At 69.0% G+C, this 113370-nt stretch carries 101 protein-coding genes (2 of these 101 only partly in view); 50 read left to right on the plus strand and 51 right to left on the minus strand.

Annotated elements, in window-relative coordinates; translation table 11 throughout:
• From groL to K3A85_RS15455, 3 genes are all read right to left on the minus strand, one after another.
• On the minus strand, positions 1-939 hold the 5' portion of the coding sequence (groL, locus tag K3A85_RS15445; RefSeq protein ID WP_225207429.1) for a chaperonin GroEL. The gene continues 705 nt to the left of window position 1, outside the view; 939 of the gene's 1644 nt are visible here — the first part of the coding sequence; the start codon lies at positions 937-939; its stop codon lies off the left edge, out of view.
• Between the two features lie 52 nt (positions 940-991).
• Positions 992-1279, minus strand: a complete 288-nt coding sequence (gene groES / locus K3A85_RS15450; RefSeq protein ID WP_225207430.1) for a co-chaperone GroES — start codon at positions 1277-1279, stop codon at positions 992-994.
• Positions 1280-1447: 168 nt separating this feature from the next.
• Entirely contained in the window at positions 1448-2824 is a 1377-nt protein-coding gene (locus tag K3A85_RS15455; protein ID WP_225207431.1) for an MATE family efflux transporter, read from the minus strand.
• A 107-nt stretch (positions 2825-2931) separates the two neighbouring features.
• Here K3A85_RS15455 and K3A85_RS15460 point away from each other — a divergent pair, with 107 nt between their 5' ends.
• The gene (locus K3A85_RS15460) at positions 2932-3348 is read left to right on the plus strand and encodes a c-type cytochrome (RefSeq protein WP_225207432.1); all 417 of its coding nucleotides are present in this window, start codon (positions 2932-2934) and stop codon (positions 3346-3348) included.
• Between the two features lie 53 nt (positions 3349-3401).
• Positions 3402-4634 (plus strand): MFS transporter, encoded by a 1233-nt coding sequence (locus K3A85_RS15465; protein WP_225207433.1) that lies wholly within the window; start codon positions 3402-3404, stop codon positions 4632-4634.
• Positions 4635-4720: 86 nt separating this feature from the next.
• Here the strand turns inward: K3A85_RS15465 and rplL are convergent, their stop codons facing one another.
• The 5 genes from rplL to K3A85_RS15490 form a co-directional block, all read right to left on the minus strand.
• Positions 4721-5101: a 50S ribosomal protein L7/L12 gene (gene rplL, locus K3A85_RS15470; protein WP_225207434.1), complete on the minus strand. Its 381-nt coding sequence runs from the start codon at positions 5099-5101 to the stop codon at positions 4721-4723.
• 63 nt (positions 5102-5164) lie between these two features.
• Positions 5165-5677 carry a 50S ribosomal protein L10 gene (gene rplJ / locus K3A85_RS15475; protein WP_225207435.1) on the minus strand — a complete coding sequence of 171 codons (513 nt, stop codon included), beginning with the start codon at positions 5675-5677 and terminating at the stop codon, positions 5165-5167.
• Between the two features lie 325 nt (positions 5678-6002).
• Positions 6003-6245: a helix-turn-helix domain-containing protein gene (locus K3A85_RS15480; protein WP_225207436.1), complete on the minus strand. Its 243-nt coding sequence runs from the start codon at positions 6243-6245 to the stop codon at positions 6003-6005.
• The gene (locus K3A85_RS15485; RefSeq protein WP_225207437.1) at positions 6245-6775 is read right to left on the minus strand and encodes a DUF2975 domain-containing protein; all 531 of its coding nucleotides are present in this window, start codon (positions 6773-6775) and stop codon (positions 6245-6247) included. The genes K3A85_RS15480 and K3A85_RS15485 overlap by 1 nt, the downstream gene beginning before the upstream one ends.
• 26 nt (positions 6776-6801) lie before the next feature.
• Positions 6802-6957, minus strand: coding sequence for a hypothetical protein (locus K3A85_RS15490; RefSeq protein ID WP_225207438.1), 156 nt, complete (start codon positions 6955-6957; stop codon positions 6802-6804).
• Between the two features lie 390 nt (positions 6958-7347).
• On the opposite strand from K3A85_RS15490, the gene rpoB reads away from it, so the two are divergent.
• The 4 genes from rpoB (at position 7348) to K3A85_RS15510 (ending at position 18667) form a co-directional block, all read left to right on the plus strand.
• Positions 7348-11511, plus strand: a complete 4164-nt coding sequence (gene rpoB, locus K3A85_RS15495) for a DNA-directed RNA polymerase subunit beta (RefSeq protein WP_225207439.1) — start codon at positions 7348-7350, stop codon at positions 11509-11511.
• Positions 11512-11531: 20 nt separating this feature from the next.
• The gene (locus K3A85_RS15500) at positions 11532-12320 is read left to right on the plus strand and encodes an FkbM family methyltransferase (protein WP_225207440.1); all 789 of its coding nucleotides are present in this window, start codon (positions 11532-11534) and stop codon (positions 12318-12320) included.
• Positions 12321-12387: 67 nt separating this feature from the next.
• Positions 12388-16674: a DNA-directed RNA polymerase subunit beta' gene (gene rpoC, locus K3A85_RS15505; RefSeq protein ID WP_225207441.1), complete on the plus strand. Its 4287-nt coding sequence runs from the start codon at positions 12388-12390 to the stop codon at positions 16672-16674.
• A gap of 187 nt (positions 16675-16861) precedes the next feature.
• Complete coding sequence (locus tag K3A85_RS15510) at positions 16862-18667, plus strand: methyl-accepting chemotaxis protein (RefSeq protein WP_225207442.1); 1806 nt, start codon at positions 16862-16864, stop codon at positions 18665-18667.
• A gap of 16 nt (positions 18668-18683) precedes the next feature.
• Here K3A85_RS15510 and K3A85_RS15515 read toward each other — a convergent pair whose 3' ends face one another.
• Entirely contained in the window at positions 18684-19829 is a 1146-nt protein-coding gene (locus K3A85_RS15515; protein ID WP_225207443.1) for a serine hydrolase domain-containing protein, read from the minus strand.
• 74 nt (positions 19830-19903) lie between these two features.
• On the minus strand, positions 19904-20899 hold the full coding sequence (glpX, locus tag K3A85_RS15520) for a class II fructose-bisphosphatase (protein WP_225207444.1): 996 nt from the start codon (positions 20897-20899) through the stop codon (positions 19904-19906).
• A 145-nt stretch (positions 20900-21044) separates the two neighbouring features.
• Between glpX and K3A85_RS15525 the strand changes: the two genes are divergently transcribed.
• Complete coding sequence (locus K3A85_RS15525) at positions 21045-21464, plus strand: hypothetical protein (protein WP_225207445.1); 420 nt, start codon at positions 21045-21047, stop codon at positions 21462-21464.
• Positions 21465-21488: 24 nt separating this feature from the next.
• Here the strand turns inward: K3A85_RS15525 and K3A85_RS15530 are convergent, their stop codons facing one another.
• Both K3A85_RS15530 and K3A85_RS15535 read right to left on the minus strand, forming a co-directional pair.
• Positions 21489-22802 (minus strand): homoserine dehydrogenase, encoded by a 1314-nt coding sequence (locus tag K3A85_RS15530; RefSeq protein WP_225207446.1) that lies wholly within the window; start codon positions 22800-22802, stop codon positions 21489-21491.
• Positions 22803-22917: 115 nt separating this feature from the next.
• A complete protein-coding gene (locus K3A85_RS15535) occupies positions 22918-23781 on the minus strand; it encodes a hypothetical protein (protein ID WP_225207447.1) in 864 nt (287 codons plus the stop codon).
• A gap of 377 nt (positions 23782-24158) precedes the next feature.
• Between K3A85_RS15535 and K3A85_RS15540 the strand changes: the two genes are divergently transcribed.
• From K3A85_RS15540 to K3A85_RS15555, 4 genes are all read left to right on the plus strand, one after another.
• Entirely contained in the window at positions 24159-24794 is a 636-nt protein-coding gene (locus K3A85_RS15540; protein ID WP_225207448.1) for an energy transducer TonB, read from the plus strand.
• Between the two features lie 86 nt (positions 24795-24880).
• Complete coding sequence (locus K3A85_RS15545) at positions 24881-25639, plus strand: MotA/TolQ/ExbB proton channel family protein (RefSeq protein ID WP_225207449.1); 759 nt, start codon at positions 24881-24883, stop codon at positions 25637-25639.
• A 129-nt stretch (positions 25640-25768) separates the two neighbouring features.
• A complete protein-coding gene (locus K3A85_RS15550) occupies positions 25769-26296 on the plus strand; it encodes an ExbD/TolR family protein (RefSeq protein ID WP_225207450.1) in 528 nt (175 codons plus the stop codon).
• A gap of 69 nt (positions 26297-26365) precedes the next feature.
• A complete protein-coding gene (locus tag K3A85_RS15555; protein ID WP_225207451.1) occupies positions 26366-26797 on the plus strand; it encodes an ExbD/TolR family protein in 432 nt (143 codons plus the stop codon).
• Between the two features lie 184 nt (positions 26798-26981).
• Here the strand turns inward: K3A85_RS15555 and K3A85_RS15560 are convergent, their stop codons facing one another.
• Positions 26982-29411 (minus strand): ligase-associated DNA damage response DEXH box helicase, encoded by a 2430-nt coding sequence (locus tag K3A85_RS15560; RefSeq protein ID WP_225207452.1) that lies wholly within the window; start codon positions 29409-29411, stop codon positions 26982-26984.
• A 191-nt stretch (positions 29412-29602) separates the two neighbouring features.
• Here K3A85_RS15560 and K3A85_RS15565 point away from each other — a divergent pair, with 191 nt between their 5' ends.
• Complete coding sequence (locus tag K3A85_RS15565) at positions 29603-30682, plus strand: BON domain-containing protein (protein ID WP_225207453.1); 1080 nt, start codon at positions 29603-29605, stop codon at positions 30680-30682.
• Between the two features lie 67 nt (positions 30683-30749).
• On the opposite strand, the gene K3A85_RS15570 is transcribed toward K3A85_RS15565, so the two are convergent.
• On the minus strand, positions 30750-31697 hold the full coding sequence (locus tag K3A85_RS15570; RefSeq protein WP_225207454.1) for an isoaspartyl peptidase/L-asparaginase family protein: 948 nt from the start codon (positions 31695-31697) through the stop codon (positions 30750-30752).
• A gap of 47 nt (positions 31698-31744) precedes the next feature.
• On the opposite strand from K3A85_RS15570, the gene K3A85_RS15575 reads away from it, so the two are divergent.
• On the plus strand, positions 31745-32215 hold the full coding sequence (locus K3A85_RS15575) for a GNAT family N-acetyltransferase (RefSeq protein ID WP_225207455.1): 471 nt from the start codon (positions 31745-31747) through the stop codon (positions 32213-32215).
• Positions 32216-32236: 21 nt separating this feature from the next.
• Here K3A85_RS15575 and K3A85_RS15580 read toward each other — a convergent pair whose 3' ends face one another.
• Both K3A85_RS15580 and K3A85_RS15585 read right to left on the minus strand, forming a co-directional pair.
• Positions 32237-33088 carry an energy transducer TonB gene (locus K3A85_RS15580; RefSeq protein WP_225207456.1) on the minus strand — a complete coding sequence of 284 codons (852 nt, stop codon included), beginning with the start codon at positions 33086-33088 and terminating at the stop codon, positions 32237-32239.
• A gap of 74 nt (positions 33089-33162) precedes the next feature.
• Entirely contained in the window at positions 33163-34509 is a 1347-nt protein-coding gene (locus K3A85_RS15585; protein WP_225207457.1) for an ArnT family glycosyltransferase, read from the minus strand.
• On the opposite strand from K3A85_RS15585, the gene K3A85_RS15590 reads away from it, so the two are divergent.
• From K3A85_RS15590 to K3A85_RS15610, 5 genes are all read left to right on the plus strand, one after another.
• Positions 34508-35275 carry an alpha/beta fold hydrolase gene (locus K3A85_RS15590; RefSeq protein ID WP_225207458.1) on the plus strand — a complete coding sequence of 256 codons (768 nt, stop codon included), beginning with the start codon at positions 34508-34510 and terminating at the stop codon, positions 35273-35275. The genes K3A85_RS15585 and K3A85_RS15590 overlap by 2 nt on opposite strands.
• Before the next feature lie 17 nt (positions 35276-35292).
• Complete coding sequence (locus K3A85_RS15595; protein ID WP_225207459.1) at positions 35293-36210, plus strand: tetratricopeptide repeat protein; 918 nt, start codon at positions 35293-35295, stop codon at positions 36208-36210.
• Positions 36207-37199, plus strand: coding sequence for an LLM class flavin-dependent oxidoreductase (locus tag K3A85_RS15600; RefSeq protein WP_225207460.1), 993 nt, complete (start codon positions 36207-36209; stop codon positions 37197-37199). The genes K3A85_RS15595 and K3A85_RS15600 overlap by 4 nt, the downstream gene beginning before the upstream one ends.
• Positions 37200-37455: 256 nt before the next feature.
• Positions 37456-42174: an NAD-glutamate dehydrogenase domain-containing protein gene (locus tag K3A85_RS15605; protein WP_225207461.1), complete on the plus strand. Its 4719-nt coding sequence runs from the start codon at positions 37456-37458 to the stop codon at positions 42172-42174.
• 92 nt (positions 42175-42266) lie between these two features.
• Positions 42267-43496 carry an NAD(P)/FAD-dependent oxidoreductase gene (locus K3A85_RS15610; protein WP_225207462.1) on the plus strand — a complete coding sequence of 410 codons (1230 nt, stop codon included), beginning with the start codon at positions 42267-42269 and terminating at the stop codon, positions 43494-43496.
• Here K3A85_RS15610 and queG read toward each other — a convergent pair.
• Complete coding sequence (gene queG / locus K3A85_RS15615) at positions 43477-44535, minus strand: tRNA epoxyqueuosine(34) reductase QueG (protein WP_225207463.1); 1059 nt, start codon at positions 44533-44535, stop codon at positions 43477-43479. The genes K3A85_RS15610 and queG overlap by 20 nt on opposite strands.
• A gap of 47 nt (positions 44536-44582) precedes the next feature.
• On the opposite strand from queG, the gene K3A85_RS15620 reads away from it, so the two are divergent.
• The 5 genes from K3A85_RS15620 to K3A85_RS15640 all read left to right on the plus strand — a co-directional run bounded on the left by K3A85_RS15620 (position 44583) and on the right by K3A85_RS15640 (position 49998).
• Complete coding sequence (locus K3A85_RS15620; protein WP_225207464.1) at positions 44583-45602, plus strand: ABC transporter ATP-binding protein; 1020 nt, start codon at positions 44583-44585, stop codon at positions 45600-45602.
• Complete coding sequence (locus K3A85_RS15625; RefSeq protein ID WP_225207465.1) at positions 45602-46819, plus strand: ABC transporter permease; 1218 nt, start codon at positions 45602-45604, stop codon at positions 46817-46819. Before K3A85_RS15620 ends, K3A85_RS15625 begins: the two co-directional genes overlap by 1 nt.
• 83 nt (positions 46820-46902) lie before the next feature.
• Positions 46903-48240, plus strand: a complete 1338-nt coding sequence (locus tag K3A85_RS15630) for a cytochrome P450 (RefSeq protein WP_225207466.1) — start codon at positions 46903-46905, stop codon at positions 48238-48240.
• A 240-nt stretch (positions 48241-48480) separates the two neighbouring features.
• Positions 48481-48981 (plus strand): peptide-methionine (R)-S-oxide reductase MsrB, encoded by a 501-nt coding sequence (gene msrB / locus K3A85_RS15635; RefSeq protein ID WP_225207569.1) that lies wholly within the window; start codon positions 48481-48483, stop codon positions 48979-48981.
• Between the two features lie 45 nt (positions 48982-49026).
• Entirely contained in the window at positions 49027-49998 is a 972-nt protein-coding gene (locus tag K3A85_RS15640; protein WP_225207467.1) for an esterase-like activity of phytase family protein, read from the plus strand.
• 75 nt (positions 49999-50073) lie between these two features.
• Here the strand turns inward: K3A85_RS15640 and rpmB are convergent, their stop codons facing one another.
• The gene (gene rpmB / locus K3A85_RS15645) at positions 50074-50364 is read right to left on the minus strand and encodes a 50S ribosomal protein L28 (protein ID WP_225207468.1); all 291 of its coding nucleotides are present in this window, start codon (positions 50362-50364) and stop codon (positions 50074-50076) included.
• A gap of 131 nt (positions 50365-50495) precedes the next feature.
• On the opposite strand from rpmB, the gene K3A85_RS15650 reads away from it, so the two are divergent.
• The gene (locus tag K3A85_RS15650; protein WP_225207469.1) at positions 50496-50951 is read left to right on the plus strand and encodes a nucleoside deaminase; all 456 of its coding nucleotides are present in this window, start codon (positions 50496-50498) and stop codon (positions 50949-50951) included.
• Here the strand turns inward: K3A85_RS15650 and K3A85_RS15655 are convergent.
• From K3A85_RS15655 to K3A85_RS15675, 5 genes are all read right to left on the minus strand, one after another.
• A complete protein-coding gene (locus K3A85_RS15655; protein ID WP_225207470.1) occupies positions 50935-51669 on the minus strand; it encodes a ribonuclease T2 family protein in 735 nt (244 codons plus the stop codon). The two genes, K3A85_RS15650 and K3A85_RS15655, sit on opposite strands and share 17 nt — an antisense overlap.
• The gene (locus K3A85_RS15660) at positions 51651-52037 is read right to left on the minus strand and encodes a hypothetical protein (RefSeq protein ID WP_225207471.1); all 387 of its coding nucleotides are present in this window, start codon (positions 52035-52037) and stop codon (positions 51651-51653) included. Before K3A85_RS15660 ends, K3A85_RS15655 begins: the two co-directional genes overlap by 19 nt.
• The gene (gene nadC, locus K3A85_RS15665) at positions 52034-52933 is read right to left on the minus strand and encodes a carboxylating nicotinate-nucleotide diphosphorylase (RefSeq protein WP_225207472.1); all 900 of its coding nucleotides are present in this window, start codon (positions 52931-52933) and stop codon (positions 52034-52036) included. The genes K3A85_RS15660 and nadC overlap by 4 nt, the downstream gene beginning before the upstream one ends.
• Positions 52934-52984: 51 nt before the next feature.
• Positions 52985-53782, minus strand: a complete 798-nt coding sequence (locus K3A85_RS15670; RefSeq protein WP_225207473.1) for a LytR/AlgR family response regulator transcription factor — start codon at positions 53780-53782, stop codon at positions 52985-52987.
• Between the two features lie 70 nt (positions 53783-53852).
• Entirely contained in the window at positions 53853-55049 is a 1197-nt protein-coding gene (locus K3A85_RS15675; protein ID WP_225207474.1) for a sensor histidine kinase, read from the minus strand.
• A gap of 91 nt (positions 55050-55140) precedes the next feature.
• On the opposite strand from K3A85_RS15675, the gene K3A85_RS15680 reads away from it, so the two are divergent.
• Positions 55141-55740, plus strand: a complete 600-nt coding sequence (locus tag K3A85_RS15680; protein WP_225207475.1) for an HD domain-containing protein — start codon at positions 55141-55143, stop codon at positions 55738-55740.
• 16 nt (positions 55741-55756) lie between these two features.
• Here K3A85_RS15680 and K3A85_RS15685 read toward each other — a convergent pair whose 3' ends face one another.
• From K3A85_RS15685 to K3A85_RS15735, 11 genes are all read right to left on the minus strand, one after another.
• Positions 55757-56695 (minus strand): PDZ domain-containing protein, encoded by a 939-nt coding sequence (locus K3A85_RS15685; protein WP_225207476.1) that lies wholly within the window; start codon positions 56693-56695, stop codon positions 55757-55759.
• Positions 56676-57410 carry a DsbA family protein gene (locus K3A85_RS15690; protein ID WP_225207477.1) on the minus strand — a complete coding sequence of 245 codons (735 nt, stop codon included), beginning with the start codon at positions 57408-57410 and terminating at the stop codon, positions 56676-56678. The genes K3A85_RS15685 and K3A85_RS15690 overlap by 20 nt, the downstream gene beginning before the upstream one ends.
• A 12-nt stretch (positions 57411-57422) precedes the next feature.
• Positions 57423-58748: a M48 family metalloprotease gene (locus K3A85_RS15695; RefSeq protein ID WP_225207570.1), complete on the minus strand. Its 1326-nt coding sequence runs from the start codon at positions 58746-58748 to the stop codon at positions 57423-57425.
• Positions 58749-58791: 43 nt separating this feature from the next.
• Positions 58792-59763, minus strand: coding sequence for an alpha/beta hydrolase (locus K3A85_RS15700; RefSeq protein WP_225207478.1), 972 nt, complete (start codon positions 59761-59763; stop codon positions 58792-58794).
• 58 nt (positions 59764-59821) lie between these two features.
• On the minus strand, positions 59822-61249 hold the full coding sequence (locus K3A85_RS15705; protein ID WP_225207479.1) for a PAS domain-containing protein: 1428 nt from the start codon (positions 61247-61249) through the stop codon (positions 59822-59824).
• A gap of 93 nt (positions 61250-61342) precedes the next feature.
• On the minus strand, positions 61343-62245 hold the full coding sequence (locus K3A85_RS15710; protein WP_225207480.1) for an HpcH/HpaI aldolase/citrate lyase family protein: 903 nt from the start codon (positions 62243-62245) through the stop codon (positions 61343-61345).
• Positions 62223-63500, minus strand: a complete 1278-nt coding sequence (locus tag K3A85_RS15715) for an MFS transporter (protein WP_225207481.1) — start codon at positions 63498-63500, stop codon at positions 62223-62225. The genes K3A85_RS15710 and K3A85_RS15715 overlap by 23 nt, the downstream gene beginning before the upstream one ends.
• Positions 63497-63946 (minus strand): DUF2141 domain-containing protein, encoded by a 450-nt coding sequence (locus K3A85_RS15720; RefSeq protein ID WP_225207482.1) that lies wholly within the window; start codon positions 63944-63946, stop codon positions 63497-63499. Before K3A85_RS15720 ends, K3A85_RS15715 begins: the two co-directional genes overlap by 4 nt.
• On the minus strand, positions 63943-64686 hold the full coding sequence (locus K3A85_RS15725; protein ID WP_225207483.1) for a sterol desaturase family protein: 744 nt from the start codon (positions 64684-64686) through the stop codon (positions 63943-63945). Before K3A85_RS15725 ends, K3A85_RS15720 begins: the two co-directional genes overlap by 4 nt.
• Before the next feature lie 64 nt (positions 64687-64750).
• Complete coding sequence (locus K3A85_RS15730) at positions 64751-67012, minus strand: NADP-dependent malic enzyme (RefSeq protein ID WP_225207484.1); 2262 nt, start codon at positions 67010-67012, stop codon at positions 64751-64753.
• Between the two features lie 125 nt (positions 67013-67137).
• Positions 67138-68775: a hypothetical protein gene (locus K3A85_RS15735; protein ID WP_225207485.1), complete on the minus strand. Its 1638-nt coding sequence runs from the start codon at positions 68773-68775 to the stop codon at positions 67138-67140.
• 122 nt (positions 68776-68897) lie between these two features.
• On the opposite strand from K3A85_RS15735, the gene mutS reads away from it, so the two are divergent.
• Both mutS and K3A85_RS15745 read left to right on the plus strand, forming a co-directional pair.
• Positions 68898-71471, plus strand: coding sequence for a DNA mismatch repair protein MutS (gene mutS, locus K3A85_RS15740; protein ID WP_225207571.1), 2574 nt, complete (start codon positions 68898-68900; stop codon positions 71469-71471).
• Positions 71472-71474: 3 nt separating this feature from the next.
• A complete protein-coding gene (locus tag K3A85_RS15745) occupies positions 71475-72452 on the plus strand; it encodes a hypothetical protein (RefSeq protein WP_225207486.1) in 978 nt (325 codons plus the stop codon).
• Here K3A85_RS15745 and K3A85_RS15750 read toward each other — a convergent pair.
• Positions 72442-73698, minus strand: coding sequence for a NupC/NupG family nucleoside CNT transporter (locus K3A85_RS15750; protein WP_225207487.1), 1257 nt, complete (start codon positions 73696-73698; stop codon positions 72442-72444). The two genes, K3A85_RS15745 and K3A85_RS15750, sit on opposite strands and share 11 nt — an antisense overlap.
• Positions 73699-73794: 96 nt before the next feature.
• Between K3A85_RS15750 and K3A85_RS15755 the strand changes: the two genes are divergently transcribed.
• The 10 genes from K3A85_RS15755 to K3A85_RS15800 all read left to right on the plus strand — a co-directional run bounded on the left by K3A85_RS15755 (position 73795) and on the right by K3A85_RS15800 (position 80668).
• A complete protein-coding gene (locus K3A85_RS15755) occupies positions 73795-74487 on the plus strand; it encodes a queuosine precursor transporter (RefSeq protein ID WP_225207488.1) in 693 nt (230 codons plus the stop codon).
• Between the two features lie 98 nt (positions 74488-74585).
• Positions 74586-75464, plus strand: a complete 879-nt coding sequence (gene argB / locus K3A85_RS15760; RefSeq protein WP_404822967.1) for an acetylglutamate kinase — start codon at positions 74586-74588, stop codon at positions 75462-75464.
• A gap of 53 nt (positions 75465-75517) precedes the next feature.
• Positions 75518-76093: a hypothetical protein gene (locus tag K3A85_RS15765; protein WP_225207490.1), complete on the plus strand. Its 576-nt coding sequence runs from the start codon at positions 75518-75520 to the stop codon at positions 76091-76093.
• A 113-nt stretch (positions 76094-76206) separates the two neighbouring features.
• On the plus strand, positions 76207-76500 hold the full coding sequence (locus K3A85_RS15770; RefSeq protein WP_169494547.1) for a YggT family protein: 294 nt from the start codon (positions 76207-76209) through the stop codon (positions 76498-76500).
• A gap of 16 nt (positions 76501-76516) precedes the next feature.
• A complete protein-coding gene (folD, locus tag K3A85_RS15775; protein WP_225207491.1) occupies positions 76517-77410 on the plus strand; it encodes a bifunctional methylenetetrahydrofolate dehydrogenase/methenyltetrahydrofolate cyclohydrolase FolD in 894 nt (297 codons plus the stop codon).
• 45 nt (positions 77411-77455) lie between these two features.
• A complete protein-coding gene (locus K3A85_RS15780; protein WP_225207492.1) occupies positions 77456-78205 on the plus strand; it encodes a hypothetical protein in 750 nt (249 codons plus the stop codon).
• A complete protein-coding gene (locus K3A85_RS15785; protein WP_225207493.1) occupies positions 78205-78825 on the plus strand; it encodes a MarC family protein in 621 nt (206 codons plus the stop codon). The genes K3A85_RS15780 and K3A85_RS15785 overlap by 1 nt, the downstream gene beginning before the upstream one ends.
• A gap of 151 nt (positions 78826-78976) precedes the next feature.
• Positions 78977-79924, plus strand: coding sequence for a right-handed parallel beta-helix repeat-containing protein (locus K3A85_RS15790; RefSeq protein ID WP_404822968.1), 948 nt, complete (start codon positions 78977-78979; stop codon positions 79922-79924).
• Positions 79925-79964: 40 nt separating this feature from the next.
• Entirely contained in the window at positions 79965-80309 is a 345-nt protein-coding gene (locus K3A85_RS15795) for a hypothetical protein (RefSeq protein ID WP_225207495.1), read from the plus strand.
• Between the two features lie 59 nt (positions 80310-80368).
• Positions 80369-80668 carry a hypothetical protein gene (locus tag K3A85_RS15800; protein WP_225207496.1) on the plus strand — a complete coding sequence of 100 codons (300 nt, stop codon included), beginning with the start codon at positions 80369-80371 and terminating at the stop codon, positions 80666-80668.
• Between the two features lie 37 nt (positions 80669-80705).
• Here the strand turns inward: K3A85_RS15800 and ribA are convergent, their stop codons facing one another.
• The 5 genes from ribA to ppk2 all read right to left on the minus strand — a co-directional run bounded on the left by ribA (position 80706) and on the right by ppk2 (position 84662).
• The gene (ribA, locus tag K3A85_RS15805; RefSeq protein ID WP_225207497.1) at positions 80706-81773 is read right to left on the minus strand and encodes a GTP cyclohydrolase II; all 1068 of its coding nucleotides are present in this window, start codon (positions 81771-81773) and stop codon (positions 80706-80708) included.
• On the minus strand, positions 81770-82573 hold the full coding sequence (locus K3A85_RS15810) for an exodeoxyribonuclease III (RefSeq protein WP_225207498.1): 804 nt from the start codon (positions 82571-82573) through the stop codon (positions 81770-81772). The genes ribA and K3A85_RS15810 overlap by 4 nt, the downstream gene beginning before the upstream one ends.
• Positions 82574-82877: 304 nt before the next feature.
• Positions 82878-83534 carry a LolA family protein gene (locus K3A85_RS15815; protein WP_225207499.1) on the minus strand — a complete coding sequence of 219 codons (657 nt, stop codon included), beginning with the start codon at positions 83532-83534 and terminating at the stop codon, positions 82878-82880.
• Between the two features lie 96 nt (positions 83535-83630).
• Positions 83631-83798 carry a 50S ribosomal protein L33 gene (rpmG, locus tag K3A85_RS15820; protein ID WP_011446825.1) on the minus strand — a complete coding sequence of 56 codons (168 nt, stop codon included), beginning with the start codon at positions 83796-83798 and terminating at the stop codon, positions 83631-83633.
• Between the two features lie 84 nt (positions 83799-83882).
• A complete protein-coding gene (gene ppk2 / locus K3A85_RS15825; protein WP_225207500.1) occupies positions 83883-84662 on the minus strand; it encodes a polyphosphate kinase 2 in 780 nt (259 codons plus the stop codon).
• A gap of 66 nt (positions 84663-84728) precedes the next feature.
• Between ppk2 and phhA the strand changes: the two genes are divergently transcribed.
• The gene (phhA, locus tag K3A85_RS15830; protein WP_225207501.1) at positions 84729-85670 is read left to right on the plus strand and encodes a phenylalanine 4-monooxygenase; all 942 of its coding nucleotides are present in this window, start codon (positions 84729-84731) and stop codon (positions 85668-85670) included.
• 68 nt (positions 85671-85738) lie between these two features.
• Here the strand turns inward: phhA and K3A85_RS15835 are convergent, their stop codons facing one another.
• The 5 genes from K3A85_RS15835 to K3A85_RS15855 form a co-directional block, all read right to left on the minus strand.
• Complete coding sequence (locus tag K3A85_RS15835; protein WP_225207502.1) at positions 85739-86023, minus strand: hypothetical protein; 285 nt, start codon at positions 86021-86023, stop codon at positions 85739-85741.
• A 70-nt stretch (positions 86024-86093) separates the two neighbouring features.
• Positions 86094-86360 carry a GlsB/YeaQ/YmgE family stress response membrane protein gene (locus K3A85_RS15840; RefSeq protein WP_169494559.1) on the minus strand — a complete coding sequence of 89 codons (267 nt, stop codon included), beginning with the start codon at positions 86358-86360 and terminating at the stop codon, positions 86094-86096.
• 135 nt (positions 86361-86495) lie between these two features.
• Entirely contained in the window at positions 86496-87311 is an 816-nt protein-coding gene (locus K3A85_RS15845) for an undecaprenyl-diphosphate phosphatase (RefSeq protein ID WP_225207503.1), read from the minus strand.
• Between the two features lie 94 nt (positions 87312-87405).
• Positions 87406-89601, minus strand: coding sequence for a M13 family metallopeptidase (locus K3A85_RS15850; RefSeq protein WP_225207504.1), 2196 nt, complete (start codon positions 89599-89601; stop codon positions 87406-87408).
• Positions 89602-89736: 135 nt separating this feature from the next.
• Positions 89737-91542, minus strand: a complete 1806-nt coding sequence (locus K3A85_RS15855) for an ABC transporter transmembrane domain-containing protein (RefSeq protein WP_225207505.1) — start codon at positions 91540-91542, stop codon at positions 89737-89739.
• Positions 91543-91703: 161 nt separating this feature from the next.
• Between K3A85_RS15855 and K3A85_RS15860 the strand changes: the two genes are divergently transcribed.
• The 3 genes from K3A85_RS15860 (at position 91704) to K3A85_RS15870 (ending at position 94853) form a co-directional block, all read left to right on the plus strand.
• Positions 91704-92960: a polyhydroxyalkanoate depolymerase gene (locus tag K3A85_RS15860; protein WP_225207572.1), complete on the plus strand. Its 1257-nt coding sequence runs from the start codon at positions 91704-91706 to the stop codon at positions 92958-92960.
• Positions 92961-93075: 115 nt separating this feature from the next.
• Complete coding sequence (locus tag K3A85_RS15865) at positions 93076-93660, plus strand: SRPBCC family protein (protein WP_225207506.1); 585 nt, start codon at positions 93076-93078, stop codon at positions 93658-93660.
• On the plus strand, positions 93657-94853 hold the full coding sequence (locus K3A85_RS15870) for a zinc-dependent alcohol dehydrogenase (RefSeq protein WP_225207507.1): 1197 nt from the start codon (positions 93657-93659) through the stop codon (positions 94851-94853). The genes K3A85_RS15865 and K3A85_RS15870 overlap by 4 nt, the downstream gene beginning before the upstream one ends.
• 7 nt (positions 94854-94860) lie before the next feature.
• Here the strand turns inward: K3A85_RS15870 and K3A85_RS15875 are convergent, their stop codons facing one another.
• From K3A85_RS15875 to K3A85_RS15885, 3 genes are all read right to left on the minus strand, one after another.
• Positions 94861-95322 carry a MaoC family dehydratase gene (locus K3A85_RS15875; protein WP_225207508.1) on the minus strand — a complete coding sequence of 154 codons (462 nt, stop codon included), beginning with the start codon at positions 95320-95322 and terminating at the stop codon, positions 94861-94863.
• A 78-nt stretch (positions 95323-95400) separates the two neighbouring features.
• Positions 95401-96762, minus strand: a complete 1362-nt coding sequence (locus K3A85_RS15880; protein WP_225207509.1) for a putative O-glycosylation ligase, exosortase A system-associated — start codon at positions 96760-96762, stop codon at positions 95401-95403.
• A gap of 3 nt (positions 96763-96765) precedes the next feature.
• Positions 96766-96921, minus strand: coding sequence for a hypothetical protein (locus K3A85_RS15885; RefSeq protein ID WP_225207510.1), 156 nt, complete (start codon positions 96919-96921; stop codon positions 96766-96768).
• A gap of 90 nt (positions 96922-97011) precedes the next feature.
• Between K3A85_RS15885 and K3A85_RS15890 the strand changes: the two genes are divergently transcribed.
• The 4 genes from K3A85_RS15890 to K3A85_RS15905 all read left to right on the plus strand — a co-directional run bounded on the left by K3A85_RS15890 (position 97012) and on the right by K3A85_RS15905 (position 106235).
• On the plus strand, positions 97012-98292 hold the full coding sequence (locus K3A85_RS15890) for a TIGR04063 family PEP-CTERM/XrtA system glycosyltransferase (RefSeq protein ID WP_225207511.1): 1281 nt from the start codon (positions 97012-97014) through the stop codon (positions 98290-98292).
• 14 nt (positions 98293-98306) lie between these two features.
• Positions 98307-99947, plus strand: a complete 1641-nt coding sequence (locus K3A85_RS15895; RefSeq protein WP_225207512.1) for a hypothetical protein — start codon at positions 98307-98309, stop codon at positions 99945-99947.
• A 200-nt stretch (positions 99948-100147) separates the two neighbouring features.
• The gene (gltB, locus tag K3A85_RS15900) at positions 100148-104788 is read left to right on the plus strand and encodes a glutamate synthase large subunit (protein WP_225207513.1); all 4641 of its coding nucleotides are present in this window, start codon (positions 100148-100150) and stop codon (positions 104786-104788) included.
• Positions 104789-104801: 13 nt separating this feature from the next.
• Complete coding sequence (locus K3A85_RS15905; RefSeq protein ID WP_225207514.1) at positions 104802-106235, plus strand: glutamate synthase subunit beta; 1434 nt, start codon at positions 104802-104804, stop codon at positions 106233-106235.
• Positions 106236-106308: 73 nt separating this feature from the next.
• Here K3A85_RS15905 and K3A85_RS15910 read toward each other — a convergent pair whose 3' ends face one another.
• Both K3A85_RS15910 and K3A85_RS15915 read right to left on the minus strand, forming a co-directional pair.
• The gene (locus K3A85_RS15910; RefSeq protein ID WP_225207515.1) at positions 106309-106959 is read right to left on the minus strand and encodes an N-acetylmuramidase domain-containing protein; all 651 of its coding nucleotides are present in this window, start codon (positions 106957-106959) and stop codon (positions 106309-106311) included.
• A gap of 129 nt (positions 106960-107088) precedes the next feature.
• Positions 107089-107772 (minus strand): uracil-DNA glycosylase, encoded by a 684-nt coding sequence (locus K3A85_RS15915; RefSeq protein ID WP_225207516.1) that lies wholly within the window; start codon positions 107770-107772, stop codon positions 107089-107091.
• A gap of 138 nt (positions 107773-107910) precedes the next feature.
• On the opposite strand from K3A85_RS15915, the gene K3A85_RS15920 reads away from it, so the two are divergent.
• The 4 genes from K3A85_RS15920 to K3A85_RS15935 all read left to right on the plus strand — a co-directional run bounded on the left by K3A85_RS15920 (position 107911) and on the right by K3A85_RS15935 (position 111141).
• On the plus strand, positions 107911-109215 hold the full coding sequence (locus tag K3A85_RS15920; RefSeq protein ID WP_225207517.1) for a UDP-glucose dehydrogenase family protein: 1305 nt from the start codon (positions 107911-107913) through the stop codon (positions 109213-109215).
• 72 nt (positions 109216-109287) lie between these two features.
• Positions 109288-109905 (plus strand): ribonuclease D, encoded by a 618-nt coding sequence (locus tag K3A85_RS15925; protein ID WP_225207518.1) that lies wholly within the window; start codon positions 109288-109290, stop codon positions 109903-109905.
• 19 nt (positions 109906-109924) lie between these two features.
• The gene (gene lptC / locus K3A85_RS15930; RefSeq protein WP_225207519.1) at positions 109925-110578 is read left to right on the plus strand and encodes an LPS export ABC transporter periplasmic protein LptC; all 654 of its coding nucleotides are present in this window, start codon (positions 109925-109927) and stop codon (positions 110576-110578) included.
• A complete protein-coding gene (locus tag K3A85_RS15935; protein WP_225207520.1) occupies positions 110575-111141 on the plus strand; it encodes an LptA/OstA family protein in 567 nt (188 codons plus the stop codon). Before lptC ends, K3A85_RS15935 begins: the two co-directional genes overlap by 4 nt.
• A 195-nt stretch (positions 111142-111336) precedes the next feature.
• Here K3A85_RS15935 and K3A85_RS18160 read toward each other — a convergent pair whose 3' ends face one another.
• Positions 111337-111879 (minus strand): methyltransferase domain-containing protein, encoded by a 543-nt coding sequence (locus tag K3A85_RS18160; RefSeq protein ID WP_225207521.1) that lies wholly within the window; start codon positions 111877-111879, stop codon positions 111337-111339.
• A gap of 476 nt (positions 111880-112355) precedes the next feature.
• Between K3A85_RS18160 and gmd the strand changes: the two genes are divergently transcribed.
• Positions 112356-113370, plus strand: partial view of a GDP-mannose 4,6-dehydratase gene (gmd, locus tag K3A85_RS15945; RefSeq protein ID WP_225207522.1) — the 5' portion only. The gene runs 59 nt beyond the window's last position; the window shows 1015 of its 1074 coding nt (coding positions 1-1015); the start codon lies at positions 112356-112358; its stop codon lies beyond the right edge, outside the window.

Genomic DNA, 113370 nt, shown 5'->3' on the forward strand with positions numbered 1-113370 from the left:
CGTGACGCTCTCGAGCTTGATGCCGAGGTCTTCCGAGATCATCTCGCCCTTGGTCAGCGTGGCGATGTCGCCCAGCATGGCCTTGCGGCGGTCGCCGAAGCCCGGCGCCTTGACCGCGGCAACCTTGAGGCCGCCGCGCAGCTTGTTGACGACGAGGGTCGCCAGCGCTTCGCCTTCGATGTCCTCGGCGATGATCAGCAGCGGACGGCCGGTCTGGACCACGGCTTCGAGAACCGGCAGCATCGCCTGCAGCGACGACAGCTTCTTCTCGTGGATCAGGATGTACGGATTCTCGAGCTCGACCGTCATCTTTTCCGGGTTGGTGATGAAGTAGGGCGAGAGGTAGCCGCGGTCGAACTGCATGCCTTCGACGACATCGAGTTCGAATTCGAGGCCCTTGGCCTCTTCCACGGTGATCACGCCTTCCTTGCCGACCTTCTCCATCGCCTCGGCGATCTTCTGGCCGACTTCGGTGTCGCCGTTGGCCGAGATGATGCCGACCTGGGCGATTTCCGACGAACCCGAAACCGGGGTCGAACGCGACTTGAGGTTCTCGACGACCTTGGTCACGGCGATGTCGATGCCGCGCTTGAGGTCCATCGGGTTCATGCCCGCAGCGACCGAGGTCATGCCTTCGCGCACGATCGCCTGGGCGAGAACGGTCGCGGTGGTGGTGCCGTCACCGGCGGCGTCGTTGGCCTTGCTGGCGACTTCGCGCAGCATCTGCGCGCCCATGTTCTCGAACTTGTCCTTGAGTTCGATTTCCTTGGCGACCGACACACCGTCCTTGGTGATGCGCGGGGCGCCGAAGCTCTTGTCGATGACGACGTTGCGGCCCTTGGGGCCCAGCGTCACCTTCACCGCGTCGGCGAGAATGTCGACGCCGCGCAGGATGCGCTCACGAGCGTCGCGCGAAAAGCGTACGTCCTTGGCAGCCATGTTGATTTCCTTCGAATGTCTGGAGTGGATGTCTGGACAGTGGCGGCGGCGATCAGCCGATCACGCCGAGGATGTCCGATTCCTTCATGATCAGCAGGTCTTCGCCGGCGACCTTGACTTCGGTGCCGGACCACTTGCCGAACAGCACGCGGTCGCCGACCTTGACGTCGAGCGGGGTCACGGTGCCGTTCTCGGCGCGGGCGCCGGTCCCGACGGCGACGATCTCGCCTTCAGCGGGCTTTTCCTTGGCGCTGTCGGGGATGATGATCCCGCCGGCGGTCTTTTCCTCGGCTTCGACGCGGCGCACCAGCACGCGGTCGTGCAGCGGACGGAAAGTCATGGGTTGCTCCCTCTTCCAATCGAATTGGCGATACGAATTTCTGCTTGGCACTCCCCGGTGGAGAGTGCCAGCGCGGCGCATATGGGTCGGGGGCGACAGAGCGTCAAGAACTGCGGGCGAAGATTCTTTTCGCTGCGATGAACGGGCCGAAGGGCGCGTCCGGTTGCCTCACGCGGGCAGCAGGCCCAGCCGCCCGCGCCGATGCCAGCGCCACAGCAGCAGGCCGGCGACGAAGATCAGCCCGACCAGCAGCCCGATCCACACCCCCAGCCCGCCGATGGGGCTATGCAGCCCGAGCCACAGCGCGGTGCCAACGCCCGGGACCCAATAGCCGAACAGCGCGATCAGCATCGGCACGCGGGTGTCCTGCAGGCCGCGCAGCATGCCCGCGCCGACCGCCTGCGCGCCGTCGAACAGCTGGAAGGCGGCCGCCACCATCATGTACTGGACGGCAAGGTCGACCACGCGGGCGTTGGCCGGCGCGGTGGGATCGATGTAGAGCCACAGCAACTGGTGCGGGAAGATCATCATCACGCTTGCCGACAGCGCCATGAAGCCCATGCCGAGCAGCATCGCCACGCGTCCGGCGCGCGCGATCGCCTGGCGGTCGCCCGCGCCGTAGGACAGCCCGACGCGGATCGTCGCGGCCTGCGCCACGCCGAACGGCACCTGGAAGGCGATGGCCGCGAACTGCAGCGCGACCGTGTGCGCGGCAAGTTCCGCCTCGCCGATGCGGCCCATGACGAAGGCCGCGCCGTTGAACATGCCCGCCTCGGCGATGATCGTGCCGCAGATCGGCAGGCCGATCTTGAGCACCTCGCGGAAGCGGCGCCATTCGGGCACCCACCAGCGCCCCAGCAGGCGATAGCGGTGCAGCCGCCGGTCGAAGCGGATCACCAGCGCATAGGCGCCGAGCATCGCGGTGCTGGTGACCACGCTCGACACCGCCGAGCCGGCCAGCCCCATCGCCGGGGCGCCGAAGTGGCCGAACACGAAGATCCAGTTGCCCGCGGCGTTGACTGCGACCGCCATCGCGGTGATCGCGGTGCCGATCCCGGGGCGGCCCAGCGTCGCCACCACCGTGCGCAGCAGCGCCGCGAGGACCGCCGGGATCGCCGCCCACATCAGGATGTGCAGGAACGGCTCGGCGCGCGCGATGACTCCCGGTTGCTGGCCGGTCAACCGCATCAGCGGCCCGCCGAGCAGGCACACCCCGATCGCCACCGCCGCCGCGAGCAGGCCGACCCACGCGGCCATGCGCACCGTGCGCCGCACCTCGCGCACGGCATGGCGGCGCCGCCCGAGTTCGGCCGCGATCAGCGGCGAGGCCGCGCCGACGAGGCCGGTCATGCTCCACACCAGGAGGCCGAACAGCGCGACCGACAGCGACGATGCGGCGAGCGCCTCGGGCCCCAGCCGCGCGACGAACACCACGTCGATCGCGAAGACCGCCATCTGCAGCAGGTTCGCGCCGACCAGCGGGGCGGCGAGGCGCAACATGCTGCGCCATTCGTCGAGCCAGCTTCGGGGAGGGTTCTCAAACATCGCGCCGCGGGGCATAGGGCGGGCGCGTGCCCAAGGAAAGGCCCCGCGCAACGCCCGGTCCTGCGTGTCGGACCTGCCGGGCCACAACGTCGGAAGGACATTCGTCGATGCTCAAGCCGGTCAACCTCGCGCTCCTTGCCACGCTCGGCCTTGCGCTCGCGGCCTGCGGGTCGCAGCAGGGCGGGGGCGAAGCCGGCGGCGGGGGAAGCGCGACGGCGAACGCCGCCGCCGACGCCGCGCCGCCCGCCTTCGGGATCTGCAAGTCGTGCCACGCGGTCGAAAAGGGCAAGACCGTGATCGGCCCCAGCCTCTACGGCATCGTCGGCACCAAGGCGGGCGACGTGCCCGGCTACGCGTTCAGCCCGGCGCTCAAGGGCTCGGGCCTGGTCTGGGACGAGGCGACGCTCGACAAGTGGCTCGAGAACCCGATGAAGCTCGTGCCCGGCACGCGGATGAGCTATGCCGGGCAGAGCGATCCCGCCAAGCGCAAGGCGATCATCGCCTACCTCAAGACGCTGAAGTAAGGGGCGAGGCAAGGCGCTTGCCCGGTCTTCGCGCGCTGCTAGGCTGGCGCGCGATGGCCGGTATTCCTCCTGTTGCAGCCGGGCGCCGCACGCTTGTCGCGCTGGTCGTGCTGCTCGCGCTCGCGGTGCTGCTCAACTTCGTCGATCGCGGCGCGATGGGCATCGCCGCGCCGAAGATGAAGGCCGATCTCGGGCTTTCCGCCACCACCTTCGGCCTGGCAGCCTCGGCCTTCTTCTGGACCTACGGCGCGATGCAGCCGCTGGTCGGCTGGATCAGCGACCGGGTCTCGGTCTACCGCGCGCTGGCGTTCGCGCTGGCGCTGTGGTCGGCGAGCACGCTGCTGACCGGGCTCGTCCGGGGGCTTGCGCTGCTGGTGGTGCTGCGCCTGCTGCTGGGGCTGGGCGAAAGCTTCGTGTTCCCCTGCGTGTCCAAGATCATCGCGCGGCACGTTCCGGCCGGCCGGCGCGGGACGGCCAACGCGGTCGTCGCGGTCGGCCTCGCGCTCGGCCCGGCGGTCGGCACGCTGGCAGGCGGGGCGCTGCTGGCGCAGGCCGGGTGGCAGGCGGTGTTCGTGGCGTTCGGGGCGGTGACGCTGCTGTGGCTGCTGCCCTGGGCGCTGGTGGTGCGCGCGCTTCCGGCCGAAGACCGCGCGGCGCCGGCCTCGGCGTTTTCCTATGCCGCGCTGCTGCGGCAGAAGGCGCTGTGGATCACCGGCGCCTGCCACGTCACCGCCAACTACGGCTTCTTCTTCGTCTCGATCTGGCTGCCGCTCTACCTGACCGGCACGCGCGGCCTGCCGATCGCGACGATGGCATGGTTCGCGGCGGCCACCTTCGGCGCGCAGGCGCTGTCCTCGCTCGCCACCGGGCACCTGTCCGACGCGCTGGTCCGCGCCGGGCGCAGCGAGGACGCGGTGCGCCGCGGCTTCAGCGTCGCCGGCCAGGTCGCGCTCGCGCTCGGCATCGCCGCGATCGCGCTGTCGCAGGGACAGGGGGCGCTGCTCGCCGCGCTGGTGTTCACCGGCATCGCGATGGGACCGGGGCCGACGATGGCCTATGCGATCGGCCAGATCTTCGCGGGCGAGCGGCTGGCGGGCAGCTGGATCGGCTGGCAGAATGCGATCGGCAGCCTTTCCGGCGTGATCGGGCCGCTCGTCACCGGCGCGATCGTCGACCTGACCGGGGGCTTTGGCGGCGCCTTCGCCTTCGCGGCGGGGCTGAGCCTGCTGGGCGCGGGGCTGTTCCAGTGGGTCCTGCCGCCGATGCGGCCGGTCGACATCGCCTGAGCGCGACGACGATCGGCGCGCAAACGAAAAGGGCGACCCGCGAGGGCCGCCCTTTCCTGATCGTCGGGCGATGAACCCGAAGAAGATTACTTGAGCTCGACGGTGCCGCCGGCTTCCTCGATCTTCTTCTTGATCTCTTCGGCTTCGGCCTTCGAGACGCCTTCCTTGATGGCCTTCGGCGCGCCTTCGACGAGCGCCTTGGCTTCGGTCAGGCCCAGGTTGGTGATCGCGCGGACTTCCTTGATGACCTGGATCTTCTTGCCGCCGTCACCGGTCAGGATGACGTCGAATTCGGTCTTCTCTTCGGCAGCGGCGCCAGCGTCGCCACCGGCAGCCGGGGCGGCGGCAACGGCGACGGCAGCAGCGGCGCTCACGCCCCAGGCTTCTTCGAGAGCCTTGGCGAGGTCGGCGGCTTCGAGGACGGTCAGCTTCGAAAGTTCTTCAACAAGCTTGGCGATATCGGCCATGATATTTCACTCCTGAATGTGTGACGCCCGGCGGACGCGCCGCCGGCCGGAAATCGAACAGTCTTATGCGGCTTCCTTGGCGTAGGCGCCGAAGACGCGCGCCAGCTTCGCCGCCGGAGCGGTGGTGAGCTGGGCGAGCTTGGTCGCCGGAGCCTGGACGAGGCCGATGAGCTTGGCGCGCAGTTCGTCGAGCGAGGGCATCGAGGCGAGCGCCTTGACCCCGTCGGGATTGAGAACCTGCGACCCCATCGCACCGCCGACGATCTCGATCTTGTCGGTGGTCTTGGCGAACTCGACGACCACCTTGGCGGCGGCGACCGGGTCGGCCGAGGCAGCGATCGCCGTCGGACCGGTGAAGAAATCACCAATGCCTTCGTAATCGGTGCCCGCGATGGCAAGCTTGGCAAGACGGTTCTTCGCAACCTTGTAGGTCGCACCCGCTTCGCGGATCTTGTTGCGCAGGTCGGTGGACTGGGCCACCGTCATGCCGAGGTTGCGGGTGATGACCACCGCGCCGGCCTCGTTGAAGACGCCGCTCAGGAATGCGACCGATTCGGCTTTCTGCGAACGATCCATGCCTTACTCCTTCACATGTGACCGAACGGGGGCGAACCCCGCACGGCCGGCTACGTTTGTCCGCACCGGAAACCGGCACGGGCGAGTCCGCTGACAAGGGAAGGAGGTGCGTCACACCGGACGCGAAAAGGCCATGCGGTCCGCAAGGGGAGCGCAGCGCCTTGAAACTCGTTTCCCCGCCTAGGCCGGAAATTAAGCAGGAAACCTGCACCGACGGTCTCGGACGGATGACCCGGGGCAGGCCGGAGCCTGCGCGGGATCGGGTCGCTGCGGCCCCTGACACAAAAGCGGCGGCAAGTCAACCTTTGCCGCGCGCCTTTTCGCGTCAGTCGCCGGCGCGATAGCCGAGCACGTCGCCCGGCTGGCAGTCGAGCTCGCGGCAGATCGCCTCGAGCGTCGCGAAGCGGATCGCCTTGGCCTTGCCGGTCTTGAGGATCGAGAGGTTGGCGAGCGTCAGGTCGATCCGCTCGGCCAGCTCGGTCATCGTCATGCGCCGCTGGTGGAGCAGTTCGTCGAGCTTGACGACGATGCGGGTCGGGGCGGATTCGCCGGGGCTGGGGGGCGCCATCACACGGTCCCCTCGAGGTCGTCGCGCATCCGCGCGCCTTCGCGGAACACGCGGGCGAGGATGAACAGGATCAGCGCGAGCAGCACCCCGCCGACCGACACCCCGAAGTCCGAGGTCGCGTCCTCGATCGTCGTCGCGAGCCACTGGCCGATGCCGCCCACCGGGATCGAGAGGCCTTCGACCGCCAGCGTCAGCCAGCCCATCGCGGCGAGCCGGGCGGCGTTGACCGGCGCGAACGGATCGCCATGCGCGACGCTGGCGACGATCCGCCGCAGGTGGCGCAGGAAGGCAAAGGCGCATGCCGCCATGGCCGCCACCAGCAGCAGGATCGCGACGAGCGCGCCGATCGTCGCCGGCGGCAGCGGATGATGGGCCTCGCCGGCGAGCCCGCCGAGTACGGTCTGCCGGGCATAGACGATCACCGGGGCGGCGATCAGGGTCGCGCCGGCGACGATCGCCGACAGGCCCTGGCCGATCAGCGCGATCGTGCCGGTGGCGGCGAGCAGCGGGTCTTTGGGACGAAGGTTCATGGGTTCGGTCTCCTCCGGGTTGAGGGTCAGGCGAGTTCGGGGGGCGGCGCAGGCGCAATGCGCTCCGCGGGCAGGCCCGGCGCGGCAAGGGCCGGCAGCGACAGAGCAAGCGCGAGCAGCGCCGTGACCACGAGCCGCGTGGCGTGCGGATCGGCGCCGGGAAGCGAAGGACTGCGGGGCATTTGTCGATCTCCGATATGAGCCATATCGCAATTCAATAAGCCGAGTCGGTCTTATCGTCAATCGATATTATCGAATCTCGATTAGTGCTGCGGTCGGGCGACCGCATTCCGGGCCCGCGACGGACGCAGGACCTTTTGACATTCCAACAGGGGCGGCCTATATCGCCGGCAACGGTCCACCGCTTCGAGCAAGGCCGTCCCATGCGCGGGGGACGGCTCGGGAAGGAAGCGGCGGGCATCCATCTGACGCGAAAGGCTGCCGGTCCGGCGCTCCATGCAGGAGCACCATGCACCGTGCGGCCCTTTTTCGTTTGATGGCGCCAACGCCGCGTTTGGCACGAATTCAGGCCGGGTTTCCGGCATCAAGAAGCGAAGAGGCACCCTCTCCCCATGGCGACCAAGGCCCCCAGCGCACGCCCCGGCGTGAAGCGCCGCATCCGCAAGATCTTCGGTGACATCCACGAAGTCGTGCAGATGCCCAACCTGATCGAGGTGCAGCGCGAATCGTACGAGCAGTTCCTGCGCTCGGACCCCGAGACCGGCTATGTCTCCGGTCTGGAAAAGACCCTGCGTTCGGTCTTCCCGATCCAGGACTTCGCCGGCACCGCGTCGCTCGATATCAAGGAGAAGGACGGCTACGTCCTCGAGGCGCCGAAGTACGACGTGACCGAATGCCGCCAGCGCGGCATCACCTACGCCGCGCCGATGAAGGTGACGCTCAAGCTCGCCACGTTCGAGGTCGATGCCGAGACCGAGACCAAGTCGCTCATCGATATCAAGGAGCAGGACGTCTACATGGGCGACATCCCGCTCATGACCGAGAACGGGACGTTCTTCATCAACGGCACCGAGCGCGTGATCGTCAGCCAGATGCACCGCAGCCCGGGCGTCCTGTTCGACCATGACCGCGGCAAGACCCACTCCTCGGGCAAGTACCTGTTCGCCGCGCGCGTGATCCCTTACCGCGGCTCGTGGCTCGACTTCGAGTTCGACGCCAAGGACATCGTCAACGTCCGCATCGACCGCAAGCGCAAGCTGCCGGTGACCGCGCTGCTCTATGCGCTCGGCCTCAACGGCGAGCAGATCCTCGACTACTTCTACGCCAAGGTGACCTGGGTGCGCGGCGAGGGCGGCTGGAAGGTGCCCTTCGTGCTCGACCAGTGGCGCGGGCAGAAGCCGCAGTTCGACATCGTCGACGCCAAGTCGGGCGAAGTGATCTTCCCCGCCGGCACCAAGATTTCGCCGCGCGCCGCCAACAAGGCGGCCAAGGACGGGCTCGAGGAACTGCTGATCCCGACCGAGGAAATCTTCGGCCGCTATTCGGCCAAGGACCTGATCGACGAATCGACCGGGCGCATCTGGATCGAGGCGGGCGACGAAGTTTCCCCTGAAAACCTCGACCTGCTCGACAAGGCGGGCGTCGACCGGCTCGAGCTGCTCGACATCGACCACGTCAACACCGGTCCGTGGATCCGCAACACGATGAAGACCGACAAGGCCGAGGACCGCGACCAGGCCCTGGCCGACATCTACCGCGTGATGCGCCCGGGCGAGCCGCCGACGCGCGAGACCGCCGAGGCGCTGTTCGACGGCCTGTTCTTCGACGGCGACCGCTACGACCTGTCGGCGGTGGGCCGCGTCAAGCTCAACATGCGCCTCGGGCTCGATTGCCCGGACACCGTCACCACGCTGCGCACCGAGGACATCCTCGCCGTGGTCAAGGAGCTGGTGAACCTCAAGGACGGCAAGGGCGAAGTCGACGACATCGACAACCTCGGCAACCGTCGCGTGCGTTCGGTGGGCGAGCTGCTGGAGAACCAGTACCGCGTCGGCCTGCTGCGCATGGAACGCGCGGTCAAGGAGCGCATGAGCTCGGTCGACGTCTCGACCGTGATGCCCAACGACCTGATCAACGCGAAGCCCGCGGTCGCCGCGGTGCGCGAATTCTTCGGGTCGTCGCAGCTCTCGCAGTTCATGGACCAGACCAACCCGCTGTCCGAAGTGACGCACAAGCGTCGCGTCTCGGCGCTCGGGCCGGGCGGTCTCACCCGCGAGCGCGCGGGCTTCGAAGTCCGCGACGTCCACCCGACGCACTACGGTCGCATCTGCCCGATCGAGACGCCCGAAGGCCCGAACATCGGTCTGATCAACTCGCTCTCGACCTTCGCCCGCGTCAACAAGTACGGCTTCATCGAAACCCCGTACCGCAAGGTCGTCGACGGCAAGGTGACCAAGGACGTCATCTACCTTTCGGCGATGGAAGAGCAGAAGCACACCGTGGCCCAGGCCTCGGCGGCGCTGAACGCCGACGGCTCGTTCGTCGAAGAACTCGTCTCGGCGCGCCAGAACGGCGAATTCGTGATGAGCCCGCGTGACCAGATCACGCTGATGGACGTCAGCCCCAAGCAGCTCGTCTCGGTCGCGGCCTCGCTCATTCCGTTCCTGGAAAACGACGACGCCAACCGCGCGCTGATGGGCTCGAACATGCAGCGCCAGGCGGTTCCGCTGCTCAAGGCCGACGCGCCGTTCGTCGGCACCGGCATGGAAGAGACCGTTGCGCGCGATTCGGGCGCGGCGATCGCGGCGCTGCGCGCAGGCGTCGTCGACCAGGTCGACGCGACGCGTATCGTGATCCGCGCGAGCGGCGACATCGAGGCCGGCAAGTCGGGCGTCGACATCTACCGCCTGCAGAAGTTCGAGCGCTCGAACCAGTCGACCTGCATCAACCAGCGTCCCCTGGTGAAGGTGGGCGATCTGGTCGAAAAGGGCGACATCCTCGCCGACGGTCCCTCGACCGAATTCGGCGAGCTGGCGCTGGGGCGCAACGTCCTCGTCGCGTTCATGCCGTGGAACGGCTACAACTACGAGGACTCGATCCTGATCTCCGAGCGGATCGTGAAGGAAGACGTCTTCACCTCGATCCACATCGACGAGTTCGAGGTCATGGCCCGCGACACCAAGCTCGGGCCCGAGGACATCACCCGCGACATTCCGAACGTCGGCGAGGAAGCCCTGCGCAACCTCGACGAGGCGGGCATCGTCTACATCGGCGCCGAAGTGCACCCCGGCGACATCCTCGTCGGCAAGATCACCCCGAAGGGTGAATCGCCGATGACGCCGGAAGAAAAGCTGCTGCGCGCGATCTTCGGCGAAAAGGCGAGCGACGTGCGCGACACCTCGCTCCGGCTGCCGCCGGGCGTTTCGGGCACGATCGTCGACGTTCGCGTCTTCAACCGCCACGGCATCGAGATCGACGACCGTACCCGCGCGATCCAGAACGAGGAAATCGAACGCCTCGCCAAGGACCGCGAGGACGAGCGCGCGATCCTCAACCGCGCCACCTTCAACCGCCTGCGCGAGATGCTGCTGGGCCAGGTCGCCACGGCCGCGCCCAAGGGCATCAAGAAGGGCGCCGAGATCAACGAGCAGCTGCTCGCCGACGTCGAGCGCCACGAATGGTGGAAGTTCGCGGTGGCCGACGATGCGCGCCAGGCGCAGCTCGAGGCGGTCAAGGCCCAGTACGACGAGACCGTCAAGGCGATCAGCGAGAAGTTCGAGGATCGCAAGGAGAAGCTCGAGCGCGGCGACGACCTCGCCCCGGGCGTGCTCAAGATGGTCAAGGTCTTCGTCGCGGTGAAGCGCAAGCTGCAGCCGGGCGACAAGATGGCCGGCCGCCACGGCAACAAGGGCATCATCAGCCGGATCCTGCCGCAGGAAGACATGCCGTTCCTCGAGGACGGCACGCCGGTCGACTTCGTGCTCAACCCGCTGGGCGTGCCTTCGCGCATGAACGTCGGGCAGATCTTCGAAACGCACCTCGGCTGGGCTGCCCGCGGCCTCGGCAAGCGGGTGGGCGAGGCGCTCGACGCCTGGCGCGCCGCGAACCCCAATCCGCAGGCCGGCCAGCCGCCGGAGGCCGTGCGCGAACTGCTCAAGGAGATCTACGGCGCGAACTACGCGGACGAGATCGACGCGCGCGACGACGACCAGATCGTCGAGTTCGCCCAGTCGGTCCGCGCCGGCGTGCCGATGGGCTCGCCGGTGTTCGATGGCGCGGTGGAATCCGACGTGACTGACATGCTGCGCCTCGCTGGCCTCGATGAATCGGGCCAGGTCACGCTGTTCGACGGTCGCACCGGCGAAGCCTTCGACCGCAAGGTCACCGTGGGCATGAAGTACGTGCTCAAGCTGCATCACCTGGTCGACGACAAGATCCACGCGCGTTCGATCGGGCCCTACTCGCTCGTCACCCAGCAGCCGCTGGGCGGCAAGGCGCAGTTCGGCGGCCAGCGCTTCGGCGAAATGGAGGTCTGGGCGCTGCAGGCTTACGGTGCGGCCTATACGCTGCAGGAAATGCTGACGGTGAAGTCGGACGACGTGGTCGGCCGCACCAAGGTCTACGAGGCGATCGTCAAGGGCGACGACACCTTCGAGGCCGGCATTCCCGAAAGCTTCAACGTGCTCGTCAAGGAAATGCGCAGCCTCGGCCTCAACGTCGAGCTGTCCTCGCTCGACGACGAGGACGACGACGGCCTGGCGCAGGCGGCAGAATGATCGCTTCGTAGGAGGATGGTATGAACGTTCAGTCCGCGATACGACGATTTGCCGCGCGCCAGGGCGTCCTGCTGCAGCGGCAGACCGGCAGCGGCGACAGGGTCCTGTCGCAGCTGCGGCCGCACAGCACCGAGCACCCGCTGATCCGCATGGGCGGCGATGCCGACGGGGGCTATCTCGTTCCCGACGACCTCGACGGCATCACCGCCTGCTTCTCGCCGGGCGTCGACCAGGTGGCGACGTTCGAGCAGGAATGCATCGATCGCGGCATGCACACCTTCCAGATCGACGCTTCGGTCGAACGCTCGCCGCTGGTCCACCCGCGCAACCAGTTCGATCGCAAGTTCCTCGGGATCGAGACCGTGGGCAACACGATCACGCTCGACGACTGGGTGGCGAGCAAGGCGCCCGCGGGCGGCGATCTGATCCTGCAGATGGACATCGAAGGCCACGAGTGGCTGACGCTGGCCCATGTCAGCGATGCGGTGCTGGCGCGCTTCCGCATCATCGTGCTCGAGCTGCATTTCCTGCCGCTGCTCTTCGCCGATGCCGGCGACGTGCTGTTCGCGCCGGTGATCGACAAGCTCAAGCGCAAGTTCGAAGTGGTGCACATGCACGTCAACAACGTCTACCCCTCGGTGGCCGGGCGTCGTTCGGACATACCGCACTTCATCGAGGTGACGCTGCTGCGCCGCGACCGCTTCACCAGGGCGATCCCGCTCGGGCCCGAGGCCCTGCCGCATCCGCTCGACCGCGAGAACGTACCCGACCGCGCGCCGGTAGCGATCCCGCCCGCCGTTTTCTCCTGAGCGCGCGCACGCCGTCCCGGCGCGCCGCCAAACTTCTGGTCTTCGGGCCAAGAAACGAGATCAACGTATGAACGACCTGACCAAGTTCACCAACCAGCTCGCCAAGCCCGAGACCTTCGACCAGATCCAGATCGGTCTGGCGAGCCCCGAGCGCATCCGCAGTTGGTCCTTCGGCGAGATCAAGAAGCCGGAGACGATCAACTACCGCACGTTCAAGCCCGAGCGTGACGGCCTGTTCTGCGCGCGCATCTTCGGTCCGGTGAAGGACTACGAGTGCCTGTGCGGCAAGTACAAGCGCATGAAGTACAAGGGCGTCGTCTGCGAAAAGTGCGGCGTCGAAGTCACCGTGACCAAGGTGCGCCGCGAGCGCATGGGCCATATCGAGCTGGCCGCGCCGGTCGCGCACATCTGGTTCCTGAAGTCGCTGCCTTCGCGCATCGGCCTGCTGCTCGACATGCAGCTCAAGCAGCTCGAGCGGATCCTCTACTTCGAAAGCTACGTCGTGATCGAGCCGGGCATCACCCCGCTCGAGCGCTACCAGCTGCTCACCGAGGACGAGCTGCTCGACGCGCAGGACGAATACGGCGAGGACGCGTTCAGCGCCGGCATCGGCGCCGAGGCGGTCAAGCAGATGCTGATGGACCTCGACCTCGAGCAGGAACGCAAGGACCTGATGGAGGAGCTCGCCACCACCAAGAGCGAGCTCAAGCCCAAGAAGATCATCAAGCGCCTCAAGGTCGTCGAATCGTTCATCGATTCGGGCAATCGTCCCGAGTGGATGATCCTCGACGTCGTGCCGGTCATCCCGCCCGAACTGCGCCCGCTGGTGCCGCTCGACGGTGGCCGCTTCGCGACCTCGGACCTCAACGACCTCTACCGTCGCGTCATCAACCGCAACAACCGGTTGAAGCGCCTGATCGAGCTGCGCGCGCCGGACATCATCGTCCGCAACGAAAAGCGCATGCTGCAGGAAGCGGTCGACGCGCTGTTCGACAACGGCCGCCGCGGCCGCGTCATCACCGGCGCCAACAAGCGTCCGCTCAAGTCGCTGTCCGACATGCTCAAGGGCAAGCAGGGCCGCTTCCGCCAGAACCTGCTCGGCAAGCGCGTCGACTATTCGGGCCGTTCGGTCATCGTGACCGGCCCCGAGCTCAAGCTGCACCAGTGCGGCCTGCCGAAGAAGATGGCGCTCGAGCTGTTCAAGCCGTTCATCTACGCCCGCCTCGACGCCAAGGGTCTGTCGATGACCCTCAAGCAGGCCAAGAAGTGGGTCGAGAAGGAGCGCAAGGAAGTCTGGGACATCCTCGACGAGGTGATCCGCGAGCACCCGGTCATGCTGAACCGTGCGCCGACGCTGCACCGTCTTGGCATCCAGGCGTTCGAGCCGGTCCTCATCGAAGGCAAGGCGATCCAGCTGCACCCGCTAGTCTGCTCGGCGTTCAACGCCGACTTCGACGGTGACCAGATGGCGGTCCACGTGCCGCTGTCGCTCGAAGCGCAGCTCGAAGCGCGCGTGCTGATGATGTCGACCAACAACATCCTCTCGCCCGCCAATGGCAAGCCGATCATCGTGCCGTCGCAGGACATGGTGCTGGGCCTGTACTACCTCTCGCTCGACCGTTCGGGCGAGCCGGGCGAAGGCATGATGCTCGCCGACATGGCCGAAGTGCACCAGGCGCTCAACGCCGGGGCGGTGACGATGCACTCGAAGATCATCGCCCGCGTGCCGCAGACCGACGAGAACGGTCAGCAGTACCTCAAGCGCTTCGAGACCACGCCGGGCCGCATGCTGATCGGCGAATGCCTGCCCAAGAGCCACAAGGTTCCCTTCGAGGTCGTGAACAAGGTTCTGACCAAGAAGGAAATCGGCGACGTCATCGACCAAGTCTACCGTCACACCGGCCAGAAGGACACGGTGCTGTTCGCCGACGCGATCATGGCGCTGGGCTTCCGCAACGCGTTCAAGGCGGGCATCTCGTTCGGCAAGGACGACATGATCATCCCCGACAGCAAGGACGCGCTGGTGGCCGAGACCAAGGAACTGGTCGCCGACTACGAGCAGCAGTACCAGGACGGCCTGATCACCCAGCAGGAAAAGTACAACAAGGTCATCGACGCCTGGAGCCGTTGCGGCGACCAGGTCGCGGCGGCCATGATGGACGAGATCAAGGCCTCGCCGGTCGACCCGGAAACGGGCCGTCAGAAGCCGATCAACTCGATCTACATGATGAGCCACTCGGGCGCGCGTGGTTCGCCGACCCAGATGAAGCAGCTCGCCGGCATGCGCGGCCTGATGGCCAAGCCGTCGGGCGAGATCATCGAGACGCCGATCATCTCGAACTTCAAGGAAGGCCTGACCGTCCTTGAATACTTCAACTCGACCCACGGCGCGCGCAAGGGCCTGGCCGACACCGCGCTCAAGACGGCGAACTCGGGTTACCTGACCCGCCGCCTGGTCGACGTGTCGCAGGACTGCGTCGTCACCGTCGACGACTGCGGCACCGAGCGCGCGCTCGAAATGCGTGCGATCGTGCAGGGCGGTTCGACGATCGCCTCGCTCGGCGAGCGCATCCTCGGCCGCACCCTCGCCGAGGACATGATCGAGGCGAAGACCGGCGCGGTGATCTGCCCCAAGGGCACGCTGCTCGACGAAGCCGCGGTCGCGCGGATCGAGGCGGCCGGCGTGCAGTCGGCGCGCATCCGCTCGCCGCTGATCTGCGAAGCCCAGCAGGGCGTCTGCGGCACCTGCTACGGCCGCGACCTCGCGCGCGGCACGCCGGTCAACATCGGCGAAGCGGTCGGCGTCATCGCCGCGCAGTCGATCGGTGAGCCGGGCACGCAGCTGACCATGCGTACGTTCCACATCGGTGGCGCGGCGCAGGTCAACGAGCAGTCGCACCTCGAGGCGATCTGCGACGGCACCGTCGAATATCGCGACATCCCGACGATCCTCGACAGCCGCGGCCGTCGCCTCTCGCTCGCCCGCAACGGCGAGATCGCGGTGATCGACAGCGAGGGCCGCGAGCGCGCGATGCACCGCGTGCCCTACGGTACCCACCTGCTGCACGAGAACGGCGCCGCCGTCGCCCAGGGCGAACGCCTGGCCGAATGGGACCCGTTCACCACCCCGGTGATCACCGAAAAGCCCGGTATCGTGCGCTACCAGGACCTGATCGACGGCCGCACGCTGACCGAGCAGGTCGACGAGGCGACCGGCATCGCCCAGCGCGTGGTGACCGAGAACCGTGCCGGTGGCCGCGCCAAGAAGGAGGACCTGCGTCCGCGCCTGACCCTGCTCGACGAGAACTCGGGCGAGGCCGCGCGCTACATGATGGCGCCGGGCACCACCCTCTCGGTCGAGGACGGGCAGGAAGTGAAGGCCGGCGACGTGCTCGCCCGTGCTTCGCGCGAAGCCGCCAAGACCCGCGACATCACCGGTGGTCTGCCGCGCGTCGCCGAGCTGTTCGAAGCGCGCATCCCGAAGGACAACGCGATCATCGCGAAGATCTCGGGCCGCATCGAGTTCGTCCGCGACTACAAGGCCAAGCGCAAGATCGCGATCATCCCGGAAGAGGGTGAACCGGTCGAGTACCTGATCCCGAAGTCCAAGGTGATCGACGTCCAGGAAGGTGACTGGGTCAAGAAGGGCGACAACCTGATCTCGGGCTCGCCCAACCCGCACGACATTCTCGAAGTCATGGGCGTCGAAGCCCTGGCCGAGTACCTCGTCGCGGAAATCCAGGAAGTCTACCGCTTGCAGGGCGTGAAGATCAACGACAAGCACATCGAGGTGATCGTTCGCCAGATGCTGCAGAAGGTCGAGATCACCGACGGTGGCGACACCACCCTGCTGCCGGGCGAACAGGTCGACGTCGAGGAGATGAACGAGATCAACGGCAAGCTGGAAGCGGGCCTGCGCCCGGCCGAAGGCAAGCCGGTGCTGCTCGGCATCACCAAGGCCAGCCTGCAGACGCGTTCGTTCATCTCGGCCGCGTCGTTCCAGGAAACCACCCGCGTGCTCACGCAGGCGGCCGTGGAAGGCAAGAAGGACTCACTGATCGGTCTCAAGGAGAACGTCATCGTCGGCCGTCTCATCCCCGCCGGCACCGGCGCGGGCATGAACCGGATGCGCGTTGCCGCCACCAGCCGCGATGCCGCGCTCCGCGCGTCCTATCGCAAGCTCCAGGAATCGCTGATCGCGCCCGAAACCGCGGCCGAGGAACATGCCGCCGAACTGGCGCAGGGTCCCGAAGCGGCGATCGGCAACGATCCGCTGGCGGCGGTCGAGGGCGAGACCCACGGCACCGACGCGGATGCCGGCGACTACCTGATCCAGGGCGACGACGAAGCCTGATCGGGCCGTCCCCGCAACAATGAAACGGCCCCGCCGGAGCGATCCGGCGGGGCTTTTTCGTGGGGTGCGGCGCGACGCCCCGCCCACGGGACCGAATCCGCAGAATCCCTTGTGTCAGGGCACGGGTTTGTTCACCGGAGCCCAATAGGGAGAGTGCGCCTTTCCCCGCCTTTTCGGAGCGTTTCCGATGATCACCCGCTTTTCGCGCAACGGTGCGCGCGCGTTGATTGCGATGATGCTGCTGGCGATGCTCGTCAGCACCGTGGTCGTCGCGTTCATCCGCCAGGGCGGCCCGATCACTGCCCGCGTTGCGCTGCAGGACGAACTCGTCGCCGATATACTACCCCCTCCCGCCTTCGTGGTGGAATCCTACCTGCACGCCTCGCTGATCGTGAACGATCCCGCGCAGGCGGCCGCGCAGAAGCAGGAACTGGCCGAGGAGCACGCCGAATTCCTCAAGCGCCAGGCCTATTGGCGCGATGCCCCGCTGCCTGCGGAGATGCGCCCCTCGATGAACCGCACGATCGCCACCGCCGAACAGTTCTGGCAGGCGGTCGACGAGGACTTCCTGCCGGCGGTCGATGCCGGCGACCAGGCCGCGGCGGCGCGCATCTTCCGCGAGAAGCTGGGGCCCGCCTACCAGCGTCAGCACGGCGAAGTGCAGGCGCTGGTCAAGCTCTCGGCCGCCTACAAGGAGGAGATCGCGCAGCGCGACGCGATGATGATCGCGCTTGCGCTCGGCTTCCTCGCGCTGCTCGCACTCGCGCTGGTCGGCGCGCTGCTCTGGGCCTCTCGCCTGGTGCAGCACCGCGTGGTCGAGCCGCTGGTCGAGACCGTCGAGGTGATGACCGCGATGGCGCACGGCGACTACGACCGACCGATCGACGGCATCACCCGCGACGACGAATTCGGCGCCATGGCGCAGGCGATCGACGTGTTCCGCGAGAACGGCCTCGCCCGCGAGCGCGCGGCGCAGGCGCAGGACGCGCTGGTCGGACAGCTGACCACCGGGCTCGATCACCTCGCGCGCAAGGACCTCGAATTCCGCCTGACCGAGCCGCTGCCCGACGGCTACGACCAGATCCGCCTCGACTATAACGCCGCGGTCGCCGCGCTCGCCGAGGCGATGCGCTCGGTGCGGGTCGGCTCGACCAGCGTGTCGAGCGCGATCGGCGAGATCCGCGCCGCGTCCGAGGACCTTGCCCAGCGCAACGAGCAGCAGGCGGCGCGGCTTGCCGACACCGCGCATGCGATGGACGCGGTCACGGCCAGCGTGAAGGAGACCGCGACCGGCGCCGGGACGCTCCAGGCGAGCATGAGCGAAGCCCACCGCGAAGCCACCGAAGGCGGGCAGGTCGTCCAGCGCGCGATCGCCGCGATGGCCGCGATCGAATCCTCGGCGCGCGAGATCGGCACGATCATCGCGGTGATCGACGGCATCGCCTTCCAGACCAACCTGCTGGCGCTCAATGCCGGGGTCGAAGCCGCGCGCGCGGGCGATGCCGGCAAGGGTTTCGCCGTGGTCGCCAACGAGGTGCGCGCGCTCGCGCAGCGTTCGGCCGACGCGGCACAGGACATCAAGGCGCTGATCACCACCAGCGCCGAGCAGGTGGCGCAGGGCGTCAGCCTCGTCGGCGATACGGGCGCGAAGCTCGAGGCCATCGTCGGCCGGGTGAGCGAGATCAACGCGCTGATCGGCGACATCGCCAGCGCCGCGCAGGAGCAGGCCGGCAACCTCGCCCACGTCAACGGCGCGGTCGGCGAAATGGACCGCATGACCCAGCAGAACGCGGCCATGGTCGAACAGTCCTCGGCCGCCACCCGCAGCCTTGCCGCCGAAGCGGACCGGCTCTCGAAGCTGGTGTCCAGCTTCCGCACGCGCGACATCGAATCGCGCCCGGTCGCGCTCAGCCGGCCCGGACAGCACCGCCGCAGTTCGGCGATCGAGGATGCCCCGCTCGCCGGCGCGCCGCTCGCGCTCGCGGTCGGCTAGCGGGTCGCGCTCCGGCTCAGGCCTGGGCGCAGGCCAGTCGCTCGAGTGCGGCGAAGGCCGACAGCACCCCGGGATCGGCATAGGGCGTAATCTGCGCAAGAATCACCCCGGCAAGGTCACGCTCGAGATCGATGAAGTAGTAGCTGTTGAAGATCCCCGACCAGTGCAGGCTGCCCGGCGAGCGGCCCGCCGGGCCGGTCTCGGTGTTGACGAGAAAGCCGCCCGGGGTCCAGCCGCCGCGCTGCCCCGGCAGCGGATCGAATTCGGTGGCGAACCCGGGCATCGCGGTGGTCATCCGGCCTGCCGCGATATGCCCCGGCAGCGCGTCGGTGCGCGCGATGCGCGCCGTTTCGGGCGAAAGCACGCGCACCCCGTCAAGCTCGCCGCCGCGCAGCACCATGCGTAGGAACCGGCCGTAGTCGCTCGCGGTGGAGGACAGCCCGCCGCCGCCGTTGTGGTATTCGCCGCCGCCCAGCACCATCGGCTGCAGGCCGAAGCCGCCGCTCTCCTGCCGGGCGTGGACCTGCGCTTCGCCGGCCGGCCACTCGGCGCGAAAGCGGGTCGCGGTCATCCCCAGCGGACCCGTCAGCTCCTGCTCGAACCAGTCGCCGAGCGACATCCCCGTCACCGCCTCGACGGCAAGGCCCGCCCAGTCGATCCCGGTGCCGTACTGCCAGCGTTCGCCCGGGTCGAACAGCAGCGGCATGTCGAGGCTCTTGCGCGTGCCCGGGACCATGTTGCCCGACGCCATCGCGTGGCGCAGCAGGTCGGCATCCATGAAGGCATAGCCGCAGCCCGAGGTGTGCATCAGCAGGTGGCGCAGCGTCACCGGGGCGCGGGCCGGGCGCAGCTTCGGCGCCCCCGCTTCGTCGAATCCTTCAAGCACCTGCGGCGCGGCCAGCTCGGGCAGGATCGGCCCGACCGGCGCATCGAGGTCGAGCTTGCCGCGCTCGAACAGCTGGAGCACCGCGGCGCTGGTCAGCGCCTTGGTCATCGAGGCGATCTGGAACAGCGTGTCCTCGCGCATGGCCACCCCCGCCACGGCATCGGCCATGCCGAAGGCGCGCAGGTAGCGCGGCCCCGTGCTGTCGGTGATTAGCGCCACTGCGCCCGGCAGGTCGGCCGCGGCCAGCGCGGCTTCGAATTCGGCTTCGCCCTTCATGCTCTTGCTCTCCCTTTTGCCGGCACGGTGACCTGTCGGCGCGCGGGAGGCAAGAGCGTTCGGGCGACGCCGGGTCAGCGCTGCTTGCGGTGCTCGCCCTTGACCCAGCGCACCGTGCCGGAGCTGGCGCGCATCACCACGCTTTCGGTGGTCATCACGCCGTTCTTGTGGACCTTCACGCCCTTCAGCAGCGAGCCGTCGGTCACGCCGGTCGCGGCGAAGATGCAGTCGCCCTTGGCCAGTTCGTCGCGGGTGTAGATCTTGTTGAGGTCGGTGATGCCCCACTTGGCGGCGCGGGCGCGCTCGTCGTCGTTGCGGAACAGCAGGCGACCGTTGAACTGACCGCCGACGCAGCGCAGCGCCGCGGCGGCAAGCACGCCTTCGGGCGCGCCGCCCGAGCCCATGTAGAGGTCGATCGTGGTTTCCTCGTTGGTCACCGCGATCACCCCGGCGACGTCGCCGTCGCCGATCAGCACCACGCCGCAGCCGAGGCCGCGTAGCTCGGCGATCAGGTCGGCATGGCGCGGGCGGTCGAGCACGCAGACGATGATCTCGTGCGGTTCGACGCCCTTGGCCGCGGCCACCGCCTTGACGTTCTCGGTCGGCGACTTCTCGAGGCTGATGATGCCCTCGGGATAGCCCGGCCCCACCGCCAGCTTTTCCATGTAGACGTCGGGCGCGTTGAGCAGGCCGCCTTCCTCCGCCACCGCCAGCACGGCGAGCGCATTGGGGCCGGCCTTGGCGGTGATCGTGGTGCCTTCGAGCGGGTCGAGTGCGATGTCGATCTTCGGGCCCTTGCCCGGCGCCGCGCCGACCTTCTCGCCGATGTAGAGCATCGGCGCCTCGTCGCGCTCGCCCTCGCCGATCACCACGGTGCCGTCCATGTAGAGCTCGTTGAACGCCGCGCGCATCGCCTCGACGGCGGCGGCGTCGGCGGCCTTCTCGTCGCCGCGGCCGATCATCCGCGAGGCCCCGATCGCCGCGGCTTCGGTCACGCGGACCATCTCGAGGACGAGCACGCGGTCGAGAACCTTCGAGGCGGCGGGATTTGTGATGGTCGTGTCGGTCACGTTGACTCCGTTGGCTGGCGACGTGAATACTTTGGTTATGCAGACGTATGCGTGCCCTAGACCGAGCCGGCCCCGTTTGTCGAGGGCGGGGCGACCGGTGCGGGGCGTCCTTCTTGCGTTCTGCGTCGGGCTTCCCGGTGCGGCCATGGCCCAGGGCACGGCCCCCGGCACCGCCCCGAACCCCGCGGGCGTGTGGCAGCTACCGACGGGCGGTGACAGTTCCGGGTCACCGCGCTCGCCGCAGCAGGTGGCGCAGGCGCTGCTCACGCCCACGCGCCGCGAAAGCTGCGCGGCGGGCGCGGGCGATGCGATCGTGGTCTGCGGCGCCAACCCCGAGAACGCGCGGCAGAAGCTCGACAGCGTGGCGCCGCTGGGGGCGGGCAGGACCGCCGACGGCGCGCCGCGCGCGCCCGATGTCAGCGGTCTTGCCGATTGCAGCAAGGGCTGCATCGGCTTTGGCAGGGTGCCGCCGCCGATGTACTACTTCGACATCGCGGCGCTGCCCGCGCCGCCCGCCGGCTCGGACGCCGACCGCATCGCCAGGGGCGAGATCAGGGCGCCCTGAACCGGCAGGGGCGCCCTTACGCGCTCACTCCTCGAGCAGGTGCATCACCAGCGGCGGCGCGGACAGGCTGGGCGATCCCTCGAGCAGGCGGACCGCCTCGGCGATCGCGCTTTCGGGGCCTTCGTGGGTGACCATCGCCACCAGCACCTGCTCGCTCTCCTCGCTCGCCCGGCCCTTCTGGATCAGGCTTTCGATCGAGACGCCGGCATCGCGCATCGCCGCGGTGATCTCGGCCAGCACGCCGGGCCGGTCGGCCACGGTGAAGCGCAGGTAGGCCTTGCCGCGGCGGTGCCCGCTCTCGGCCGGCGCCGCGGCGTCGAGTTCAGCGACGGGGATCGAGAACGGCGCGCCCACGTCGCCGCGGGCGATGTCGATCAGGTCGGCGACGACCGCGCTCGCGGTCGGGCCATCGCCCGCGCCCGCGCCCTGGAACAGCAGCCGGCCGACGAAGTTGCCCTCGGCGACGACCGCGTTGGTCGCGCCGTCGACGTGCGCCAGCGGGTGGTCGCGGTGGACGAGGTGCGGGTGGACGCGCTGGAACAGGCGGCGGTTGCCGGCCGCGTCGATCTCGGTCTCGGCCATGCCGATCAGGCGGATGTAGTAGCCCAGCGCATCGGCCTGGGCGATGTCGGCGGCGAGCACGCGGCGGATGCCGGTGGCGGTCACGCTGCGGAAATCGATCGCCGTGCCGAACGCGATCGAGGACAGGATCGACAGCTTGTGCGCGGCGTCGATGCCGTCGATGTCGAACGTCGGGTCGGCCTCGGCATAACCCTTGGCCTGCGCCTCGGCGAGTACGTCGGCGAAGTCGCGCCCGGTGTCCTCCATCGTGCTCAGGATGTAGTTGCAGGTCCCGTTGAGGATGCCGTAGACCCGCTCGATGTGGTTGGCCGCGGCGCCTTCGCGCAGGCCCTTGATCGCGGGGATGCCGCCCGCCACCGCCGCTTCGAACTTGAACGCCGCCTTCGCCGCCTCGGCGCGGCCGGCAAGCTCGAGCCCGTGGTGCGCGATCATCGCCTTGTTGGCGGTGACCAGCGCCTTGCCCGCCTCGAAGGTGGTGCGCGCCAGCGCCAGCGCCGGGCCGTCGGCGCCGCCGACCAGCTCGACCACCACGTCGACGTCGGGCCGCTCGCCGAGGATGACCATGTCGTCCTCCCAGGCATAGCGCGACAGGTCGACGCCGCGGTCCTTGCTGCGGTTGCGCGCGCTGATCGCGGTGATCGCGATCGGTCGCCCGGCGCGGCGCGCGATCAGGGCGGCGTTGGTCTCGATCAGCCGGATCACCCCGCTGCCGACGGTGCCAAGGCCTGCAAGCGCGATGCGCAGTGGTTCGCTCATTGTTACCCCGAGTCTGGCGCGAGAGGCGCGCTGGATATCCCTGCCTCGCGCCTTAGGGGAGGGGGAAGGGCGCCGCAACGCCCGCTTGTGTGGGGGGGGGACGAGCAGCGCCGGCTCAGCCGGTCGGCGCGCGTCCCCGCTCGCACGCGCCCAGGCTCTGCCGGGCAAAGGCGTAGTCGTCGGCCGCCGCGGCCTGCGCGCCCGCCCCGTCCGAAATGTTGGCGCGCGCCGGAAGCGTCTGCGGCAGGAAGCAGGCGAGACGGTACCAGGCCAGCGTTTCGGGCGCGGGGCTGCGCGCGGACTGGTCGACGATCTCGCCGAAGCTCACCCCCCAGCTGCGCGCCATGCCGGGGCGGCGGATGATCGACAGCGCCGCCGGCCGCCCGCCTTCGGTGGCGAGGAACACCTGCGTCTCGCCCTCCCCGGCGAGGTTGCCCGGCACGTGCAGCGCCTCGCGCACGCCCTTCACCACCGGCGGCGCATCGGGCGAAAGCTTCTCGGTCAGGATCGCGCGCAGGCGCGCCTCGCGCGCGGCCGACCAGGAAAGCATCGCGTCGGGCGCGCTCAGCAGCAGCTCGCCCGTCCGGCCGGCGACGGTGTGGCCGATCACCAGCACGTCGGCCTTGGCGAGGCGGGGCAGGCGGCCTTTCGCATCGAGCGGCACGTCGGCGAGGAAGCGGATCGATTCGCCAAGGTCGCTGCCGGCAAGGACCGCGCTGGTGCGCGCCTCGACGTAGACCCGCGCCTGTCCTGCGGCGAGGCCGGGCGAGCGCTCGGGCTCGAGCCGCGCCACCTTGCGCACTTGCGCGCGGGCGACGAGATCGGCCGGCAGGACCAGGTCGACGAGATCGGCATAGCGCAGCGGATCGGGCGCGACCGCTTCGGATTGCGCGGGATTCGGCGGAGTCTGGGCGATTGCGGCGAACGGCAGGGCCAGCGCGGCGCAGCTGGCGGCAAGAAGGGGCGAGCGGGGGATCATCGGCGGTCCTGTGCTGTCGGCGAGCCATGCGCGCAGCGCGCGGGCAGGCCCGGGAAACTGCCGAAGCCAAGCCCGGCAAGCGTGAATCGGAACTTAACCGATAAAGCATTTGCGCACCCCCTGCATCGGCGTTAAAGCTCGCGGAAATCGGGCAAGACATAAAAAATGCCCGATAAAGCCGCCGCCGGGCTCCTTGCGCCCGATGTCGGCGGACCGGGTTTGCCGGCAGGGTGGATAGATTTCGCTGGATTGGCCGATCGGAGGGAACGGTGATTCCCCCCGCGGCTCCGTTTTGTCCCGTCCCGTTCGTCTGCGGGTTGCGGGACGGGGTGGAAGATCAGGAGTTATGGAGCTGAATGGCATACGCTGACCAACAGATGAGCGGTAACAAGATCACCGCGCTCATCGTCGTTGCTCTTCTTCATGTCGTCGTCGGCTATGCGCTGGTCACTGGCCTCGCGTATTCGGCGTTCAAGAAGATCAAAGAGGTGACCACGGCGGTCAAGATCGACCCGGAGAAGACTCCGCCGCCGCCGCCGCCACCACCGCCGAAGGATGCGCCGCCGCCGCCGCCGATCGTGGCGCCGCCGCCGCCGGTCAGCTTCAACACGCCGGTGGTCAACCAGGTGGAGACGGTGGCTACGCCGCCGCCGCCCGCACCGCCGCCGGTGGTCGTGCTTCCCCCGCCGCCGGCTGCCCCGCCGCCGGCTCCCCCGCCGCCGACCCCGGGCACCCCCAAGGGTCGCCCCGGCGAGTGGGTCACGACCAACGACTATCCGTCGCGCGCCCTGCGCGAGGAGCGTGAAGGCGTGACCGGGTTCAAGCTCGACTACGACGCGACGGGCAAGCCGACCAACTGCACCATCGTCCGTTCGAGCGGCAGCCCGGACCTTGACGATGCCACCTGCCAGAACCTGATGCGCCGCGCGCGCTTCAAGCCCGGCACGCAGAACGGTCAGCCGGTCGGCGCATCGTACAGCAGCTCTGTCCGCTGGGTCATCCCGAAGGACTGACGATTTGGGCAGGGGCCTTCTCTCCGGCCCCCGCCATTCCCTTGATCGCCTTCGGGCAGCTATGAATTCTTGAGAGGAAGATCCGAATGCTTATCCAGACGCTCGCCGCGGCCGCGACCAATGCTGCGCCGCAGAACAAGTTCGGCTTCGTCGAAGCCCTCCAGGCCGGCGGTTTCATCTCCTACGCCACGGTCATCATCCTCGGCATCATGTCGTTTGGTTCGTTCTTCATCCTGTTCACCAAGTTCTTCGAGCAGTCGAAGATCATGAACCAGTACAAGAACAACGTCGCCACCTTCTGGCGCGCCGGCACCATCAAGGAAGGCGCGACCAAGCTCGAGAAGAACTCGGCCTGGCGCCAGATCGTCGACGACGGCATCGCCGCCGAAGACCAGGTCACCAAGATGGACGCCACCGAAGCCCACGACTGGCTGCACGGCTCGCTCGCCCGCTCGGAAGCGACCATCAACGCCAAGCTCGCCGGCGGCCTGCCGTTCCTCGCGACCGTCGGTGCGACCGCGCCGTTCATCGGTCTGTTCGGTACCGTGGTCGGCATCTACCGCGCGCTGATCGCGATCGGTCTCGCCGGTTCGGCCTCGATCGACAAGGTCGCAGGCCCGGTCGGTGAAGCGCTGATCATGACCGCGCTCGGTCTGCTCGTCGCGGTTCCCGCGGTGCTCGCCTACAACTACCTGCAGAGCCGCAACAAGCGCATTGCCGAAATGCTGACCGGCTTCAGCACCGACGTGCTCGCCAACATCGCCTCGAAGGGCGTGGTCAAGCCGTCGGTTCCGGTTGCCGCGGCGAAGCCCGCTGCTGCCCCGGCCGCTCCGGTCAAGAAGTAAGCTGAAAGTCCCAGGCGCGGCGGACTCCCCCGTCGCGTCCGGTTTCCGGAAACGCGGATCTTCCCCGGGGGCTCGGTCCCTCCAGGCCCCCGGCGGACCCCGCGGCTCAGAACGGATAGGATGTAACCAATGGCAATGTCTGTAGGCGGCGGCGGCGAAGAACGCCCGATGTCGGACATCAATACCACGCCGCTCGTGGACGTGATGCTCGTGCTGCTGATCATCTTCCTCATCGCGGTCCCGGTCGCGATCCAGACCGTCGAGAAGCTCAAGGTTCCCGTCCTCGCCTCCGAAGAGACCCAGGACAAGGTGGAAAACCTTCTGCTCGCCGTGGTCTCGACCGACGAGGCCGGCCGCGTTCCCGGTCAGCCGGGCTATGCGGGCTCCTCGCCGGTCGGCGAATGCCGCGTCTATATCAACAACACGACTCCGGTGGACAGCACCGAGCTTGCCAAGCAGGCGTTCGATCGGCTCGACGCAATCGTGAAGCGTGAAGGCGGCGCGGCCAACATGGACCCGGACAAGATCCCCGAAGTGCACATCCGCGGCGACGTCCACGTTCCCTGGAAGTGCATCGCCGGCGCGATCTACAACGTGCAGATCGCGGGCTATCCCAAGGTCGGCTTCATCTCGACCCCGGTCGATCCGAACGGCTAAGCCGACTGCCGAACTGGCGCGGAGGCCGCGAGGCTTCCCGCCAGCCGAGAGCGAACAGGAGTACACACCATGGCAATGAGCGGCGGCAAGGACGATGGCTCGCCGATGATGGAAATGAACACGACGCCGTTGATCGACGTCATGCTCGTTCTCCTCATCATGTTCATTATCACCATCCCCGTGGCCACCCACTCGGTTAACGTGAATCTTCCGCAGTCGACGCCGCCGAAGAACAACGTCAAGGTGGACCCGGTGAAGAACAAGCTGGTCCTCACCCAGGCCAACCAGATTCTCTGGAACGGCTCGCCGATCACCAGCAGCAACCTCGTGTCGCTGCTCCAGGCGACCAAGGCGATGAAGCCCGAGCCGGAACTGCAGTTCCAGCCCGAAGCCTTCGCCAACTACGAGATGGCGAACTACGTCCTCAAGATCATCACCGATTCGAAGGTGAGCAAGTTCGGCTTCGTCGGCAACGAGAACTACGCGACCTTCGCGAAGTGACCGGCTGACGATCCGCAACGGATCGGACACGAAGAGGGGGCGGAGCGATCCGCCCCCTTTCTCGTTGGCGCGATCCCTGTTCAGCCCGGAGATCCACGAAGAGCCCGCCGGGCCTCGCCTGTCGCAGCACCGTCAATTCCTTCGCAAGCGGCGCATGGGCTCGGTCGCGCGCTCGGCAGCGGCCTCAATCGCGCGTCGGCCGCATCGCCGCCGCCGCCAGGCTCTCGGCTTCGACCAGAAGCTCGTCGTCCGCAGCGCCCGCGGGCAGCGTCTCGCGCCCGATCATCACGAGCACCGGCACGGCGAGCGGCGTCACCCGGTCGAGCTCGACGTGGACCAGCTGGCCCGCGGCGCGGTCGAGCAGGTCGGCCAGCCGCCCCACATCGGTCATCCGCGTGCGCGCGTCGGCCCAGGCCGCCTCGATCAGCACGTGGTCCGGCTCGTACTTGCGCAGCACGTCGTAGATGAGGTCGGTCGAGAAGGTGACCTGCCGCCCGGACTTGCGCTTGCCGGGGTGCTGGCGTTCGACCAGCCCGCCGATCACCGCCACCTCGCGAAAGGCGCGGCGCAGCAGATAGGAGTTCTGCACCCATTCCACGAATTCGTGGGTCAGGATCGCCGGGCTCAGCATCGCCGCCGGGTCCTTGACCGGCTTCAGTCCCCATACCGCCAGCGCATAGTCGTTTGCGACGAAGCCCAGCGGCCCCAGCCCCGCATCCTCCATCCGCCGGGTGATCAGCATTCCCAGCGACTGGTTCGCGTTCCACCCCTCGAACGTGTAGTACACGGTATAGGCGCGCCCGCCGTGGGGGAAGCTTTCCACCAGCAGCTCGCCCGGCGCGGGCAGGCGGCTGCGCCAGTCCTGCACTTCCAGCCATTCGCGCACGTCGTCGGGCAGCCGCGCCCAGCCCGCCCGATCCGCCAGCAGCGCCTGCACCCGGTCGGCAAGGTGGGTGGTCAGCGGCAGGCGCGCGCCCATGTAGCTCGGGATCTGGCCCGCCGACTTGGCCGCGCGCACCACGATCTCCAGATCGCGCAAGCTTTCGACTTCGAGGTCCATCCCGGCGAAACGGAAGGTGTCCCCCGGCCGCAGCGAAGCGCCGAAGTTCTCCTCGACCTTGCCCAGCGCGCGCCCGTTGCGGAAGCGCACCTCCAGCATCTCGGAATCGACGATGATCCCGGCATTGAGCCGATGCCGCGCGGCGTGTTCGGGGTGGGTCAGCCGCCATACGCCGTCGCGCCCGCGCACGATCCGCTTGAACCGGTCGTAGGCGCGCAGCGCGTAGCCGCCCGTCGCCACGAACTCGAGCACGCGGCCCCACGCCGCCTCGTCCACCCAGGCATAGGCATGGCTTGAGCGGACTTCCGCCAGCAGCGCCGCCTCCTCGAAGGGCCCGGCACAGGCGCAGGCCATCACGTGCTGCGCCAGCACGTCGAGCGCGCCGGGGCGGAAGTCCTCGCCATCGCGCCGGCCCTGGTCGACCGCATCCTTGGCCGCCAGCGCCTCGAGGAACTCGAAGCGGTTGCCCGGCACCAGCAGCGCCCGGCTCGGCGCGTCGAGCCGATGGTTGGCGCGCCCGATCCGCTGCAGCAGGCGCGACGATCCCTTGGGCGCGCCCATCTGCACCACCATGTCGATGTCGCCCCAGTCGACGCCGAGGTCGAGGCTCGCGGTCGCGACCAGCGCGCGCAGCTCGCCGCGCGCCATCGCCCCCTCCACCTTGCGCCGCGCTTCCCTGGACAGCGAGCCGTGGTGGATGCCGATCGGCAGCTTGTCCTCGTTCACGTCCCACAGCAGCTGGAAGATGTACTCGGCGAGGAAGCGCGTGTTGGTGAAGATCAGCGTCGTGCGGTTGGCCTTGATCGCGGCATAGAGCTGCGGCACCGCCCAGGCGGCGGCGTGCCCGCCCCACGGCACGCGCTCGCCATCGGGCACCAGGATCTCGACCTCGGCCGGCGCCCCCGCCTCGCCCTCGACCAGCGCGACGGCGTCGATCTCGCCCCACGGCGCCAGCCAGGCGCGGAACGCCTCCGGGTCGGCGACCGTCGCCGACAGCGCCGCGCGCCGCATCTCGGGGGCCAGCGCCTGCAGCCGCGCCAGCGACAGCGCCAGCAGGTCGCCGCGCTTGCCCGTGGCGAAGGCGTGGACCTCGTCGATCACCACCCGCTTGAGCGAGGCGAACATCGCGGCCGCCTCGGGGTAGCTCAGCAGCAGCGACAGCGATTCTGGCGTGGTCAGCAGCACGTGCGGCGGGCGGGCGCGCTGGCGCGCCTTGCGGTCGGACGGGGTGTCGCCGCTGCGCGTCTCGACCCGGATCGACAGTGCCATCTCCTCGATCGGGGTAAGCAGGTTGCGCTGCACGTCGTGCGCCAGCGCCTTTAGCGGCGAAACGTAGAGCGTGTGCAGCCCCTCGCCCGGCGCCTGCCCGCCCGCGAAATCGGCCAGCGTCGGCAGGAACCCCGCCAGCGTCTTGCCCGCGCCGGTATCCGCCACCAGCAGCGCGTGCAGGTTCGCGCGCGCCGCCGCCAGCATTTCGCGCTGGTGTCGCCGCACCCGCCAGCCGCGCCCTGCGAACCAGTCCTCGATCACCTGCGGCAGCGCATCGTCGTCCATCACGCCGACCCTAACGCACGCGAGGGCGTTCCGCACCCGTCCCGCGCGGGCTGCGACGAGGCGGCAGCGGCCTGCGACCGGCGCGCGGCGCCGGCGGCACAGGCCCCGCGCCCGCCCGTTGCATCAGCAGAGCACCCGGCGGCCGGTTCCGCCTGCCGGCGCCTGCCCAACCCGACGAGGAGAGAAAGGCCATGACCGACCGCTACGACTGGGAGCGCGACGAAGCGCTCAAGCGCGATCGCGACCCGCGCAACATGCGCAGCAACGACTATTCCGGGCAGCAGTACGGCGGCTCGCGCCAGCGCTGGGACGCCGACGAGCGCGCCGAGGAACGCGCCTCGGCCGCGAACCGCTACGGTCACGGCTACGACAACCGCGACGATTACCGTAGCGACTTCGGTCACCGTGATCGTGACCGCGATCGCGAGCGTGAGCAGGACAACCGCAGGCGCCAGGGCGGCGGGCGCATGGGCGGCTTCGGCAGCGAATATTATGGCGGAAGCCAAGGCGGCGGCGGCCAGACCGGCGACTATTTCGGTCCGGGCGACTTCGGCTCGGGCAGCCATGCCTATGCGGCCAACTGGGACCGCGGCTATGGCGCCTCGCGCACCAGCTATCCGGGCGAGCGCGACCAGACCGGTTATGGCGGCCGGGGCGGCTACGGCGCACGCCAGGCAACGCAGCGCCAGGGAGGCATGCGCCAGATGGGCGGGGGCAGCAGCAGCTATCAGCCGGGCGAAGGCTATGCGCGCGAGGACATGCACCGCGGCTTCCTCGATCGCGCCGCCGACGAGGTGATGTCGTGGTGGGGCGACGAGGACGCCGCGCGCCGCCGCGAGCAGGATGCGCGCGAGGACCATCGCGGGCGCGGCCCGTCCGACTACACCCGCTCGGACGAGCGCATCCGCGAGGACGCCAACGACCGCCTGACCGACGATTGGCGCGTCGATGCCCGCCGCATCAGCGTCGCGGTCGAGAACGGCGAAGTGACGCTCACCGGCACCGTCGGCAACCGCCAGGAGAAGCACCGCGCCGAGGAATGCGTCGAACGCGTCTCGGGGGTGAAGCACGTGCAGAACAACCTGCGCGTCGAAGGCACCGGAACGGGAACCGGCAGCGGCGCCAGCGGCGGCGCGAGCACGGCGTCGACGTCGCAGGGCAGCGCCTTCGGCTATCGCAGCGAGCTCGATCGCGACGCCGCCGAAAAGCGTACCGGCGCCACCGCGGGGACGACCGGCAGCAGCGCGACCACGCCCGAAAAGCGCGACTGATCGCGGCACGCGGTCGACGAGGGGCGCGGGGTGGCAGAGGCCATACCCGCGCCCTTTGCGCGTGCGCTCAGCCGAAGATCGCGACCTCGCGCGCGCCGGTGCTGTCGCTGCGGGCGCGGAACATGCCCGGCGTGGTGAAGGCCATCGCCGTTTCGCCCGCAGGCGTCGCCACGATCACGCCGCCGACTCCCCCCATCGCGCCCACTTCGGCGAGCACCGCTCCCGCCGCAGCCTGCGCGCTCTCGCCGGCGAGCCGCATTCGCGCGCAGATCTCGTGGGCAACGCCGGTGCGGATGAACTGCTCGCCCGAGCCGGTGCAACTGACCGCGCCAGCACGATCGTCGGCATAGGTGCCCGCGCCGATCACCGGCGAATCGCCGATGCGGTTCCAGCGCTTGCCAGTCAGTCCCCCGGTCGACGTCGCCGCCGCGACGTGGCCCGCCGCATCGCGCGCGACCGCGCCCACCGTGCCGTACTTCAGGCCGTCGTCGAACCAGCCGAGCTTGCGCGCCTTCAGTTCCTGCAGCTGGCGCCAGCGCTCCTCGGTCGCGAACCAGTCTTCGTCACACTGCTCGACGCCCTGTTCGCGCGCAAACTCCTCGGCGCCCGCGCCCGAAAGGAACACGTGCGGACCCGCTTCCATCACCTTGCGCGCAAGCTTCACCGGGTTCTTGGTGTGCGTCACCCCGGCCACCGCGCCCGCGCTGCGGGTCGCTCCGTCCATCACCGCGGCGTCGAGCTCGTTGGTGCCGTGATAGGTGAACACCGCGCCGCGGCCGGCGTTGAACAGGGGATCGTCCTCGAGCACGACGACCGCCGCGGTCACCGCATCGATCGCGCTGCCGCCGCCCGCCAGCACCGCCTCGCCCGCGGCGAGCGCGGCCGACAGCGCCGCTTCGTGCAGCGCCACGCCTGCGGCGTCCATCGTCTCGGGCGTCATCGATCCGGCGCCGCCGTGGATGGCGATGGACCAGCGGGCCGCGCCCGCGCCTGTTGTTTCGCTTGTCTCGGTCATGGCCGAGGCGATAGCAGATGAAACCGGTCTGGTCAGGAGCGCCGTGCGTGGTCGATGTGCGAATTGTCGAGGACGATCTCTCGGGCGAGGACATCCAGGCGCTCGTCGCCTTCCACCTTTCGGGGATGCACGCCAATTCGCCCGCCTGCAAGGTCCACGCGCTGCCCGTCGCCAGCCTGCGCGCGCCGGGCGTGACGTTCTATTCCGCCTGGGTCGGCGACGGCATCGCCGGCATGGGCGCGATCAAGCAGCTCGATCCCGCGCACGGCGAACTCAAGTCGATGCGCGTCGCCCCCGAATGGCTGGGCCAGGGCGTGGGCAAGGCGATGCTGCGCCACCTCCTCGGCGTGGCCCGCGCCCGCGGCTACACCCGCGTCAGCCTCGAAACCGGCCGCGGCCCCGCCTTCGAACCCGCGCTCGGCCTCTACCGCAAGCACGGCTTCGCGAACTGCGAGGCCTTCGCCGACTACGTGGTGGACGACTTCAGCCAGTGCCTGACGCTGGACCTGCGGTCCTAATTCGACGGATGATCCGGTGGATCAGAAAGCCGCCGCCAGCCAGCGCACCGAGTTGCGGTAATAGCTGGCCGTCGGTTTGCCCGCCGCATCCAGCGCGGGTTCGAAATGGGCGCGCTTCATCAGCAGCTTGCAGGTAAAGTCGGTGAACTCCGGGGAGTCGGTCGCCTGCTGCACGTTGCAGCCAGTCGGGTTGCCGTCCGGGCCGATCATCAGCCGGAAGTGGACGATCGCGCTGGCGCCCATCTTCAGCGCACCGCGCGGGTAGTCGTTCGACACCAGCCAGCGGCCCGGATCGGTCTGTGGCTTCGGTGGGCGAGAAAGCGCGGCCTGCACGGCCGGATCGAGCCCCCATCCCTTGAGCAGGTCGTCGGTGCAGGTGCGCAAGGCAGCCAAAGGTGCCCTGAGCGAACCCGACTGTAACACGAATTGCCGCGATCCCACCGCCAAGTAGAGCTGGGTAATCCTCGCCTCGTCATCGGGCGATTGCGGGGGTAGGTCGTCGCCTTCGCGGTTTAGCAGGTCGCGCGGTCCGACGAACAAGGTGGAAACCCGGTCCTTGCCGGTGAAGCCCGCGAGCACGTCCTTGCGTTTGGCCGCCGGCAGGTCCGGGCCAAACGAAAAAGTAACCGGTATTTGGACGTCCGACCCCGTTATGAAGGGCTTTCCAATCAGGGTAACGTCCACCTGGGCCGAAGGAGCGAACCGATCCATCAAGACAATGATCTTGTTTTTGTCGGTTCCGTAGATCCGCGCCAGCCGACAGCTGTCGTCAGCGTATTGAATCTCCCATTTGCTCGATGCCGCTAGCACAAGCGGTGCCGCGCGAACTGGAATCGCAAGATTGGCCGCTGCGAATACCGTTATGATGGACATACTTCTGACTTGCATTATGGCCCACCTTACGCCCGACGAAAAGGCCGTCAATGCTTGCGTACGCGGCGCGGACCTCAGCGTGGCCGCGCGCGCTCCAGCCAGAACACCACCGCGCTTGCCGCCGCCATGAACAGGAACGGCATGGCCGGGAAGTGGAAGCGCGACTGGCCGGAAAAGACCAGCGCGATCGCGCTCGGATAGGCGGCGATGGCATAGGGCAGGCACCACCAGTCGATCGCGCCGAGGCCCGCGCGCCGGCGCGCCCGCAGGGTCAGCGGCACGGCCAGCAGCGCGAGCGCCAGCACCGCCCAGTAGAGCGCCTGGTTGGCCGCGCGGATCGCGAGGAACAGCCTTGCGTCGTAGTGGGCCGCCCCGGTCTCGTAGGCCCAGACGCCCTCGCCGTCGGTGACCCACAGCTTGGCGAGCTTCAGTGGCATCAAGCCGGCGAACCGCGCTGGATGCGCGCCGATCCATGCCATCGCCAGCCGCTTCGCCTCGTCGTCGTAGGTCAGCTCGGTCAGGTCGCGCCGCGCGTCCAGCGCGCGCACCACCGGGTCTTCGGGCGTGAAGCCGCCGCGCGCGCTGGCGTTGTTGCCGGTGAGCAGGGTGATCCCGCCATTGGTCGAGACCGCGACGAAGCGCCCCAGCTCGCGCTGGTTGCGCAGGCTCCACGGCAGCACCACCGCGCTGCCAAGCGCAAGCACGACGAGCCCGCGCCCGACCAGCGCGGGCAGACGCCGCAGCCCGTCGCGTTCGCGCAGCAGCGCGATCCCCAGCACCAGCGGCACCACCACCAGCGTCTGCGCCTTGACCAGCGTGGCGAGCCCGAGCACCAGCCCCGCGGCCAGCGTCCGCAGCGCGCCCGGCCGCGCCAGCAGCCAGCAGCTCGCCAGCAGCAGCAGCGTGTAGAACACCTCGGTCAGCGCGAGCGGCACATAGAGCGCCGCGTTGGGGTAGAGCGCATAGCCCAGCAGCGCGAGCCGCGCGGCGCTTTCCGAACCGGTCACCTGCCGCGCGAGGTCGAGCAGCAGCCAGCCCGACAGCGCCGCCGCGACGAGATTGACGAGGCCCACCGTCCAGATCGTCGCGCCCCCCGCCCGGAACGCCAGCGACAGCGCCATCGGCCAGCCCGGCGGCCAGTAGGCGGTGGCATGGCCGTCGTTGGCAAGGTAGCCCAGTCCCGCCGCCAGGCTCGCCGCGCGCGAGAAGTAGAAGTCGGCGTCCGAACTCGGGGTCACCGCGCAGGCGATCGCAGCGAGCCGCAGCGCGACCAGCAACGCGAAGGCGAAACCGACGAAGCGCGGATGGAGCAGCAGGCGCTGGGGCGCAGGAGGGGCGTCGGCGGTCATCGCGGGCGGCAGGTCTCGCAGTTCGGCGTAAACATAGCGTTGCGCGGGCAAAGCCGATAGGCTGCCGGGCATGACCGCCGAAACCCTCGCGCCGCTCGCGTTTCACGAAGGCCCGCAGGGCCTGCGCCTTGCCCACCGCTTCCTCGCGGGCGCGGAGCCGGCGCTGGTGTTCCTGCCCGGCTACATGTCCGACATGGCCGGGTCGAAGGCCGGGGCGGTGCTTGCCCACGCCGCCGCGCAAGGGCGGGCCTGCCTGCTGCTCGATTATTCGGGTTGCGGCCGGTCCGACGGCGATTTCGCCGCCGGCACGCTGTCGCGCTGGCGCGACGAGGTGGTCGACCTGCTCGCGGCGAAGGGCATTGCCCGCGCCGTGCTGTGCGGCTCGTCGATGGGCGGCTGGCTGATGCTGCTCGTCGCCCGCGCCGTTCCCGACCGGATCGCCGCGCTGGTCGGCGTGGCCGCCGCGCCCGATTTCACCGACTGGGGTTTCGGCGACGCGCAGAAGGCGGAACTTGCCGCCGGCCGCACGATCTTTGAGGACAACCCTTACAGCCCCGAGCCCACCCCCACCCACGCCGCGTTCTGGCGCGATGGCGAGGCGCAGCGGCAGCTCGAAGCGCCGATCCCGTTCGACGGACCGGTGCGGCTGCTCCACGGCCAGGCGGACCCGGACGTGCCGTGGGAGGTCTCGCTGCGCCTCGCCGCGGCGCTGCGTTCAGCCGATGTGCAGGTCCACCTGATCAAGGATGGCGACCACCGCCTGTCGCGCGGGGCCGACATCGCCCTGCTGCTGCGCACGCTCGACGCGCTTGTCGAGACGCTTTCCGGCGGCGGATGAAGGACACCCGGACGCCGATGCTTTTCCCGCTTCCCCTGCTTGCCGCGCTCGCCACGCCGTTTCCGGTGGACGCGCCGGTCGCCCGCCAGGTCGGGCCCAATCCCTCGCCGCAGCAGGCCTCGCCGCTGCCCATCCCGCGCCGCCGCCGGGTCGAGGAGATGGCGCCCGGCGCGGCGCCGGAGACAAAGCAGGACATGCCCGACCGTCTTGCCGCCTGCCTCGCCACCGGGCGGCAGGACCTCATCGCCGGGCTCGCCTCGGCGCGGCTGTGGCGCGATGGCGCGCCGACCGATTTCGAGCGCACCCGCGCTAACCAGTGCCTGGGGCTGCTGCTGGCCGAAAGCGGCGACTATGCCGGCGCCGAGGCGGCCTTCGCCGCGGCGATCGCGGCGATCCCGCCCGAGCAGGCCGCATCCTCGCTCCAGCTCCTCGCCATGGCCGGCAATGCCGCGCTCGCGGCCGGTCACGCCGACAGGGCGACCGGCTGGTTCGACCGCGCGCTCGCCCTGAAGGACACCGGCGACAACGCCGCGCGCGGCGACATCGAGATCGACCGCGCCCGCGCGCTGGTCGCGGGCGGGCGCATCGCCGAAGCCGGCGGCGCGCTCGACGAGGCCCACCGCCTTGCGCCCGAGGACCCGGAGGGCTGGCTGCTTTCGGCAACGCTCGCGCGCCGGGGCGGCGATCTCGATCGCGCCCAGCGCGACATCGAGGTCGCCGCCGCCAAGGACCCGCGCGATCCCGCGATCGGGCTCGAGGCCGGAGTCATCGCGGTGCTCGCAGGGCGCGACGAGGCGGCGCGCAAGTCGTGGGACTCGGTCGTGCGCTCGGCCCCGCAGAGCGCCGAGGCGGCGACCGCCCGGGGCTACCTTGAACAACTGGGGGCCGCTCCCACATCGAACGCAGCCGCAACGCAAGGGAAGGCCACGCCATGAAGCTCTCGGTCCTCGATCTGGTCCCCGTGGTCGAGGGCGGCACCGTCGCCCAGGCGCTCGCCGACGCCGCCGCGCTCGCGCGGACCGCCGAGGCCTGCGGCTACCACCGCTACTGGGTGGCCGAACATCACGGCATGGAGGGCATCGCCAGCGCCGCGGTCGCGGTCACGCTGGCGCATATCGGGCAGGCGACCACGACCATCCGCATCGGCGCGGGCGGCATCATGCTGCCCAACCACAACCCGCTGGTCATCGCCGAGCAGTTCGGCACGCTCGATGCGCTGTTCCCCGGCCGCATCGACCTCGGGCTCGGCCGCGCGCCGGGCGCCGACCAGCGCATCGTCCAGGCGCTGCGCAAGGACGTCAACCGCGCCGCCGAGCATTTCGGCGACGACGTGTTCGAGCTCCAGCTGCAGTTCGCCGGCGACAAGCGGCTCCATCTCCAGGCGACGCCGGGCCTCGGCGCCGCGCCGCAGCTGTGGATCCTGGGCTCCAGCCTCTACGGCGCGCAGCTCGCGGCGATGCTGGGGCTGCCCTATGCCTTCGCCTCGCACTTCGCGCCGGACCATCTCGACGCCGCGCTCAAGCTCTATCGCGAACGCTTCACGCCCTCGGCGGCGCTGCCCGAGCCCTACTGCATCGCCGCGATCAACGTGATCGCCGCGCCCACCGACGCCGAAGCGGTGCTGCTCGCCTCGTCGATGGACCAGAGCTTCGTGCGCCTGCGCAGCGGCAATCCGGGCAAGCTGCCGCCGCCGGTGCCCGACTTCCGCGACACGCTGCCGCCCCAGGCCGAGGCGATGCTCGCGCACATGCGCCAAGTTTCGGCGATCGGGAGCCCGGCGACGGTGCGCGAACGGCTCGAGGCGTTCCAGCAGCGCACCGGGGCCGACGAGCTGATCGTCTCGGGCTCGACCTTCGATCCGGCGCTGCGCCGCCGCTCGCTCGAACTGACGATGGAAGCGGTCTCGGGCCTCGTCGTCGCCTGACCCCCGCCGCGGCGCCCGCTCCCTCCCGCGCTCCCGCTCCCTCCCGCGCGCGCTGGCGGCCCAGCGCTGCATAGGCATTGACCCGGAACGGTCATGCCGTTGCGCTGTTAAGACCGCCATGCCACGCTCGCCGTGGCGCGGGGTCTCTTGAACTTGCGCAACGAGCGGAATATCAGGCGTACGATTGCAAAAGTGCAATGATATAAAATTATAACGACGCGACGTGGGATCGCGCCGGTCCAGCGGGAAGAACGCCATGGCCACGAATTCGATCGACCAGAACGCCGCCACCCCTGCAGGCGGCGATCCGTCCGCGGCGCTTTCGCTGACGCTCGCGCAGCGCCTCGCCGCCTCGCTGCTCCCTGCCGAGAAGGCCGATTTCGACAGCGAGCGGCTGGCCGAAGCGGCGCGCTTCGCGATGATCGCGGCGCATCGCCGGCGCGGCAGCGAGCCGTCGATGGCGATCGAAAGCGTCGGCGGCAGCGAAACCAGCGCGCGCTACCTGCGCATCGCGGTGGTCAACGACGACATGCCGTTCCTGGTCGATTCGATCACCGCGACGATCACCGCGCACGGCCTGCCGATCGACCGGCTGGCGCACCCGGTGGTGGCGGTGCGGCGCGACGCCGAGGGCCACCTCGTCGACCTGCCCGAAGGCGAGGCGCCCGGCGAGATCCGAGAATCGGTGATTTACCTCGAGACCGAGCGCGCCGACGCCAAGGCCCGGCGCGAGCTGACCTCCGCGCTCGCCGCGACGCTCGCCGACGTCCACGCCGCGGTCGCCGACTGGCCGCGGCTCCAGGCCGCGATGCACGAGGACGCCCGCCGCCTCGCCGATCCCGAAGGCGCCGCGCTGCTGCGCTGGCTCGCCGACGGCATGCTCACCCAGCTGGGCCACGTCACGCGCCGCCGCGACGGTAGCGAGGACGACAAGCTCGGCATCTGCCGGGCAAGCGAGCAGCCGCTGCTCGCCGATGCCTCCTACGCGCGCGCCTTCGCCTGGTTCGACCACGCGGTCGAGCTAGGCGCAAAGGTCAACGGGATCGGCCGCGCGCCGCTGGTGGTCAAGGCCAACCGCATCGCCCAGGTCCACCGCCGGGTGCCGCTCGACCTGTTCATCGTGCCGGTGATCGACCAGGGCCAGGTCGTCGCCATCTCGGTCCATGCCGGGGTCTGGACCAGCGCCGCGCTCGCCGCCGCGCCCGACCGCATCCCGCGGATGCGCACCCAGCTCGCCGACCTGATGGACAAGTTCGGCTTCTCGGCGCAGGGCCATGCCGGAAAGGCGCTGGTCCACGCGCTGACCGCGCTGCCGCACGACCTGCTGATCGGCTTCGACGACGCCGACCTCGAACGCATCGCCACCACGATGATGAGCCTGGTCGACCGGCCGCGCCCGCGCCTCGCGCTGGTCCGCGCCCCGCTCGCCCGCCATCTCTTCGCCTTCGTCTGGCTCCCGCGCGACGTCCAGTCGACCGAGGTGCGGCTGCAGGTCAAGGCGATGCTCGAGGCCGAGACCGGCGCGCAGGTGCTCGACTGGAGCCTTCAGGTCGAAGGCAGCACGCTCGCCATGATGCGCTTCGTGCTCGACATCCGCGACGGGCAGGACCTGCCCGAGGAAGTCGCGCTCGACGCCGCGCTCCAGGCGATGGTGCGCGGCTGGGCCGGCGCGGTCGAGGCCGAGCTTGCCCGCACCGAGGACCCGGCGCGCGCCGCCGCGCTCGCCGCGCGCTATGCCGAGGCCTTTCCGGTCGGCTACCGCTCGGCGCAAGGGCCGGCCGAGGCGGCGGGCGACATCCGCGTGCTGCGCGGGCTCAGCGGCGCCAGCGCGCCGCGCCGCGCGGTGCGGCTCCACCGCCTTCCCGGCGAAGAGGGCCTGCGGCTCAAGCTCTACCAGCGCGAGGGCGCGATCGTCCTGTCCGACGCGGTGCCGGTGCTCGAGAACTTCGGCTTCCGCGTGCTCGAGGAGCTGCCGACCGCGCTCGACAAGGGGCGGATGGGATTCATCCACGATTTCCTCGTCGGCACGCCTGCGGGCAGCAGCCCCGACGACCTGCTCGCGCGGGCGAGCGCGATCGAGGCTTCGCTCGCCGCGGTGCTCAATGGCCAGGCCGAGGACGATCCGTTCAACCGCCTGATCGTCGCGGTGGGGATCAGCGCGCGCGAGGCCAACTGGCTGCGCGCCTGGTTCCGCTACCTGCGCCAGACGGGCCTGACCTTCACCATCCAGACCGTGGTCGATGCACTGCGCCATGCAGGCTCGGTCACCCGCGGCCTCGTCGCGCTGTTCGCCGCGCGCCACGATCCCGCCTTCGCGGGCGACCGCGCGGCGGCGGCAGACGATGCGGCCGAGGCGATCCGCGCGGGGCTGGCCCAGGTCGCCGCGATCAACGACGACCGCCTGCTGCGCGCCTTCCGCGCCGTGGTCGAAGCGGTGCTGCGCACCAACGCCTTCGCGCCCGCCGCCGAAGAGGCGCTCGCCTTCAAGATCGATTCGGCGCTCGTCCCGGGCCTGCCCCGGCCGGTGCCGTGGCGGGAGATCTTCGTCTATTCGCCGCGGGTCGAAGGCATCCACCTGCGCGCCGGGCCCGTCGCGCGCGGCGGCCTGCGCTGGTCCGACCGGCGCGACGACTTCCGCACCGAGATCCTCGGCCTGATGAAGGCGCAGCGCGTGAAGAACGCCGTGATCGTGCCCACCGGCGCGAAGGGGGGCTTCTATCCCAAGCAGCTGCCCGATCCGGTCGCCGACCGCGAAGGCTGGCTCGCCGAAGGCAAGGCGAGCTACCAGGTGTTCATCCGCACGCTGCTGTCGATCACCGACAACATCGTCGAGAACGCCGTCGTCCATCCCGCCGGCGTGGTCGTGCGCGATGGCGAGGACCCCTATTTCGTGGTCGCCGCCGACAAGGGCACCGCGACCTTCTCCGACGTCGCCAACGCCATCGCCGCGGAACGCGACTTCTGGCTCGACGATGCCTTCGCCAGCGGCGGCTCGAAGGGCTATGACCACAAGGCGATGGGCATCACCGCCAAGGGCGCGTGGCTCTCGGTGCGGCGTCACTTCCTGGAAATGGGCGTCGACGTCCAGTCCGAGCCGGTGCGCGTCGCGGGCTGCGGCGACATGTCGGGCGACGTGTTCGGCAACGGCATGCTGCTCAGCCGGTCGATCAAGCTGGTCGCCGCCTTCGACCACCGCCACGTGTTCCTCGATCCCGATCCCGATCCGGCGGCAAGCTGGGCCGAACGCGCGCGCATGTTCGCGCTGCCGCGCTCGAGCTGGGACGATTACGACAAGAGCCTTATCTCCGAAGGCGGCGGCGTGTTCCCGCGCACGATGAAGGCGATTCCCTTGTCGCCCCAGGTCCGGGCGCTGCTCGGCGTCACGGTCGAGGAGATCGACCCCGACACGCTGATCTCGCTGATCCTGCAGAGCCCGGTCGACCTGCTGTGGTTCGGCGGCATCGGCACCTATGTCCGGGCCAGCCACCAGAACAACGTCGAGGTCGGCGATCCCGCCAACGACTCGGTCCGCGTCGCCGCCAGCGAAGTGCGCGCGAAGGTCATCGGCGAAGGCGCCAACCTCGGCACGACGCAGGCCGCGCGGATCGAATTCGCGCTCCACCGGGGCCGCATCAACACCGACTTCATCGACAATTCGGCCGGGGTCGATTGCTCGGACAACGAGGTCAACATCAAGATCGCGCTCGCCGCGGCCAAGCGCGCCGGCCGGCTCGACGAACCGGCGCGCGTCGCGCTGCTCGCCGAGATGACCGATGCGGTCGCGCACCTGGTGCTCGAGGACAACCGGCTTCAGGCGCTCGCGCTGTCGATCGCCGAGCGTGGCGGCGCCGGGGCCGCCCCGGCGCAGGCGCGGGTGATCGATGTGCTCGAGGAAGGCGGCGATCTCGACCGCAAGACCGAAGGCCTCGCCAGCGCCGAGGACTATGCCCGCCGCGCCGGAGCCGGGCTGGGCCTTGCCCGCCCCGAACTCGCCGTGCTGCTTTCGAGCGCCAAGCTGGTGCTGCAGCGCGCGCTGGAGGACAGCTCCGTGGTCGACGATCCGGTGATGGAAGTCGAACTGCTCGCGGCGTTCCCGCCGCAGATGCAGGAGCGCTTCGAGACCGAGATCGTCCACCACCGCCTGCGCCGCGAGATCATCGCGACCAAGCTCGCCAACCGCATCGTCAACCGCATGGGCCCGGTCCATCCGTTCGAGCTGATGGAGGAGGAAGGCTGCACGCTGGCGCAAGTCGCCGCCGCCTTCGTCGCCGCCGAGCGCCTGCTCGACCTCGACCAGACCTGGGCGCTGCTCGACGAGACGGCGATGGCCGAGGACCAGCGCATCGCCATGTTCGAACGCGTGGCGCGCGCGCTTCGCGGCCACATCGCCGACGTGCTCCGCGCCGGCCGCGGCACGCTTTCGCCCGATGCGCTGATCGAGGATCTGGCGGGCGGGGTCGGCCTGCTCTCGCACACCGCGGCCGAGCTGCTGCGCGGCGAAGCGCAGGCGCAGGCGGCGCGGATGCGCCAGGACCTTACCGCGCAAGGCGTGCCCGCGGCGATCGTCGACCGCGTGGCCCACCTGTTCGATCTCGACGGCGCGATCGGCCTTGCCCACCTTGCGGGCGAGCTCGACGTCGACGCGGCGCGGCTGACCGGCGCCTTCGCCGACCTCGGCGCGGGGCTGGGGCTCGACTGGGCGCAGCAGGCGGCGAGCCGGTCTAACCCGTCGGATACCTGGGAGCGGCTGCTGGTCTCGGGCCTCGCCCGCGATTTCCAGCAGATGCGACTGGATTTCCTTGCCCGCAACGGCGGCGGCGATCCCGATGGCGGTGTCGCCCGCTGGTTCGCCGCGCACGAAGTGCCGGTGCGCCAGTTCCGCGCGCTGATCGCCCGGGCGCAGGCCAATCCGGTGCCGGCTCCCGCCATGCTGGCGCAGATCGCCAGCCAGGCGCGGACGCTGCTGATGCGCTGAACCCGGCGGCGGTGCGGGCCTTGTTGGCCGCTATCAGTTGACGCGTCCGTCTTTTCTGCCAATTCCGCCACGAAACGTGGAAGGATCGTGGCATGGATAAGGCGGACGTTGTCATTGTCGGGGCCGGGCATGGCGGGGCGCAGGCGGCGATCGCCTTGCGGCAGAACGGGTTCGAAGGATCGATCCTGGTGCTGGGGCGCGAACCCGAGCTGCCCTATGAACGCCCGCCGCTGTCCAAGGAATACCTCGCCCGCGACAAGACCTTCGACCGCATCCTGATCCGCCCGGCGCAGTTCTGGGAGGACAAGCAGGTCACCATGAGCCTGGGCCGCGAGGTGACCAAGGTTGACGCCCTGGCCAAGGTCCTCACCCTCGCCGATGGATCGCGCGTCGAATACGGCTCGCTGATCTGGGCGGCGGGCGGCGATCCGCGCCGCCTGTCGTGCGCGGGCGCCGACCTTGCCGGCGTCCACGCCGTGCGCACCCGCGCCGATGTCGACACGCTGATGGCGCAGCTCGACGGCGGCGCGAAGACCGCGGTGGTGATCGGCGGCGGCTACATCGGGCTCGAAGCGGCGGCGGTGCTGACCAAGTTCGGCGTCCACGTGACCCTGCTCGAAGCGCTGCCGCGCGTGCTGGCGCGCGTCGCGGGCGAGGCGCTGTCGACCTTCTACCAGGACGAACACCGCGCCCACGGCGTCGACCTGCGCACCGAGGTCGCGGTCGATTGCATCGAGGGCGATGGCGCCAGGGTCACCGGCGTGAAGCTCGCCGATGGCAGCGTCCTTCCGGCCGAGATCGTGATCGTCGGCATCGGCATCATCCCCTCGGTCGGCCCGCTGCTGAGCGCGGGCGCGGCGGGCGGCAATGGCGTCGACGTCGACGAATACTGCCGCACCTCGCTGCCCGACGTCTACGCGATCGGCGATTGCGCCGCGCACGCCAACGATTTCGCCGATGGCGCGGTGATCCGCCTCGAATCGGTGCAGAACGCCAACGACCAGGGGACGACCGCGGCCAAGGCGATCTGCGGCAATCCGGTGCCCTACAAGGCGACCCCGTGGTTCTGGTCGAACCAGTACGACCTCAAGCTGCAGACCGTGGGGCTTTCGACCGGCCACGACGCCACGGTGCTGCGCGGCGATCCGGCGACGCGGTCGTTCTCGGTGATCTACCTCAAGGGCGGCAAGGTCATCGCGCTCGACTGCGTGAACATGGTCAAGGACTATGTGCAGGGCAAGAAGCTGGTCGAAACCCGCGCCGCGATCGCGCCCGAAAGGCTCGCCGACGCGACCGTGCCGCTCAAGGAACTGGTGGGCTAAGCCGGGCGAGCGCCCAGCGCGCGGCTTCGGCCACCACCGGGTCGGGATCGTCCAGCAGCGCGGAGACGGGGGCGACCAGCGCCGCATCGCCACTGTTGCCGGCGGCATAGAGGCAGTTGCGCACCATCCGGTCGCGGCCGATCCGCTTGATCGGGGAGCCGGCGAAGACGCGGCGGAAGGTCGCATCGTCGAGTGCCAGCAGGTCGGCAAGGCGCGGCGCGACGAGTTCGGCGCGGGGAAGGTAGGCGCGGTTGGCCTGCGCTGCCCTGGCGAACGAGTTCCACGGGCAGACCGCGAGGCAATCGTCGCAGCCGTAGATGCGGTTGCCGAGCCCGGCGCGTAAGGTTTCGGGCACCGGGCCCTTGTGCTCGATCGTCAGGTAGGAAACGCAGCGCCGCGCATCGAGGCGGTAGGGCGCGGGGAAGGCCTGCGTGGGGCAGGCGTCCTGGCAGGCGCGGCACGATCCGCAGCGGTCGGCGTGGGGGGTGTCGAACGGCAGGTCGAGCGTGGTGAACACCGCGCCCAGGAACAGCCAGGAGCCATGGGTGCGGCTGACCATGTTGGTGTGCTTGCCCTGCCAGCCGAGCCCGGCGGCCTCGCCCAGCGGCTTTTCCATCACCGGCGCGGTATCGACGAAGACCTTGACCTCGGCCCCCGGCTGATCGGCCACCAGCCAGCGCGCCAGCGCCTTGAGCGCGCGCTTGACCACGTCGTGATAGTCCGCGCCTTGCGCATAGACCGAGATGCGGCCCCGGTCGGGCACGTCCGCCAGCGCCAGCGGATCGTGCGCCGGAGCATAGCTCATGCCCAGCGCGATCACGCTTTTTGCTTCGGGCCAGAGCGATTGCGGCCCGCGGCGGTGGTGCAGGCGCGTTTCCATCCACTCCATCGTGCCGTGCGCGCCTTCGCCCAGCCATTGTTCGAGCCGTTCGCCCCGCAACGGGTCGTCGGCGGCGGGCGCAATGCCGCAGGCGGCAAAGCCCAGCGCCGCGGCCTGCGCCCTGATCCTTCGGGCAAGTCCTGCATCGCCGTTAACCAAACTTGCTGTCCCGCTCGTTCATCGACTAGGGTTAACGCCTCGCATCCATGAAGATTCAGCTAGGGGAATGGGCGGTGTCGGGCAATCGGGTCGATGCCGCCGAAGTGGAACTCGCGATCGAGGCGCGTTCGCTGGTCAAGCGCTTCGACGATTTCACCGCGGTCGACGGGATCGACATCAGCGTGCCCAAGGGCGCGATCTACGGCATTCTCGGCCCCAACGGCGCGGGCAAGACCACCACGCTGCGGATGCTGCTCGGCATCATCGACCCCGATTCGGGCACGCGCCGCGTGCTCGGGTCCGATCGCCCGACCGACGTGGCCCGCCGCATCGGCTACCTGCCCGAAGAGCGCGGGCTCTACCCGGCGATGAAGGCGACCGACGCGATCGCGTTCCTTGCCGCGCTGCGCGGGGTGCCGCTGGCGCAAGGACGGCGCAAGGGGCGCGAGCTGCTCGAGGCGCATGGCCTTGGCTATGCCGCCGACCGCCAGATCCGCCAGCTGTCCAAGGGCATGGCGCAGCAGGTGCAGCTGCTCGGCACGCTGGTCCACGAGCCCGACCTGGTGATCTTCGACGAACCGTTCTCGGGGCTGGACGCGCTCAACCAGGGCAAGCTCGAACGCACGATCCGCGAGCTTGCCGCGCGCGGCACGACGGTGATCTTCTCGACCCACGTGATCGCCCATGCCGAGCGGCTGTGCGACCAGGTGGCGATCATCGCCGGGGGCAAGGTGCCCTTCGCCGGGCCCGTCGACGCCGCGCGCGACCGCCTGCGCCCGCAAGTGCGGCTGGAGACGCGCGCCGCAGACGGACCGTGGCGCGCCGCGCTCCCCGCCGATGCCCGCCACGAAGGCGCGTTCTGGTACTTCACCCTGCCCGAAAGCGGGATCGAGCCGCTGCTGCGCGCGCTGATCGAGGGCGAAGCGGGCATCCTCAGCCTGTCGATCGAGCGCGCGGGGCTCCACGACGCGTTCGTCGCCATTGCGGGCGAGGCGGCGGCGCGGGCGCTGGCGGATAGCGCGAGCGAAGCGGCGCAAGGCGCCTCGGCCAAGGGAGGACGCCGCTGATGTGGCCCGAGAAACTGCGTGCGGCCTTCGTCGTCGCGCGCCGCGATTTCGTTGCGGTGATCTTTTCCAAGACCTTCATCTTCTTCCTGCTGGGACCGCTGTTCCCGCTCGTCGTTGGCGCGCTGGCCGGCACCATCGGCGCGCAGGTCCAGCGCGATCTCGACAACCCGGTCGTCGGCGTCGCCATGCCCGCGCACCAGGGCGACCGGCTGGTCATGGCGCGCAACGCGATGGCCGACCGCATGGCCGGGCGGGTCCCCGATTTCGTCGTGCTCGACCGCCTGCGCGATGGCGAGACGTTCGATGCGCGCGCCGAACTCGCCAAGGGCAGCGGGGTTGCCGCGGTGGTCACCGGCACGCTCGACGCGCCGGTGCTGACCGGCCCGCAGGAGCGGCTGGGCGCCTGGGAGGGGATGGTCTCGACCTTCGCCGCCCGCGCCCGCACCGCCAGCCCGACCGCGTTTCCCGAGGTGCGCGGCGAGGTCGTCGGGACCACCGTCGCCAGCCAGCGCAACGGCCGGGTCGCCACCGCGCAGGGCGGGCAGGTGCTGCTGTTCCTGCTGACGATGCTGCTCGCCGGCATGGTGCTGTCCAACCTCGTCGAGGAAAAGGGCAACAAGATCATCGAGGTCCTCGCCGCGGCGATCCCGATGGACGCATTGTTCCTGGGCAAGCTCTTCGCCATGCTCGCGGTGAGCCTGGTCGGCATCGCGGTGTGGGGCGGGGCCTATGGCGCGCTGGTGCTGGCCGGGATGCGCTCGATGCCCGACCTTGCCGCGCCCGCGGTCGGCTGGCCGGCGTTCCTCCTCCTCGGCTTCCTCTACTTCGCCATGGCCTACCTGCTGCTCGGCTCGCTGTTCCTGTCGATCGGCGGCATGGCGACGACGGTGCGCGAGGTGCAGACGCTGTCGATGCCGGTGACGATGATGCAGCTGATGGTGTTCTTCTTCGCGAGCTTCGCGCTGGCGCGGCCGGGCACCTGGATCGAATGGGCCGCGATCCTGTTCCCGGTCAGCTCGCCCTTCGCGATGATCGCGCGGGCCGCGCAGCACGACGCCCTGCTTCCCCACCTCGTCGCGCTCGGCTGGCAGGGCCTGTGGGTGCTGCTGATCGTGCGGATGGGCGCGCAGCTGTTCCGCCGCACCGTGCTCAAGTCGGGCGCGGGCGGCCGTCCGGCGCGGCGCGGATTGCTCGCGCTGATCCGCAAGCCAGCCTAATTGACACTCGTGTAGGTTGCGCGGATAGTACGGGTACAAGGCGGCCGTCGAGCGGACGAGTCGCCGCGCATGAGAGGAACAGCATGGCCACCCAACTCGCGCCCGAGGCAGCCGCTTTCACCTATCGCCGTTCGCCGACCGCCAACGAGGCGTTCGAGGAATGGCTGCGCAGCAATCCGCAGGCGCTGCCGACGCACACCCACCCCTGGGACGTCAGCCGCTCGGACATCTACGTCAACGACACCTGGGGCCCGATCTTCCGCGAAATGCGCGAGAAGGCGCCGGTCAACAAGGTCACCGGCACGCCCTATGGCGACTACTGGAACATCGCCAGCCACCAGGCGATCAGCCATGTCGAGGCGCTGCCCGAGCTGTTCTCCTCGTCGTGGAAGTACGGCGGCATCACCATCGGCGATCCGCCGGCCGATATCGACCCCGAAGTGCTCGCCGAGCGCCAGCTGCCGATGTTCATCGCGATGGACCGGCCCGAACACACCGGCCAGCGCCGCACCGTCGCCCCCGCCTTCACGCCGGCCAAGATCGTCGAGATGGAGGACGAGATCCGCCGCCGCACCGCGAGCGTGCTCGATTCGCTGCCGATCGGCGAGCGCTTCGACTGGGTCGACAAGGTCTCGATCGAGCTGACCACCGGCATGCTCGCGATCCTGTTCGGCTTCCCCTGGGATGACCGCCGCCTGCTGACCTTCTGGTCGGACTGGGCGGGCGATGTCGAGCTGACGCTGGCGCGCGACCTTGCCGACGATCGCCACGCGATCCTGATGGAGATGGCGCACTACTTCCAGCGGCTGTGGATGGAGCGGATGGGGGCCGCCCCGACGCCCGACCTCATCTCGATGATGATCCATTCCGAAGCGATGAGCCAAATGAGCCCGCAGGAGTTCATGGGCAACCTGGTGCTGCTGATCGTGGGCGGCAACGACACCACGCGCAACACGATGTCGGGCATCGTCCACGCGCTGCACACCTTCCCCGACCAGCGCGCGATCCTCGAAGCCGATGGCTCGGTGATCCCCAACGCGGTGCAGGAATGCATCCGCTTCGTGACGCCGCTCGCGCACATGCGCCGCACCGCCACCGCCGATACCGAACTGTTCGGCCAGCAGGTCAAGGCGGGCGACAAGCTGGTCATGTGGTACCTTTCGGCCAACCGCGACGAAGCGGTGTTCGAGAATGCCGACAAGCTGCTGGTCGAACGCGAGAACGCGCGCCGGCACCTCTCGTTCGGCTATGGCATCCACCGCTGCGTCGGCGCGCGCCTTGCCGAACTGCAGCTGCGCGTGCTGCTCGAGGAAATGCGCGAACGCCGCATGCGCGTGCACGTGACGGGCGAGGTCAAGCGGGTGCGGGCGAACTTCGTCCACGGCTTCCGCAAGCTGGAAGTCGAGGTCGAGCGCTACTGAGCGATGGCGAGCCGGGCGGGGGCAACGCCGCCCGGCGCGCCTGCGATCCCGGTCATCGCGCGTTCAGGGACGAATCGGTAGCAGGAGGGCGTCCGGTCGCGGGTGCCCCGATACCCCGCCCCCCGTCCCGCGGCAGGACCGAACCGTCGCCGGAGGCGAGCTTCCAGCCCCCGCTCGTCTCCGGCCTCGGTTCCAACGGGCTTTCTCCGGCCCAGCCTCGACGGGACTGCCGCGATGACCATGCGACCGACCGATCTTGCGATGACCCGCCGCCATGCGCTCGGCGGTCTCGCCGCCGTCTCCACCCTCGCGCTTGCCAGCGCCTGCGGCGCCGCGCCGCTGGCGCAAGGCGCCTTCCCGGTGCGCTACAGCGATGCCGAGTGGAAGCGCCGGCTCACTCCCGAGCAATACTTCATCCTGCGCCAGGCGGGGACCGAGCGCCCGTTCACCTCGCCGCTGCTGCGTGAGCACCGCAAGGGCACCTTCGTCTGCGCCGCCGACGGCAACCCGCTGTTCGCCTCGTCGACCAAGTTCGACAGCGGCACCGGCTGGCCGAGCTTCTGGAAGCCGCTCGACCGCGCGGTCGGCACCAGCGCCGATCGCAGCTACGGCATGGCTCGCACCGAAGTGCACTGCCTGCGTTGCGGCGGGCACCTTGGCCATGTCTTCGACGACGGCCCCAAACCGACCGGCCTGCGCTACTGCATGAACGGCGATGCCATGCTGTTCCGTCCGGGCTGACCCGGCTTTGCGCGGCGGCGCGCGCCGTGCCATGGCGCGCCGACGATGCGCTTTCTGGGAATGCTGCTGCTGCTGCTGCCGCTGCTGTTGTCGGTCACGATCAGGCCCGACAACCGCACCCCCGTGCTCGGCCCGCCCGGCGCGCTGGCGGTGGGCGACCTGCTTGCCGCAACGCCCGCAGTCTCGACCGGCAAGGGCAGCGCCATCGTCGGCGCGTGGCGGCTGCGGGGCGGCTTCCGCCTGTTCGGCAACTATTCGGCGCTGACCGCGCTGCCCGACGGGCGGCTCCTCGCGCTCGGCGATCGCAACGACACCCTCGTGTTCGCCCCGCCAGGCCGGCCGCGCCGCCCGGTCCTCGCCCAAATGCCCTTTCCCGGTACCTGGGGCCGCGATGGCCACTCGTTCGACGGCGAAGCGGTCACCGCGCTGGCCGGCACGCAGCGCCTGCTGGTCGCCTGCGAGGGCGCCGATACGCTCGCGCTGTTCGATCCCGACCTGCGCCGCTTCCGCCGCATCACCGTGCCGGCCTTGCGCGAATGGGGCTACAACCAGGGGCCCGAGGCGATGCGCCAGCTCGCCGACGGGCGGCTGGTGCTGGTCGCCGAGATGCGCGCGCGCTGGTACGACCGCACGCACTATGCCGGGCTGATCTTCGCCGGGGTGCCGCGCCCGGGCGAGCGCCCGGGCCGCTTCGAGCTGGTCATGCCCGAAGGCTTCCGCCCGACCGAGCTGGCGCAATTGCCCGACGGGCGCGTGCTGGTGCTCGGCCGCAAGTTCGCCCTGACCGGCTTCTACAGCGTGATCGTCGCCGCCGACGCCGGCGCGATTTGCGACGGCGCGGTGGTGCCGACGCACGAAGTTGCGCGGATCTCCGATTCGCGGCTGCGCGAAAACTACGAGGGAATGGCCGTGCTGCCCGAACCCGACGGTTCGAGTGCGGTGTGGCTGATATCGGACAGCAACACGTTGGCCTGGCTGCAGCGAACGATCCTGCTCAAGCTGCGTCTGCGTTCGTGAACGCGCCGGTCGCCGGATGGGGCAACCGGGAAATCCGGGGCCGGCCGCACGAAGCGCGCGCCGGCCCGAACCGGATCAGGCCGCGGCGGCGACCGCCTTGACCAGCTCGCGCTTCACCTTGAGGGCGCGGGCCGAAAGCTTGGTGTCCGACTGCTTGAGCAGCCAGTTGTCGAGACCGCCGTTGTGCTCGACCGAGCGCAGACCGTGGGTCGAAACGCGGAACTTGAAGCTGCGGTCCAGCTTCTCGCTCATCAGCGTGACGTTCTGCAGGTTGGGCAGGAACAGACGCTTGGTCTTGTTGTTGGCGTGGCTCACGTTGTGACCGACTTGGCGGCCCTTACCGGTCAGTTCGCAGATACGCGACATGGTCAAAACTCGCTTCGTGTGTTCGATAAACCTATCGGGAAGGCGCGGCCTTTATCGATTCAGCGGCCGAAGTCAAGGATTCGCACCCACCTTGCGTTGCGCCGCGCCGCAGACGGGGCTAGCGGGCGGGAATGACCCGCTGGCCGCTCCCCCGACCGATGCAAGCCGCGCTCGACCAGGCGCGCGCTGCCGCCGCGGCCGGCGAAGTGCCGATCGGCGCGGTGCTCGTCAAGGACGGCGAGGTGATCGCGCTCGCCCACAATGCGCCGCGCGGCACGTGCGACCCCACCGCCCATGCCGAAGTGCTGGCGATTCGAGCCGCCGCCGCCACACTGGGGCAGGAACGGCTCGAAGGCTGCGACCTGTGGGTGACGCTCGAACCTTGCGCGATGTGCGCGGGCGCGATCGTCCATGCCCGCATCGCGCGGGTCTATTACGCGGCATCCGATCCCAAGGGCGGGGCGGTGGAGCACGGGGCGCGGGTATTCGAACAGCCGACCTGCCTGCACCGGCCTGAAGTCTATGCCGGGATGGGCGAAGGCGAGGCCGCCGAACTGCTGCAGGCGTTCTTCAGGGCGCGGCGATAGCGAGCGCGGCGTCGTCGTCCGGTCCGTCGCGTCCGGCAGGACAGGCGACATGGGCCTTTGCCCGGTCGAGGCAGAGGTGGACTTCCTTCAACTGTCCCCCGCGCCCCAGCAGCAGGCGGATGCCGCGCATCGGCAGGCCCGGATTGGCGGCGACGAAGGCGCGGCGCAAGGCGCCGGCGGTGAGCGCGGGGCCCGCGGCGAGCGCGGCCATGTCGGGCAGGCGGACACCCGCCCAAGCGCGCTCGGCCTCGGCGAAGTAGCGCGCGGGGCTCGCGCTCATGCAGGCGCCGTGCTTGGCCCATTCGTGCGCGAGCAGGTCCGGGCTTGGCGTCATGCAGAGATGGCGGCGCAGCGTCGCGCGGTCGGGCATGGTCCGCGCCGGGCACCACTGCGGCCAGTCGGTCCCGCGGCCCTCGGGCCAGAGCCCATGGAGGACGAAGCCGAAGCGGCCCATCGCGCCGCTGCACTGGAGCGATTCGCGCCGAGCCCCGCCCTGCTCCCGGCAGAACGCGGGCGACCAGCTGAGCGCGAGCGTGTAGCCGGCAACGGGGGTGCGGCGGACGGGGCCGTCGGGCACAGGCCGCGACGGCAATTCGAACGATGGCGGCACGCGGCACGACGCAGCTTGCGCCTGCGCGGCGGCAGGCAGCAGCGCGGGCGCAAATGCGAGCGCCGCGCGCAGGGCGCGGCGCATCGCGGTCAGCGCTGCGCCAGCCATTCGCCGGTCTCTCGCCGGAACAGGAACACCAGCGCCGCCGCCTCGATCGACAGCGCGGCGAGGCTTAGCAGCGCGAAGACCGGGCTGATCGCCTTGGCGAGCGCGGGAATGCCGGCGATCCCGATCAGGTCGAGCGCGGCGAGCGCGACCACGAACCAGCGCGCAAGGCCCATCCGCCCGCGCGAGACGACGAGGGCAAGGCCGGTCGAGACCGCCGCATTGGCGAAGGCGCCGGTCATGATCGTGGGCGGGGCGGCCTGGCTGAACGCGGCGAGCGCGCCCATGAACACCGCCACGTTGGCAAGGCGCAGCGCCTGCGCGGCAAGGAACAGGCGCTCGAACCAGCTGACCGAAACCGGGCGGTTCATGCGGCTGCTCCTGTGGTCGCTCCAGTGGGGGATGCCACCGGGGTGAAGTCGAGCCCGATGTCGGCGGCGGGCGCCGACTGGGTGAGGCGGCCGACCGAGACGTAATCGACGCCCGTGGCGGCGATGGCGGCGATCGTGTCGAGCCGGACACCGCCCGAGGCTTCACACGGAACGCGGCCCGCGACGACGGCGAGGGCCTCGCGCAAGGTATCGGGCCCCATGTTGTCGAGCAGCAGGCGGGTGGCCCCGGCGGTGAGCGCGGGTTCGATCTGGTCGATGCGGTCGACCTCGCAGATCACGTCCTTAACACCCGCCGCCAGCGCACGGCGCACCGCTTCGGCAACGCCGCCGGCGACGAGCACGTGGTTGTCCTTGATCATCGCCGCGTCCCACAGCCCCATGCGGTGGTTATGACCGCCGCCGGTGCGCACGGCATACTTTTCGAGATGGCGCAGGCCGGGGATGGTCTTGCGCGTGTCGAGCAGCTTCGCCTGCGTCTCGCCCATCGCGGTGACATAGCTGCGGGTGAGCGTGGCGATGCCCGAGAGGTGCTGCACGGTGTTGAGCGCGGAGCGTTCCGCGGTGAGCATGGCGCGGGCATTGCCTTCGAGCCGCATCAGCTCGCTGCCCGCCGGAACCTGCGCGCCTTCCTCGACGAGGATGTCGATTCTCATGTCGGGATCGAGCGCGCGGAAGAATGCGGCGGCGATCGGCAGCCCGCAGACCGCGATGGCGTCGCGGCTGTCCATCACGCCCGAAAAGCGCGCCTCGGCCGGGATCACGCTGTCGCTGGTGACGTCGACACCGCCGCCCGGCAGCCCCGCCCCGAGGTCTTCGGCAAGCGTGGCGGCGACGAAGGCGTCGAGGTCGAAGCCCGGAATGGAGAAGCTGCTCATGGGCTGCGCCATACCACCCCGGCGGATCGTGTCGAGCGGCCTACGGCGCCCCTAGTGGACGAAGCGCGCCACCACGTCGCGGTAGGAGCGGCTGACCTTCACTTCGGCGCCGCTTTCCAGCACGAGGAAGCATTCGCCGTTGGTGTGCGGGCGGACCTGGCGGACCTGGTCGAGGTTGACGATCTTCGAGCGGTGCACGCGCTGGAACACCCGCGGGTCGAGCCGGCGTTCGAGATCCTTCATCGTTTCGCGCAGGATCAGCGAATTGTCGCCGGTGTAGATGCACATGTAGTCGCCGGCCGCCTCGATCCGCTCGATCGAATCGACGTCGACGCGGAAGATCTGGCCGCGATCCTTGATGTTGATCAGCTTCTCGAAGCGCCCGGCGGCGGGTTCGCCCTCGTCGGCCATTTCGGGCATGGCGTCGGGCGCGACTTCGGCAAGCACGTTCTTGAGCTTCTCCGCCTCTTCCAGCCCGCGCTTTTCGGCAAGGCGGGTGCGCGCGCGGTCGAGCGCGTCGGCGAGGCGGTCCTCCTCGACCGGCTTCAACAGGTAGTCGACGGCGTTGGCCTCGAACGCCTTGATCGCGTGTTCGGAAAAGGCGGTCACGAACACGAACAGCGGCGGGTCGATCTCCATCACCCCCTTGACCACCGAGAAGCCGTCGAAGCCTGGCATCTGGATGTCGCAGAACACGAGGTCGGGCTTCTCGGTCTTGATCTTGCGGATCGCCTCGCGCCCGTTCGAGCAGGTGTCGATCACCTCGACGTCGGGAAAGGCCTGGAGCCGGAGCTGGAGGCCCTGGATGGCGAGCTTCTCGTCGTCGACGAGGATCGTACGGATGGTCATGCGCTACCCTTGTTGTGTCTAGAGCAACCGCGACAAGAATGCGGGCCGGGCTCGAAGTTCCCGAACGTGTTCAATTTGCAGCGAATCGCGCCGGAACGGACGCGCCCTGAGCGGCGCGCGCCCCGGGCGCGACGGGCGCCGGCTCGCGCGCCTCGAACGGCAGCTCGATGGTCACGACGAAGCCGCCTTCGGGCCGGTTGCCGATGTCGAAGCGCTGGTTCTCGCCGTAAGCCTGCGCCAGCCGGTCGCGGATGTTCGCAAGGCCGACGCCGGTCGAGACATGTCCCGACGAGATTGTGTCGCTGCTGTCGCTGGTCACGCCGAACAGCTTCGACGGGTCGGTGCCCGCTGGCAACCCCGGCCCGGTATCGGACACGGTAACGCGAAGCATCGAGCCGACGAGTTGCGTGGCGATGGTGATCTCGGCCCCGTATTCCAGCGGGCTGACCGCGTACTTGATCGCGTTCTCGACCAGCGGCTGGAGCAGCAGCGAAGGCATCAGCCCGGCGCGGGTGTCCTCGTCTATGCGGAATTCGGTGCGCAGCCGTTCTTCAAAGCGCATCCGCTCGATGTCGAGGTAGAGCTTGAGCGTCTCGATCTCCTGCGCGACGGTGACCCGCGCGGTCGGCTCGTTGACCAGCGTGTAGCGCAGGAACGAGGACAGCCGGCTGAGCATCGCGTTGGCGGGCTCGGTCTGCTTGAGCAGCACCAGCGTCGAGATCGAGTTGAGCGTGTTGAACAGGAAGTGCGGGTTGAGCTGGTAGCGCAGCATCGCGAGCTGCGCGCTCGTCGCCTGGTTCTCCAGCCGCATCAGCTGGTCGTTCTGCTCTTCGACCTGGATGTAGAAATTGATCGCGTAGTAGAGCGCCGACCACGCCCCGAGCAGCGTCAGGTCGAGGTAGAACACGCCCAGGAACAGCTGTGCGAAGCCCGCATCGCTGTTGGCGCGGTAGAGGCTGATCACCCAGGAATCGATGAAGGCGTACAAGCCCACCGCGATCGCCAGGACCAGCGCGGTGACGCCCCAGGTGATCAGCGGGCGCCGGTTGATCAGCGCGCGATAGATTACCGAAAGGATCAGCGAGATCGAAAAGCCGGTGATCGTCGCGATCAGCACGATGATCAGGAACGACCAGGGCTGGGCATTGGCGATGCTCGACAGCGCGCGCAGCGCCAGCGCGCCGCCCCAGCCGAGGAACTGCAGGCGCCAGAAAGCGCGGTTCTTGTTGCCGAAGAACGGCGCAGGGGTCAGCGGCAGCACGGCCATCATGGCTGGTTGTAGCCGCAAGCCGGCTTTGCGCAAACCCCTGCGTGGGCGTAAGCTCGCCGCCAAAACACGGCCTGACAAGGAGAGGACGATGAGCCACGATTCGCATGCGGAGACAGAAGAGCGCGCGACGTTCCGGTCGATGCAGGAAGGCACCGCTCAGGACTGGGCGATCATCTCGCGCGACTACAACGCCTTTGCCGGGACGCTCGCCGACCGCGTGCTCGCCCATCTCAAGCTGCTCGACGGCGATTTCGGCGGCTTCCCGGTCGACCGGCTGACCCACAGCCTGCAATGCGCGACGCGCGCCCACCGCGACGGGCGGGGCGAGAGCTACGTCGTCATGGCGCTGCTCCACGACATCGGCGACACGCTCGGCACCTACAACCATCCCGACGTGGCGGCGGCGATCGTGAAGCCCTTCGTGACCGAGGAGGAGCACTGGATCTGCCAGAACCACGGCGCCTTCCAGGGCTACTACTACTTCCACTTCCTCGGCATGGACCGCAACCTGCGCGACCGCTTCGCCGGCCACGCCCACTACGCGGCCTGCGCGGAGTTCTGCGAGAAGTACGACCAGTCGGCGTTCGATCCCGACTATGACACGCTGCCGCTGTCCTACTTCGAGCCGATGCTGCGCCGGGTCATGGCCCGGCCGCTGAAGCGCACGGCGGAGAAGGTCGCGGCTTAGGGTCTGCCCTCGCGGCCTAGCGTGCGCCCTCGCGGCGGAAGCGGCGCTGCCAGTCGCGGTCGGGCGCCGCCGCCATCGCCGCCTGCTCGGCGGTCATGTCCGCGGCGCGGCTGCGCCAGCCGCCGTGCGAGGCGGGCGCGATGAGGAATTCCTTGCGCGACAGCACCTCGCGCGCGAGCCGCGCGCCGGCTTCGGGCGGATAGCCGGCATTGGCGAGCAGCCAGACCGAGAGGCGGTCGGCCTCACGCTCGGTGCGACGCACCACCGCGAGCGCATCGTTCGCCTCGAGCGTGCTCTGGTGGTCGAGCACCGCGTGCGCCAGTTCGTGCGCCGCGACCGCCGCGACCAGCGCTTCGTCGCCGCGCGCGCTGTCGAACAGGCCGCGCCCGATGCGCACGTCGTCGCGGCTCGAGCTGGCGTTGCCGCCGCCGTCGTCGAGCATGAAGCGCACGCGGCAGGCCGGCTGGCCGCGCACTTCGACCGTGCGCGCGCCGGCCAGCGCCAGCGTGACCTTGCCCGCCTGCGCGACGGTGTCCTCGAGCCGCGATTGCAGCGCGAGCACGCGCGCCCAGCGATCCTTGCGCGTCGGCGGCGGGGCGGCCACCGGCGCGCCGGCGATCGCGAGGACGGTGTCGTTGGCCTCGAGCCCGGCCTGCGCCGCGGGGCCGCCCTCGGCCACCGCCGCCACTGCGATGTCGCCGGCCAGGCCATAGGCCGCGCGCGCGCCAGCGGGGTCTTCGAAGGTCTGCGCGTCCTGCAGGATCAGGCCGATCGCCGGCGCCGCGCGCGTGCAGTAGCGCGCATTGGCGTGCGACAGCCGCCAGCCGACCGTCTGCACCACCGCGTCGGCCTGCTGCAGGTCGTCGAGCGGCCGGGCGCAGGCGGGCGCGGCCGCCAACAGGACGCCGGCGACCAGCGCGCCCCCGCGTGCGGTCTCAGCCCTTGCGCGCGGCATCGATCGCCTGCTGCAGCCGCTCCTGCCCGACCGCACCGGCGATCATGTCCTTGCCGATCAGCCAGGCAGGCGTGCCGCCGATGCCGAGCTGGCGGGCGAAGCCGAGGTTGCGCTCGAGCTCGCGCTGTACGTCTTCGCGCGCGGCGAAGGCCTGTGCCCTCGCCAGATCGAGGCCGGCGACCTTCGCCGCCGCCGCGATGCTGGCCGCGCTCGGGCGCGGGCCGGCGAACATCGCCTCGTGGAAGGCGGCATACTTGCCCTGCGCCGCGGCGGCGAGGCCCATGCGCGCGGCGGGCTCGCTTTCGGGCGCGATGATCGGCAGTTCGCGCACCACCACGCGCAAGTCCGGGTTGGCGCGGACGAGCGCGGCGACGTCGGCCACGCTCTTGCGGCAATAGGTGCAGGCGAAGTCGGTGAACTCGACCAGCGTGACCTTGCCCTGCGGGTTGCCCAGCACCGCGCCGGGGAAGGGCGTTTCGAGCGCGCCGCGCATCGGGGCGATCCGCGCCTGGTTCTCGCGCGCCTGGAGCCGGTCCATCGCCTCGGGCAGGATTTCCGGGTGATCGAGGATGTAGTCGTGGACCACGCCCTCGATCGCGGCGCGATTCGCGCCTGCCGCGGGCGCGCGGGCGTGGAGCCACCAGCCGGCGCCGAGGCCGATCAGCAGCGCGGGAAGCGCGAACAGGAGAGTCGAACGCAAGGCGGGGGAGGTCATCGCCGGCCAGCGCTACTTCTTCTTGCGCTGGCGCTCAATCATCGCCCGCGCCGACATGGCGATATCCTGTGCCCGCAGCCAGTCGGGCGATCCCTTGGGCAGCCCGGCCTCGGCAGCTTCGGCGCTGCGCACCGCTTCGGGCAGCTGCAGTTCCATCAGCTGCTGCTCGGCGCTGGCAAGGCGCGCGCGCGGCGTATCGCCGCGCGCTTCGTAGACCACGCCCAGCTGGTACCAGGCGAACGGGTTCTCGCGATCGCGCGCGACCGCGTTGCGCAGCACCTTTTCGGCCTCGGAATAATTGGCCTTGTCCTCGGTCGCGAGCAGCGCGTGGCCGAAGGTGGTGGCGATCAGCGGGGCATTGTCGCTCAGCTGCGTCGCCCGCCGCAACGGGGCGAGCGCCTCGGACGGCTTGCCCGATTCGAGCAGGATCTGGCCCTTGAGTTCCAGCGCGTAAGGGTCGTCGGGGCTCTGCTTCAGCAAGGCGTCGGTTTCGGCCAGCGCCTTGTCCATGAACGCCTCCTTGTGGAAGGCATAGGCGCGGGCATAGTGCGCCGGGCCGTCGGTCAGGTAGTCGGGATAGGCGGTGAGCGTCGAGGCCGGCTCGGCGAGGTAGCCGTAGAGCTTGGCCTTGACTCGCAGGAAGCGCGCCTGGAGCGCCGGGTCCTCGGGCTTGTTCCAGGCCGGGTCCTTCTCGTAGGTGTCCTGCAGCGTGGTCAGGCGGTCCGAGGTCATCGGGTGGGTGCTGTAGAACTCGGCATCGGCGCTGCGGGTGAAGCCGTAGCGGAACTCCTGGCTCTGCAGCTTCTTGAAGAAGTCGAGCGAGCCGCGCCCCGAGATGCCGGCCTTCGACAGGTACTGCGCGCCGGCGGCGTCCGCGCTCGATTCCTGCGAGCGGCTGAAGGCGAGGTACTTGCCGAGCGCGGCCTGTTGCCCGGCCATGAAGATGCCCATGCCCGCATCCGCCGAGCCCGCCGCCGCCGCCGCCGCGCCGAGCAGCAGGCTGAGCAGGGTGATGCCGGTGGCGGGCTTGGACCCTGCATCGCTGATCACGTGGCCGCCGGTGATGTGGCCCAGCTCGTGCGCGATCACGCCCTGCACTTCGCTGACATGGTCGGCCGCGCCGATCAGGCCCGAATGGATGTAGACCGCCTGGCCGCCGGCGACGAAGGCGTTGATCGTGCCGTCGTTGAGCAGGACGATGTCGACGTTCCTGGGATCGAGGCCGGCAGCCGCGATGATCGGCGCGGACATGTCGCGGAACAGCGCCTCGGTCTCGGCATCGCGCAGCACAGCCTGCGCCGCGACCGGCTGGGCGGTCAGCGCAAGCGCGGCGAGCATGGCGACGAGGCGCGGGAGGAGCGACCTTTTCACGAGCGCCACGCTAGCGACCCGGCGCCTGAACCGCAGGTGAAGCGGCAGATGATGCAGCAGGTGAAGGACCCGGGCGCGTCACCTGGGCAAGGAAGCCGGTAACCGCATCGAGCGCGCGCGGATCGCGGCTGAACGGGCGCGCGAAAGCCATGATCATGCCTTCGTGGCTCACGTCCTTGAGAAGCACCGCGTGGGTCGGCGCGCCCGCGGCGGTGAGAGCGCGGGCGAGCGCGACCGAATTGCGCGGGCGCACGCGCGTGTCGGTGCTGCCGTGGACCAGCAGCAGCGGCGGCGCATCGCCGCGCACGTGGGCGATCGGCTGGGTGTCCTCCGGGTTCGCCGCGTGGCCGAACGCGTCGATCGTCGCCGGATCGTCGAACGGGTAGAAATCGTAGGGGCCCGACAGGCCGATCATCCCGCGCAAGGCATCGGCGGACAGCCGCCGGTGCGCCAGCCAGCGCCGGTCGAGCGCGAGCATCGCCGCGTTGTAGGCGCCCGCCGAATGGCCCATCAGCACGATCCGGTCGGGGTCGCCGCCGCGGGCGCGGGCATGGTCCGCCACCCAGCGCAAGGCCGATGCGCCGTCTTCGAGCATCGCCGGGAAGCGCCCCTTCGGCCCGAGCCGGTATCCTGCAAGGACGACCGCATAGCCCCTGGGCGCGAGCGCGCGGGCGATGAAGCGGTAGTCGTGCGGATCGCCGCTGCGCCAGGAGCCGCCGGGGATGAACACGACGATCGGCAGCGGCGCGCGCGCATCGGCCGGCACGAACATCTCGACCTTCTGGCTCGCGTCGTCGCCATAGCGTTCGGCCGCGACTTGGCGGATCGCGCCGTCGCCGCCGCGCAGCAGCTTGTCCGCGCTATCGAGCACGGCGACCGCGTTGGTCTCCATCGCATGGCGCAGCGCGACGAAGCCGAGCACGGCAAGGAGCAGCAGGGTGACCGCGGTCCAGCCCAGCCAGCCGATCTGGAGAATAGCCAAGCGCTTGCGATCCTGCCTGTCGCCGTCCGTCATGGACGAGCGCTAGCAGGGGACGGGCTTATCCCACAAGCCGCCGCGCGGCGCGCTCGAACAGGGCGTGGTCCTCGGGCACTTCGCCGACCAGCGCGATGGTCCCGTCGGCAAGCCGGCGGACCATCACCAGCGCGAATTCGGCGCCCTCGCGCGGGAGTTCGGCAAGCGGCTCGAACGGCAGCGCGCGCAAGTCGTCGGCCAGCGCCGCGTGCGGATCGCGGCGGTCGCGGCCGATCTCGTCGCGGCGCAAGCGGCGTTCGAGCGCGACCACCGCCTTGAGCCCGCCCGGCGCCTCGGAGAGGAACCGACCGAGTTCGCCGCGCCCGAGGCCGAGCCGCTGCGCGTGGCCGAGCGCGGTCGCATATTCGGTGATGCGGGTCTTGTCGTAGTCGGCGCCGAACACGAGCTTGACCAGCGGGGTCAGCGGCGCGCGCTCCTGGATCGTCAGCCCGGCTTCCTCGACCATCCGGCGATAATCGTCGGGCCGTTGCTGCGCGAGCAGCGCGAAGTCCCAGGCGCGGCCGATCGCGGCATAGAGCGCGCTACGGGTGCGGTCCTCGCTCGAATTGGCGAGCCGCGCCATCTCGCGCGCGGCGGCAAGGCATTCGGACAAGCTGGCGGGCGCCGCCGCGCCGAAGCCGGAACCCGCGTCTTCGTCGAGCGCCGGGCCGAAGGCAGGGCCGGGCAGGTCGGCGCCGGGCAGGTCGACCCCGGCGGGCGCTGTCGCATCGTCCTGCGGGAAGGCCAGGATCTCGCTGCCGAAGTCGGCGAGATCGAGCGGCGCCGGGTCGATCGCCGGCGTGACCGGGGCGAGGCTCCCCGGGCCGTCGGCCCAGTTGGCGAGCAGTTCGCTGGCGCGGCGCGCGGGCGCTGCCGGTTCGAGCGCCTGGCCGATCTCGAGCAGCAGTTCGTCGGTGACCGCCTGGTCGGCGACCTCCTTCCAGTTGATCACGCCGTAGATGTAGTCGATCGAGCTGCCGTTCGAGGTGAACGGGAGCAGGATGCCGCGGTAGAGGATCGTCGCTCCGCGCTGGTTGACGAATTCGGCCTCGAATCCGATCGGCGCCTCGTTGGCGATGATCTGCAGGTAGTGGTCGGTGATGCGCGAGAGCAGCGAGCGGCCGGGCACGTCGCTCAGCCGCTTGAGCGGCCCCTGCGTCCCGCATTCTTCGGCAAGGGTGCGGCCGAGGTAGGCGATCGCCGGGTCGTCCATGCCGCGGTCGAAGCGCAGCAGCACCGAATTGGCGGCGAAGTCGGGCAGCTTGCCGTCGAGCAGCGTGGCGACCGGCGGAAACGGCCCGTCGGTCAGCAGGCCCGCCCAGAAGTTGTAGGCGCGGACCTGCATGCGGCGCTCGTCCTGCCCGACGGCGGGCGGCGGCGGCTCGATCGGGTAATCGTCGTCCGCCAGGTCGAAGTCGCCACGATCGCTGTCGAAGCCGCGAAAGGTATCCATGCGCCGGTGTTCCTGATCCAATCGGACACCCTTGTGGCGCAACGTGGTAAAAGAGTGATTAAGTTGCGCCGCGACTTTCCCGCCGGTTTCGAGCTAGCGCGCGGCGATCGCCTCGGCGCGCGCGATCAGCTTGCGCGCGATGTCGCGGTGGAGCAGCTCGGCCATCTTGCCGTTGACCCGCAGCGCGCCCTTTCCCGCGTTTTCGGGGGCATCGAACGCCGCCACGATCGCGCGCGCCTCGGCCAGTTCCGCTTCCGACGGGGCGAACACGGCGTTGGCGATGTCGATCTGGCCGGGGTGGATCAGCGTCTTGCCGTCCATGCCCAAGTCGCGCGCCTGGGCGCACTCGGCCTCGAGTCGCGCCGGATCGTCGATCGCGTTGCACACGCCGTCGAGCAGGACCAGCCCGTGGCTGCGCGCGGCCATCACCGCCTGGCTCAGCACCGGCACGAACACCGCGCGCCCCGGCGCCTGCGCCATGCCGGTCTCCTTGGCGAGATCGTTGAGCCCGAGCACGAAGCCCGCAAGCCGGGTGGTCGCGGCGCAGGCGGCGATTCGTTCGAGCGCGAGCACCGCGCGCGGCGTCTCGATCATCACCCACAGCGCGACCGAGGGGCCGTAACCCGCTGCGTCCATCGCCTGCGACAGCGCCACGACGTCGGCGTCGTCGTCGACCTTGGGCGCGAGCAGGGCGTCGAGCGGCGCCGCGGCGAGCGCGGCGAGATCGTCGTGGCCCCAGGGCGTCGCCAGCGCGTTGATCCGGCCGACCATTCGGCGATGGCCGAAGCCGCCGCTCGCCAGCTCCGCGAGCAGGATGGCGCGCGCCTCTTCCTTGGTTTCGGGCGCGACCGCGTCTTCCAGATCGAGCGCCACCGCGTCGCAATCGAGGCCGCGCGCCTTGTCGATCGCGCGGCGGTTGCTGGCGGGCATGTAGAGCAGCGAGCGCAACGGGCGCGCGTCGGCGCTGGCGGCTTCAGTTGCTGGCGGGCTTTGCATGGCCTTGCGGTTCCTCCACCGAATCGATGCGTCCTTCTTCGCGGGTCGGCATAGGGGCGAGTATGCGCAGCGCAAGAGTCGCCGCAGTCCATGCGGCAGCGGCGCGCAGCGCGAAGGGCTGGCCCGCCATGTCGGCAAGGCTGCCCCAGACCCATGCGCCCAGCGCCATGCCGCCGAACGTGATCGCCTGGTAGATCGACAGGCAGCGGCCGAGGATCGCCTCGGGCGAGCGCAGCTGCATCGCGACGTTCAGGCTGGTCATCGCCGCGACGAAGCCCGCGCCGCCGAGGAAGGCCGACGCCATCGCGTGCGGCAGGTTCTGCGCCGCCGAAATCGACAGCAGCGCGAGCGCGAAGGCGATCGTCGCCACGCTGACCACGTTTTCGCTGCCGAAGCGGCGGCGCGCCTTGCTCACCCACAGCGCGGTCACGATCGAGCCGATGCCGAAGGCGCCGAGCATCAGGCCGTAGTCGAGCTCGGTGCCATGGAGCAGTCCGCGCACGACCGTCGGCATCAGCGCCTGGAACCCGGCCACGCCGAGGCCGAAGCAGAGCCCGCGCAGCAGCACCTTGCGGATCGGCGGCGAGCTCCAGCAGAAGGCGAGGCCGACCCGGATCGAGCCGAGGATCGGCTGGCGCTGCGGCGGCGGCGCGCCCGGCTGCCAGCGCATCAGCACCACGATCATGCCGATGTAGCTGATCGCGTTGAGCGCGAAGGCGAGGCTGACGCTCCAGATCGAGATTAGCATTCCGCCGAGCGCCGGCCCGACGCTGCGGGCGAGGTTGAACGCGATCGAATTGAGCGCGATCGCCTGCGGCAGGTCCTCGCGCCCGACCTGGAGCCGTACCGAAGCCTGCCAGGCCGGGCCGTTGAGCGCGGTGCCCATGCCGACCATCAGCGTCAGCGCCAGCAGCAGCGCGGGCGTGATCCACCCGGCATAGCCGAGCGCTGCGAGCACCGCCGAGACCAGCAGCATCCCGGTCTGCGCCCAGAGCATCACCCGGCGCCGGTCGAAATTGTCGGCGATCGCCCCGGCGAAGACGCCGAGCAGCAGGATCGGTATCGTCGCCGAAGCCTGGATCAGCGCGACCAGCAGGTGGCTGCGGGTGAGGTCGGTCATCAGCCAGGCGGCGGCGACCGACTGGATCATCGAGCCGACGTTGGAAAAGAGGTTGGCGGTCCAGATCGAGCGGAACGCCGGGTAGCGGAACGGGGCCAGCGCGGTGCCGCCGCGGCGCTCGCCCGGCCCGCTCACAGCAGGTAGCGCACCTTGATCGCGGTGCGCAGCTGCGTGCCGCCCACCGCGAAGGCGGCGGCGCGGAAGGTCGGCGGCCCGAAGCGCACCGGGGCATCGCGCGAAAAGCCGTAGCCCTCCTTCGGGACCATCATCATCTTGTCCATCCGCCCGTTGCCGTTCTCGTCGTGGAACAGCGCCACGGCATAGCGCCCCGGCATCACGTCGTGGAAGGTCAGGGTTTCGCCGTCGTGCGCGGGAACCGTCAGGTGGAGCGCGGCCGGGTCCTTCTGGCAATCGGGAAAGGTCACCGGATCGGCGGTGAGGCAGGCCTGGACGAACCCGCGCGCCGAACGCAGCCCGTCGACTTCGACGAGCACCGAGGTCGGCGTCGGCACCGTCGCGCCGAGCAGCGCCGGCAGCGTTCCGCCCAGCAGCAGGAGGCGGGGAGCAGGAAATGGGATCATGGCGCGGAAAGCCCCTTGTCGGTGCCGCACAGGCGATCCCAGAAGCGGAAGTAGAGCCCGTAGTTGCAGCGGTATTGCTCGTGATGGCGGTGGTGGTGGCTCGCCGTTATCAGCCATTTCCCTGCGCGCGAATGAACGAGCGCGCGCGGAAACATCTCCCAGCCCATATGATTGGTCACGCCCATCACCGTCATCACCAGCAGCACGAGGCCGAGCACGCCGACATGGATCGGCACGACGAAGACCAGCGCGGGCACCAGCAGGCCGACGATCGCGGCCTCGACCGGGTGGAAGTTCATCGCTGCCCAGGCGGTCGGCGGGCGGCTGGCGTGGTGGATCGCGTGGATTCGGCGGAACACCGCCGGGCGGTGCATCCAGCGGTGGGTCCAGTAGAACCAGGTGTCGTGGAGGAACAGGTAGACGAGCAGCGAGAGCGGAAGCCACCACAGCGGATAGGCGGCGACATCGGTGTAGATCCTGGTCCAGCCGCGCTGCTGCCAGCCCCACGCGACGATCCCGGCGGGGAGGCCGTAGATCAGGCAGGAGACGAGGCTCCAGCCGATCTCGCTGCGCATCTGCCGGTCGAGCCCGGCGTAATGGCCCGGGCGCACTTTCGCGGTGATCGCCGCGAACAGCCCGCTGGTGGCAAGATAGCGCAAGGCCACGATCGCGCTCATCGCCAGCGCCGAAAGCGCAAGGCCGGTCCATCCGGCGGCGTCTGTCAGGGCGTGCGCTGGCATCGCCGCCGCTATGCCAAGGCAGTGGGGACGGGCACAAGGCCTTTCGTCCCCACGCAATCCATCGTCAGCCGGCGATGCCCGCCGCGGCGAGCACGGCCAGCGTCAGGATGTCCGGCGCGATCGAGGTCATCGCCGCGATCTGCACCGGCTTTTCCATGCCCAGCAGCATCGGCCCGATCACCGCGTTGCCGGCGAGTTCGCGCAGCAGCTTGGCCGAGATGTTGGCCGACTGCAGCCCCGGCATGATCAGCACGTTGGCCGGGCCCGACAGGCGGCTGAACGGGTAGTTCGCCATGACCTTGGGATTGAGCGCGGCATCGGGCGCCATCTCGCCCTCGTACTCGAAGCCCGGGTCCTGCGCATCGAGGATCGCGACCGCGCCGCGGATGCTGTCGAGCCACTTGCCCGAGGGATTGCCGAAGGTCGAGAACGAGAGGAACGCGACGCGCGGCTCGTGACCCATGCGCCGCGCGACCGCGGCCGTCTCGGTGGCGATGTGGGCGAGGTCCTCGGCCGAGGGACGTTCGTTGACGGTCGTGTCGGCGAGGAACACCGTATAATTCTTGGCGACCATCATGTGGATGCCGAACGGCAGGTGGCCGGGCTTGGGATCGAGCACCTGGCGCACTTCCTTCATCGTCTGCGAGAAGGTGCGGGTCATGCCCGAGATCATCGCATCGCCATGGCCGAGCGCGACCAGCAGCGAGGCGAAGACGTTGCGGTCCTGGTTGACCATGCGCTTGACGTCACGTTCCAGGAAGCCGCGGCGCTGCAGGCGCTGGTAGAGGTAGGCGACCATGTCGGGCACTAGCGGCGACACGTTCGAGTTGTGGATCTCGTAGCTTTCGGGATCGGCGACGCCCAGTTCGTTGAGCTTGTCGAGCACCGGCTGGGTGCGGCCGACCAGCACCGGCGTGCCGTAGCCGAAATCGCGGAACTGGATCGCGGCGCGCAGCACGACCTCGTTCTCCGCCTCGGCGAAGACCACGCGCTTGGGGTTTTCGCGGACCAGCGCATAGACGTTGGTCAGCGCCGCGGTGGTCGGGTTGAGCCGCGCCTTGAGCGAGTTGCGGTAGGCGTCGAAGTCCTCGATCGGCTTCTGCGCGACGCCGGTCTCCATCGCCGCGCGGGCGACCGCCGAGGACACCACTTCCATCAGCCGCGGGTCGAACGGCGCGGGAATGATGTAGTCGAGCCCGAAGGTGTGGTTGCGGCCATAGGCGGCGGCCACTTCCTCGGGCACCGGCTCGCGCGCAAGTTCGGCGATGGCGGTGGCGGCGGCGATCTTCATCTCCTCGTTGATCGCGGTCGCCTGCACGTCGAGCGCGCCGCGGAAGATGAACGGGAAGCCCAGCACGTTGTTGACCTGGTTGGGGTAGTCCGACCGGCCGGTGGCGACGATCGCGTCGGGTCGCACCGCCTTGGCTTCGGGCGGGGTGATCTCGGGGTCGGGGTTGGCCATCGCGAAGATGATCGGCTGCGGCGCCATCGAGCGGACCATGTCCTGCGTCACCGCGCCCTTGACAGACAGGCCGAGGAAGATGTCCGCGCCCTCCATCGCTTCGGCGAGCGTGCGCTTGTCGGTGGTGACCGCATGCGCCGACTTGAACTGGTCGACGTTCTCGCGGCCGCGATAGATCACGCCCTTGGTGTCGCACATGATCACGTTGTCGTGGCGCACGCCCATCGCCTTGATCAGCGCGGTGCAGGCGATCGCCGCGGCGCCCGCGCCGTTGACCACGACCTTGACGTCCTCGAGCTTGCGCCCGGTGAGGTGGCAGGCGTTGAGTAGGCCCGCGGCCGAGATGATCGCGGTGCCGTGCTGGTCGTCGTGCATCACCGGGATCTTGAGGCGTTCCTTGAGCGCCTGCTCGATGATGAAGCACTCGGGCGCCTTGATGTCCTCGAGGTTGATGCCGCCGAAGCTCGGCTCCATCAATGCGACCGCCTCGATGAACGCCTGGGGGTCCTCGGTGGCGAGCTCGATGTCGATCGAATCGACGTCGGCGAAGCGCTTGAACAGCACCGCCTTGCCTTCCATCACCGGCTTCGAGGCGAGCGCGCCGAGATTGCCGAGGCCGAGGATGGCGGTGCCGTTCGAGATCACCGCGACGAGGTTGCCGCGCGCGGTGTAGTCGTAGGCGGTGGCAGGATCATCGGCGATGGCGCGCACCGGCACGGCGACGCCCGGCGAATAGGCGAGGCTGAGATCGCGCTGGGTCGCCATCGGCTTGCTGGCGATGATCTCGATCTTACCCGGGCGGATCGTGTTGTGGTAGAAAAGCGCCTCGCGCTCGGTGAAGCGGACGTTGCTTTCCTCGGACATGGGTCCCCCCTGGCATTTGTCGGTGTTGTGCTCGCGCCCTGTCCGACCTTGGCCGCTACGTCAAGGCGCGCAAACAGTGCAATTTTCATGCTGCGATTGCGAAATTGGCAATCGCGGTGCAGCGATCAGAAGTCCTGCGGCTTCCAGGTCGGAATGCCCAGGCGCCGCACCTGGAACAGCAGGCTGCGTCCTTCCTGCCAGACGAGCTGGAGCCGCGGGTCGGGATTGCTCGGCAGGCCAGTGTCGATCAGCCAGACATAGTCGACGCGCTCGATCGGCGCCTTGCTCAACGCGTAGTCGACGGTGCGCATGCGCCGCCCGGCGCACCTCGGCGACCAGACGAATTCGGACGGATCGGCGGCGAAGTTGCGGCCCGGGCGGAAGCGGGGGATGACCATGTGCAGCCCCGGCACCGCCCAGTTGTCGTTGACCCAGGCCTGGCGGTAGAGGCTCGACAGGCTGGCGAGGTGGTCGCGCCGGGTGTTGCGCCAGGATTCCTCGAGGCACGAATGCTCGACGAAGGCGAGCACGCGGCTGCCCGGCTCGACATGGTGGAGTGCGGCCAGCTGCTTGCGGTAGTCGTCGGCGTAGTCGGCAAAGCTGGCCGCGGTGACCACCAGCCGCACGGCGAGCAGTAGCATGCCCGCGGAGGCCACGATCTTCGCCCGCCGCTCGCCCGCCTGGCTCCAGTCCTGCAGGCCGAGCGCGAGCATCGCGGCAACGGGAAGCAGCCGCACGTCGACGAAGGCGCTGCCGTTGATGTCGCTCGGGATGGCGATGAACAGCGCGAACACCAGCAGGCCGGGCAGGCCGAGCTGCCACTTCCAGCGCGCGCCGAAGGCCCAGCCGAAGGCGATCAGCACGAAGCACAGGAAGGTCGTCGCGCCATCGAGCAGCAGCGACTGGTCGCGCAGCGTGAGTACGAGGTACCAGGCCTTCTGGTCCCAGCGCCACTTGTTGAGGCTGCGCACCGGCTCGGGCGAGAGGTACTTCCACAACAGGATCGTGACGACCGTGGCCAGCAGCGGCCAGCAGAGCGTCCACAGCCGCAGGCCGATGGCCTTCCAGTCCTGCGTGCGCGCCAGTTCGCGCGCCACCTGCGGCTTCCACCAGCCGGCCGGCAGGCGGTCCATCTCGCGCCCGAAGGCATTGGCCGCGACCAGCAGCGCGAGCAGCATGCCGCCGATCGCGTGGCACAGCATCGCCACCGGCTGCGCCACGACCAGCAGGATCGCGCGGTCCCGCGGCCGCTTCTCGAGCCAGACCGAGGCGGCGAAGGCGGTCAGAGAAAGGCCGGTGGCGAGGATGTAGTTGAGGAATCCGGTCAGCAGCGGGAAGCTGAACACGAACATCAGCGCCCAGGCCGCGCCATGGCCGCCCCGGGGATTGAGCATGCGGATCGTGGCGAGGCCGCCGCCGGCGAATAGCCCGGTCGCCAGCACCGTGCTCCACCAGCCGGCGGCCAGGATGCCGAACTGCGCGCCGAGCACCTTCATCAGCACGCCGCCGCCGATGTTGAGCGTGAACACCCACTTCCAGCTGAAGTATTTCTCGAGCGGGCTGTCAGGCCCGGCCGCCTCGATCGCGGCGGCGCCCATGTGGCCGGGCACGTCGATCAGCGGCGGCACCTCGACCAGCGCGAAGGGCAGGCAGATCGCCAGCACCAGCAGCACGATGCCCGGGCCGCTCAGCCACGGCAGCGTGCCGGCGCGGTCCCACAGGGCGCGGATCAGCGACGAGAAGGATGTATCGCGGACTTGCATCAACGCCTGCGCGGGCCTCTGTGCGCTAGGCCGGAACTTGTCGATATCCGGCACCGGTGGTTTGAGAAAGCGGCGCGTCTGGTCTAGCCACCAGCGTCGTGAGCCCTCATGCCCCAACTCCGATGATGGCGCAATATCTTGCGCTCAAAGAGCAGGCCGGAGATTGCCTGCTGTTCTACCGGATGGGCGACTTCTTCGAGCTGTTCTTCGACGATGCGCGCACCGCCGCGCAAGTGCTCGACATCGCGCTCACCAGCCGCGGCGAACATGGCGGCGCGCCGATCCCGATGTGCGGCGTGCCGGTCCATTCGGCCGAGGGCTACCTTGCCCGGCTGATCAAGGCCGGCTGCCGCGTCGCCATCGCCGAGCAGGTCGAAAGCCCCGAGGAGGCGAAGAAACGCGGCGGCTCGAAGGCGCTGGTCGCGCGCGACATCGTCCGCTTCGTCACCGCCGGCACGCTGACCGAGGAAGCGCTGCTCGAGCCGCGCCGCGCTAATGTGCTCGCGGCGGTCTGCCCGCTGCGCGAGCGCATCGGCATCGCCGCCTGCGACATCTCGACCGGGCGCATGGAGCTGGAGGAGTGCGGCCCCGAAGGCCTCGGCGCCGCCCTCGCCCGGCTCGGTGCGAGCGAGGTGGTCGCGCCCGAGGACTGGGGCGATGCGCCGCTCGAAGTGGTGCCGCGCCCGGCGCGCAGCTTCGATTCCGGGCGAGGCGAGGCGCGGCTGAAAGACCTGCACGGCGTCGCCACGCTCGACGGCTTCGGCCGGTTCGAGCGCGCGATGCTCGCCGCCGCCTGCGGGCTCGTCGACTATCTCGAGCACGCCGGGCGCGGCAGGCTGCCGCTGCTGCTGCCGCCGGTGGTGCGCGAGGCGGGCGGCCACATGGCAATGGACGAGGCGACCCGCGCCAGTCTCGAGATCCTCTCGAGCAGCAGCGGCGGCGGACGGCGCGGCAGCCTGGTCGAGGCGGTGGACCGCTGCGTCACCGGAGCAGGCGCGCGGCTGCTGGCCGAGGACCTCTCGGCGCCGCTGACCGATGCCCAGGCGATCCGCCAGCGGCTCGAGCTGGTCAGCTGGCTGCACGACGATCCGCTGCTGCGCGGCGATGTCCGCGCGATCCTGCGCGCCGCGCCCGACCTCGGCCGCGCGCTCGGCCGTCTGGTCGCGGGGCGCGGTTCCCCGCGCGACCTCGGCCAGCTGCGCGACGGCCTGTCCGAGGCGCGGCGGCTGCGCGAACTGCTGCTGGCGCGCGGCGACCGGCCTGCGCTCGCCGAGGCGCTGGTCCCCGCGCTCGGCGGCCACGGCGCGCTCGTCGACCTCCTCGCCCGCGCGCTCGTGCCCGCGCCGCCGACCGAGCGCGCGCAGGGCGGCTTCATCGCCGAGGGCTACGACGCCGCGCTTGACGAACTGCGCCGCGTCGCGGGCAATTCACGCCGCGCGATCGCCGCGCTGGAAGCGAAGTATCGCGACGAGACCGGCGTGGCGGCGCTCAAGATCCGCCACAACGGCGTGCTCGGCTACTTCATCGAAGTCCCGGCGCGCCACGCTGACCGGCTGATGCAGCCCGATTCGGGCTTTACCCATCGCCAGACGATGGCGGGCGCGGTGCGCTTCAACGCGCTCGCACTGCACGAGGAGGCGAGCCGCATCGCCGAATCGGGCGGCCACGCGCTCGCCGCGGAAGAAGCGCATTTCGAGGACCTGGTCGCGCAGGCCGTCGCCCGGCGTGAAGCCATCGCCGCGACCGCCGCCGCGCTCGCCCGGCTCGATGTCGCAGCCGGGCAGGCCGAGCGTGCGGCCGAAGGCGGCTGGAGCCTGCCGCGCGTGGTCGAGGAGCCCTGCCTCGAAGTGATCGGCGGGCGGCATCCGGTGGTGGAAGCCGCGCTGGCAGCCAAGGGCGAGCGTTTCGTCGCCAACGACTGCGCGCTTTCGCAAGCCGACCGGCTGTGGCTGATCGGCGGGCCCAACATGGGCGGCAAGTCCACCTTCCTGCGCCAAAACGCGCTGATCGTGCTGCTGGCGCAGGCGGGCGGCTTCGTGCCGGCGGAACGCGCGACGGTCGGCCTCGTCGACCGCCTGTTCAGCCGCGTCGGCGCGGCGGACAACCTCGCCCGCGGCCGTTCGACCTTCATGGTCGAGATGGTCGAGACCGCGGCGATCCTGGCGCGGGCCACGACACGCAGCTTCGTCATCCTCGACGAAGTGGGCCGTGGCACCTCGACCTATGACGGCCTCGCGCTCGCTTGGGCGGTGGCCGAGGCGGTGCACGAGGTGAACCGCAGCCGCTGCCTGTTCGCCACGCACTATCACGAACTGGCGCGGCTCGCCGAAACCTGCCCGGCGCTGTCGCTCCACCACGTTCGCGCGCGCGAATGGAAGGGCGATCTCGTGCTGCTCCACGAACTCGCCGAAGGGCCTGCCGACAAAAGCTACGGCCTAGCCGTCGCGCGGCTGGCCGGCGTCCCCGCCCCCGTGGTCAAGCGCGCCAAGGCGGTGCTCGACAAGCTGGAGAAAGGGCGCGCCGCTACCGGCGGGCTGGCGGCAGGGCTGGGCGAACTGCCCCTGTTCGCCGCCGCGATCGAGGCCGCCGAGGAAAAGGTCGACGCCCTGCGCGCAAGGCTCGAGGCGGTCGACATCGATTCGCTCAGCCCCCGCGCCGCGCTCGACCTGCTCTACGACCTCAAGCGCGAGCTCTGAGCGGTGCGGCTGTGGCGCTTCCTCATCGTCGCGCTGCTTGCGCTTGCCGCCGCACCGGCCGCCGCCGCGCCACCGCCTGCCACCAACGGCGTGCTGGTCGACCAGGAGCTCTACCGCGCGGTTACCGAGCGGGTGCGCAAGGGTGAGAACTTCTACCCCGCGACGATCGCCGAGCAGCGCGCGCGCAGCTATCCGGCCAAGCCCGCGCTCGCCGTGCGGCCGCCCACGCTCGCCTATGCGCTGGCGCTGCTGCCTTCGACGCAGGCGCGCACCGGGGCGCTGATCCTGCTGCTGTTCGCGGCCCTGATCGCTGTGCGCCGCACGCTGTCCGACCAGCCCGCCCCCTTGGCGCTCGCCACCATCGCGTTGACCCTGACCGGACTGTTCGGCGCGTTCTTCCCGGGCGCTGCCTATCTTCACGAGCAATGGAGCGTTCTGCTCCTGCTGCTGGCGCTCTGCGCCGCGCGACGCCCGGCGCTGATGGTCGGCCTTGCCTTCCTCGCGGTGCTGGTGCGCGAGACCGCGCTCGCCTGGCTCGCGGCGATGGTGCTCGTCGCGCTGTGGCGGCGTGACTGGAAGCTGGCGGGGCTGGCGACCGGCGCGATCGCGGCAGCGGGCGCGCTCTGGCTGGTCCATGCCCACTTCGCCGCTGCGCAGGTCACCGCCGCCGACGTCGCCTCGCCCGGCTGGGTGCGCTTCCAGGGGCTGACGCTGGTGATCGACGCGCTGCGCCGCAATCTTGCGCTCTATCCGCTGCCCGGCTGGCTCTTGCTCGGCGTGGCCGCCGCCTCGCTGCTCGCCATGCTGCGCTGGGGCGAAACGCGCGTGCGCATTGCCGCCGTCGGCAGCATCGGCTTCATCGCCGCACTGACCGTCCTCGGCCGCGAGGACAACGGCTACTGGGGCTTCATGGTCGCCCCGTTCGTGCTGTGGGGCGTGCCGCTGCTGGCCGCGCGCGCCCTCGCGCGGGTCAGACGCTGAGGAACAGCCCCGCGAGCGCGGCGCTCATCAGGTTGGACAGCGCGCCGGCGACCAGCGCGCGCAGGCCGAGGCGCGCAATCACCGGGCGCTGGTTGGGGGCAAGGCCGCCGGTCACCGCCATCTGGATCGCGATCGAACTGAAGTTGGCAAAGCCGCACAGCGCGAAGGTGACGATGGCGACGGTGTGCGGCGACAGCCCTTGCGCATTGCCGAGGTCGATGAAGGCGACGAATTCGTTGAGCACGAGCTTGCTGCCGAACAGCCCGCCGGCCTGCATCGCCTGCGACCAGTCGGGCGCGCCGAGCAGGAGGAACACCGGCGCGAAGACGTAGCCTAGCACCTGCTGGAACGAGAGTTCCGGATGGCCGAACCAGCCGCCGATCCAGCCGAACAGCCCGTTGGCGAGCGCGACCAGCGCGACGAAGGCGAGCACCATCGCGCCGACCGCCACGGCGAGCTTGACGCCGGTCTGCGCGCCCTGGCTCGCGGCCATGATGATGTTGGCGGGGCGCTCCTCCTCGGGCTCGACCGCATCGGGCAGCGGGTGCGGATCGGGCAGCGCGCCCTCGCCGATTCCGACAGGGGCGGGCGGCTCGTCGGGCATCACGATCTTGGCCATCAGCACGCCCCCCGGCGCGGACATGAAGGCCGCCGCGACGAGGTAGTCGATGCGGATGCCCATCGCGGCATAGGCGGCAAGGATCGTTCCGGCGACGCCCGCCATGCCCACCGTCATCACGCAGAACAGCTGCGACGGGGCGAGGCCTGCGAGATAGGGCCGGATCACCAGCGGCGCTTCGCTTTGCCCGACGAAGATGTTCGAGGCCGCGCACAGCGCCTCGACCTTGCTGATGCCCGTCACCTTCTCGAGCGCGCCGCCGATCCAGCGGATCACCAGCTGCATCACGCCGACGTAATAGAGGATCGAGATCAGTGCCGCGAAGAACACGATCGTCGGCAGCGCCGAGATGGCGAAGCTGTGGCCGCCGATCTCGGGCGCGGCGAGCGGGCCGAACAGGAACTGCACCCCGGCGCGGGCGAAGCCGAGCAGGCTTTCGACGCCGTGCGCCGCGCCCTGCAGCGCCGCATTGCCCGGGGGGAAGTAGAGCACCAGCGCGGCGAGCCCTGCCTGCAGCGCGAAGGCGGGCGCCACCACCCGCAGCCGGATCGCGCGGCGGTTGGAGGAAAGCAGCACGGCGAGACACAGGATGAGAGCCATCCCGGCGAGGCTGAGGATCACGCGCATCGGCGGGTCGGTCGCTCCAGTGGCAAGGGAAAAACTGGTTTCAAGGGGTCCTAAACGGGATTTGGCAGAGGGTCAAAACATGGGTATCGGGCGGCGATGAAGGACACTGTTTCGACCTCTGCCGCCCCGACCGGCGTACCCCGCTCGCTGTTCGCCTTCGCGCTGCTCTATGGCGGCCTCGTCGTGCTGGCGGGCGTGCTCGGCACCAAGATCGCCTCGCTCGGCCACTGGCCGGTGGTCGGCGATCTCGCGGTCGAATCGGGGATTTTCGCGTTCCTGCTGCTGGTCGTGCTGGCGAGCGCGGTTGCCGAACTGTTCGGGCAGGATGTCGCCAACCGCCTCGTGCGCTTCGGCTTCGTGCCGCTGATCCTGTCGATGTGCCTGCTGACCTTCGTCATCCGCGTCGTGCCGCCCGCGCCCTTCTGGAGCGACCAGGACGCCTTCGCCCGGCTGCTCGGCCAGGGCGCACGTATGCAGTTCGCCGGGCTCATCTCCTACGGCACCTCGCAGACGCTCAACGTCTATGTGTTCTCGAAGCTCGCCGGCGGGCAGGGCAACCTGCTGATGGTGCGCGCCTGGATCGCCAGCATGCTCAGCCAGATCGTCGACACGCTGATCTTCATCACCATCTCGTTCTGGGGCGTGGCCGACGCCTCGGGCCAGCCCCTGCCGTTGGGCGCGATGATGGAAGGCCAGATCATCGCCAAGCTGACGCTGTCGACGATCATGGTCCCGCCGCTGATCTGGGCTTTCGTGCGGCTCGGCCGCCGGCTCGACCGTACAAACTGATTGCGTGACGATTCCGCTTTGATTCCGCGGTCAGGCGCGCCATTGCGCGCTCCATCATGGCCACGAACATCGACCAGACCAACGCCTACCGCCAGTCCATGCTCGACAAGGCGGAAACGCTCATCGAGGCGCTGCCCTACCTGCAGCGCTATGCCGGACGCACGTTCGTGGTGAAGTACGGCGGTCACGCGATGGGCGATCCCGAGCTTGCCGAGGACTTCGCGCAGGACATCGTCCTGCTCAAGGCCTGCGGCATCAACCCGGTGGTGGTCCACGGCGGCGGGCCGCAGATCGGGCGGATGCTCAAGGCGCTCGGCATCGAATCGCAGTTCGTCGACGGCCTGCGCGTCACCGACAAGCAGACCGCCGAAGTCGCCGAGATGGTCCTGGCCGGCGCGATCAACAAGGAACTGGTCAGCTGGATCAGCCGCGCCGGGGGCAAGGCGATCGGCATTTCGGGCAAGGACGGCGGCATGGTGATCGCCCGCAAGGTCCAGTCGAAGTCGCCCAAGGCGATCGAAGAGGACGGCGAACCGCTGGTCGTCGACTTGGGCTTCGTGGGCGAGCCGGACCGGATCGACACCACGGTGATCGACACCGTCTGCGCCGCCGGCATGATCCCGGTGATCGCGCCGATCGGCGTGGGCGAGGACGGCGAGACCTACAACATCAACGCCGACACCATGGCCGGCGCGATCGCCGCCGCCCTGGGCGCCTCGCGGCTGTTCCTGCTGACCGACGTCCCCGGGGTGCTCGACAAGGACAGGAACCTGCTCACCGACCTCAGCCCGGCCGACATCGCCGCGCTGGCCGAGGACGGCACGATCCAGGGCGGGATGATCCCCAAGCTGGAAACCTGCGTCCACGCGGTCGAGGCGGGATGCGAGGCGGCGGTCGTGCTCGACGGGCGCGTGCCGCATGCGATGCTGCTCGAAATCTTCACCTCGCGCGGCGCGGGTACGCTGATCCGCGCCTGATGTCCGCGGCGACGCGCGCGGGAACCAAACGCGGCGCTGCTCGTCACCGGCGCATGATCCGCGCCACCCCGATGCATTTCGTCGCCGCCGTCCTCGCTTCCGCGCTCGCCATCAACCTGTCGGGCTGCGACCGGCCCGCGCCCGAGCCGGCGGACCACGAGGACGCGCAAGTCGCGGCCAGCATGTCCGCCCCGCCGACGATGCCCGCCGCCCCTGCTCCGGCGGCCGCTCCCGCGCAATCGGCCACGCCCACGGCGGAAATCGCCGCGCCCGGCCAGCCTTCCGTCTCGCGCGATCCCGGCGAGGTGCTCGCTGCCTGGGCCAGGGCAGTCGAGACCCGCGACTGGGCGAGCGCGCGCGCCTACTGGGGCGACCACGGCGCGCGGAGCGGCCTTTCGGACAAGGACTTTGCCGCCAAGTGGTCGAGCCTGCTCGACCCGCGCGTGACGATCGGCAGGGGCAGCGAGGAGGGCGCGGCGGGCTCGCTCTATTACACTGCCCCGGTGCGCATCATCGACGGCCCGCGCACGGTGCGGGGCGAGATCGTGCTGCGCCGCGCGAACGACGTCGAGGGCGCAAGCGACGAGCAGTTGCGCTGGCACATCGAGAGCACGACGCTCGCCCCCTGAAGGCGCCGCCGCTCGCGGCTCATCCGTATTTATCCAAAGGGCAGGTGTTTCCCCTGCCCGGCAAAATGCTCTAAGGGCGGCGCATTCACCCTGCGTGGAAGGACGCCTTGCGCATGCTGCTCTACACTCTCGTCCAGATGATCGATTATCTGGTCAACATCGTCAGCATGGTGGTGATCGTGCAGTTCGTCCTCGGGCTGCTGATCGCCTTCAACGTCGTCAACATGCAGAACAACGCCGTCGCGGCGATCTGGAAGGCGCTCAACGCCATTCTCGAGCCGCTGCTTGCGCCCATTCGCCGGATGATGCCCGACACCGGGCAGATCGACTTCTCGCCGATGGTGCTGATCGTCCTGCTCAACCTGCTGTCGATCCTGCTCCGGGGCATCGCCGCGTCCGGCTACTGATACAGGAATCTTATCCATGACCGCTGCCGTCATCGACGGAAAGGCCTTCGCCGCCACCTTGCGCGCCCGCGTCGGCGAGCTTGCCCGCGCGTTCGAGGAGAAGGCGGGCCGCAAGGCGGGCCTCGCCGTGGTGCTGGTCGGCGAAGACCCGGCGAGCCAGGTCTACGTCCGCTCGAAGGGCAAGCAGACGCTCGAGGCCGGCATGGCGAGCTTCGAGCACAAGCTGCCGGCCGATGCCGCCGAGGCCGAACTGCTGGCGCTGGTCGACCGGCTCAATGCCGACCCGGGTGTCGACGGCATCCTCGTCCAGCTGCCGCTGCCCGCGCACATCGACGAGCAGAAGGTCATCGCCGCGATCGCGCCCGACAAGGACGTCGACGGCTTCCACGTGATCAATGCCGGACGCCTCGCGGTGGGCCAGCCTGGCTATGTGCCTTGCACCCCGCTCGGCTGCCTGATGCTGCTCAAGGACAGGCTGGGCGACCTGTCGGGCCTCGATGCAGTGGTCATCGGCCGCTCGAACATCGTCGGCAAGCCGATGGCGCAGCTGCTGCTCGCCGAAAGCTGCACCGTCACCGTGGCCCATAGCCGGACCCGCAATCTCGCCGAGGTCGTGCGCCGCGCCGACATCGTCGTCGCCGCGGTGGGTCGGCCCGAGATGGTCAAGGCGGACTGGATCAAGCCCGGCGCGACCGTGATCGACGTCGGCATCAACCGCGTTGCCGCCGCCGAAGAGGGCAAGACCCGTCTGGTGGGCGACGTCGACTATGCCGGCGCGGCCCAGGTGGCCGGGGCGATCACCCCCGTCCCCGGCGGCGTCGGCCCGATGACCATCGCCGTCCTGCTGCGCAACGCGCTCGTCGCCGCCTACCGCCACGCCGGCCTGGATCTCGCCGCAGACGCGATCTGAGCCTGGGGGTGGGCAGTGCGTGCCGCTTGAGCTAGGCTTGCGCGCATGAAGCGCCGGATCCCGCTCGCCCTGCTGTCCCTCGGCCTCGCCGCTTCGGCGCAGGCCCAGCCCGGACCGCGACCGATTCGCCCGCTCGCCAACCCGAGCGCGCTGATAGCGGCGGACATCGCCTTCTCGCGGCTCGCACAGGACAAGGGCAAGACCCGCGCCTTCGCCGAAACCGCGGACAAGGACGCCGAGATGTTCGCGCCCCGCCGCCTTGCCGTGGCCGAATGGCTCAAGCGCAAGAAAGCGGACGCGCCGCTCAAGTGGCAGCCGCACGGCGCCTGGGTCAGCTGCGATGGCAGCGCCGGCGTGACGCGGGGCGGCTGGCAATCGACCGGGGCGAGCGGCTGGTACACGACGGTGTGGCAGCAGCAGAAGAAGGGCGACTACAAGTGGGTGCTCGACCAGGGCGACACGACCGCCAAGCCGGTGGAAGCGCCCGACTTCCTCGAAGGCCGCATCGCCGATTGCCCCGCCCGGCCACACCGTCCCGACAGTGAAGACCGCAGGCGCCAGTCGCAACCCGGCGACAAGGACCAGCCGCTGCCGCCGCTCGCTGGCCCGGTTCCGCAACTTGCCGCGCCTGCAGGTTCGGATGCGAAGGACGGGCGCTCGCGCGACGGTACGCTCGCCTGGCGCTCGATCGTCCTGCCCGACGGCGCGCGTGATTTCACCGTCTGGCTGTGGAAGGACGGCGCAATGACCGCGGTGATCGAAACCCACGCCGACGCGCCGAAGGCGGCCGGCTGATGCTCCAGCTGTTCGTCTCCGCCTTCGTCACGCTGTTCGTGGTGATCGACCCGCCGGGCTGCGCGCCGATCTATGCCGGACTCACCGCCAATGCGAGCGCGCGCCAGGCCTTCTCGATGGCCTTGCGCGCCTGCCTGATCGCCACCGGCATCCTGCTGGTGTTCGCGCTGTTCGGCGAGGACCTGCTGGGGGCCTTGCACATCGAGCTCGACAGCTTCCGCATCGCCGGTGGCATCATGCTGTTCCTGATCGCGCTCGACATGGTGTTCGAAAAGCGCACCGAACGCCGCGAGGAGCGCGCCGAGAAAGTCCGCGCCGCGCAACCGCAGGTCGAGGACGTGTCGGTCTTCCCGATGGCCATGCCGATGCTCGCCGGGCCAGGCTCGATCGCCTCGGTCATGCTGCTGACGGCGCGGGCCAAGGGCATCGAGGAGACCTGCGTGATCCTTGCCGCGCTCGTCGTGGTGATGGTGTTGAGCTTCCTCGCGCTCGTCGCCGCGCGGCCGATCATCCGCGTGCTCGGCGCGCAGGTCGAGGCGGTGGTCACCCGCCTGCTCGGCGTGTTGCTGGCGGCGCTCGCGGCGCAGTTCGTGATCGACGGGATCCAGGCGCAGTTCTGATCCCGGGGCGCCTGTCCCGTAACGGTGCAGCCGAGGGCGCAGCGACGGGAACCGGGATGACGGCTCGACCATTTGGCGATACCCCGGCGCAATGCGTTGGATGTTCGTCATGTTGAACCCGATCGAAACCCGGATGAGCCGCCACCGCGCGATGCGCGTGCAGCTGATGCTCCTCGGAGTCGCCATGCTTCTGGCGATCCCTGCCGGTGCGGTCTTCGCGCAGGCGCAGATGGCGCCCTACACGCTGGTCGAAAGCGGCCAGCGCTTCGGCACCTTGCAGCAGGCGGTCAATGCGGTGGGCGAGGGATCGGGCACGATCTCGATCGCGCCGGGCGTCTGGCGCGACTGCGCGGTGCAGACTGCGGGCGATGTCGCCTACGTCGCCGAGGCTCCGGGCAAGGTCGCGTTCGACGGGCAGGTCTGCGAGGGCAAGGCGGCGCTGGTGATGCGCGGCCGCTCGATGCGGGTCGAAGGGGTCACCTTCCGCAACTTGCGCGTGCCCGAAGGCAACGGCGCCGGAATCCGGCTCGAGCACGGCGACCTCACCGTGCGGCAGGCCTGGTTCAAGGACAGCGAGGAAGGCATCCTCTCGGCCGAGGACCCCACCGGCAGCGTGCTGATCGAAAAGTCGACCTTTTCCCGTCTCGGCCGCTGCGATCGCGGCCTGTCCTGCGCCCACTCGGTCTATTTTGGCAACTATGGCAACGTCGTGATCCGCCGCAGCCGTTTCGAGGAGGGCCGCGGCGGCCACTACGTCAAGAGCCACGCGGCGCGGATCGAAGTGGTCGATTCGAGCTTCGACGACAGCCGGGGCAAGACGACCAACTACATGATCGACCTGTCGGTCGGCGCGACCGGCCTGATCGCGGGCAACTGGTTCGTGCAGGGGCAGGACAAGGAAAATTACAGCGCCTTCATCGCCAACGGCGCCGAAGGGCACAAGAACTCGGCCAACGGGCTGACGATCCGCGACAACGTCGCGCGCCTGGCGCCCGGGGTCGATCGCAACACGGTGTTCTTCGCCGACTGGACCGGCGATGCCACGAAGCTCGGCGCCAATTCGCTCGGATCGGGTCTCAAGTCCTTCGAAAAGCGCTGAAAAGCTTGGCTTTGGCCGAAGCCGTAGCTAGATCGACGCGGTGATCCGCCGCCGCTCCTTCCGCCTTTGGGCCCTGCTCGCGATGCTTGTCGTCGTGCTCCTGGCGCTGGCGCCGGGAAGCGGGGGTCTCTCGCTGCGCTCGGGCTCGGCGTTTAGCGCGGACACCGTCGAGGTCGCGATCGCGCCGGCCCGCAGGGCGATTGCCGCCAGCGTCGCCACCCTGCCGACGCCGCCACCCTCCCTGCCGCCCGTTGTTGTCGCGCCGGTCGCGCTGCTTCCCGTGCTCGCCGCGCCATGGCTACCGAAGCCGCAGCCGACCGCGCCGCCGCGCCGCGATGCGGCGCTGGCGCAGGTCCTTGCACCGCGCGCACCGCCACGGCCCTGAAACGCGTTACCGCCCCGCACCGCCCGGTGCGCCGCAGATGCCTTTCAGGAATGCTTGCCATGAACGAACTCGATGCGAGCGCCGTCGCGCTCGCCCGCCGCGCGCACGTCGAAGCGCTGCTCGCCGCCTATCCCGACGTCACCCCTGCCGAACATGCGCTCCTGCTCGGCTGGTTCCGCAAGGAAGCCAGCGCGCTCGACATCGGCATGGTCGCGAGCAACCCCGACATCGCGCGGGGCTATCGCCTGTTCCGTGAAAACCACGTGGACCGCTTCACTCTTGCCGATCTGGGCAAGGCGCTCGCCTTTGCGGGCGTGGTCGTCGCCCTGTGCGCGCTGATGCTGTTCCGCGCCTTCTGAGCAGGTTGGGGGGAAAGGTGCGCCCGCGCCTTTCCCCTCAGCGCAGGATGTGGCCGCTGCGGTCGCGCTTGGTCGCGAGGTAGCGTTCGTTGTGCGGGTTCGCCGGCAACTGGTGCGCAACGCGTTCGATCACGTCGACGCCGACCGCCTGCAGCGCCGCGACCTTGGCCGGGTTGTTGGTCATCAGCCGGACCCGCGACACGCCGAGCAGGTCGAGCATCCGCGCCGCGACCGGGAAGTCGCGCGCTTCGCTCGGCAGGCCGAGCCGCTCGTTGGCGTCGACCGTGTCGAACCCCTGGTCCTGCAGTTCGTAGGCGCGCAGCTTGTTGATGAGCCCGATCCCGCGCCCTTCCTGGCGCAGGTAGAGCAGCACGCCCCAGCCGCCGTTGTCCCGCGCTTCCGCCGCCATGGCGCGCAGCGCGGCGTCGAGCTGCGGGCCGCAATCGCACTTGAGGCTGCCGAGGATGTCGCCGGTCAGGCACTCGCTGTGCAGCCGCACCAGCGGCGGCCGGTCCCCGCGCTGTTCGCCGATCACCAGCGCGACGTGTTCGCGCAAGTCGTCGCGGGCGCGGAAGGCGACGATCTGCGCTTCCTCGCAGGCATCGACCGGAAGCCGCGCGCGGGCCTGGATGGTGAGGTTGAGCGGGTCCTTGAACGCCGCCAGATCCTCTGCCGTCACCGTGGCGGCGATCTCCGCCCCGCTCGCGACGAGGAAGGCGGGGAGGATCCCGGCGAGCCGCGCCAGCTCCATCGCCGCCACCGCGGCATCGTGCGCCCCGATCGCCTCGGCGCGGAAGGGGCCGCGCAACGGATGGGCGAGATCGAGCGCCGGATCGGCGAGCTCGCGCGCGGCGTCGAGGGTGAACGGCTCGGCGCCATGGATCATCACGGGCGCTTCGGGCACGGCCGCCTCGCGCTGGTTGGTGAGCTTGAGCGTGGCGGCCCGCGCGGCCGAGATCAGCAGGCGCTCGGCGGCAAGCCCGGTCTGCGCAAAGCCGGTTTCGGCCGCGAGCAGATCGAGCGCGCCGCCTTCGCCGTGGACGCGGATGGCCCAGCCGTGGCGCAGCGCATCGAGCGCGCGCGCGACGACGCGCGTCTCGCTCAAAGCGCCAGCTCCGTCACCAGCGGCACGTGGTCCGAGGGCTGGTCCCAGCGACGCGTCTCCTCGACGAAGCGATGCGACACCGACTGCGCCGCCACTTGCGGCGAGGCCCACATGTGGTCGAGCCGGCGGCCCTGGTCCTTCTGCCGCCAGTAGGAGCGATAGGACCACCACGAATAGTTGCGTTCTGGCGCCGGGATATGCTTGCGCCCGAGATCGATCCAGCCGTGCGCATCGGCGAAGCGCTGCAGCGTCTCGACCTCCACCGGGGTGTGGCTGACCACCTTGAGCAGCGCCTTGTGGTCGTAGACGTCGCAATCGAGCGGGGCGATGTTGAAGTCGCCGACAATCAGCGTCGGCTTGTCGAGCTTGTCCGCCCAGCGCGTCATCCGTTCGAGGAAATCGAGCTTCTGGCCGAACTTCACGTTCACTTCGCGGTCGGCAATGTCGCCGCCGGCGGGGATGTAGACGTTCTCGACGATCAGGCCCTGTCCGCGACCGGTCAATTCCACCCCGACGTGGCGTGCCTCGCCATTGTCCTGCCAGTCGTGGCGGCCGATCTCGCGGAAGGGGATCCGGCTGACCGTGGCGACGCCGTGGTAGCCCTTCTGCCCGTGCACCGCGCGGTGGGTGTAGCCGAGCTTTTCGAAGACATCGTGCGGGAACAGCGATTCGGCGGTCTTGATCTCCTGCAGGCAGAGCACGTCTGGCGATTCCTGCGCGAGGAAGCGTTCGACCTGGTCGGCGCGCAGGCGGACCGAATTGATGTTCCAGGTGGCGACCGAGACCGTGGGGGAAACCATGGGCGCGGCTTTAGGGGCGATGCTCGCTGCTCGTCAAACCACAATGGCGGAGCGCGCCAAAGGAAAACCCTCGTCCCGGGGGCATTGGGACGAGGGTTCCATGTGCGTTCGTCACGCTTGACAAGCGGCTGGATGGAGACCGGGCAACAGGGGGGAGACCCGCCTCGACCGTCTTGTCGAGAGCCTCTCTAGGCCGCCGCCGCTTGCTGGCCGATGAACGCAACTGTCAGGATTTTCGCAAGTTGTCGCAAGTGGCGAACACTGCTGCGACGATCGGACCTTCCGGACCGGTGAGCGGAGCGGCCTAGTGACGAACCTGCGGACGCGGGTCGTTCCAGCGGAAGGTGCTGTCGGGCACCGCGATGCCGTACTGCTGGTTCGACAGCCGCACGGTCGTGCGCTTGGCCTGCGAATCGAGCGCGACCCACGAATCGAGCTGCCAGCCGCCCGGTGCACCCGGGTTGCGGGTCATCACCAGCGTGATCGTGCCGTATTCGGGGTGCCGGGGATCCTTGACGGTCACGCTCAGCACGTCGGGGTGCGCGGTCGGATTGAGCGTGGCGAAGCGGGCGACGTCCTTGTTCGGATCGAGCAGCGCGCCCAGCGGGCTGTTGCGGATCGGCCAGCGCTGGACCTGGCGCACTTCGTAGTCGATCATGGTCAGCGCGCTGCCGTCCGAAACGATCAGGAAGGGCACGCCCTTCTGGTACTGAAAGCGGATGCGGCCCGGGCGCTTGAGCGTCATCGTGCCGGTCACGCTCTGCCCGCCACGGTCGGTCTGGACGAAGTCGGCGCGCATCGTGGTGATGGCGCGCAGCGCGGTCACCGCCTGGTCGACCTGCGGGCTGCGCGCGGCTTGCGCCACTGCGGGCGCCGGAAACGCGAGAAGGCCTGCGGCCGGAAGGGCGAGGGCCATGCCGGCGGCAGCCGGCGCGCGGAAGTATCTGAGGATCGTGTTCATCGCCGCTCCTTGTCGTGCCGGCGTTGAACTCCCCCTTAACCCGGGGGTTCCGAAAAAGGCGCGGGGCCGGGCGGGTTCGCCAGCCGCCGCTGCGCCTTACTTGATCTTCGCTTCCTTGAACTCGACGTGCTTGCGCACGACGGGATCGTACTTGCGGAAGGTCATCTTCTCGGTCGTGTTGCGCGGGTTCTTCTTGGTGACGTAGAAGAAGCCGGTGTCGGCGGTCGAGACCAGACGGATCTTGACGGTGGTGGGCTTGGCCATTGCTCGAATCCTGAAACGAAAGCGGCGGCGCGTCGCCACGCCGCCATCACAGGGCGCGGGCGTTGGGGGAGAATCGGGGCAAAGTCAAGGGGCGGGATAGGGACGAAGCGGCGCAAGCAGGCCAAATCGCTCTTTGCCGGGCGCGCCGTCGAGCGGGGGCAGCTCGAGCGGCGGCACCTCGACCTGCGTGTCGGGCAGGCGATCGAGCAGGTGGCGGATTAGGGTCAGCCGGCCGCGACGCTGGTCGTTGAAGTCGACCAGCGTCCACGGCGCATGCGCGGTGTGGGTGGCGGCCAGCATGACCTCGCGCGCCTGGGTGTAGTCGTCGTAGTGGCGACGCGCCTCGAGATCGATCGGCGAAAGCTTCCAGCGCTTCATCGGGTCGTCGCGGCGTTCGGCAAAGCGCCGTTCCTGTTCGGCCTGGTCGCAGCACAGCCAGTACTTGAACAGGAAGATGCCGTCGTCGGTCAGCAGTTTCTCGAACACCGGCGCCTGGGCAAGGAAGGCGCGCACCTGGTCCTCTGCGGCATAGCCCATGACCCGTTCGACGCCGGCGCGATTGTACCACGAGCGGTCGAACAGGACGATCTCGCCCGCACAGGGAAGATGCGGCACGTAGCGCTGGAAGTACCATTGCCCCTGCTCGCGCTCGGTCGGCTTCGACAGCGCCACGGTGCGCACCTGCCGGGGATTGAGCCGGTCGGAGATGGCGTTGATCACGCCGGTCTTGCCGGCGGTGTCGCGCCCCTCGAGCAGGATCGCGACCCGTGCGCCGGTGGTCTGCGCCCAGCGCGCCATCGCCGAGAGTTCCTCCTGCAGCGGTTCGAGCAGCTCTTCGTAGTCCTTGCGCCTGAGCTCGGTCATCGGCAGCCTTTCGCGAAATCACCGAGGGTTGTTTGCACCATTCGCGTTCCGGTGTAAAAAGTTGCGATGGAAACCGGTTTGGATCTGACCGGGCAGGCCTTCGAACGGCTGCCCGACCCTTCGAGCGAGGTGTTCACCGCGCCGCTCAAGCGGCCGCCGCACGTCGGCGAGGATTGGCTCGAGCCGGCGCAGCGGGTCTATGGGGCGGACGAACACGCGGTGTGGGACGACCTGTTCGCCCGGCAGATGGAGGTGCTGCCCGGGCGCGCGGCGAGCGCGTTCCTGGCCGGGCTCGACAAGCTCGACCTCGGACGCGGCGGCGTGCCGGAATTCGCGCGGCTGTCGCGCGATCTCGGCCGCCTGACCGGGTGGAGCGTGGTGCCGGTGCCGATGCTGATTCCCGATCACGTGTTCTTCTGGCACCTGGCCAACCGTCGCTTTCCGGCAGGCAACTTCATCCGCACCCGCGCCGCCTTCGACTACATCGAGGAGCCTGACGTGTTCCACGACGTGTTCGGGCACGTGCCGATGCTGGCCGATCCGACGTATGCCGACTACATGCAGGCCTATGGCCGGGCCGGATGGAAGGCGATGCGCTACAATCGCCTCAAGGCGCTCGGCGCGCTCTACTGGTACACCGTCGAATTCGGGCTGATCGAGGAAGCGGGCGGCTTGCGCGCCTATGGCGCGGGCATCCTGTCTGGGCCGAGCGAGGCGGTCTTCGCGCTCGAGGCGCGTTCGCCCAACCGTATCTACCTCAACGTCGACCGGGTGATGCGCACGGACTACGTGATCGACGACCTGCAGCCGACCTATTTCGTGATCGAGAGCCTGGCGGACCTCTACCACCAGACGGTGGAGCGCGACTTCGACCGGCTCTACCGCGGGCTGGGGCCGGGCTTCACCTACGCCAACACCGCGGTCATCGACATCGACAACGTCCACAGCCGCGGCACGCTCGAATACCACCTGCGCGGCGGTCGCAAGTCCGGGGCACGGCCGGTGTAACGCGAAAACGGCGCCCGGGGCTGCCCGGACGCCGCTCGCGAACCCGAAAACGATGGGGTCCCGGGCGATCAGCCCGGGGTCTTGTCCATCTTGTCGGCGTTGTCTTCCATCTTGTCGGCCTTGGCCTCGCCCGAGGCGCGCACGGCGTCGGCCTGCTTCTCCATGGCGTCTTCCGAGGCGCCGCCCATCTTGTCGGCGGTGGCGTCCATCGCGTCGGCGGTCGCATCGGCCGACTGGCGCACGGCGTCGGCCTGGTCCTCGGCGGCGTTCTCCTTGGCGGAATCGCAGGCGGCGAGGCTGAGGCCCAGCGCGGCAACCGACGCGATCATCGCGCCCTTGATCAAGCTCTTCATGGCATTGTCCCCTTCTGAAAGAAGGGCGGCCACTTGGACCGCCCCTTGTTGGTGATGCGTGGGTTGCGGATCAGCGAACCGCGCCGCGACGGACGAGGTTGACGATCGCGAGCAGGATCACGGCGCCGAGGAACGAGACGATCAGGCTGCCGGCCGAGATGCCGTCGGTGATCGAACCGCCACCGATCAGCGGCGCGAGCAGGAAGCCGCCGAGCAGCGCGCCGACAATGCCGACCACGATGTTCAGGAAGATGCCCTGCTGGGCGTCGGTGCGCATGACGATGCTGGCGAGCCAGCCGAGGATGCCGCCGACGACGAGAAGAATGATAAGGCCCATGGTGATAATCCCTTCGAAATGCTGTCTTTCCCGCAAAACCGGGAGGACGGCCTTTGGTTCCGAAGGTGCGACGAGCCGTTGCGGGCGTTGCTTGCCGCTACTTGAACTCTACTTGGGCGCGACTCAGGCGTGAACTCAGGCGACGAGCAGCCACGCCCCCGCGCCGAGGCCGAGCGCGATGCGATACCACGCGAACGGGGTGAAGCCGCGACGGCTGACATAGGCGACGAACAGCTTGATCACCGCGAGCGCGACCACGAACGCGACGAAGGCGCCGATCGCGATCTCGCTCCAGCCGACCCCGGTGGTGCCTGCGGCAAGCGCATGGCGCTGGCCGAGCAGTTCGATGGTGCTCGCCCCGAGCATCGTCGGGATCGCGAGGAAGAACGAGAACTCGGCCGCAGTGCGGCGCTCGATGCCCATGGCGAGCGCCCCCATGATCGTCGCGCCCGAGCGGCTCATGCCCGGGATCATCGCGAGGCACTGGACGAAGCCGACGCCGATCGCCTGGCGCAGCGGCAACTGGCCGATGCCCGAGGGGCCGCCGCCCCTGGCGAAGCGCTCGACCACGAGGATGCCGACGCCGCCGACGATCAGCGCGGCGCAGACCACCAGCGGGCTGCCGAGCAGGCCCTCGATCTGGTGCTTGAAGATCAGGCCGATCACCGCCGCCGGCATGAACGCGGCAAGCAGGTTGCGCACGAAGCGCAAGCTGAGCGGCTCGAGCCGGACAAGTCCCATGCCCACCGCCCAGAACGTGCGCCAGTACTGGACTACCACCGCGAGGATCGCGCCGAGCTGGATCACCACGTTGAACAGCGCCCATTGGGCGGCGTCGTAGCCGAACAGCTCGGTCGCGAGGATCAGGTGGCCCGTCGAGGAGACCGGCAGGAACTCGGTCAGGCCCTCGACGATGCCGAGAAGAACCGCGGTAATGGTGGTGCTGTCCATGGGCGCATGGAGTTGCCGCAGTGCAGCAGGGTGTCAAGGGCGGCAGCCGGGCCGCCGCCCTTAAATTTCCGTCATCCTGTCGACGGCGCCGTGCTTACCAGATGCGCAGGCGCTGCTCGGGCGGCAGGTAGAGCTTGTCGCCCGGCGTGACGTCGAAGGCCTTGTACCATTCGTCGAAGTTGCGGACGATGCCGTTGATCCGGTACTGCGCCGGCGAGTGCGGGTCGGTGACGAGGTACTGGCGCGCGGTCTCGTCGCGGATCGCCTGGCGCCAGACCTGGGCGAAGGCCATGAAGAAGCGCTGGTCGCCGGTCAGGCCGTCGATCACCGGCGCAGGCTTGCCGCCGAGCGAGAGCTTGTAGGCGCGGTAGGCAAGGCTGAGGCCGCCGAGGTCGCCGATGTTCTCGCCCATAGTCAGCTGGCCGTTGACGCAGGCCTTGCCGCCCACGCTGTTCTCGTCGAACGGGCAGTAGGCATCGTATTGCTTGCCGAGCCGCGCGGTCAGCGCCTCGAAGGCGGCGCGGTCCTTGTCGGTCCACCAGTCGCGCATGTTGCCCTTGCCGTCGTAGGCGGCGCCCTGGTCGTCGAAGCCGTGGCCCATCTCGTGCCCGATCACCGCGCCGATCGCGCCGTAGTTGACCGCCGGGTCCGCCTTGAGGTTGAAGAACGGCGGCTGGAGGATCGCGGCCGGGAACACGATCTCGTTGTAGGTCGGGTTGTAGTAGGCGTTGATCGTCTCAGGCAGCATGCCCCACTCGCTGCGGTCGACGTCCTGGCCGACGCGCGCGGCCTCGAACCGGCTTTCCCAGTCCTGCGCGGCGATGGCGTTGGCGAGCGGGGTCGCAGGCGACACGGTCAGCCCGGCGTAGTCCTTGTAGGTGGCCGGCATGCCGATCTTGGGCGTGAACGCGTCGAGCTTGGCTTGGGCTTCCTTTCTCGTCTCCGGGCCCATCCACTTGAGGTCGGCGAGGTTGGCGGCCATCGCCTTGCGCAAGTTGGCCACGAGTTCGTCCATCGCCACCTTGTTCTCGGGCGGGAAGTAGCGCTCGGCATAGAGCTTGCCCAGCTGCTCGCCGACCTGACCTTCGACCGCGCGGATCGCGCGCTTCCAGCGCGGCAGCTGCGCCTTCTGCCCGGCCAGCACGGTGCCGTAGAAGGCGAAGCGCGCATCGTCGATCGGCTTAGGCAGGACGCCGGCATAGGAGGCGAGGAACTGGGTCGCGAGCCAGGCCCGCCACGTCTCGACCGGCTCGCTGCGCACCAGTTGCGCCAGCGCCGGCACGCCGCCGCCGCCGAGCTTCGCCGCCATGTCGGCAGTGTACTTCACCGCGGCGAGCTTCTCGGGCGAAGGCGGCATCTGCGCGACGACCGCCCCCTGCGCCTTGGCAAGGCCCATGTCGGCGAGCATCGCATCGACCGGCAGGCCCGGCAGGGCCCGCGCGAAGTCGGCCCGGCCGATCTTGGTGTAGGTCAGCGCCGGATTGCGCGAAAGCGCGCGGTCCCAGTGGGCGAGCGCCATCTTCTTCTCGAGCGCATAGACGGCGTCCGCGGTCTTCGCAGGGTCGGCATACCCCGCCTGGCCCAGCGCGAAGCGCAGCCACTCCATGTACTTTTCGCGCACCAGCAGGTTGCGCGGGTTGTCGACGAGATAGAAATCGCGATCGGGCAGGCCGAGGCTGCCGGTGCCCATGTAGAGGATGTAGTGATCGCTGTCCTGCTCGTCGGCGGTCACGTAGAAGCTGATCGGCGAGGCGATGCCGGGCATGGCGAACAGCCGGGCGAGGTCGTCGCTGGTCCGCGCAGCGGCGATCCGGTCGAGCCAGGGCTTCGCCGGCGCGAGGCCGGCGGCATCGATCGCCGCGGTATCGAGGTAGGCCGCATACGTCGCGGCGATCTTGCCTTCGGGCGTCGCCGGGTCGGGCTTCCTGGCGGCGAGTTCGTCGAGGATGCCCTTGATGCGCTCCTGCGACAGGTCGTCGAGCACGTTGAACGAGCCGTAGCGGGTCTTGTCAGCGGGCATGACGAAGCTCGACTGCCACTTGCCGTTGACGAAGGCGTTGAAGTCGTCGCCCGGCTTCACGCTGCGGTCGACGTACTGCAACTGGATTCCCGCGCCGGGGAACACGCGGCTCATCAGCGGGGCGGCCATCGGCGCAGGTGTGCTCGCGGGCGAGGGGGCGGCAGGCGCATCCGCAGACGCGGCGCGGCTTTGCGCCGGCTGGGCATGAAGGGCGGGCGCAAGCAGCGAAAGCGCCGACACGGTGACGAGGAATGCAGGAAGCCTGGGCATCTTGGAGCTGTTCCGTTCCGGTTACATCTGAGACCGGATCGACTTTAGCGCCTTGACGCGCGGTGAACAGCCATCCTTGCGGGCGAGGCCGGACAGTTCATGTCGTTCGACAGGTCGGGTGTGCGGTTGGTCGATTCAGGCCTCGGCGCCTTCGAACTGCAATCGGGCGAGGCGCGCGTAGAGCCCGTCCTGCGCCGAAAGGCTCGCGTGCGTGCCCTGTTCGGCAATGCGGCCCTGGTCCATCACCACGATCCTGTCGGCCTGGCGCACGGTGGCGAAGCGGTGGGCGATCACCAGCGTGGTACGCGTGCGCATCAGCCGGTCGAGCGCCTGCTGGACCAGCCGCTCGCTTTCGGCGTCGAGTGCGCTGGTCGCCTCGTCGAGCAGCAGGATCGGCGCATCGCGCAGCAGCGCCCGGGCAATCGCGATGCGCTGGCGCTGCCCGCCCGACAGGCGCGCGCCGTCCTCGCCAAGGAAGGTGTCGAGCCCTTGCGGCAGCGCGCGCAGGAAGCTCTCGGCATTGGCGTCGCGCGCCGCCTGCCAGATCTGCTCGTCGCTGGCGTCCCAGTTGCCGTAGCGCAGGTTGTCGCGGGCGGACGCGGCGAACAGCACGCCGTCCTGCGGCACCAGCGCCATGCGGGCGCGCACCTCGGCGGGGTCGGCCTGCGCCAGCGGCACGCCGTCGATCCGCACGGTGCCGCCCTGCGGGTCGTAGAAGCGCTCGGCAAGCTGGAACAGCGTCGACTTGCCCGCGCCCGACGGGCCGACGATGGCCACGGTCTCGCCCGGCTCGACGGTCAGCGAGAAGTCTTCGAGCGCAGCAAGTTCGGGTCGGCTGGGATAGCGGAAGGTGACGTTCTGGAAGGCGAGCTGGCCGCGCGGCGGGCTCGGCAGCGCGATCGGGCGGGCGGGCGGCGCGATGTCGGGCTGTTCGAGCAGCAGCTCGTTGAGCCGCATCGCCGCCCCCGCCCCGCGCACGAGATCGCCGTAGACCTCGGTCAACGCGCCGAACGCCCCGGCGACGATGCCGCCGGTCAGCACGAATGCAGCGATCGTCCCCCCGCTGATGTGGCCTGCGGCGACCGCCAGCGCACCCTGCCACATCAGCACGGTCAGCGCGCCGAAAATGAGGAAGATGACGATCGCGGTCATCACCGCGCGGATGCGGATGCGGCGTTGCGCGGCGGCGAAGGTGCGCTCGACCGCGCCGGAAAAGCGCTGCGCCTCGCGCGATTCCTGGCCGAAGGCCTGGACCACCCGCATCGCCGCCAGCACTTCGGCGATCATCACCCCGATGTCGGCGACGCGATCCTGGCTCGAACGCGAGGCGTTGCGCAGCCGCGCGCCGAAGAACATGATCGGCCCGATCACCACCGGGATGCCGACGAGCAGGCCCGCCGTGAGCCCGGGCGCCAGCGCGAACAGGTAGACGATGCCGGCGACCGCGGTGAGGATGTTGCGCAGGGCGACCGAGACGCTGGTGCCGACCACCTGCTCGATGATCGCGGTGTCCGAGGTCATCCGCGACGAGATTTCCTTGGGGCTGTTGGTCTCGAAGAACGAGGGTGGCAGGCGCAGGAGGTTCTTCTGCACATTGAGCCTGAGGTCCGCGACCACGCGCTCGCCGATCCACGAGACGAAGTAGAACCGCACCGCGGTGCCCAGCCCGAGCAGGATCACGATCAGCGCCAGCATGCGGAACGAACCGTTGATCGTGCTCGCATTGGCGCCCGGCCCGAAGGCCTTGTCGATGATCGCCTTGAAGCTTGCCGGGATCGCGATGGTGGAGCCCGAGGTGACGAGGAGCGCACCGAGCGCCAGCAGCACCTGCGTCGGATAGTTCAGCGCCTGGCGCCAGACCATGCGCAAGGGGGTGAGGCTGCGCCGCGCGGGCGCCTGCGGTTGTGGCGAAGCCGGGTCGCCCTTTGATACCTCGTCCATCCCGCTCGCCTAGCCGATGCGGTGCCGCTCCGAAAGGGGAACCAAAAGGGCAACCCGCGCGACCTCGCCCTTTGCTGCATTGCACAACGCGGCGAAAGGGCGCATCTTGGGTGGCAAACGAATCCCTCCGGCAGCGCGCCGGAAGCCGAAAGGTGTCGCAGGTGCTTTACAAGGCTTATGAAATCCAGCGCTCGCTGCTCAATGCGGGCAGCGCCTGGGCGTCGATGACCGCCGATCTTCTCAACGATCCGCGCTCGCCCTTCGCCGGGCTCGGCCCCACGCAGATGATGGCCTCGGCGCTCGACGTCTTCGCCCACGCCACGGCGCCGCGCGGCAAGCCCGCCTTCGGCATCAAGACGATCCAGCTCGACGGCGCGATCCATGCGGTCAGCGAATCGACCGAGCTGCAGAAGCCGTTCGGCAAGCTCAAGAAGTTCACCCATGCCGGGCTTCCCGCCGATGCGCCGCGACTGCTGATCGTCGCCCCGATGAGCGGGCACTTCGCCACGCTGCTGCGCGGCACGGTCGAGCGTATGCTCGAACGCTGCGTCGTCTACATCACCGACTGGGCGGACGCCAAGTTCGTGCCGCTGGCCGACGGGTCGTTCGATCTCGACGACTACATCGACTATCTTGTCGAGTTCCTCGAGCACATCGGCCCGGGCGCGCACGCGATGGCGGTCTGCCAGCCCTCGGTGCCGATGTTCGCGGCAACGGCGGTGATGGCGGCGGCCGAGCATCCGTGCCGCCCGGTGACGCTGACGATGATGGGCGGGCCGATCGACACGCGCGAGAGCCCGACCGCAGTCAACGACCACGCGATCACCAAGCCCTACGTCTGGTTCAAGCACAACGTCATCACCGAAGTGCCGAGCAACTATCCGGGCGAGGGGCGCCGCGTCTATCCGGGGTTCGTGCAGCTGACCAGCTTCATGTCGATGAACCTCGGCAGCCACATGATGAGCCATTACAAGCTGTTCCAGCACATGGTGCAGGGCGCCGACGAAAGCGCCGAGGCGACCAAGGCGTTCTACGACGAATATCGCGCGGTCTGCGACCTGCCGGCCGAGTTCTATCTCCAGACCGTCGATGTCGTGTTCCAGCAGCATCTGCTGCCCAAGGGCGAGTTCGTCCACCGCGGTACGCCGGTCGATCTCGCCGCGATCAAGGACACCGCGATCCTGTGCATCGAGGGCGAGAAGGACGACATCTCGGGGATCGGCCAGACCAAGGCGGCGCTGAAGGTGACGCCGAACCTGCCCGACGACATGAAGCAGTACCACATGGCGCCCGAAGTCGGGCACTACGGAATCTTCAACGGCAGCCGCTGGCGCACGCGCATCGCCCCGGTGGTGGATGCCTGGATCGCCAAGTTCGAAAAGAAGGCCAGGGCGCGCAAGCTGACCGTGGTCGCCTGATCGCTCCGTCCCGGACGGGGGCGCGCTTCGTCGCGCAACCACCGTGCGGGGCGCCTTGGCGAGGAACTGCAATCGCGCGCGGCGCTTCCGGCTGTGACAGCCAAGGAGTGCGCCGATGGGGCAGCAGGAACAGTTCATGCCGGAGCGCGACGACGCTCCGGTTACCGCCGCCAAGGATCTCGATTCGGATCGCGCGCTGCTCGCCGAGGCGGTGACGATCAATCGCGATCCCGATGACGTCTACGCCTTCTGGCGCGACCCGACCAACCTCGTGCAGGTGATGGAGAACGTCGCCGCAATCGAGCGGATCGACGACCGGCGCTCGCGCTGGACGGTCAAGGGTCCGGGCGGCAAGGACGTCTGCTGGGTGTCGGTCATCACCCACGACGTGCCCGGCGAAGAACTCACCTGGCAATCGGAGGAAGGGGCCCAGGTCGCCAACAGCGGCAAGGTCGAGTTCCGCGATGCCGGTCCGCGCGGCACGGTGGTCCGCGCGGTCATCGCCTACGATCCTCCCGGCGGCGCCATCGGCCAGCTGATCGCCAAGCTGTTCCAGCGCGAGCCGCGAATTCAGACCCGGCGCGACCTGCACCGGCTCAAGCAATTCCTCGAAACCGGCGAGCTCGCGACGTCCGCACGCAATCGGCGCATCCACGAAGAGCGCTACGGCGACGAGTCCCAGGCGGAGAAGCAGGCATGAAGGCGATTACCTGGCACGGCAAGCACGACGTCCGTCTCGACAGCGTCGACGATCCTGAAATCCTCAATCCGCGCGATGCGATCATCCGGGTGACCTCGACCGCGATCTGCGGTTCGGACCTGCACCTCTACGACGGCTATGTGCCGACGATGGAGAAGGGCGACGTGCTCGGCCATGAATTCATGGGCGAAGTCGTCGAGATCGGGCCGAAGTCCACGCTCAAGGTGGGCCAGCGCGTGGTCGTTCCGTTCCCGATCGCCTGCGGCAGCTGTTACCACTGCTCGAAGCAGCAGTACTCGGGCTGCGAGAACGCCAACCCGGCGGACACGCAGGACATCGGCCGCGAAGGCATGGGCATGCCGATGAGCGGGATCTTCGGCTACAGCCACATGACCGGCGGATATTCGGGCGGGCAGGCGGAATATGTCCGCGTGCCGTTCTCCGACTTCGGACCGTTGGTCATCCCCGACGACAGCATCGAGGACGACAAGGTTCTGTTCCTTAGCGACATCCTGCCGACCGGCTGGATGGCGGCCGAGAATGCCGAGATTGAACCCGGCGACACGGTCGCGGTGTGGGGCTGCGGACCGGTCGGGTTATTCGCGGTGCAGTCGGCCTTCCTGATGGGCGCCGAGCGGGTGATCGCGATCGACCACTTCCCCCACCGCCTGGCGCTGGCCAAGCAGTTCGGCGCCGAAGTGCTCAACTACGAACAGAGCAAGATCTACGAAGCGCTGTGGGACATGACCGGCGGCATCGGTCCCGACGCCACCATCGACTGCGTCGGGCTCGAATCGCACGGTGCCTTCGCCGACAACATCTGGGACCAGATCAAGGTATCGACCTTCATGGCGACCGATCGCCCCCACGTGATCCGCCAGGCGATCATGGCGACGCGCAAGGGCGGGCGGGTATCGATGCCCGGCGTCTATGCGGGCTTTGTCGACAAGTTTCCGCTGGGCGCGTTCATGGAGAAGGGGTTGACGCTCAAGACCGGGCAGACCCACGTCCACAAGTACCTGCGCCCGCTGTACACCGCGATCGCCGAGGGGAAGATCGATTCGACCTTCCTCATCAGCCACCGCATGGGGCTCGACGAGGGACCCGAAGGCTACAAGCACTTCAAGGAAGAGCAGGACACCTACACCAAGATCGTGCTCAAGCCCGGGATGGCGGCGACCACGGCCGCCTGACCGGCGCTCAGACGAAGAACTGGGTGATCCACTCGCAGATCAGGGCAGGCTTGTCCTGCCCTTCGATCTCGACCGTGATCTCCATCGTCTGCTGCCACTGGCCGGGGCGCTTCTCGTCGAGCTCGAGCAGCTTGAACACCCCGCGGATGCGCTTGCCCGAGCGCACCGGCGATAGGAAGCGCGTCTTGTTGCCCCCGTAATTGACGCCCATCTTCACCCCCTCTGGGCGCGGGCAGTCGCTCTCCATCGTCAGCAGCGGGATCAGCGACAGCGTGAGGAAGCCGTGGGCTATCGTGCCGCCGAACGGGGTGTCCTTGGCGCGCTCGGGATCGACGTGGATGAACTGGAAGTCCCCGGTCGCCTCGGCGAACTGGTTGATGCGCTCCTGCGTCACCTCGACCCAGCTTGACGTTCCGACCACCTCGCCCACGCGGGCCTTGATCTCGGCTGCAGGAATGAACTTGGTCATGTCGCTCTCCATGTTCTGCTTTGGCGACAGTCATGGCGGCTCGCGGGCTCACCGGCAAGTGATTGCTTAACCGGCCGGTTAAGTCGTGGCAGGCTCCGATCGGCGCGCCGGCCGGAACGGCATCGGCGCGGCGCGGCGCACGCGTCCGATATAGGCCGACAGCCCGCACTGCAGCCCGACCAGCATGTAGCAGAAGGGCTGGAACGCGATCCCGACGAAGGCGCCGCCGACGAGGTAGACGATCTGCGCCTGTTGCAGGGCATCGGCGAGCGGCGTGACCCAGGCAAAGCCCTCGGGCGGGTCCTTGGCGTACTGGCGGCGGATCACCTCCATGTGCAGCACCCCCATCAGGTGCAGCAGCAGCCACAGGCCAAGGCCGGGATAGCCCTGTTCGCCGAGCATCTCGAAGTAGCTCGAATGATAGGCGCGGCCGCGCTCCTCGATCCGCTCGGTCTCGATCACCGCGTTGTTCTCGCCGGCGTAGTCGGCCTTTTCGGTGTCGTAGGAGACCGCGTTCTGGCGGAACGCATCGAAGCCGCCGCCGAAGGGGTGGTCCTTGGCGAACTCGATCGTCCACTTCCATACCGCGACGCGGGTCGAGGCCGACTGGTCGGCCTTGTGGTTCTTGATCGTGCTCATCCGCTCGTTGAAGCTCGAGGGGAGCAGCGGCAGCGCGATCATCGCGCCAGCGCCCAGCAGCGAGACGTAGAGCAGCCGTCGCCTGGTGCTCCGCAGCATCATCACCAGCAGCACGCCGAAGCACACGAGCCCGGTGCGCGCCTGCGTTCCGACCGGCATCAGCACGCAGGCGAAGCACAGCGCCAGGGCATAGCCGCGGACCAGCCAGCCGGGCCTGAAGATCGTGCCGTGCTGCATCAGCCACAGCGCCAGCGGGATCACGCAGATCGCCACGGTCGAGATGATCGAGCCTTCGTAGAGCCCGGTGTTGTCGTTCACCAGCAGCTTGAGCTCGCCGTAGCCGCCGCCCGAGGCGAGCGTCTTGATCCCGCCGCCGATCACGATCACCGAAACCGACAGCACCATGACCAGCGCCAGCGCCTCGATCCGCAGCCGCGTGCGCAAGGTCAGCGGCAGGAACAGCGCGAAGACCAGCGCCTTCCACACCCAGCCCCACTTGTCGGCCGCCTCGACCGGGAAATCGGCGGTCCGGGTGGTCAGCCCGCAATAGATCAGCAGCAACAGCAGCACGAACTGGCGCGGCGACAGGCGGATGCCGTTCTTGTCCTCCGCCACCATCCAGGCGCCGAACGCGCAGCAGAACGCGATCAGCGAGATGGGCACGCTTTGCAGGAAGCCCCAGGTGACCTTCTGCGGGGCGACGATGTCGATGTAGGCATAGGCCAGCACGAACAGGAACGGGCGGCGCACGCCGGCGAGCAGGAAGGCGCTGACGAAGGCGGTGAGGAACAGATTGAGCACGCGCTAGCGCTCGCGCCGGTCCGCGCGGTGGGCACGGCGCCAGGCGATGGTCTGGCGCGGCAGCGCGGGGTCCTCGTCGAGATCGTCGCGGTGGAGCAGGCGCCACACGGCAAGGCCCATCAGCGCATGGGGCAGCAGGACGGTGAAAATGTCGATCATCGTCTCGGCCCTTGCGACAGACTGGCGGGCCTGCGCATAATGGATCGAGGTTGACGGCCCATTAAGGCCTTTCTTGGCATCGGATCCCGCATGACCCGTGTGCTCCACGTTCTCGACCACGGCCTGCCGCTGCACAGCGGGTACACCTTCCGTACCCGCGCGATTCTCAAGGCGCAGCAGCGGCTCGGGCTGGTGGTCGAGGGGGTAACCGGGCGCCGTCACAATGTCGAGACGGGCGAGCGCAATCCGCCGCCGGTGGAGGAGGTCGACGGCATCCGGTTCCATCGCACGCAGGGCCTGCCGCAGGGCCTGCCGCTGCTGCGCGAGCTGGATGAAGTGCGCGCGCTGGGCGAGCACATCGTCGCGGTGGCGCGCGAGTTCGGCGCGGACCTGCTCCATGCCCATTCGCCGGCGCTGTGCGGACTCGCCGCGGCGCACGCTGCGCGTGTCCTGCGGATCCCGCTGGTCTACGAGATCCGCGCGTTCTGGGAGGATGCGGCGGTCGGCAATCTGACCGGCCGCGAAGGCTCGTTGAAGTACCGTCTCACGCGTGCGCTCGAGGACCGGGCGGTCGCGCGCGCCGGTGCGGTGGTGACGATCTGCGAGGGCCTGCGCGCCGATCTCGTCTCGCGCGGGGTTCCCCCGGGGAAACTCTCGGTCATGCCCAATGGCGTCGATCTCGGCCTGTTCGGTGATCCGCCACCGCGCGATCCCGCGCTGGCCGAGGCGCTCGGTCTCGGCGACGGGCCGGTGATCGGCTTTGTCGGCAGCTTCTATCCCTACGAGGGCCTCGACGACCTCGTCGCCGCCATGCCCGCGATCCTCGCGGCGGTTCCGCAGGCGCGCCTGCTGCTCGTCGGCGGCGGTCCGGCCGCCGAAGCGGTGCGGGCGCTCGCAGCGGCATCGGGTGCGGCCGGCGCGATCCATTTCGTCGATCGCGTTCCGCACCACGAAGTCGAACGCTATTACGCGCTGGTCGACGTGGCCTGCTATCCGCGCAAGGCGATGCGACTGACCGAACTGGTCACGCCGCTCAAGCCGCTCGAGGCGATGGCGCAGCGCAAGCTGGTGGCGGCGAGCAGTGTCGGGGGCCATCGCGAGCTGATCGAGGACGGCGTCACGGGAACGCTGTTCGCCCCGGACGACCCGGCGGCGCTGGCGGCGGCGCTGGTCGATCTGTTGCAGCGGCGCGATGTCTGGCCGGTGCGGCGCGAGCGCGCGCTTGCCTTCGTCCGGACCGCCCACGATTGGGCGCGCAACGTTGCGCGTTATCGCACCGTTTACCAGATTGCGTTAGGACAAGATGCTGAAGTCGCGGCAATCTCGACGTCAGGACGAGAGCTTCCGCTTCGCGAATCGAGCATGACCTGAGACGTCGGGGGATTATGAGCCGCAGCCACACCAACGCCAGAGCGACCCGAGCCCCGCTGACGGCCCATCCGCTGTTTCCGGTGCTCGTCGCGCTCTGGCTCGCGGCCCTTCTCGGCCTCGGCAGCTTCGCGGTCCCTTCCGCATTGATCGAGCGGGTGCTGGCAGCGGCCCACGTCCCATCGCTGCTGCCTGCCGCGGCGCCGCCGCTGGGGTTGACCGCCCGCCTGCTGATCGCAGTGGGAATGGCGGGACTGGGCGTGCTTGCGGGCGTGGCGATCGCGCTCCGCCTGCGACCGCGCGATGTCGCTCCGGCGCCCCGTCGGCGCACCGCCGCTGCGGCGCGCCGGGCGTTCGAGGACGAGGCCGAGGCCGCGCTGGTGGCGGACGAGGAGCCGGTGGCGGTGCGCGCCTTCGATGCGCATCCCGACGCGCCGCCGCGCAAGCCCTTCGATCTCAGCGAGGCGCTGGCGCTCGATGCCGCACGCGACACTGCCGCCGAGCTTCCTTCCGCCGACCTTGCAGGTCCCGAGGCGGAGGCCGCGCACGACGATGACGCGTGGAGCGAGGCGGAATGGTGCGAGGCCGAATGGAGCGAAGTCGATCCGGACGATCTCGCCGATGAGCCGGTCGTCGCGCTGCATCCCCGCGAAGACGCCGAGGACGAAATTCGCGCGGCCACGCCGGTGCAGGCGGAGCCGCACGATGCCGGCGAGCGTCCTGCCCAGATCGCTGCAGAGGTCGCTGCAGAGGTTGAAGGCTCCACGAACAAGCCGCCGATCTTCGCGATGCCTCCGCTCGGCGCTCGCGCCGGCCGTGCGGTGCTCGCCGGCGAGCCTCTCGAATCGATGGGGATCGTGCAACTGGTCGAGCGCCTCGCCCTGGCAATCGAAACCTCCCGCCGCACAAGGGCTTCCACGACCGGCGGCGAGGGTGCGCCGGTACCGCCCCGTGGCGTCTCGGCAGCCGAGCCCGAGGCGGCGATGGCCGCGCCGGCCGACCGGCTCCAGGTCTTCGTTCCCGTCCCGGTCGACGCCGCAGAGGCGGCGCACATCGCCGTTGTACACGGCGTCGGAGCGCCGGGCGCTGACCTTCCGGCCGGCGGCTTGCCGCAAACCTTCGTCGCGACGATCGACGCCTCGGACGAGGACGTGCTCCAGAGCGACGCCGCAGAGCCTGACATTGCCGAGCTCGAACCGGCGCCCCTGCGCCCGATGCCGCGGCTGTTCGGCGCAAGCGACGGCGGGTCGATGCGCTCGCCGCTGCGCGCGCTTTCGCCTCGCTGGCGCAGCGCCGTCGCCGAAGACGAGGGCGAGCTCGACGAGGAAGAGGACGTGGTCGTCCCGCGCTTTCTCGGATCGGTCCGACCCGACGGCGCGCGCGTCGAGGCCGCCGAGCCCGCCGAACGGATGGCTGCCAGCTCGCTCCAGGCCCCGGTGCGGCAGGAGTTCATCCCGGCCTCCGCTTCACCGGTGGCGGCCGATATCGCGCCGGTCGTGGTTCTCCCGGGGCAGCACGGTCCCCGCGCGGTCGAAGCGGAGCACGAGATGCTGCCCGAAGCGGATGGTCCGGCCGGCGATCCCGCCTCGGCCGAGGAGACCGAGCGCGCGCTGAAGGCGGCGCTGGCGACGTTGCAGCGGATGACGGCGCGGGCCTGACGGCGCGCAACTGGTGCATTTCGTCCCGCTTGCGGGGCGCGCATCCGTATTTGCCGTTACCCCAAAGGCGGGGAAATGCCGCTCGCGGTTGCAAAATAACATTCCTGCAGTCATGGGGGAGCTTCGCGCAACTTTCGCTCTCTGAACGGGGCGTGATTCGCGCGACGTTTCCACTTTATGGATGTAGGAACAGCTTCGAGATGGGATTTCCGCCGGTTCAGGGCCTGTACGATCCGCGTAACGAGCACGATGCGTGCGGTGTGGGCTTCATTGCCCATATCAAAGGCGTCAAAAGCCACGCGATCATCGACCAGGCCCTCGAGATTCTGCGAAATCTCGACCACCGCGGCGCGGTGGGCGCCGACCCGCTGCTTGGCGATGGCGCGGGCATCCTGATCCAGCTGCCCGACGCGCTGTTCCGCAAGTGGGCGGCGGCCGAAGGAAAGCAGCTCCCGGCGCCGGGCGACTATGCCGTGGCGATGTGCTTCCTGCCCCAGGACGAGCCGAGCCGGAACTTCGTCATCGAGTTCTTCGAGAAGTTCATCGCCAAGGAGGGCCAGGAACTGGTCGGCTGGCGCGATGTACCGACCACGATCGATGGCCTCGGCAAGACAGTGATCGAGCAGATGCCGGTGATCCGCCAGTGCATCATCGCGCGCGGCGCTTCGACGCCCGATCAGGACGCGTTCGAGCGCAAGCTGCTAGCGATCCGCAAGCAGACCCAGAACCCGCTCGCGGCGATGGCCGAAAAGTTCGGCCTGCCGGGCGTGAAGCAGCTCTACATGCCGAGCTTCTCGTCGCGCACGATCGTCTACAAGGGGCTGCTGCTGGCGACCCAGGTCGGCGGCTTCTACGACGACCTTCGCGATCCTGACTGCGTTTCGGCGCTGGGCCTCGTCCACCAGCGGTTCTCGACCAATACCTTCCCGAGCTGGAAGCTGGCGCACCCGTTCCGCTTCGTTGCCCACAACGGCGAGATCAACACCGTCCGCGGCAACGTCAACTGGATGAACGCCCGCCGGCGCACGATGGAGTCGGAGCTGCTCGGCCCCGATCTCGACAAGATGTGGCCGCTGATCCCGCACGGCCAGTCGGACACCGCCAGCCTCGACAACGCGCTCGAGCTGTTGCTCGCGGGCGGCTACTCGCTGGCGCACGCGGTGATGATGCTGATCCCCGAAGCCTGGGCCGGCAACCCGCTGATGAGCCCGTCGCGCCGCGCGTTCTACGAGTATCACGCCGCGCTGATGGAGCCCTGGGACGGCCCGGCGGCGGTCGCGTTCACCGATGGCCGACAGATCGGCGCCACGCTCGACCGCAACGGCCTGCGGCCCGCGCGCTTCTCGATCACGCGCGACGATCTGATCTGCATGGCTTCGGAAAGCGGCGTCCTGCCGTTCCGCGAAGAGGACATCGTGCGCAAGTGGCGGCTCCAGCCGGGCCGCATGCTGCTGATCGACATGGAGAAGGGCCGGATCGTCGAGGACGAGGAGATCAAGGCCGAACTCGCCAATGCCGAGCCTTACGAGGAATGGCTGGAGGCCGCGCAGTACAAGCTCAAGGAACTCGCCGTGATCGAGCCCGAGCTTGCCGCGCTGCCGGTCGAGACGACCTCGCTGCTCGATCGCCAGCAGGCCTTCGGGTACACGCAGGAGGACGTCACCAAGTTCCTCGAGCCGATGGCGATCAACGGCGACGATCCGATCGGCTCGATGGGCACCGACACGCCCATCGCGGTGCTGTCGAAGCGCTCGCGCCTGCTCTACGACTACTTCAAGCAGAACTTCGCGCAGGTCACCAACCCGCCGATCGACCCGATCCGCGAGGAGCTGGTGATGAGCCTCGTCAGCATGATCGGGCCGCGCCCGAATCTGCTCGGCCACGATGCCGGCACGCACAAGCGGCTCGAGGTCGACCAGCCGATCCTGACCAACGAGGACGTCGCCAAGATCCGCTCGGTCGAGGCCGCGCTCGACGGCGCGTTCCGCACCGCGACGATCGACACCACGTGGGACGCCGCGAGCGGCGCTGCGGGGCTCGAACAGGCGGTCAAGGAAATGTGCTGGGCGGCGACGGAAGCCGTGCTGGCGGACAAGAACATCCTGATCCTGTCCGACCGGTCGCAGTGCGAAAGCCGCATCCCGATGCCGGCGCTGCTGGCGACGGCGGCGGTGCACCACCATCTCGTCCGCCAGGGCCTGCGCATGCAGACCGGCCTGGTGGTCGAGACTGGCGAGGCGCGTGAGGTGCACCACTTCTGCGTGCTCGCAGGGTACGGCGCCGAGGCGATCAACCCCTACCTCGCGTTCGAGACGCTCGAAGCCATCCGCGTCGACAAGGAGCTGCCGCTCTCGACCAAGGACGTGCAGAAGAACTACATCAAGGCGATCGGCAAGGGGATCCTCAAGGTGATGTCCAAGATGGGCATCTCCACCTACCAGTCGTACTGCGGCGCGCAGATCTTCGACGCGGTGGGCCTCTCGACCGCCTTCGTCGAGAAGTACTTCACCGGCACGGCCACGACCATCGAGGGCGTCGGCCTCGCCGAGATCGCCGAGGAAACCGTGCGTCGCCACGCGGCGGCCTATGGCGATAACCCGATCTACCGGAAGATGCTCGACGTGGGCGGCATGTACCAGCTGCGCCTGCGCGGCGAGGAACACGCCTGGACCGCGGGCAACATCGCCAACCTGCAGCACGCGGTGCGCGGCAACATTCCTGAAAAGTACAAGGAATTCGCCGAAAGCATCAACGAGCAGTCGGAGCGGATGCTGACGATCCGCGGTCTGATGGAGCTCAAGAAGGCCGACCAGCCGATCTCGATCGACGAGGTCGAGCCGGCGAGCGAGATCGTCAAGCGCTTCGCCACCGGCGCGATGAGCTACGGCTCGATCAGCTGGGAAGCTCACACCACGCTGGCGCTGGCGATGAACCGCATCGGCGGCAAGTCGAATACCGGTGAAGGCGGCGAGGATCCGGCGCGTTTCACGCCGCTCGCCAACGGCGATTCGATGCGCTCGGCGATCAAGCAGGTGGCCTCGGGACGCTTCGGCGTGACCGCGGAATACTTGGTCAATGCCGACGACGTGCAGATCAAGATGGCGCAGGGCGCAAAGCCCGGCGAAGGTGGCCAGCTGCCGGGTGACAAGGTTGACAAGACCATCGGCAAGACCCGGCACTCGACCCCCGGCGTCGGCCTGATCAGCCCGCCGCCGCACCACGACATCTATTCGATCGAGGACCTCGCGCAGCTCATTCACGATCTCAAGAACGTGAACACGGCAGCGCGCATCTCGGTCAAGCTGGTGTCCGAAGTGGGCGTCGGCACCGTGGCCGCCGGCGTATCGAAGGCACGCGCGGACCACGTGACGATCTCGGGCTACGAAGGCGGCACCGGCGCATCGCCGCTGACCTCGCTGACGCACGCGGGCAGCCCGTGGGAAATCGGTCTTGCCGAAACCCAGCAGACGCTGCTGCTCAACAACCTGCGCTCGCGCATATGCGTGCAGGCCGATGGCGGCCTGCGCACGGGTCGTGACGTCGCCGTCGCCGCGTTGCTCGGCGCCGACGAGTTCGGCTTTGCCACCGCGCCGCTGATCGCGGCTGGGTGCATCATGATGCGCAAGTGCCATCTCAACACCTGCCCGGTGGGCGTCGCGACCCAGGACCCCGTCCTGCGCGCCCGCTTCACCGGCCAGCCCGAGCACGTGATCAACTACTTCTTCTTCGTCGCCGAAGAGCTGCGGGCGATCATGGCCGAGATGGGCTTCCGCACGGTCGCCGAAATGGTCGGCCGGGTCGACCGGCTCGACGTCAAGAAGGCGGTCACGCACTGGAAGGCGCAGGGCATCGACCTGTCGAAGCTGCTGCACAAGGTCGAGCCGGTCGCCGGCACGACGCTCAACTGGAGCGGCCGGCAGGATCACGGGCTCGAAGCCGCGCTCGACAACGACCTGATCGCGGCGGCCAAGCCTGCGCTCGACAACGGCGAGGCGGTGCGCATCGAGCGCAGCGTGATCAACGTCAACCGCACCGTCGGCGCCATGCTCTCGGGCGAGGTGGCGCGCCGTTATGGCCACCGCGGCCTGCCGGACAACACCATCGCCATCTCGTTCAAGGGCGTGGCCGGGCAGTCGTTCGGCGCGTTCCTCGCGCATGGCGTCACGCTCGACCTCGTCGGCGACGCCAATGACTATGTCGGCAAGGGTCTGTCGGGCGGTCGGGTGATCGTGCGTCCGCCGGCGCACGTCGAGCGCGAGGCCGCCGACAACATCATCGTCGGCAACACCGTACTCTACGGCGCGATCGCGGGTGAGGCCTACTTCAATGGCGTTGCCGGCGAACGCTTCGCGGTGCGCAACTCGGGCGCCGTCGCAGTGGTCGAAGGCACCGGTGACCACGGCTGCGAGTACATGACCGGCGGTGTCGTCGCCGTGCTCGGCAAGACCGGGCGCAACTTCGCGGCCGGCATGTCGGGCGGCGTCGCCTACGTCTACGACGTCGACGGCACCTTCGCACAGCTCGTCAACCCGGCGATGGTCGACCTGCTGCCGGTTTCGGCCGAGCGCGACGAGGACGAGGGGACTGGCCGTCCGCAGCAACGTGGGGTCGACGTCAACGACTACGGCATGGGCGACATGCTGCGTCATGATGCCGAGCGCCTGCGCGTGCTGGTCGAGCGCCACCTGCTCCACACCGGCAGCAAGCGGGCGCGCGCCATCCTCGACAACTGGGCCGAGGAACTGCCGCGTTTCGTCAAGGTCATGCCGCGCGACTATGCGCGCGCGCTTCGCCAGATGGAGGCCGAGCGCCTCGCTGCCGCCTCGGTCGCGGCGGAATAAGGATTAGATACCAATGGGCAAGGCAACCGGCTTTCTCGAACTCGACCGCAAGGACCGGAGCTACGACGCTCCGGCCGAGCGTCTCAAGCACTACCGCGAATTCATCGTGCCCCACGACGAAGCAGGGCTGAAGGGCCAGGCCTCGCGCTGCATGAACTGCGGCATTCCGTACTGCCACAACGGCTGTCCGGTGAACAACCAGATCCCCGACTGGAACCACCTGGTCTATGAGAACGACTGGCGCGAGGCGCTCGACAATCTCCATTCGACCAACAACTTCCCGGAATTCACTGGGCGGATCTGCCCCGCCCCGTGCGAGGCGGCCTGCACGCTCAACATCATCGACCAGCCGGTCACGATCAAGTCGATCGAATGCGCGATCGTCGACAAGGGCTGGAAGGAAGGCTGGATCGCACCGCAGGTTCCGGCGAAGAAGACGGGCAAGTCCGTGGCCGTGGTCGGCTCGGGTCCGGCCGGCCTTGCCGCGGCGCAGCAACTGGCGCGCGCTGGGCACTCGGTCACGGTGTTCGAGAAGAACGACCGTCTCGGCGGGCTGCTGCGTTACGGCATTCCCGACTTCAAGATGGAAAAGCACCTGATCAACCGGCGCGCGATGCAGATGGAAGCCGAAGGCGTCCAGTTCCGCACCAGCACCGAAGTGGGCGTCACCGTCTCGTTCGGCAGCCTGCAGGAAAACTTCGACGCGGTGGTGCTGGCGGGCGGCGCCGAGGATCCGCGCGGGCTCGCCATTCCGGGCGCCGAGCTGCCGAGCGTGCGCATGGCGATGGAGTTCCTGACCCAGCAGAACAAGCGCAACGCCGGCGACGACGAACTGCGCGCCGCGCCGCGCGGCTCGCTGCTCGCCACCGGCAAGCATGTCGTGGTGATCGGCGGCGGCGACACCGGGTCTGACTGCGTCGGCACTTCGAACCGGCAGGGCGCGCTCTCGGTCACCCAGCTCGAGATCATGCCCAAGCCGCCCGAAAAGGAGGACAAGGCGCTGAGCTGGCCGAACTGGCCGCTCAAGCTGCGCACCTCGTCGAGCCACGAGGAAGGATGCGAGCGCGAATTCGCCGTGCTGACCAAGCGCGTCGTCGGCGAGAACGACGTGTCGGGCCTCGAATGCGTCCGCGTCGAATGGATCGATGGCAAGATGCAGGAAGTGCCCGGCAGCGAGTTCACGCTGCAGGCGGACCTGATCCTGCTCGCGATGGGCTTCGTCGGCCCGCGCAAGCAGGGCCTGCTCGAGCAGGCAGGCGTCGAGCTCGATCCGCGCGGAAACGTCAAGGGGAACGTCGTCGACTACAAGACCAGCGTCGATAACGTCTTCGCCTGCGGCGACATGCGCCGCGGCCAGAGCTTGGTGGTCTGGGCGATCCGCGAAGGTCGCCAGTGCGCCCGCGCGGTCGACGAGGCGCTGATGGGCGTGTCGGAACTGCCGCGCTGACGCGCTGACGCGCAGGCACGAGAGGGGAGCCGCGCCTCGGCGCGCTCCCCGTCCTGTCGTCCCGGATCGACGCTCACATGTGCGCGGCGAGCTTGGTATGGTAGGCGTACTTTTCGTATTTCCCGCCATTGTACCCCTTGGCAAAGGCCCTGCAGGTCTCGGGGTCGGACGAGATCGCCTTCATTTCGTCCTGAAGATGGTTGTGCTCGATGTAGCGGCACAGAAGCTCGTAATGGGTGGCTTCCGATGCGACGGTCGAGAAGGCCAGCGCGAAGGGCGAATCGTAATGGAAGGCCGCCCAATACTCGCCCATTACCTGAAACTTGCCCCACGAGCAGGACATGAACGCCGCATCGACCGAACCGGTGACGATGGCGCCGACCAGCTTGTCCCAGCTGCTGGTTTCGTAGCCCCCCGACAAGGGATTGCTGAAGGTGCTGACCGAGTACCTGCCGCCGGTGAAGGTGTGGAACTTGTGTCGTTCGAACAGGATCTTCGGCTTCCCCGAAGCATCGAAGCCCGCACCGCCGGCCTCCACCGCGGCGACGGCGGCGAGTTGCTTGACCGAAACGCCCAGCCTGTCCGCCACCTTCTGCGCTTCGTCGGCCGAAAGTTTTGCCGGGTGCGGGTTGGTGAAGGCGCTGATCAGCGCGGCGCGTGACTTCTCACCCCAGATGCCGTCGGGCTTGGCTCCCACGGCCTTCTGCAGATCGACGATGTTCATGGGTATCTCCCCTCGACTCCAAGTCGAGACGAAGAATGATCCCGAATCCGCAAAGCGTAAAGGCGTTGTTCTTCTTCGCGGTAATCAATCCCGGAAGTAATTGATCGGGCGATGTCTTTTTTCGTTCTGTCAGATCCGCCAGTCGATCGTGCCGCGGCCATGGCTTTCGAGAAAGGCATTGGCCTGGCTGAAATGGCGCGATCCGAACCAGCCTGCATGGGCTGACAGCGGACTGGGATGGGGCGCGCGCAGCACGAGATGGTGCCCGCCCCCCAGTTCCGCGATGCGCGCGCCCTTCTTCTGGGCATGACTGCCCCAGAGCAGGAAGACGCTGGGGGCCGGCGCCTTCGCAACCGCAGCAACGATCGCGTCGGTGATTTCCTCCCACCCGCGTTTCTGATGGGAGCCCGGCCGGCCTGCCTCTACCGTCAGGGCGTTGTTGAGCAGCAGGACCCCCTGCCGTGCCCAGCCTTCGAGATTGCCGTGCGCGGGCCGCGGCAAGGCGAGGTCCGCAGCCAGCTCCTTGTGGATGTTGACCAGGCTCGGCGGCGCCTTCACGCCGTGCCGGACGGAAAACGCAAGGCCATGCGCCTGCCCAGCCCCGTGATAGGGATCCTGCCCCAGAATCACCGCTCTGACCGCTTCGGGTGGGGTCAGAGCCAACGCCGAGAGGCGCTCGGCCGGCGGCGGATAGACGAGCTTGCCAGCCCGTTCCTCGCGAGCGAGGAAGGCGGAAATGCGTTCCAGCGCCGTCGCGTCGAGGAGCGGAGCGAGCGTTTCGCGCCAGGGTTCGGGAACGGATATCGCTGCCATCGCTTTGCGCGGTAGCGCTGCAGGTGTGGCCGGTGCAATCCTCGCAGGGTTGCTCCGCTTCTGAACAATCCCTAATGCTGCGCTGCGAAGAAACTTTCCGGCGGCGCGTGCCGCACAGCATCAGCCGAGGGACTGCGAATGAAGATCGCGATGGTTGGGTCGGGCTATGTCGGCCTCGTATCCGGGGCTTGCCTTGCCGATTTCGGGCATGACGTCGTGTGCATCGACAAGGATGCGGGCAAGATCGAACGGCTCCACCAGGGCATCATGCCGATCTTCGAGCCTGGGCTCGCCGAACTCGTCGGCTCCAATGTCAAGGCGGGGCGCCTTTCGTTCTCGACCGACCTTGCCAGCGCGATCGAAGGGGCGCAGGCCATCTTCATCGCGGTGGGCACGCCGTCGCGCCGCGGGGACGGCCACGCCGATCTCAGCTACGTCTATGCCGTGGCGCAGGAAGTGGCCGACAACCTGCGCACCCCCGCCGTCGTCGTGACCAAGTCGACCGTCCCGGTCGGCACCGGCGACGAGGTCGAGCGGATCATCCGCGATTCGGGCACGACCACGCAGTTCGCGGTGGTCTCCAACCCGGAGTTCCTGCGCGAAGGCGCCGCGATCGGCGACTTCAAGAGGCCCGACCGCATCGTCATCGGCGCGGAGGACGATTGGGCGCGCAGCGTGATGAGCGAAGTCTATCGCCCGCTGTTCCTCAACAAGGCGCCGATCCTGTTCACCAGCCGCCGCAGCTCGGAACTGATCAAGTATGCTGCGAACGCCTTCCTGGCGACCAAGATCACCTTCATCAACGAGATGGCCGACTTGTGCGAGAAGGTCGGCGGAGACGTCCAGGACGTGGCGCGCGGCATCGGCCTCGACGGGCGGATCGGCGCGAAGTTCCTGCACGCCGGGCCCGGCTATGGCGGCTCGTGCTTCCCCAAGGACACGCTCGCGCTGCTGAAGACCGCCGAGGACTACAACAGCCCGGTAAGGATCGTCGAGGCGGTCGTTCACGTGAACGATTCGCGCAAGCGCGCGATGGGTCGCAAGGTGATCGAAGCGCTGGGCGGCGAAGCGCGCGGCAAGCGTATCGCCCTGCTCGGCCTGACCTTCAAGCCCAACACCGACGACATGCGCGATGCCCCGTCCATTGCCATCGTGCAGGCGCTGCAGGATGCTGGCGCGGAGGTTGTCGCCTACGATCCCGAAGGCATGGAGATCGCGGCGCCGATGCTGCCCGACGTCGCCATGGCGACGGGCACCTACGACGCGGTGACCGGGGCCGACGCGGTGGTCCTGGTCACCGAGTGGGACGCCTTCCGCGGCATCGACCTCGATCGCGTCGGGCAGCTGGTCAAGGGCAAGGTGCTGGTCGACTTGCGCAACGTGTTCAATCCGGCCGAAGTTCGCGCGGCGGGGTTCACCTACTCGAGCGTCGGACGCCCCTGAGGGCGGGCAACCGGGCGAGGCCGTCGGCAAGCGTCCCTTGCCGAGGCCGTCGTCAGGGCTTAAGTGCCGGGGATGGCTGTTTACCTCCACGAAGAAGACCTGCCCGCCGATTGCCTCGCGCCGGGGGCCGTTGCCGTCGATACCGAGACGATGGGTCTGGTCACCACGCGCGACCGCTTGTGCCTGGTGCAGATTTCCGATGGCCGGGGGGACGAACATCTCGTGCGCTTCGGCGTCGGGAGCACCTACGATGCGCCGCAGCTCAAGGCGGTGCTCGCAGACCCCGCGCGGGTGAAGCTGTTCCACTTCGCGCGCTTCGATCTCGCCGCCATCCAGCACTACCTCGGGGTGATGGCGACGCCCGTGTTCTGCACCAAGATCGCGAGCAAGCTGGTGCGGACCTATACCGACCGGCACGGCCTCAAGGATCTGGTGCGCGAACTGCTCGGCAAGGAGATCTCCAAGCAGCAGCAGTCGAGCGACTGGGGCGGCCCGGTGCTGAGCGATGCACAGCAGGACTATGCGGCTTCCGACGTGCGCTACCTGCACGCGATGCAGACGATCCTGGCCGAGCGGCTGGAACGCGAGGGCCGCACCGCGATTGCCCAGGCGTGCTTCGATTTCCTTCCTTCGCGCGCGCTGCTCGATATCGCCGGCTGGGCCGATCGCGATATCTTCAGCCACGAATAGTCCGGCTCCGGCGACGGGGATGACCGCCAGGGCTGACCAGGTCCGTTCGCGCCGGCGCATCTTCGCAGCGCCCGGAGGCGTGCACGACCGCATCGTCCGGATCGCCGCGCGCGGCCTGCCGCTCCTCATCGGCGCGCTGCTCGCCGTGATGATCCTCGCGCCGCTCAGCCCGCGCGGGGAGATCAGCTTCCTGCTCGACCGCAACAAGGTCGCCGTCGTCCAGGACCGCCTGAAGGTGGTCAGCGCGATGTACCGCGGGCAGGACAACGACGGGCGCAATTTCTCGGTCACCGCGGGCAACGCGATCCAGCATTCGGCCGCCGACGACGTGGTCCAGATGCGCGACGTCACCGCGCGGGTCATGCTCGACAACGGACCGGCGATTCTCACCGCCAACACCGGCGGCTACAACTTCGCGCACCAGACCATCGCGGTCGATGGGCCGGTGAATTTCCAGACCTCGGACGGCTATCGGCTGGTGACCGAGGGCAGCGACATCGACATCAACGCCAAGCGCATGGTCAGTCGCGGGCGGGTCGACGGCCGCATTCCGGCTGGCACATTCACAGCCGACAGGATAAGCGCCGATCTCGAGCAGCGCACCGTCACGCTTGTCGGCAATGCCCGCCTGCGGATGGAGCCGGGCAAGATGAAAAGTCCTACACCGCGATGACGATACCCGACATGATCGAGAAGCACGGCTTCACCCGCCCCTTGCGCCTGGCAGCGTTCGGCTTTGCTGCGACGGCGATCGCCGTCGCGGGCGCGGGGCAGCTGTCGGCGCAGGCGATCGCGGCGCACAATTCCAACTCGCCGGTCAACTACGCCGCCGACCGCATCGAGCTGCAGGACAAGCAGAAGCGCGTGGTATTGAGCGGGAACGTCGACATCACGCAGGACGAGCTTCGCTTGAAGGCAGCGCGCACGACCGTGGCCTACACCGACGCCGGCGACCTCAAGATCCAGCGCATCGATGCGACCGGCGGAGTGGTCGTCACGCGCCGCGACGAGCGCGCGAGCGGCGATGCGGCGGTCTACGATTTCAACCGCAAGATCATCACCATGGTCGGCAACGTCGCGCTGCGGCGGGCGGGTGACACGCTGAGCGGCGGGCGGCTGGTGATCGACCTCAACACCGGCATATCGAGCGTCGACGGGCGGAGCGGCGCAAGCGGCGCGGGCCCGGCCGGTGGCGGGCGGGTGACCGGAAGCTTCAGCGTCCCCAAGAAGTCCTGACCGGCTACACCCGGCGGCAGCGGGTTGCTTGCGCGCCCGGATGGTGATGCAGACCGGAAGGTCGGGTCGTTTTAATCGAGCCAACCGTGCCCGATGTCCGCCTGGACGATGCCCTGGTGGAAGCACGTTGCGGCGAAGGCATTGCCGCAGACGTCGATCTCGACATTGCCGGGGCCGAACGCTTCCCCGAGAAGCTTAGGGGTCGAGTGGCGAGTGAACAGCCAGTACCTTGCCAGTCGGCATGACGACCGGCGAGATCGCCGGGACGGTGGCCAGGGCAACGCCGTTCGGCTTGAGGCTTCGTCCGATCTGACGGACGGCGGCCTGCAGGTCGAACACGTATTGCAGCGTCTGGGTGATGACGGTGCAATCGAACGCATCGTCGGGCAGGGTGCCGGGATTGCCGAGACCACCGAATATCGTCGCTTCGGGAGAGGGGATCGCGTTGAGCACGTCCTGGCGCTCGACATCGCGCCCGAATTCGCGACAGTAACGCGAATCCGCAACCTCGAGCACGCGCCCGCGGATGTCGGCAGCGTGGCGGGCGAGGAAGCGCTCGATGTAGAAGCGGTCCACCGGCGTGCCCCGGCTGAAGCCGTAGCCGTGGCTTACCGGGCGGACCCGGGCGAGGTCGCCGAAGTCGATCCGCCCGGTATCGGCCAGAAGCGCGCGGTGACGCAGGGCGCGCAGGCGTGCCGCAAGCGGTCGGGGCAGGCAGCGGACGCTGTCGTAAAGCACGGTCGAGTGCGAGCCGATATGATTGCCGCGCAGCAGGCTCCGGTGGCTGCGCGGGCCGATGGCCTGCTCGCCGCAAAGCCACTCGCGCTGGCCCCTGCGACGTCTTTGCGCCTTACCGGCCGCGCAGCAAGCGCGTGCGGTTCGTTCTTCTACCGATGGCAGCCGTTCCGGGCTTGCCCGGCTTGCTCGCGTTTCTTATCAGCGCACTCGCGCGCAAGATTCCGCCTAGCGGTAAATCAAGTCATTGATTTGCAGGGATTTTTGCGAACGTTCGCGAATTGGTCTACTGGACCGGGGGTGCGCAAAGGCGAAAGGATACTGCGGCGATATTGCACCTCCATTTCGCAGTCGCAATGATAATTTTAAGATTTTGCAGCGATTTGTGACCCACGGTGAGGCGACATTTTGCTTGCGCTGAAGCAAATGACAGCTAGATCACTTCGCAACTGCACAAAACCCTTAGCGAAGGCGGAAGCATGTCGGAAGGCGTCGGAAAAGTTGCGTTGATCACGGGTGTCACCGGGCAGGACGGGGCTTATCTTTCCCGGTTGCTGCTGGAAAAGGGCTATGTTGTCCACGGGGTCAAGCGCCGGTCGTCGTCGTTCAATACCGGTCGTATCGAGGACATCTACGAAGACCCGCATGTGGAGCACCAGCGTTTCCACCTGCACTATGGCGACCTGACCGATTCGACCAACCTGATCCGCATCGTCCAGCAGATTCAGCCGGACGAAATCTACAACCTCGCGGCGCAAAGCCACGTACAGGTCTCGTTCGAGACGCCCGAGTATACCGCAAATGCCGATGCCATCGGCACGCTGCGTCTGCTCGAGGCCATCCGCATCCTCGGGCTCGAGAAGAAGACGAAGTTCTACCAGGCCTCGACGTCCGAGCTTTACGGTCTCGTGCAGGAAGTGCCGCAGCGCGAAACTACGCCGTTCTACCCGCGCTCGCCCTATGGCGTTGCCAAACTCTACGGCTACTGGATCGTGGTCAATTACCGCGAGGCCTATGGTATCCACGCCTCGAACGGCATTCTCTTCAATCACGAAAGTCCGCTCCGCGGCGAGACGTTCGTGACCCGCAAGATCACGCGGGCCGCGGCGGCAATTGCGTTGGGACGCCAGGATCGGCTTTACCTCGGCAACCTCGATGCCAAGCGCGACTGGGGCCATGCCCGGGAATATGTCCGCGGCATGTGGCTCATGCTGCAGCAGGAACAGCCAGACGACTACGTCCTCGCGACCGGTGAAACCACCGAGGTGCGGGAATTCGTTCGCTGGGCATTCGAGGACGCCGGCATCACCGTCGAGTTCAGGGGCGAGGGTGTCGACGAGAAGGGGTATTGCGCGAAGACGGGCAAGTGCCTTGTCGAGATCGACCCGCGCTACTTCCGCCCGACCGAGGTGGACCTGCTGATCGGCGATCCGGCCAAGGCGAAGGAAAAGCTGGGCTGGACGCACGAAATGTCGGCTCGCGAACTGGCGCGGG

This window comes from Novosphingobium huizhouense (genome assembly GCF_020179475.1).
Taxonomy (GTDB): domain Bacteria; phylum Pseudomonadota; class Alphaproteobacteria; order Sphingomonadales; family Sphingomonadaceae; genus Novosphingobium; species Novosphingobium huizhouense.

Bases quoted from the DNA above. Each gene is read 5' to 3' on its own strand.
- groES (WP_225207430.1), bottom strand. From the start codon at position 1,279: ATGACTTTCCGTCCGCTGCACGACCGCGTGCTGGTGCGCCGCGTCGAA.
- K3A85_RS15455 (WP_225207431.1), bottom strand. From the start codon at position 2,824: ATGTTTGAGAACCCTCCCCGAAGCTGGCTCGACGAATGGCGCAGCATG.
- K3A85_RS15460 (WP_225207432.1), top strand. From the start codon at position 2,932: ATGCTCAAGCCGGTCAACCTCGCGCTCCTTGCCACGCTCGGCCTTGCG.
- K3A85_RS15465 (WP_225207433.1), top strand. From the start codon at position 3,402: ATGGCCGGTATTCCTCCTGTTGCAGCCGGGCGCCGCACGCTTGTCGCG.
- rplL (WP_225207434.1), bottom strand. From the start codon at position 5,101: ATGGCCGATATCGCCAAGCTTGTTGAAGAACTTTCGAAGCTGACCGTC.
- rplJ (WP_225207435.1), bottom strand. From the start codon at position 5,677: ATGGATCGTTCGCAGAAAGCCGAATCGGTCGCATTCCTGAGCGGCGTC.
- K3A85_RS15480 (WP_225207436.1), bottom strand. From the start codon at position 6,245: ATGGCGCCCCCCAGCCCCGGCGAATCCGCCCCGACCCGCATCGTCGTC.
- K3A85_RS15485 (WP_225207437.1), bottom strand. From the start codon at position 6,775: ATGAACCTTCGTCCCAAAGACCCGCTGCTCGCCGCCACCGGCACGATC.
- K3A85_RS15490 (WP_225207438.1), bottom strand. From the start codon at position 6,957: ATGCCCCGCAGTCCTTCGCTTCCCGGCGCCGATCCGCACGCCACGCGG.
- rpoB (WP_225207439.1), top strand. From the start codon at position 7,348: ATGGCGACCAAGGCCCCCAGCGCACGCCCCGGCGTGAAGCGCCGCATC.
- K3A85_RS15500 (WP_225207440.1), top strand. From the start codon at position 11,532: ATGAACGTTCAGTCCGCGATACGACGATTTGCCGCGCGCCAGGGCGTC.
- rpoC (WP_225207441.1), top strand. From the start codon at position 12,388: ATGAACGACCTGACCAAGTTCACCAACCAGCTCGCCAAGCCCGAGACC.
- K3A85_RS15510 (WP_225207442.1), top strand. From the start codon at position 16,862: ATGATCACCCGCTTTTCGCGCAACGGTGCGCGCGCGTTGATTGCGATG.
- K3A85_RS15515 (WP_225207443.1), bottom strand. From the start codon at position 19,829: ATGAAGGGCGAAGCCGAATTCGAAGCCGCGCTGGCCGCGGCCGACCTG.
- K3A85_RS15525 (WP_225207445.1), top strand. From the start codon at position 21,045: ATGGCCCAGGGCACGGCCCCCGGCACCGCCCCGAACCCCGCGGGCGTG.
- K3A85_RS15530 (WP_225207446.1), bottom strand. From the start codon at position 22,802: ATGAGCGAACCACTGCGCATCGCGCTTGCAGGCCTTGGCACCGTCGGC.
- K3A85_RS15535 (WP_225207447.1), bottom strand. From the start codon at position 23,781: ATGATCCCCCGCTCGCCCCTTCTTGCCGCCAGCTGCGCCGCGCTGGCC.
- K3A85_RS15540 (WP_225207448.1), top strand. From the start codon at position 24,159: ATGAGCGGTAACAAGATCACCGCGCTCATCGTCGTTGCTCTTCTTCAT.
- K3A85_RS15545 (WP_225207449.1), top strand. From the start codon at position 24,881: ATGCTTATCCAGACGCTCGCCGCGGCCGCGACCAATGCTGCGCCGCAG.
- K3A85_RS15550 (WP_225207450.1), top strand. From the start codon at position 25,769: ATGGCAATGTCTGTAGGCGGCGGCGGCGAAGAACGCCCGATGTCGGAC.
- K3A85_RS15555 (WP_225207451.1), top strand. From the start codon at position 26,366: ATGGCAATGAGCGGCGGCAAGGACGATGGCTCGCCGATGATGGAAATG.
- K3A85_RS15560 (WP_225207452.1), bottom strand. From the start codon at position 29,411: ATGGACGACGATGCGCTGCCGCAGGTGATCGAGGACTGGTTCGCAGGG.
- K3A85_RS15565 (WP_225207453.1), top strand. From the start codon at position 29,603: ATGACCGACCGCTACGACTGGGAGCGCGACGAAGCGCTCAAGCGCGAT.
- K3A85_RS15570 (WP_225207454.1), bottom strand. From the start codon at position 31,697: ATGACCGAGACAAGCGAAACAACAGGCGCGGGCGCGGCCCGCTGGTCC.
- K3A85_RS15580 (WP_225207456.1), bottom strand. From the start codon at position 33,088: ATGTCCATCATAACGGTATTCGCAGCGGCCAATCTTGCGATTCCAGTT.
- K3A85_RS15590 (WP_225207458.1), top strand. From the start codon at position 34,508: ATGACCGCCGAAACCCTCGCGCCGCTCGCGTTTCACGAAGGCCCGCAG.
- K3A85_RS15585 (WP_225207457.1), bottom strand. From the start codon at position 34,509: ATGCCCGGCAGCCTATCGGCTTTGCCCGCGCAACGCTATGTTTACGCC.
- K3A85_RS15595 (WP_225207459.1), top strand. From the start codon at position 35,293: ATGCTTTTCCCGCTTCCCCTGCTTGCCGCGCTCGCCACGCCGTTTCCG.
- K3A85_RS15600 (WP_225207460.1), top strand. From the start codon at position 36,207: ATGAAGCTCTCGGTCCTCGATCTGGTCCCCGTGGTCGAGGGCGGCACC.
- K3A85_RS15605 (WP_225207461.1), top strand. From the start codon at position 37,456: ATGGCCACGAATTCGATCGACCAGAACGCCGCCACCCCTGCAGGCGGC.
- K3A85_RS15610 (WP_225207462.1), top strand. From the start codon at position 42,267: ATGGATAAGGCGGACGTTGTCATTGTCGGGGCCGGGCATGGCGGGGCG.
- K3A85_RS15620 (WP_225207464.1), top strand. From the start codon at position 44,583: ATGAAGATTCAGCTAGGGGAATGGGCGGTGTCGGGCAATCGGGTCGAT.
- K3A85_RS15625 (WP_225207465.1), top strand. From the start codon at position 45,602: ATGTGGCCCGAGAAACTGCGTGCGGCCTTCGTCGTCGCGCGCCGCGAT.
- K3A85_RS15630 (WP_225207466.1), top strand. From the start codon at position 46,903: ATGGCCACCCAACTCGCGCCCGAGGCAGCCGCTTTCACCTATCGCCGT.
- msrB (WP_225207569.1), top strand. From the start codon at position 48,481: ATGCGACCGACCGATCTTGCGATGACCCGCCGCCATGCGCTCGGCGGT.
- K3A85_RS15640 (WP_225207467.1), top strand. From the start codon at position 49,027: ATGCGCTTTCTGGGAATGCTGCTGCTGCTGCTGCCGCTGCTGTTGTCG.
- rpmB (WP_225207468.1), bottom strand. From the start codon at position 50,364: ATGTCGCGTATCTGCGAACTGACCGGTAAGGGCCGCCAAGTCGGTCAC.
- K3A85_RS15650 (WP_225207469.1), top strand. From the start codon at position 50,496: ATGACCCGCTGGCCGCTCCCCCGACCGATGCAAGCCGCGCTCGACCAG.
- K3A85_RS15655 (WP_225207470.1), bottom strand. From the start codon at position 51,669: ATGGCTGGCGCAGCGCTGACCGCGATGCGCCGCGCCCTGCGCGCGGCG.
- K3A85_RS15660 (WP_225207471.1), bottom strand. From the start codon at position 52,037: ATGAACCGCCCGGTTTCGGTCAGCTGGTTCGAGCGCCTGTTCCTTGCC.
- nadC (WP_225207472.1), bottom strand. From the start codon at position 52,933: ATGAGCAGCTTCTCCATTCCGGGCTTCGACCTCGACGCCTTCGTCGCC.
- K3A85_RS15670 (WP_225207473.1), bottom strand. From the start codon at position 53,782: ATGACCATCCGTACGATCCTCGTCGACGACGAGAAGCTCGCCATCCAG.
- K3A85_RS15675 (WP_225207474.1), bottom strand. From the start codon at position 55,049: ATGGCCGTGCTGCCGCTGACCCCTGCGCCGTTCTTCGGCAACAAGAAC.
- K3A85_RS15680 (WP_225207475.1), top strand. From the start codon at position 55,141: ATGAGCCACGATTCGCATGCGGAGACAGAAGAGCGCGCGACGTTCCGG.
- K3A85_RS15685 (WP_225207476.1), bottom strand. From the start codon at position 56,695: ATGCCGCGCGCAAGGGCTGAGACCGCACGCGGGGGCGCGCTGGTCGCC.
- K3A85_RS15690 (WP_225207477.1), bottom strand. From the start codon at position 57,410: ATGACCTCCCCCGCCTTGCGTTCGACTCTCCTGTTCGCGCTTCCCGCG.
- K3A85_RS15695 (WP_225207570.1), bottom strand. From the start codon at position 58,748: ATGCTCGCCGCGCTTGCGCTGACCGCCCAGCCGGTCGCGGCGCAGGCT.
- K3A85_RS15705 (WP_225207479.1), bottom strand. From the start codon at position 61,249: ATGGATACCTTTCGCGGCTTCGACAGCGATCGTGGCGACTTCGACCTG.
- K3A85_RS15710 (WP_225207480.1), bottom strand. From the start codon at position 62,245: ATGCAAAGCCCGCCAGCAACTGAAGCCGCCAGCGCCGACGCGCGCCCG.
- K3A85_RS15720 (WP_225207482.1), bottom strand. From the start codon at position 63,946: ATGATCCCATTTCCTGCTCCCCGCCTCCTGCTGCTGGGCGGAACGCTG.
- K3A85_RS15725 (WP_225207483.1), bottom strand. From the start codon at position 64,686: ATGCCAGCGCACGCCCTGACAGACGCCGCCGGATGGACCGGCCTTGCG.
- K3A85_RS15730 (WP_225207484.1), bottom strand. From the start codon at position 67,012: ATGTCCGAGGAAAGCAACGTCCGCTTCACCGAGCGCGAGGCGCTTTTC.
- K3A85_RS15735 (WP_225207485.1), bottom strand. From the start codon at position 68,775: ATGCAAGTCCGCGATACATCCTTCTCGTCGCTGATCCGCGCCCTGTGG.
- mutS (WP_225207571.1), top strand. From the start codon at position 68,898: ATGATGGCGCAATATCTTGCGCTCAAAGAGCAGGCCGGAGATTGCCTG.
- K3A85_RS15750 (WP_225207487.1), bottom strand. From the start codon at position 73,698: ATGCGCGTGATCCTCAGCCTCGCCGGGATGGCTCTCATCCTGTGTCTC.
- K3A85_RS15755 (WP_225207488.1), top strand. From the start codon at position 73,795: ATGAAGGACACTGTTTCGACCTCTGCCGCCCCGACCGGCGTACCCCGC.
- argB (WP_404822967.1), top strand. From the start codon at position 74,586: ATGCTCGACAAGGCGGAAACGCTCATCGAGGCGCTGCCCTACCTGCAG.
- K3A85_RS15765 (WP_225207490.1), top strand. From the start codon at position 75,518: ATGATCCGCGCCACCCCGATGCATTTCGTCGCCGCCGTCCTCGCTTCC.
- K3A85_RS15770 (WP_169494547.1), top strand. From the start codon at position 76,207: ATGCTGCTCTACACTCTCGTCCAGATGATCGATTATCTGGTCAACATC.
- folD (WP_225207491.1), top strand. From the start codon at position 76,517: ATGACCGCTGCCGTCATCGACGGAAAGGCCTTCGCCGCCACCTTGCGC.
- K3A85_RS15780 (WP_225207492.1), top strand. From the start codon at position 77,456: ATGAAGCGCCGGATCCCGCTCGCCCTGCTGTCCCTCGGCCTCGCCGCT.
- K3A85_RS15785 (WP_225207493.1), top strand. From the start codon at position 78,205: ATGCTCCAGCTGTTCGTCTCCGCCTTCGTCACGCTGTTCGTGGTGATC.
- K3A85_RS15790 (WP_404822968.1), top strand. From the start codon at position 78,977: ATGCGCGTGCAGCTGATGCTCCTCGGAGTCGCCATGCTTCTGGCGATC.
- K3A85_RS15800 (WP_225207496.1), top strand. From the start codon at position 80,369: ATGAACGAACTCGATGCGAGCGCCGTCGCGCTCGCCCGCCGCGCGCAC.
- K3A85_RS15810 (WP_225207498.1), bottom strand. From the start codon at position 82,573: ATGGTTTCCCCCACGGTCTCGGTCGCCACCTGGAACATCAATTCGGTC.
- K3A85_RS15815 (WP_225207499.1), bottom strand. From the start codon at position 83,534: ATGAACACGATCCTCAGATACTTCCGCGCGCCGGCTGCCGCCGGCATG.
- rpmG (WP_011446825.1), bottom strand. From the start codon at position 83,798: ATGGCCAAGCCCACCACCGTCAAGATCCGTCTGGTCTCGACCGCCGAC.
- ppk2 (WP_225207500.1), bottom strand. From the start codon at position 84,662: ATGACCGAGCTCAGGCGCAAGGACTACGAAGAGCTGCTCGAACCGCTG.
- phhA (WP_225207501.1), top strand. From the start codon at position 84,729: ATGGAAACCGGTTTGGATCTGACCGGGCAGGCCTTCGAACGGCTGCCC.
- K3A85_RS15835 (WP_225207502.1), bottom strand. From the start codon at position 86,023: ATGAAGAGCTTGATCAAGGGCGCGATGATCGCGTCGGTTGCCGCGCTG.
- K3A85_RS15840 (WP_169494559.1), bottom strand. From the start codon at position 86,360: ATGGGCCTTATCATTCTTCTCGTCGTCGGCGGCATCCTCGGCTGGCTC.
- K3A85_RS15845 (WP_225207503.1), bottom strand. From the start codon at position 87,311: ATGGACAGCACCACCATTACCGCGGTTCTTCTCGGCATCGTCGAGGGC.
- K3A85_RS15850 (WP_225207504.1), bottom strand. From the start codon at position 89,601: ATGCCCAGGCTTCCTGCATTCCTCGTCACCGTGTCGGCGCTTTCGCTG.
- K3A85_RS15855 (WP_225207505.1), bottom strand. From the start codon at position 91,542: ATGGACGAGGTATCAAAGGGCGACCCGGCTTCGCCACAACCGCAGGCG.
- K3A85_RS15865 (WP_225207506.1), top strand. From the start codon at position 93,076: ATGGGGCAGCAGGAACAGTTCATGCCGGAGCGCGACGACGCTCCGGTT.
- K3A85_RS15870 (WP_225207507.1), top strand. From the start codon at position 93,657: ATGAAGGCGATTACCTGGCACGGCAAGCACGACGTCCGTCTCGACAGC.
- K3A85_RS15875 (WP_225207508.1), bottom strand. From the start codon at position 95,322: ATGACCAAGTTCATTCCTGCAGCCGAGATCAAGGCCCGCGTGGGCGAG.
- K3A85_RS15885 (WP_225207510.1), bottom strand. From the start codon at position 96,921: ATGATCGACATTTTCACCGTCCTGCTGCCCCATGCGCTGATGGGCCTT.
- K3A85_RS15890 (WP_225207511.1), top strand. From the start codon at position 97,012: ATGACCCGTGTGCTCCACGTTCTCGACCACGGCCTGCCGCTGCACAGC.
- K3A85_RS15895 (WP_225207512.1), top strand. From the start codon at position 98,307: ATGAGCCGCAGCCACACCAACGCCAGAGCGACCCGAGCCCCGCTGACG.
- gltB (WP_225207513.1), top strand. From the start codon at position 100,148: ATGGGATTTCCGCCGGTTCAGGGCCTGTACGATCCGCGTAACGAGCAC.
- K3A85_RS15905 (WP_225207514.1), top strand. From the start codon at position 104,802: ATGGGCAAGGCAACCGGCTTTCTCGAACTCGACCGCAAGGACCGGAGC.
- K3A85_RS15910 (WP_225207515.1), bottom strand. From the start codon at position 106,959: ATGAACATCGTCGATCTGCAGAAGGCCGTGGGAGCCAAGCCCGACGGC.
- K3A85_RS15915 (WP_225207516.1), bottom strand. From the start codon at position 107,772: ATGGCAGCGATATCCGTTCCCGAACCCTGGCGCGAAACGCTCGCTCCG.
- K3A85_RS15920 (WP_225207517.1), top strand. From the start codon at position 107,911: ATGAAGATCGCGATGGTTGGGTCGGGCTATGTCGGCCTCGTATCCGGG.
- K3A85_RS15925 (WP_225207518.1), top strand. From the start codon at position 109,288: ATGGCTGTTTACCTCCACGAAGAAGACCTGCCCGCCGATTGCCTCGCG.
- lptC (WP_225207519.1), top strand. From the start codon at position 109,925: ATGACCGCCAGGGCTGACCAGGTCCGTTCGCGCCGGCGCATCTTCGCA.
- K3A85_RS15935 (WP_225207520.1), top strand. From the start codon at position 110,575: ATGACGATACCCGACATGATCGAGAAGCACGGCTTCACCCGCCCCTTG.